The organism is Streptomyces sp. NPDC001070 (genome assembly GCF_053598835.1).
Map to the genome: position 1 here is coordinate 1 of NZ_JBSFLB010000009.1, position 115,343 is coordinate 115,343.

Here is a 115,343-nt window from a genome sequence, read left to right on the forward strand (position 1 = left end):
CGTCGCCCGCGAGTCCGGCCCCGACCTCGACGTGCACATCGTCACCCACGAGCACGCCGCCAAGGGCCGGGGCCTGCCCGTGGCGCGTGGTGCCCAGCTCGGCCGCTCCCGGGTGATCACCGGCTGGCTGACGGGTGTGCTGGGCCCCGCGCTGCTCTGCCTGGCGCTCACCCAGGTGCACTCATCCCTGGGCATCGCCACCGACATGCTGCTGTTCATGACCCTGACGGTCGCGGCGGCCCTGATCGGAGGCCTCTACCCGGCGCTCGTCTCGGCCGTCGGCGGCTCGCTGCTGCTGAACTACTACTTCGCCCCGCCCCTGCACACCTTCACGATCGCCCAGCCCGAGAACCTGATCGCCATCGTGATCTTCGTGGTGGTCGGCGTCGCGGTGGCCTCCGTCGTCGACCTGGCCGCGCGCCGCACCCACCAGGCCGCCAGACTCCAGTCCGAGGCCGAGATCCTGTCGCACCTGGCGGGCAGTGTGCTGCGCGGCGAGCACTCCCTTGAGGCCCTGCTGGACCGGGTCCGGGAGACCTTCGGCATGGAGACCGTTTCCCTGCTGGAGCGGGTCACCGAGCACGACGCGTGGACCTGCGCCGCCGGCGTCGGCGCCCGGCAGTGCCTGCGCCCCGAGGACGCGGACGTCGAGGTGCCGGTCAGCGACACACTCTCGCTGGCCCTCGTCGGCCGGGTGCTGCCCGCCTCCGACCGCCGCGTGCTGTCCGCCTTCGCGGCCCAGGCCGCCGGCGTGCTGGACCGGCAGCGGCTGGAGGACGAGGCCGCCAGGGCCCACGAACTCGCCGAGGGCAACCGCATCCGCACCGCCCTGCTCGCCGCCGTCTCGCACGACCTGCGCACCCCGCTCGCCGCCATCAAGGCGGCGGTCAGCTCGCTGCGCTCCGACGACGTCGCCTGGTCCGAGGAGGACGAGGCCGAGCTGCTGGCGGGCATCGAGGAGGGCGCGGACCGGCTCGACAACCTGGTGGGCAACCTGCTCGACATGTCCCGGCTGCAGACCGGCACCGTCACCCCCCTGATCCGGGAGGTCGACCTCGACGAGGTCGTGCCCAAGGCCCTGCGCGGCGTCCCCGACGGCAGCGTCACCCTGGACGTCCCCGAGACCCTGCCCATGGTGTCCGTCGACCCCGGCCTCCTGGAACGCAGCGTCGCCAACATCGTCGAGAACGCCGTCAAGTACAGCCCCGCCGACACCGCGGTGCTGGTCGCCGCCAGCGCCCTGGGCGGCCATGTCGACCTGCGCGTCGTCGACCGCGGCCCCGGGGTCCCGGACGCCGCGAAGGAACGGATCTTCGAGCCGTTCCAGCGGTACGGAGACGCCCCCCGCGGCAACGGCGTGGGTCTCGGCCTGGCGGTCGCCCGCGGCTTCGCCGACGCCATGGGAGCCACCCTGCAGCCCGAGGACACCCCCGGAGGCGGCCTGACCATGGTGCTCACCCTCCCGGCAGCGCCCGGCAGCGTCCCCACCGCCCCGGACCTGCCCGCCGAGGCGACGACCTGACCGTGCCCGTACCGCACCCCCGCTCCACCCCGCTCACCGTGAAGGAAAGGCAGGCTCCATGAACCGGGTGCTCGTGGTCGACGACGAGCCGCAGATCGTGCGTGCTCTCGTGATCAACCTGCGGGCCCGCAAGTACGAGGTCGACGCGGCCCACGACGGCGCGACCGCGCTGCAGCTCGCCGCCGCGCGCCACCCCGACGTCATCGTCCTCGACCTCGGCCTGCCCGACATGGACGGTGTCGAGGTGATCCGGGGACTGCGCGGCTGGACCCGGGTGCCGATCATCGTGCTCTCGGCCCGCCAGGCCTCCGACGAGAAGGTCGAGGCCCTGGACGCGGGCGCCGACGACTACGTCACCAAGCCCTTCGGCATGGACGAGCTGCTGGCCCGGCTGCGCGCCGCCGTCCGCCGCGCCACGCCCGGCGGCCCCGAGGACGGCGCCGCGGCCGTGGAGACGGAGTCCTTCACCGTCGACCTCGCCGCCAAGAAGGTCAACCGCGACGGCGCCGACGTCCGGCTCACCCCCACAGAGTGGCACCTGCTGGAGGTCCTGGTCCGCAACACCGGCCGGCTCGTCAGCCAGAAGCAGCTGCTGCAGGAGGTGTGGGGCCCGTCATACGGCACCGAGAGCAACTACCTGCGGGTGTACATGGCGCAGCTGCGGCGCAAGCTCGAGGCCGACCCCTCGCACCCGCGGCATTTCATCACCGAACCGGGCATGGGCTACCGCTTCGAGAAGTGATCAGTGATCCGTTCACCCGGGCCCGGTACCCTTCCCGTATGAGTGGTACCACCCGTTCGGACCGGCCGGCCGGCAGATTCCGCAGAATGCTCGACCGCCTGTCCACCTCCCAGGAGGAGCTGCACTCCGACGAGCTGCGGCAGGACACCGAGGAAGTCGGCTGTACGCGGATCTGCGACTGCCACGATCGCGACATAGTGACCGTGACCGGTACACTACGCGCTGTCACACTGCGGCCGCGCGCCGGTGTGCCCGCCCTGGAGGCGGAGCTGTTCGACGGTTCCGCGCCGCTCGACGTGGTGTGGCTCGGCCGGCGCAGCATCGTCGGCATCGAGCCGGGCCGCAGGATCATCGCGTCGGGGCGGATCTCCATGAACCGCGGCCGTCCGGTGCTGTTCAATCCCAAGTACGAATTGCGTCCGGTCGGACAGGAGTAGCCGGTGGTGTCGATCGACAAGCGGACCGGGGCACAGCCCACGACGGGGGCGGAGCAGCGCCCGGAGCACGACGAGGCCGCCTCGAAGGCGGCGGCCGAACACGCGCTCCTGGAGGCCTTCGGCGGCGTCTGGGGCATGATCGACACGACGGTGCCCGGCCTCGTCTTCGTCCTGATCTACACGATCAACCGGGACATCCACGTCGCGGCCATCGCCGCGCTGGGGCTCTCGCTGGTGCTGGCACTGGCCCGGCTGGTGCGCAAGCAGACCCTCAAGCACGCCTTCAGCGGCGTCTTCGGGGTCGCCTTCGGCGCGGTGTTCGCGCTGATGTCCGGCGACGCCAAGAACTTCTATCTGCCCGGCATGCTCTACACCCTCGGCCTGGCCGTCGCCTACGTGATCTCCGCGCTCGCGGGGTTCCCGCTGATCGGGCTGCTCCTCGGCCCGATCCTCAAGGAGAACCTCTCCTGGCGGACACGGAACCCGGGCCGGTTGGTCGCGTACACCAAGGCCACCTGGGCCTGGGGCATCATCCTGCTCGCCAAGTCGGCGATCCTGTTCCCGCTCTACTTCTGGGGGAACGCCACCCAGCTCGGCTGGGTCAAGGTCGCCCTCGGCATCCCGCCGTTCCTGCTCTGCGTCTACCTGACCTGGATCTTCCTGGCCAAGGCGCCGCCGCCGATCGACGTGATCGCCGAGATGGAGGAGGCCGAGCGGGCCGAGAAGGCCGAGCGCGCCGCCAAGGAGGCCGCCAACAACTGACCCGGCGCCCCGCGCCGGTGAACGTACGAGGGGCGGCCGGAACCCACGGGTTCCGGCCGCCCCTCGTCGTCGGTCCGCTACGCCTCGGCGTCGGCGCTGCGCACCGAGAGCAGGTCCTCCAGCTGCTCCTCGCGGTGCGGGGCCGCGACGAACAGCAGCTCGTCGCCCGCCTCGAGCGCGTCGTCCTTGGACGGCGTCAGCACGCGGTGGCCGCGGATGATCGTGACCAGCGAGGTGTCCTCGGGCCAGGCGACGTCCCCGACCCGGGTGCCCACCAGCGCGGCCTCCTCGGGGAGGGTCAGCTCGACGAGGTTCGCGTCGCCCTGGCTGAAGCGCATGAGCCGGACGAGATCGCCGACGCTCACCGCCTCCTCCACCAGGGCCGACATCAGGCGCGGGGTGGAGACGGCGACGTCCACGCCCCAGGCCTCGTTGAAGAGCCACTCGTTCTTGGGGTTGTTCACCCGGGCGACGACGCGCGGCACGCCGTACTCCGTCTTGGCGAGCAGCGACACGACCAGGTTGACCTTGTCGTCGCCCGTGGCGGCGATGACCACGTTGCAGCGCTGCAGCGCGGCCTCGTCCAGCGAGGTGATCTCGCAGGCGTCGGCCAGCAGCCACTCCGCCTGCGGGACGCGCTCCACCGAGATCGAGCTCGGGTTCTTGTCGATCAGCAGGACCTCGTGGCCGTTCTCCAGCAGCTCGCCCGCGATGGAGCGGCCCACGGCCCCGGCCCCGGCAATGGCGACCCTCATCGGTGCGCCTCCTCAGGGCCCTTGGCGAACGCCGCCTCGACCTGCTCGACCTCGCCCGTGCGCATCATCACGTGCACCAGGTCGCCCTCCTGCAGGACGGTCTCCGAGGTGGGGAGCATCGCCTCGCCCAGCCGGGTGAGGAACGCCACGCGCACCCCGGTCTCCTCCTGGAGCCTGCTGATCTTGTGGCCCACCCAGGCGGTGTCCGCGTGCACCTCGGCGAGCTGCACACCCCCGCTCGGGTCGCGCCACAGCGGCTCCGCGCCGGAGGGCAGCAGGCGGCGGAGCATCTGGTCGGCCGTCCAGCGGACGGTGGCGACGGTGGGGATGCCCAGGCGCTGGTACACCTCCGCCCGCCGTGGGTCGTAGATGCGCGCGGCGACGTTCTCGATACCGAACATCTCCCGGGCCACCCGGGCCGCGATGATGTTGGAATTGTCACCGCTGCTGACGGCCGCGAACGCGCCCGCCTCCTCGATGCCGGCCTCGCGCAGCGTGTCCTGGTCGAAACCGACCCCGGTCACGCGGCGTCCGCTGAACCCGGAGCCCAGACGGCGGAACGCCGTAGGGTCCTGGTCGACCACGGCCACTGTATGACCTTGCTGCTCAAGGGAGTGGGCGAGAGTGGAACCCACTCGCCCACAACCCATAATCACGACGTGCACGACCGTCCTTCCGGCTGCCAACGATTCCGGCCGATTCCCTCTCAGGGTCTCAGACCGCGCCCAAAGCTACACACGCACGTAACCCCTTGATAGGTGGGCGGGGGATCGGAAATCTTGACGATCCTCTAACATCGCGGGGTGTCCAAACTGACCGACCTTCCGAAACGGATCCTGATCGGGCGGGCGCTCCGCAGCGACAGGCTCGGGGAGACGCTCCTCCCGAAGAGGCTGGCGCTCCCCGTCTTCGCCTCCGACCCGCTGTCCTCCGTGGCGTACGCGCCCGGAGAGGTGCTCCTCGTGCTGTCGATCGCGGGAGTGTCGGCCTACCACTTCAGCCCCTGGATCGCGGTGGCGGTCGTCGTGCTGATGTTCACCGTCGTCGCCTCGTACCGGCAGAACGTGCACGCCTACCCCTCGGGCGGCGGTGACTACGAGGTCGCGACCACCAACCTGGGCCCGCGCGCCGGCCTGACCGTGGCCAGCGCCCTGCTGGTCGACTACGTCCTCACCGTGGCCGTGTCGGTCGCCTCCGGTGTGGAGAACCTCGGCTCGGCCGTGCCGTTCTTCGTCGAGCACAAGGTGCTGGGCGCCATCGGCATGATCGTGCTGCTCATGGTGATGAACCTGCGCGGCGTGCGCGAGTCGGGCACGATCTTCGCCATCCCCACCTACGCGTTCGTCTTCGGCGTCTTCTGCATGCTGGCCTGGGGCATCTTCCGGATCGCGACCGGCGACGAGATGCACGCCCCCACCGCCGGCTTCACGATCAAGGCCGAGCACAGCAACCTCGCGAGTTTCGCGCTCGTCTTCCTCCTGCTGCGGGCCTTCTCCTCCGGCTGTGCCGCGCTCACCGGCGTCGAGGCGATCAGCAACGGCGTGCCGGCCTTCCGCAAGCCCAAGTCGAAGAACGCCGCGACGACGCTGGCGCTGATGGGCGTCCTCGCCGTGACCATGTTCTGCGGCATCATCGCGCTCGCCATCAACACCAACGTGCGGATGGCCGAGAACCCCGCCGTCGACCTGCTGGTGAACGGCAAGCCGGTCGGCCCCGGCTACACCCAGGACCCGGTGATCGCCCAGGTCGCCTCCGCCGTCTTCGGCAACGGCTCCATCCCCTTCGTCTTCCTTGCCGGCGCCACCGCACTGGTCCTGTTCCTGGCCGCTAACACCGCGTACAACGGCTTCCCGGTGCTCGGCTCGATCCTCGCGCAGGACCGCTACCTGCCGCGCCAGCTGCACACCCGCGGTGACCGGCTCGCCTTCAGCAACGGCATCGTGCTGCTGGCCGCCTTCGCCGCCGTGCTCGTCTACATCTACGGGGCCGACTCGACCCGGCTGATCCAGCTGTACATCGTCGGCGTCTTCGTCTCCTTCACCCTCAGCCAGATCGGCATGGTCCGGCACTGGAACCGGCACCTGGCCACGGACACCGACCCCGCCGCGCGCCGCCACATGATCCGCTCCCGTGCGATCAACGCCTTCGGCGCCTTCTTCACCGGGCTCGTCCTGGTCGTCGTGCTGCTGACGAAGTTCACCCACGGCGCCTGGGTCGCCGTCCTCGGCATGGTGATCTTCTACGGCGTCATGACCGCGATCCGCCGCCACTACGACCGCGTCTCCAGCGAGCTCGCGGTCGCGGAGGAGCCCAGTGAGGAGGAGGTCAAGCCCTCCCGGGTGCACTCCATCGTCCTGGTCTCCAAGGTGCACAAGCCCACGCTGCGCGCCCTGTCGTACGCCCGGCTCTTCCGGTCGGACACGCTGGAGGCGCTCAGCATCAACGTGGACCCGGCCGACACCAAGGCCCTGCAGGCCGAGTGGCACCGCCGGGGCATCGACGTACCGCTGAAGGTGCTGGACTCGCCCTACCGCGAGATCACCCGGCCGATCGTCGACTACGTCAAGAGCCTGCGCCGCAGCAGCCCGCGCGACGTCGTCTCGATCTTCATCCCGGAGTACGTGGTCGGCCACTGGTACGAGCACCTGCTGCACAACCAGAGCGCCCTGCGGCTCAAGGGCCGGCTGCTGTTCACCCCGGGCGTCATGGTCACCTCCGTGCCATGGCAGCTGGAGTCCTCCGAGCGCGCCAAGCTGCGGGCCCGCAAGGGCGCCGAGTGGAACGCGCCCGGTTCCGTGCGGCGCGGCGAGGTGGGGCGCCCGAAGGGCGACCAGGAGCCCAGCCGGCAGGCGTGATCCGGGGGCGGCGGCGGGCCGTAGACTTGTCAGCTGCTCGTTCTTCGCCGTCCCCGTTCCCCTCGTCACCCAGGAGCCTCTTCCGTCATGCAGCACCGTTCCAAGGCCCCTGAGGCCGACGCCCTCGTCGGCGAGCGCTACGAGGTCGAGGTCGGTGCGGTGGCGCACGGCGGCCACTGCATCGCGCGGACCGTCCTGCCGGGCCACGACCGGCCGCAGGTGATCTTCGTACGGCACGCGCTGCCCGGTGAGCGGGTCGTCGCCGAGATCACCGAGGGCGGCCCGGACTCGCGCTTCCTGCGCGCCGACGCCGTGGAGGTCCTGGAGGCCTCCCCGGACCGCGTCGAGGCGCCCTGCCCCTTCTCCGGCCCCGGCAAGTGCGGCGGCTGCGACTGGCAGCACGCGGCCCCCGGCGCGCAGCGGCGGCTCAAGGTGCAGGTGATCACCGAGCAGCTGCAGCGGCTCGCCCACCTCACCCCCGAGGAGGCGGGCTGGGACGGCACCGTCGAGCCGGCTCCGGGCGACAAGGTCGCCAAGGGCGAGGTCCCGGCCTGGCGCACCCGCGTCCAGTACGCGGTCGACGCCGAGGGCCACGCGGGACTGCGCCGGCACCGCTCGCACGAGGTCGAGCGCATCGACCGCTGCCTGATCGCCGCTCCTGGCGTCTCCGAACTGGGCGTCGAGTCCCGCGACTGGCCCGGCATCGCCACGATCGAGGCCATCGCCGCCACCGGCTCCTCCGACCGCCAGGTCATCGTCACCCCGCGCCCCGGCGCGCGGCTCCCCATCGTCGAGCTGGACCGTCCCGTCTCCGTCCTGCGGGTCGACGAGCAGGGCGGCGTCCACCGCGTCCACGGCCGCGGCTTCGTGCGCGAGCGCGCGATCGACCGGACCTGGCGGGTGGGCTCCGGCGGTTTCTGGCAGGTCCACCCGAAGGCCGCCGAGCTCCTCATCGAGGCCGTCATGCAGGGCCTCATGCCGCGCAAGGGCGAGACGGCCCTCGACCTGTACTGCGGCGTCGGCCTCTTCGCGGGCGCCCTCGCCGAGCGGGTCGGCGAGACCGGCGCCGTGCTCGGCATCGAGTCCGGCAAGCGCGCCGTGGAGGACGCCCGGCACAACCTGGCCGACCTCGACCGGGTCCGCATCGAGCAGGGCAAGGTCGAGGCCGTGCTGCCCCGCACCGGGATCACCGAGACCGACCTCGTCGTCCTCGACCCGCCCCGCACCGGCGCCGGACGCGCCACCGTGGAGCACGTCGCCTCCCTCGGCCCCCGCCGCATCGCCTACGTCGCCTGCGACCCCGCCGCCCTCGCCCGCGACCTCGGCTACTTCCGCGCCGCGGGTTACGCGCCGCGGCGGCTGCGCGCGTTCGACCTCTTCCCGATGACGCACCACGTGGAGTGCGTGGCGGTCCTGGAGCCGGTGGCGAAGGCGCACTGACCTGCATCTTCTTGGGTCGGTGCGTCAGCTCGACCTGTTTCCGTCTATCCAACGGGTGAATCGTTGGATTTGCTGCCCGCATACCGTCTGACCTGCGGCATCAGGCAGGGGCGTCGACTGCTGCGTCAGCGGCAGCGGCGCAGTCCTTGGATTGCTGACGCTCAAACGACGCACGTTCTGACGCCCCATCACACTCCCGGGCCGCGTATGCGTGCGTGACTGGGTCCGTTGATTCCGGGAGTCGTGCCGCGCCGTAGGCGGGTGGCATTTTGGCATTTCGAATGCCAAAATAGTTCCATGGCTGATGATGACTTCCTACCGGGAGACGGTCCGAGTAGCGGTATCTCCGTGTCGCTGACCGCCGGCACTCTGCAGGCGATCCGCGAGCGGGTGGGTAGGCGTGGTGTCTCCGCGTATCTAGAGCGGGCTGCGCAGCGCCAGATCGAGCGCGACAACCTGGACGAGCTCATCGCAGACTTCGAAAAGGCCCACGGTCCGGCAGATGCGGAGGCCGTGGCTGCCAAGCGGGCCAAGCTCACCGGCTCTGCGCCCGAGTCCGGGGCTGCTGCGTGAGTGGAGCCCTGGTTCTGGACAGTGAGGGTCTGGCCAAGGCCGTCCAGCGGGATCAAGAGGTTCACGAGTGGCTGACGGCAGCTCGTGACGCGGATCTCCCTGTGATCACCTCGGCCGCGGTACTGGTCGAGGTCATCCACCCGAGGATCAATGACGCCGCGCTGAAGTGGACCCTTTCCCGCCTCCGCGTCGAGCCGGTCACCCAGGCTGTTGCGCAGTCGGCGGCAGTCCTACTGCGGGGTGCCGGGCTGCACGGGCACAAGTACGCCATTGACGCCATGCTGTGTGCGACGGCGCTGGCGCAGCCAGGTCGGGTGACGATCCTGACCTCTGACGTAGAGGACGTCGAGATGCTTACGGTCGAGCACGCCCGGGTGGTGGCTGAGAAGGTCTAGCAGCTCCTCGCGACCTCGCAGGAAAGAAGTGCACGTGGGCGCTGAGGCGCCCACTCTCGTGCGGGGTACTGTTCTCTCGAGCCGCACCCCTGGGCCAGGATCACGTGCTTGAACTCGGAGTCCAGGAGCTCCGCGTCGAAGTCCTAGACCCCCTCCTCCGTACACGCCGTGTGCCACAGGTTCAGCGCCGCTCGTCGTCCAGCGGGCTGCCGAGGTCGCTGGTAAGACAGGTCTGCCTCAGCTGCGCTGCGGGAAGCGCCCACTGAGCCTCTCCCACGGCCTACCCGGCCCAGCTGACGAGCTATGGCAGCGGCGTGGGATGACCACGACCCGCCACCCAGTGTGCGTGAGCTGCGGCAGGGCGGTACTTCCCGCACTGGCTCCTGGAACGGCGCCGCCGGACCGCGCAGGCCCTGATCGGTGTGGTGGCCACTGCTTGTCCGCTGAGTGTGTCCACCCGCAGGGGCGAGGAACTCGCGGAGTCCCTCGGCGTCACCCAGCCGCCGAATTCCCAGGTCAGGAAGCGTGCGCCCTGCCCGCGGGCGGACTGTGCGGCGCTGAAGCCGGCGCTTTTGCCGCCGACCGCGATGACGTCCCCGGGCCCGGTCGTATACGTACACACTCCTGTCGTGGGAAAGGGCCGGTTCGGAGCGGGTGCTCCGGACCGGCCTCCTGGATCCGCGGCTGTGTCAGCCGATGGAGGGCACCGGCTCCAGGGCCGGTTCGGGCGTCACGGCCTTCGGCTTGGGCGCGGGCGTCACCGGGACGGGGACGTAGGGGATCTCGCCGCGCAGGACGGCCTTGGCGCGGTCCTCGTCGAGCTGACCCTCCCATCGGGCGACGGCCAGGGTGGCGACGCCGTTGCCGACGAGGCTCGTGAGGGCGCGGGCCTCGGACATGAAGCGGTCGATGCCGAAGATCAGGGCGAGGGCGGCGACCGGAACGTGCGGGACGGCGCTGAGGGTGGCGGCGAGGGCGATGAATCCGGAGCCGGTGACGCCGGCCGCTCCCTTGGAGGTGAGCAGCATGATCGCGAGCATGGACAGCTGCTGGGTGAGGCTGAGGTCGATGCCGAGGGCCTGGGCGAGGAACACCGAGCCCATGGTCAGGTAGATCGCGGTGCCGTCGAGGTTGAAGGAGTAGCCGGCGGGCACTGTGATGCCGACGACCGGCTTCGAGGCGCCCACGTGTTGTAGCTTGGCCATCATGCGCGGCAGAACGGGCTCGGTGGACGAGGTGCCCAGGACGATCAGCAGCTCCTCCTTGATGTAGCGCAGGAAGGGGAGGATGCGCAGGCCGTTGAGGCGCATGACCGCGCCGAGGACGACCAGGACGAAGAAGAGCGCCGTGAGCCAGAACGAGCCGACGAGCAGGGCGAGATGGCTCAGTGTGTCCAGGCCGTAGTTGCCGATGGTGAAGGCCATCGAGCCGAATGCGCCGATCGGGGCGAGCCGCATGATCCAGCGGATCAGCGTGAAGAGCACCGTGGAGAACTTCTCGATACCGCGGGCGATGCTCAGGCCGGCCTCGCCGCTGGCGTGCAGGCCGAAGCCGAACAGCACTGAGACGAGGAGCACCGGCAAGATGTCGTTGCCGGTGAAGGCGCTGACCAGCGTGGCCGGGATCATCGCCAGGACGAACTCGACGAAGCCCTCGTGCTCCGTCGCGGCCGGTGGCAGGCCCTTGGTGGAGAGCGACGCGACGTCGATGTGCAGTCCGCTGCCGGGCTTGACGATGTTGACGACGACGAGGCCGATCACCATGGCGACGGTGGTGAGGACCTCGAAGTAGATCAGCGCCTTGAGGCTGACCCGGCCGACCGCGCGCAGGTTGTCCATGGAGGCGATGCCGTGTACGACCGTGCAGAAGATGATCGGCGCGATCATCATCTTGACCAGTGCGATGAACCCGTCGCCCAGGGGTTTGAGCTCGGCGCCGAAGGTGGGCCACAGCCAGCCCACCACGGCGCCGGCCATGATGCCGATCAGGCACTGGATGTAGAGGCGGGAGAGCAGCCGGCGCAGGCGACTCGGTGGAGCGGTGCCGGTACCCGGGGCAGCGTCGTTGCGGCTCATGCGGGGCGTCCTTCCAGGACGGGAACGAGGAGTTCGGCTCGGGCGATACGCCGGGCGGCGCGGTGCAGCAGCACCGTGGGGGACGCGCCGTCCGGTGCGGGGACGGCTTGGGCGGTGATCACGCCCGCGGGGGTGCCCAGGCGCAGTGTTCCGTCGGCGGTCTGCCGGGCGACACGGTGGGCAAGGGTGCCGGGGGTGGCGGCGGCGGTGGCCAGGGCGACGGCGGAGGTGAGGCCGATCGCCGGGTGGGGTGCGTGCATGGAGACCATCCGGACGGCCAGGTCGTACTCGTCCTGATCGACCAGAATGCCATGGGTGGTGCGGTACGAGGCGGGACGGGCGACGATGCCGACCTTCGGGACCGCGTGGCTGACCGGGTCGTTCTTCTTGGCCAGGCCCATCGCGAGGGCCGCCTGGCGGCGCAGCACGGTGAGCGCGGGGACGGCGGCGGCGAACTGAGTGAGGGACTCGGTGCCGTCGAGGCCGAAAGCCTTGGCCTCGAAGAGCGCGGCGGGGGCGCCGGCGTCGACGAGGGTCGCCTCGACGGGACCTTCGGGGCCGGTCAGGGTGTCCACGGCGTGGCCGGTGGGCAGCGCCCGCCCGGTGGTGGAGCCCGCCGGGTCCTCGAAGCCGAGCAGGACCGGCACACCGGGCGCGGCCGTGCCGGGCACCAGCGCCATGCCCTCGTCCGGGGCGATACCGCACGGGGTGGAGATGGTGCCGGTGAGGCGGGCCCTGGTGTTGACGTTGCGCATGCGGACGGTGGTGGTGTCCGCGGTGATCGGTACGAGGCCGTGGTGAACGGCGTAGAGGGCGACCGCGGTGGCGCAGTTACCGCAGTTGCTCGCCCACTCCACGCGTTCGTCACCGATGCCGACCTGGGCGAAGGCGTACTCGATGTCGACGTCCGCCTCGGCCGAGATCTGGACGACCGCGGCCTTCGACGTGGTAGAGGTGGCGCCGCCGACGCCGTCGATCTGGCGGGGGTCGGCGGCGTTGAAGGCGGCCAGCAGGACGGAGTCGACGTCCACGCCGGTCGCCGCCACGTCGTGGTGGGCGAAGATCCAGCACTTGCTGGTTCCTCCGCGGATCATCTCGCCCTGCAGACGCAACACAACAGACTCCCCATGAATGCGGACATAGACGTGAAAATAGCCGGGAACTCCGGATCCGCCGGAGGCTTCTCTGCCCGGTGGTTGGATCCACGGTGAGTTACGTCGGCGTGAAGTACAATCTCCAAAATCTATAGAGGCATTAAGCTGGGGTTAAGTCTTGAGGTGAGGCAGTGCTCGACGTGCGGCGTATTCTGCTCTTCGCGGAGGTCGCCCGCCGCGGCTCGGTGACCGCGACCGCACGTGCCCTCAACTACACCCCGTCGGCGGTGTCGCAGCAGGTCAGCCGCCTAGAGGCGGAGGCGGGACAGCCCCTTCTGGAGCGTCACGCGCGAGGGGTCACGCTGACCGACGCGGGGCGCGCCCTGGCCGACCGGGCGGCCCGGATCGAACGCGAACTGACGGCCGCGGAGAACGAGCTCGCCGACTTCGCCGGCCTGCGCGCGGGCACCCTGCGTATCGGCACCTTCCCCACCGTCGGCGCCTCACTGCTCCCCCGGGCCGTCATCGCCTTCCGGACGGCGCATCCCGACGTACGGCTCACGGTGCGCAGCGCCCGCATCGCCGGCCTGTGGTCGATGCTGGAGAACCGGGAGATCGAACTCTCCCTGATGTGGGACTACGACTGGAGCCGCATCGACCGCGAGGACGTCGTCGTCACGCCACTCCTCGACGACCCGCCAGCCCTCCTCGTCAGCGACCAGCACCCGTTCGCCGGGCGCGACTCGGCCACGCTCGCCGACCTCGCGGACGACCCGTGGATCACGCGAGCCGAGCACCACCCCGTGGCCGAGGCCCTCGACCGCAGTTGCCGCGCCGCCGGCTTCGAACCCCAGATCGCCTACGAGGCCCACGACTACCAGGAGGCCCAGGCCATGGTCGCCGCCGGCATCGGCGTCGCCCTCGCCCCCACTCTCGCCCTGGAAGGCATCCGCCCCGGCGTCAGCGTCCTGCCCTTGCTGCCGCCCGCTCCGGTGCGCCGCATCCTCCTGGTCCGCATGGCCGACCACGCGCTCACCCCCGCCGCCAGCACCTTCACCGAACTCCTGCTCGACACCACCGCGGCCCGGCTCGAACCCACCCGCTGACAATGCGCTGACTCCCGGTGAAGGGTGTGTCAATTTAATTTAGCGGCTGATCTTGGTTGTTGAAACGGTCAGTGGTTGGTGGGAGTGAGGCGGCCTTCAAAGGCGATCTGGAAGGCGTTCTAGGGGGCCTTCCAGCGCATGGTCCACCTCTAGCGGCCCTTCCCTGTCGGGTCCATGCTCATCAGCGCCATGTAGACGCACTTGACGGCGGCGGCTTCGGGTGCCGGGTTCTCGGTAGCGACATCGAGAGCTGAATGGGGCGGTTCACGCGCGCCCGCACGGCGTATCCACCGGTGAGGACCAGCGGATACGGAGCCCCGAGGGCGATCACATCCGCCAGGAGCCGCGTGTGCAGATCCGGCATGTCCGTCACGCGGCTGCCCGGGTGCGGGAGGCGAGCTGGGGGAAGGCGTCTTCCCACACGGCGCGCACGGTGCGACCGACGAGAGTGCGCAGCACCGGCCACATCTGGAGGAGCAGGCCCCGGTTGAGGTAGCAAGGCAGATCGTCGTGCAGGCCCTCGTGCGGGACGGTGCGGTACAGGCTCATGCGCTGGCGAGGCTTGGCCATGTCGTACGAGGCCATCCCGGACCAGTCCATGTGCAGCGGCAGCTCCACGACCGCCTGAGTGGGGCCCTGCAACTCGTCCAGCGACTTCGGTAGGCGTCGCCGGAACTTCTCCCGGTACAGCGCGAGGTCCTCGGCGACCGCTCCCGAGGGGTCCCTCGGCGTGGGTGCGCGGCGCTTTGGGTTGGAGGGCTGGCTTTATTAGGGCGGCCGGAGAAGTGCTGCGGGGCACGATGTTGCGAGCTGACGTCCGGAGTGTGCGGAGGCGGATCCTGCCGGTGAGCTGGTTGTCGCAGCCTGTTCTGCCCTGAGCGGGAGGGACGGACTGCGGCCGTGACGCTCGATTGACGCTCTGGGCGCCCGCACGCAAGGCCGTGAGACGAGAAAACGGCTGCGACCTGGGCTTTTCCGTGACTCGCTCAGGCCGACATCTTCCCGATGACGCACCACGTGGAGTGCGTCGCCATTCTCGAGCCGGTCCGATAGGCCATCCGACCTTCGGTTTCCGCTGGTTCGGTGGCGGCGGGCTGCGTGCCGGCGTCCGTCGGCAACCGCCGATCATGCTGACAGGGGTACCGAGGCCGAGCGGTGCGACAACGTGCCCCGGCCCAAGTCGACGCGCGCAGGCGGGCGTCACTCACGACGCATCACGATCGCGGTTCCGGCGACACTCCGTGGCTCCGGCACGGAAAGGCAATCCAGGACCAAAATTCGCGAAGTGTTGACCCGCGGACTTTCCGACGGCGGTTAGGGTGCCAGCCAGAGACCGGTTCCGATGCCCTTGACCAGGGTGAGCGGGCCGAGCCGGACACGACGGGGGGTCGTTGGTGGGGAGTCGGTGCCGGCGGAAGCCGAAGGCCACGTCGACCAGCGTCAGTGGCGTTGGATCGCTTGGCCGGAGCAGGCGTGGAAGTCGGCCCAGCCCGGTTCGCGCTTGACGTGTCTGCAATCTTGCCCGGTCCAAGCCGTGTGCCGCCCGTACATCTGGCGATGCCGGCCATGTCGGCGGGCGGCGGCGGGCAGTTCTCGGGGGCACGGCGTCGCGGTGGCGGCGGGTGACATGGCGTCGGCCCCGACGGGAGGGGGAGGTGCATCGCATCTGCCGGACGGTCTGCGACGGTGTGCGGGTTTTCCCCGTCTCGGTCATGAGCGCGGTGTTCGGCTCGTCCGCCGCCACGTAGGGGGGCGTGGCGCGGCCGGGTCGGGCGATGAAGTGCGGGCTTCCGCTGGGGTAGTGGCGGCGGCCGGCGAGCAGAACCCGAAACGCGGTGCGCGCGGCGCGGGCCCGGACCAGCAGGTGGGCAGCCGTTCGGCTCGACCGGACGCGGTGGGCGTGTGACCCGCCGGTCGGCGCCCGCGGTGCTGCTTCCGTCGCTGCGCCTGTGGCTCGGGCTGATGGCGGCCCTCGCCGCGCTGGCGGTCCTCGTGCTCGGGGTCCTGTATGCCGACGACAGCAAGCCCGGCACGGTGGACGCGCGGATCTCGGCGGCAGTGGACGGTGTGCGGCCGCCGTGGCGGTCCGTCGCTCTGGCCACGGACTTCTTGGGGGAGCCCGCGGGAGCGGCGACGCTGGTCGTGGCCACCGTGACGTGCTGCCTGCTGCTTCGGCGTCCTCGCGCAGCGGTGCTCGCCGTGGCCGGCGCCGGCATGACCGTGGGCACGGCGACGCTGCTCAAGTCCCTGGTGGGACGCACCATCCACGGAGGGAACCTGTCCTACCCGAGCGGGCACACCGCCTTCGCCACCGCGCTCGCCCTCGTGGTGGCGCTGCTCGCGACCGGCCGGCTCGGCCTCGGCAGGACAGCCGGCACGTCACTTGTGCTCGCCGCGGCGCTGGTTGCCGGCGCCGCCATGGGTTGGGCGCAGGTCGCCCTGGGCGCGCACTACCCGACCGACGTCCTCGGCGGTTGGTGCACCGCGCTGGCCGTGATACCGGCGGCTGCCTGGCTGGTCGACCGGATGGCTGACCGGCTGGGCGGCGGGACGGCCGACGCCGGTCGGCTGGAGCGTCGCTGACGTCACCTCACGCCAGGCGGCGGAACACGGGCTTCACCGGTCGTCCGGCCAGCCAGGGGGTGGGGTCGGCGGCGTCCAGCGCCTTCCGGTACACCGCACAAGCCCGGGCCACCACGTCGACGGTGTGATCGATGTCGGCGTCGCTGAGCGCGCTGCTCACCACGAACGACGGGGCAAGCACCCCGCCCGCGAGGAGCCGGTGCAGGAACAGGGTGCGGTACTCCTGCGACGGCTGCCCGTTCTCGTCGAGGGTGGCGAAGACCAGGTTGCTGGCCCGGCCCCGGACGACGAGGTGGTCACCGACGCCCATCGCGGCCGCGGCGTCGCGGACACCGGCGCCCAACCGCTCGCCGAGGCCGTGCAGCCGTGCGGTGACGCCCTCTTCGACGTAGGTGGTGAGCACGGCCATCGCGGCTGCCAGGGAGTGCGTTTCCGCACCGTGCGTGGTGGACAGCAGGAACACCCGGTCGCCGGAGTGACGCAGCCCGCCCCGCTCCATCAGATCGCGGCGCCCGGCCAGCGCGGAGACGGCGAATCCGTTGCCCAGCGCCTTGCCGAACGTGGAGAGGTCGGGGACGACGCCGTACAGGCCCTGGGCGCCGGCCTCGGACCAGCGGAAGCCGGTGATCATCTCATCGAAGATCAGTACGCAGCCGTGCCGGTCGGCCAGCTCGCGCAGGCCGGCGAGGTACCCCGGCGGCGGCTCGGCATGGGTGGCGGGTTCGAGGATCAGGCAGGCGACCTCGTCCTGGTACCGGGTGAGCAGTTCCTCCGTGGCGGCCAGGTCCCCGTAAGGGAACGCCACGGTGAGCTCGTTGGCCGCCGCCGGAATACCGGCGGACATCGGCGTGGTGCCGATGAACCAGTCGTCGACGGAGAAGAAGGGATGGTCGGCGCAGATGGCCACCCGCGGGCGCCCGGTGGCGGCGCGGGCGAGGCGCACCGCGGCGGTGGTGGCGTCGGAGCCGTTCTTCGCGAACTTCACCATCTCGGCGGTCGGCACCGTGGCCAGGAAGCGTTCCGCGGCTTCGACCTCCACGATGGACGGCCGCACGAAGTTGCTGCCGCGGTCGAGTTCTCGTCGCACCGCCTCGATCACGCGTGGGTGGGCGTGGCCGAGGCTGACCGACCGCAGGCCGGAGCCGTACTCGACGTAGCGGTTGCCGTCGATGTCCCACACGTGGGCACCGCGGCCGTGGCTGATGACCGGGGCCAGGTTCTCGGGGTACTGGTCGTCGCCCTTGGCGTAGGTGTGCGCGCCCCCGGGGATCATCGCGTGCAGCCGCTCGTTGGCCAGCCGCGAGCGGGGCAGGAGGAACTCTCCGGTGTCTTCGGTGTGCACGCCGTCCTCAACTTTCCTGGTGCTTGAGGACCTCGGCGAGGCTCGGCGCCTCCCGGTCCCGCTGGGACATCGATGCGACCGGCAGCGGCCAGGGGATGGCGAGCTCGGGGTCGTCGAAGGCGATCGTCACGTCCTCGGCGGGATCGTGCGGGCGGTCGATCCGGTACGAGGTGTCGGCGGTCTCGGTCAGCGCCTGGAAGCCGTGCGCGCACCCCGCCGGGATGTACAGGGTCACCTGCGTCTCGCCGGACAGCTCGAAGCAGGCCCGGTTGCGGTAGGTCGGCGAGTCCGGCCGCAGGTCCACGACGACGTCGAAGATCCTCCCGTACGAGCACCGCACCAGCTTGGCCTCGCCGGCGCCGGAGCGCAGGTGCAGGCCGCGCAGCACGCCCCGGACCGAGCGGGACAGGCTGTCCTGGACGAAGGCGTCCGGGTCGAGGCCCACCGAGCGGACCACGTCGGCGTCGAAGGTGCGGCAGAAGAAGCCGCGTTCGTCGGCGTACGGCGTCGGTTCGAAGAGGTACGCGCCGGTGATCTCCGGGACTTCGGTCGCCTTCATGGAGCCTTCCGCGAGGTGTGGGCGTGGTCGGCCGCAGGGAACAGGGCCGCGGTCAAGGAGTCGAACTGGTGCTGGAGCCGCAGGGCGGCGGCCAGGTTCCGCTCGGTGAGGGTCCGCCGCAGCTCGGCCGAACGCTTCTCCAGCGCACGGAACTGCTCGAGCAGTCGGTCGGCGTCGACCTCGCGCGCCGGGTGGCAGTACGCGCCGAGGCCCATCTCCGCCATGAGCGCGTCGCTCTTCGCCGCGTAGCTGAGGGCGAGCACCGGCGTACCGGTCTTCAGCGCGCAGATCAGGTTGTGGTAGCGGACCGCCACCACGGTGTCGGCAGCCGCCATCTCCTTCATCAGGTCGGCCAGTGAGGACGGCTCGGCGGCGGTGACCAGCGGCGAGTCCACCGCGTCGAGGATCGCGGCGACCACCGACGCGTCGCACTCGTCACCGGTGAGCAGCCGGACGGCCCTGTCGTCCTCGACGAGCGCGCGGACGAACCGGATCGTCCCGTCGAGGTAGCGCCGGTGTATCTCGTCGGCCCGGGCGCGATCGTCGTTGCCGCCGTGGAAGTCCATGACGCCGACGCAGACCGGGCCCTGCGGGGCCGACGGGTCCGAGGGCGCGCTGGGGGTGCCTCCCTGTTCTGGGGGCCCCTCCCGGTCGAAGGCTGGGGGAGAAGCCGAGAGCTCGGGGGACTGTGGCGTCGGCAGGGCGAACGCGAGGTCCGGGTAGACCTCGTCGCGCGCGGTGTCCACGCCCATCGCCCGCATCGCGTCGCGGGACTGCGCGTCCCGGTACGACCGGTAGGCGGCCAGCCGCGCCGACCAGCGCACCAGGGCCCGGGTCGGCCGGTCGCCGATCGTCGCGGCGCCGACGCTGACCAGCGCCACCCGGGTGCGCAGCAGCCGGCCACTGGCGCAGAGCAGGAACAGCGAGTACGGGAAGCCCCAAGGCCGCAGCGGCAGCGTGGCCTCCAGGACGCCCATGCCCGGGACGATCACCACATCGTGCCGCCGCACCCAGGCGGCGGTGCGGAAGGCGTCGACGAGTTTGCCCAGGCCCTTCCCCGCGACCGCGCCCGCACGCGACGCGGTCCGGTACTCCCCGCGGTACCAGTGCAGCCGCGTCGCGGGGATCCCGAACCGGGTCGTCACGGCCTCGGGCCCGCCGCACAGCGCGTCCACGACCGCCTCCGGGTGTTCGGCGCGGAGGTACCCGAGCACGGCTTCGAGCGATCCGTCGTTGCCGAGGTTGCCGGAGCCGAGCAGGCCGAACACCCCGACGCGCACCGGGGTCCCGTCCGCGGCCGTCATGCCCGCCTCCCCTCACGGCCGGCGACGAGGGCGTCGACGGACACGGTGAGCCGGCCCGGGTCGACCGGGGCCCGGTCCTCGACCCGCTCGCCGGCGCCCGGCCGGACCCGGCTGGTCATCCACGCGGCCAGGTGGCGGTAGCACGCGCGCCGGTCGGCCGGGGACAACGGCGCCCGTCGGATCGCCGCGACGAAGCCCCACACGTACTCGGCGAGCAGCCGGGGCGTCGGGTGCAGCGGGCCCGCCCGGCGCGGGTCCAGGTTGACGCACCGGGCGCGCTTGCCGGGATTCGCCCGCTCGGCGCGCGTGGGGTGGTCGCGGCGGAAGTACAGCAGCTCCGGCACCTGGTGGAAGGGCCCGTGCAGGGTGATCTCGGCGACGAACGTGCGGTCCGCGTGGTGGTAGCTGTCGAGCGGCTTCACCCGGCGCAGCATGTCGGCCCGCATCACTCCGTAGAAGTCGTCGCCACCCGGCTCGAACAACAGACTGCGGAAGCGCTCCGGCGCGTGCGGAGAGTCGGTGGCGAGCCCGTACTCGTACGGGACCTTCACCCGGCCGTCCCCGTCGATGACCGCCTGGCCGGTGTGCGCGAGGATCATGTCCGGCCGCTCGTCGAGCGCCTCCACGCAGCGCCGCAGCAGGTCCCGGCCGTACAGGTCGTCGTGCGAGGCCCACTTGAACAGCTCGCCGCGGGACTCGGCGAACACATGGTTGTGGTTCGGCGTGGCACCGATGTTCCGGGGCAGCCGGAGGTACCGGATGCGCGAGTCCCGCGCGGCGTACTTGCGGCAGATCTCCTGGGTCCCGTCGGTCGAGGCGTTGTCGGAGATGACCAGCTCGAAGTCCTCGTAGGTCTGGCCGAGCAGGGCGTCGAGCGACTCGGCCAGGTACTCCTCGCCGTTGTACACGGGCAGGCCGATGCTCAGCCTGGGTTGGGCGGTCATGAGGTCCTCACTTCGGGGATGGGATTGCGGTGGCGCTCGCGCAGGGCGGACCGCAGTTGCAGCCACCACACGGCCGAGCCGCTGACGGTCGCGGCGGCGACGCCCCAGGCCGAGCCGACCGTGCCGGCGGCGGCCGCCCCGCCGAGCCCGCCGCTGACATAGCAGGCGGAGGCGAACAGCTGGCAGCGCAGGCTGCGCCGGGCCGCACCGAGCGCGCGCAGCCCGGCCGCCGCGCCGGTGCCGAGGCCCGCGCCCGCGACGCCGAGGGTGACCGGCACGATGAGCTGCGAGGCGGAGTGCCAGACGCCGCCGAGCACCAGCTCGCCGAGCCGGCCGGGCATCAGCAGCAGCGCCGCGCCCCAGAGCAGCGCGGCGGCGGCCTGCCCCCCGCCCAGCAGGAGGCAGAACGTGCCGAGCCGGTGCGGGGCCTGCCGCAGCACCCGCGCCGCCTCCGGGACGGTGACCAGCGAAAGCCCCATGAGCACCGCCAGGAACGGGCCGAGCAGGAGCTCGGCGCCCCGCACCGCACCCACCGCGCCGACCCCGACGATCGCGCCGAGCCCGTAGGCCCGCAGCTGGCTCGCGCCACTGAGGCTGACGTTCTCGACCAGGTACCGGTAGCCGAGATCGCGTTGCTCGCGAAGCCACCCGCGCGCCTCGGCCAGCCGGGGCCGGATGCCGGACTGGAGGCAGCCGTACCCCGCCGCCACCGTGGCGGACGCGCCCCAGGCGAGCACAAAAGCGGCCACGCTGCCCACACGGGCCGCCACCACCATGGCCGGGACGAGCGCGACACCCCACACGACGTCGTTGACGAACGCCTTCTGCCCGGTGCCGGCGGCGAAGAACGAGAACCGCCAGGCGTCCTGGAGCAGCAGCCCCGGCAACATGACACCAAGGGCGGCGAACGCGGGCCCCACTCGGCCGCCGAGGCCGAGCCCGGCCACCAGACACACCGCGCCGATGGCCGCACCGACGCCGAGTGCGGTACCCGCCGACCGGGCCACCGCCCCGCGCCAGGACGCGTCCGGCACGCCGCTGAAGCGCACCACGAGCGGATCGGTGGCCAGCCCGCGGGAGACGTTGAGCACCACGCCGTACGTCACCCAGGCGAGGCTGAACACGCCGAACGCGGTCACCCCCAGCGAGCGGGCCACGTAGATGCCCACCACGAAGTTGCTCACGCTGGAGGCCGCCTGGTCGGCCAGTCCCCAGGACAGCCGGCCGACGAGGGCACGCCTGGCGGATCCGGCCGGTGGCGCCGTTGTCTGCGGATTCTCCCCCTGAGTGGTCATCGGCGTCATGCCTTGATCAGCCCGGCGTCGTGCAGGGCGCCGGCCGCGGCGGCGACGGTGTCGAACGGCAGCCCGGACCGCTCGGCGACGTCCAGCAGACTGTGCTCGCCGTCGGAGAGGCTGAGCACCCAGAGCATGGCCATCTGGGCCTGCTTCGCGTCGCTGCGGCCGCCGAGCGAGTCGTACAGCCCGCGCCGGCCCAGCTGTGGCTCGCCGTAGGGGCTGAGGTTGACGTACCGCCGGTTGCGGTCGAGCACGGCGAACGCCTCGCGGCAGACCGCGAGGGTGTCCGCCATCGCCCCCGGGGAGACGAAGTCCGGGTTGTCCGCCGAGGTGTGGTACTCGGGGTACCCGGCGTACGGGGTCCGGCTGAGCGATCCCACGCCGAGATCGAACCCGGGCGAGCAGTACTGCCGCTCGTCGTAGCCGTAGGGGGTGAACTCGTTGACGTGGTGCGGGCGTTCGGAGGCGGCCAGCACGTGCCGCATCACCCGGTCGATCTCCGCGTCGCCGCGTCTGCTCTGCTTGTACGTCAGTCGACCCGAGTCGCCGGCGCAGGCCAGTACGAGCCCGTGCTTGACCCTGTCCACCCGCTCCGCGTTGCGGGCCAGCCAGGTGATCGCCCCGATGGTGCCGGGCGCGTAGATGAACCGGTAGGTGTAGTACGGCGCCTCCTGCGCCAGCGCGCGGGCCAGGAACGTCGCCACCGCGACGCCGGCCAGGTTGTCGTTGGCCAGCGACGGGTGGCAGACGTGGCAGGAGACGATCACCTCGTCGGGGACCTGCCCGGGGACCACGTGCTCGGCGTAGGTGAGGTGACCGTCCGCGAGCGTGGAGTCGATACGGACCTCGTACTCGCCGTCCGGCAGCCCGTCCAGGGTCTCCTGCGCCAGGCAGAATCCCCATTCCGGCTTGTAGTAGCTGGTGCGGTACGGCACCCAGCTCGGGTGGTCCGGCAGGGTGTGCAGGTGTGCCCGCAGTTCGGCCAGCGGCACGGTCCGCGACACCGGCACGCTGTAGCCGAGCACGTGCAGGCTGGACGCGGCGAAGTCGACGACCCGGTTGCCGGCGGTGTCGGCGATGTACGCGTCCCGGATGTTCCACTCCTGCGGCACCGTCCAGTCGAGCACCTGCGTCCCGGTCGGCACCTCGTGCACCTGCAGCGGAACGTACTCGCCGACGATCTCCAGGGTGGCGCGCACACCGTCGCCGGTGATGCTCCGGCACAGCGGGTACAGCCGCTCCACCAGCGCGTGCATCTCCTCACCCACTGCGGTCATCGGCGCCACCGCAGGGTGTCGTCGACGGCGCCGGCGCCGGACGCCGCGCGCAGCACGGCGAGCCGGGTGAAGCGCTGTTCGAAGTCCTCCCGGGTCAGGTCGAACTTGCGGTAGGCGTCGACGAGTTCGAGCGCACCCTGCTTCACCGTCCACTCGCAGTCGAAGCCGGGAACCGCGGTGCGGAACCGGGAGAAGTCCACCCGGTACGACCGCGGATCGGCACCGGTCTCCCCCGTGATCACCACCTTCGCGCCGGACACCGCCTCGGCGACCTGCTCGGCGATCTCGGCGACCGTGACGTTGTTGACCTCGCTGCCGATGTTGAACGCGCGGTCGTGCACCGCCTCGCGTGGCGCGGTCAGCGCGGCCGTGAAGGCCCGTGCGATGTCGGCGGCGTGCACCAGCGGGCGCCAAGGGGTGCCGTCGGAGAGCACGAGGACCTCGCCGGACAGGAGCGCGTGGCCCACCAGGTTGTTCAGCACGATGTCGGCGCGCAGCCGGGGCGAGTAGCCGAAGGCGGTGGCGTTGCGCATGAACACCGGGGTGAAGTCGCCGTCGGCCATCGCGTGCAGGTCGTCCTCCACGCGCACCTTGGACTCCGCGTACGGCGTCACCGGGCGCAGCGGGGCGTCCTCGGTCACCAGGTCGTCACCGCCGGCGGCGCCGTAGACGGAGCAGGTCGACGCGTACAGGAAGCGCCGCACTCCGGCGTCGCGGGCCAGCCGGGCCAGGTGCACGGAGGCCTTGTGGTTGATGTCGTAGGTGAGCTCGGGCGCCAGCGATCCCAGCGGGTCGTTGGAGAGCGCGGCCAGGTGGATGACTGCGTCCACCCCGGCCACATGATCGGCCGTGACGTCGCGCAGGTCCACCCGGTGCCCCGGAGGGTCCGCGGGCGCCGGGCCCAGCACGCAGTCGGCGAACAGGCCGGCGTCAAGACCGACGACCTCGTGCCCGGCGGCCGTGAGGACCGGGGCCATCACGGTGCCCAGGTAGCCCTGGTGTCCGGTCAGCAGTACGCGCAAGGTTCATTCCCCCAGGTTGAGAGTGAGTTTGGTGACGGCGAACGCCTCGGCGTAGCGCGCGTGGCATTCGATGCCGCGGATCCGCGCAAGGCCGAGGAAGGCCTCCCGGTCGTACCAGGGCCGGTGCCGCTGCGAGGGATAGTGCTCCTGCAGCAGCCGCACCTTCTGTTCGGCGATCTCCGGCGACAGCGGCTGGTACGCCGACGGACGGCCGAGATCGCCGTCCCACTTGACGATCTCGTAGCCCAGCACGAGGTGGTCTCGGAACGCGGTGGGCAGCAACTGCGCCAGGCCGCGGTGATCCTGGTGCGCGTCATCGGTACGCGGCGCGAGGATCAGATCCGGCTCGGTCCGCTCGCGCAGCTCCTCGACCGCGGCCTTGGCCTCCTCCCAGTGCGCGGGCAGCCGGCCGTCCGGCAGCTTGAGCACGGTCAGCCGCAGGTCGGCACCCGGGCAGAAGGCGGCGAGAGCGGCCTGCTCCTCCTGCTCCCGCTCGCTGCCGCCGCCGGAGAGCACGAGCGCGTCGACGCGGATGCCCGGCCGCGCACGGCACAGCGTCAGCAGCGTGCCGCCGGCGCCGATGGCGATGTCGTCGCAGTGCGCGCCCACCGCGGCGATCCGGTCCAGGCGCCCTGCGCCGAGCTGGATCATGCGGTCCTCATTCCGGCGCCTTGTTCCCACACGGCCCACGGTCGGTCGCCCCTGGCGTAGGCGTAGTCGAGCGCGGCCCGCTCCTTCACGGTGTCGGTCGGCTTCCAGAAGCCGCGGTGCTGATGCGCCACCAGCCTCCCGCGCTTGGCCAGTTGTGCACATCCGTCGGCGACCAGGTCCCCGTTCTCCGGTATGTGGTCGAAGACCTCCTGGCGCAGCACGAAGTAGCCGCCGTTCTCCCACAGCGGCAGTTCGCTCACCGCGGTGATGCCCCCCACCAGGCCGTTCTCGCCCAACTCCACGCAGTGGAAGGAGGACTGGGGTGGCACCACCATCATCGACGCCCCGGCGTCGCGCTCGGCGAACCGCTCGATCATCTCCGGCAGCGGGGCGTCGGTGAGCACGTCGGCGTAGTTGGCGAGGAACATCTCGTCACCGTCCAGGTGGTGCCGCACCCGGCGCAGCCGCTCCCCGATCGGCGACTCGATGCCGGTCTGCGCGAACGTGATCGTCCAGTCGGCGATGTCGGTGGACAGCAACTCGGTCTTCCCGCCGCGCAGGACGAAGTCGTTGGAGGTCGTCTCCTCGTAGTTGAGGAAGAAGTTCTTGATGTGGTGCGCCCCGTACCCGAGGCACAGGATGAACTCCTTGTGCCCGAAGTGCGCGTAGTAGCGCATGACGTGCCAGATCAGCGGACGCGGGCCGACCATCGCCATCGGCTTGGGCACGTCGTCGGAGGCGCCGTTGCGCATCCGCATCCCGTAACCGCCGCAGAACAGGACGACCTTCATGACTGGACCTCGACAATGCTCAGTTCCGGGATGGGGAAGACGAGGCGGCCGCCCCACTCGTGCACGTAGGACAGCTGCTCGACCAGCTCGGCCCGCAGGTTCCACGGGAGTACGAGGACGTAGTCGGGTTTGTCGGCGGCTATCTGCTCGGGCGGCAGGATCGGGATGCGGGTGCCCGGGGTGAACCTGCCGTGCTTGTAGGGGTTGCGGTCGACCGTGTACGCGAGCAGGTCGGGCCGGATGCCGCAGTGGTTGAGCAGTGTGTTGCCCTTGCCCGGGGCGCCGTAGCCGACGACCGTCTCGCCGCGCTCGGCCGCCTCGATGAGGAACCGCAGCAGGTCCCGGCGCACCTTGGCCACCCGGGCGGAGAACTCGGCGTACCCGGACAGCTCCTGCAGCCCGGCGGCCTTCTCCCGGGCCAGTACGTCGGCGACCTGCTGCGCCGGCTCGCCGGCCACCTCGGACGGCCGGGCCCACAGCCGGATGGAGCCGCCGTGCGTGGGCAGCAGCTCGACGTCGACGAGCGTGAGTCCACCGCTCGCCAGCGCGCGGATCGCGGACGCGACCGTGTAGTACTGGAAGTGCTCGTGGTAGATCGTGTCGTACTGGTTCTCCTCGATCAGGGTCAGCAGGTGCTGCACCTCGATGGAGACCCAGCCGTCGTCGGCGACCAGGGCGCGCAGCCCCTGGGTGAACCCGACGACATCGGGGATGTGGGCGTACACGTTGTTGGCCACGACCAGGTCCGCCGGACCGTGCTCGGCGCGGACGGCCGAACCGGTGTCCGGGGACAGGAACTCCGTGAGCGTGGGCACACCGGCGTCCCGCGCCGCGGCGCCCACGTTCACCGACGGCTCGATGCCGAGGCAGCGGATCCCGCGGTCCACCACGTGCCTGAGCAGATACCCGTCGTTGCTCGCGACCTCGACCACGAAGGCGTCGGGGCCGAGCCCCACCCGCTCCACGGCACCGGCGACGAACGTGCGCGCGTGCTCCACCCAGGAGGTCGAGTAGGAGGAGAAGTACGCGTACTCGCTGAACGTCTCCTCCGGCGTGATCAGCGGAGGGATCTGCGCGAGCCAGCAGTCGGTGCAGACCCGCAGGTGCAGCGGGTACGCCGGTTCCGGCCGGTCGAGTTGGTCCGCGGCGAGGAAGCTCTCGCACGGCGGGGTCGCCCCCAGGTCGACGACGCTCGCCAGCGCCGTCGAGCCGCAGAGTCGGCATCGTGTCATCTACTGCCCCCATCCCTGCCCGCGCGGGTGTCCCCACCGCGGGCCAGCGTTTCCGTTCCTACCGGCGGCGCGCTGTCCCCGCCGCCGGACCGACCCGCGATCGCGGCCCGGTACCCCTCCACCAGACGCTCCAGCCCGACGGCCGGACTGAAGCCATGCTCGTAACGGCGCCGGGCCGCCCGGCCCATCTCCCGGTTGCCGGCCGCATCGGCCGTGATCCGGCGCATGCACGAGGCGAGCGAGGCCGCCTCGCCCGGCCGGTGCAGCAGCCCGGTCACCCCGTCCTCGACGAGTTCGACGAAGGCGCCGTGCCCGGCCGCGACGGTCGGGACCCCCGCCGCCATCGCCTCCACGACCACCAGGCCGAACGCCTCCAGCCATGTCGAGGGAGCCACCACGGCGACCGACCTCGCGACGGCCTGCCGGCACTCCGCCGGGTCGTACAGGCCGACGTACCGCACGTCGTCCCGGCCCGCCGCCCAGGCGGTCACCTCTCGCTCCAGCGGCCCCGCGCCGGCGACCACGAGCGGTACGCCCACACCGCCGTCCGCGGCGATCTCGTCCCACGCGGCCATGAGCAGCCGCACGCCCTTGGCCTCCGCGAGGCGGCCGAGATAGAGCACATGCTCTCCGGGGCCGACGCGGCAGGCACCGGGGTCGGGCACGAAGTTGTGCTTCACCGCCAGCCGCTCGGGCGGCATGCCGGACTCCACCAGGACGTCGCGCTGCGCCGCGGAGATGCAGAAGAAGCGGTCCACGCCGGACCACCACCGCCGCCGGTTGACCGACAGGCTGACCGCGAGCGGCACCGTCGCCAGCCGGGAGCTCCGGTAGCAGCCGTGCCGGACGGCGGGCAGCGGCGCCGACCCGACGCACTCGGTGCACGGCCGGCCGTCCCGCTGCAGCGTGCCGGGCGGGCAGACCTGGGTGTAGTTGTGCAGCGTGGCGACGACGGGCACGCCGGCGTCGGCGCAGGCGGCCAGCACCGCGGGCGACAGGAGCGGGAAGACGTTGTGGACGTGCACCACGTCCGGCCGCTCGGCGCGGAGCCGGGCGGCGAGTTCCGTGCGCACCGCCGGGTTCCACGGCACCAGCAGCGGCACCGCGGCCTTGCCCAGCAGGGACCGGGCGGCGATGTCGTCGCTGCGCCGCTCGAACACCTCTACCCGGTGGCCGGCTTCGCGCAGCAGCCCCACCTCCTGGTCGACGACCTTGTTCTCCCCGCTCGGCTGCGCCGAGGCGTAGCGGTTGTGCACCACGAGGACGTGCATGCTCACGTCGCCTCCGATCTCTGGGCCCATCGCGGGACACGACGTCGAGGAGCGGCGGGGGCCGGGAGAGGCGCGGCCGCGGCAGGTGCCGCCAGCAGCGAGGCGGCCACGGCCAGATGCAGCAGATACGGCGAGGCGTCGCCCAGCCCGGCCTCGGTGTACGACGCGATCGCGCAGTAGCTGATCAGGAAGATCGCGCAGGCCCTCGGCAGCGACGGTGGCCGCAGCAGCGCGACGCCGCCCAGCACGATGATGATCGCCGCCACGACGGCGACGCCGGCCAGGCCCTGCTCGTGGTAGACGGCCAGCCAGCTGTTGTCGATCGGCAGCCCGCCGAAGGACTTGTCGCCCAGGCCCACGCCGAACACGTACTCCGAGGTCGTCCGCGGCGCTGCCAGCAGGGCGTCCCAGACCTTGACCCGGCCGGTGAGGCTGGAGAGGTTCTCCGAACTCTGTCCGCGCAGGAACCACGTCTGCAGCGCGGAGCTGAACCCCACCGCGGCCACCGCGGCGCACAGCACCGCCCAGGTGAAGAACCGGCGGGCGGCGGCGCTGGTCAGCATGAGCGAGCCGATCGCCAGCGTCAACCCGGCGAACAGGCCGAGAGTGGCCGTCCGGGTATGGGTCAGCGCGAGCAGGATGAGCGTCGGCACGATGATCACCGCCGCGCCGGCCCTGTCGGTCCGGCGGCCCAGGACGAGCAGCACGGTGAGCCCGGTGATCACCGCGGCGTACTGTCCGATCTGCGGCGGGGTGAGCGGCCACAACGCGCCGACCAGCCGTCCGCCGTAGAGATCGGGCATGGCCGCGCCCGGTGAGATGATCAGGCCGGCGGCCACCAATCCGAGCACCGCGAAGTACATCCGGATGTGGTGCCGGACGAACGTCAGGCTGCCGTCCCACCAGCGGCTGAGCAGCCACAGCGTGCCGACGAAGAGAGCCAGCCGGGCACACCGGAACAGTGCGCCGAACCCGGACTCCAGGTTCGCGCTGGAGATCACGCTCGGCACCAGCAGCAGGGTGAGCAGGAACACGAAGGCGCTGGCTCGGATGCGCAGCCGGGGATTGAGTGCGAGCGCCAGCACGAACGCGGCGACCAGCGCGCCCATGGTGACCATCTGGATGAGGGAGCGGGGCAGCGGGACGATGGTCTTCGCCCCGGCGGAGCCGAGCGTGTTGAGGACCAGCAATCCCCAGATCGTCCCGACGGTCTTCGGTGTGCCGGCAGGGCTCGGTTCGACGCCGGGTCGTGTGGCCGCCGTGGCCGGTCCGCCCGGCAGCCCGCCGGGCGTCATGTCCCCTCCCATCTCAACCACCGACCCGTGGGCGGAAGGTGCTGCCCGTGTCCTGCCGGTACGGCGTGCCCTGCCACTGCCAGAAGTCGAGCGTCCGGCTCGGGTCGTGGGCGACGAAGCTCCACGGTCCGACGTAGACGTTGTCGTGCCAGCGATTCTGCTGTTCGGTGGTGATCGCCTCGGCCACCCGTTCGCCCTGGTAGGGCGACCAGTCCGGATAGGTGCCGTAGTTGGCCAGCAACGCCATTCGGCCGCACTGCACCGTGCACCCGACGACGGACGCGTCCAGCATGAAGCGGTTGTCGTGGATGTCGACCCGCTGGGTCTTCCACCGGCAGTCGGCGTAGAGCGGTGCGGTGGCGATCGCCGGCTGCGCGCAGCGGTCGATGTCCCGCACCAGCAAGGTACAATCACCGGCCGAGGTGTTGGCCGGACTGTTGCAGAACCGGTCGGCGTTCTCCCACAGGGTGATCCCGGACCAGTTGTCCTTCAGCACGTTCCGATAGATTTCGATCTTGTCCGTGCGGGCCCGGACCCGTGGTTCGCCGCCGGACTCGGACACGTAGATGGTCGAGAACGGGAAGCTGTCGCCGGCTTCGGCGTTCTTGCGGCCCTCGACCCAGTTGTTCCGCCGGATCGTGTTGTTCCGGATGACCGCGTTGTAGCTGGCCTCGTAGATCAGCGCGGCGCCGTCGTTGGTCTCGAGCACGTTGTCCTCGATGCGGAAGTCGTTGTTGTTGGTGTCCGCCCACAACCCGGCTCCACGGTTGCCGTGCACCCAGTTGCCGCGTACGTCGGCGCCGTTGACGGCCCAGAACTTGACGCCTCCGGAGCAGCCGCAGCCCGGCCGCCGCCGCTCCCAGTCGCCGGTGTTGTTGCCCACGATCTCGTTGCCCTCGACCACCAGGCCGGTGATGGGGCCGGTGGCCTTGTACGCGTTCATGCCGTACTGACCGTTGCCGCGCAGGCAGCTGGCGCGGACCTGCTGGCGGGCACCGGCCATCAGCCCGGCACCGGAGTTGTGCTGGATCGTCGCGTGCTCGATCACCCACCCGTCGGCCGAGTCATGGTTGACCACGCCCTCGTCGAGCGGCGCGGCGAAGCCCTGCACGGTCAGGTACCGGATGGTGACGTCGCGGGCGGTGCCGCCGAACGCGTACTGGTTGGTCTTGCGGCCGTCGAGCACCGCGCCCGGCGCACCGAGGTAGCTGTCCCCCTCCTTGGGCATGACTTGGGTGTAGCGGCCCTTCTCGAGAGTGTGCGTGCCCGGTCGAAGCCAGAACGTGGTGTTCGGGGGACTGCTCTCGGTCTTCGCTGCCAGGTCACCGGGCACCGCGGGGTCGACCGTCACCGCGCCCGCCGGCGCCTTCGCCGGCCCGGCCGCGGGCGTGGCGCACACCCGGGCCACGGACGTGGACGGCGCAGCGGTCGGCTTCGGCCGCGCACCCGGCGTGCTTTCACAGCCGGTCGCCGCCAGCAGGGCCAGTGCCAGCGGTGCGGCCGGCAACGCCCAGTGCCGCCACTTGATCCCCAAGCGTCCTCCCTAGCCGCGGAACCTGAGTACGGTGGTGAACTCCCCCGGCAGCGCAGTGCCGTCGGCGAAGCCGGTGCCGATCAGCGTCGTGGCGGGTTCCTTGCGCCCGAAGCCGGGGGAGTACCAGCCCAGCGGCGGGTCGGTCTCGCCGCGATGCGCCCGCCAGCACAGCTGCCCGGGCAGGTCGAGCACCGCGGAGCGGTCCTCGCCGTCCCGGGTCCAGGTGAGCACCGCCCGGTTCCCCACCAGGTCCGCGGCGATCGCCGGGCCGAGGTGGAACGCCAGATGCACGGCCCGGCGCGGGCCGCGCACCTCGTCGACCACCCGCAGCTCCTGGCTCGCGGCGCTCAGCTCCACCTGGCGGCGGTGTACGGAGCGCTGGTAGCCGTCGTGTTCGGCGCACCAGCGAGCCGTCCCCCCCTCGGAGGCGCCGGACGTGTCCGCGACCAGGACGCGGCTGCGGGCATGCCGGGTCCACAGGAACGGGCCGCCGGAGACGGACTGGTCGACGCCGTCCAGCTGCAGAGTGTTGTGGCCGAGGGTCGAGCGGAAGTACCGCCGCCACTCGGGTTCCCCGTGGTAGCAGAACGTCCCGGGGTCGGCGAGCACGTCGACCCCGTCGTGCCGGACCTCGACGGACAGCGCGTCGGCGTGGGCGTGCGCGGCGATGGACAGGAAGCCGTGCGGACCGCCGTCGCAGCGGCACCAGATCTCCCCCGGACCGCGCAGGATGGTGAGCCCCGCGTCGGCGAGGTGGTCCGGTCGGCTCGCCGGGCGGGTCACGGCCGGTGCGCCCGGCCGGATGAGCGCGGCCAGCAGCGGGGTGCGTACATCGGCGCCGGTCACCGCGGGCCACCAGGCGAGCCGGCCGAAGACGGCCTCTCCGGTCGCCAGCAGCGAGGCCCAGCGGTCGGTGCCCGCGCCGTCCACGACCAGACCGTGCCCGTCGTCCGCGTCCCCCTGACGCGGCGGCCGCAGCCGGCTGTCCACGACGGCCGCGAGCGCGTCGGTCATCCGCAGCAGCACCAACCGGATCGACGCGGGGACCGGCACGCCGGCGGCATCCGCCTCGGCCACCGCGGCCAGGCCGAGCTCCAGCACGAGTCCGTGGTACTCGGTGGCCAGCTCGCGGTTGAGGCCGGAGTCGAAGGTGTTGCTCCGCAGGTGCCGTTCCAGCGACCGCACCGCGCCGGATCGCCAGCGTGCCGAGGAGGGGAACCACCCGAACGCGCAGGCCGCGGCGAACTGCCCGGCGGCCTCGGCGATGACGTGGTTGTTCGCCGAAGACCCCCGGCTGGGAAACGCGGCCAGCCAGCGCTGGTGGTGCCAGATCTGCTGGAGCGCCACCGGGTTGTCCTCGAACAGCCCGGCCGCGCCCGGCCAGCCGTCGAGCAGCCGGCGGATCCACACCCAGGACAGCAGCCGGATACCCAGCTCGATGCCGCTGATCCAGTGCACCGAGCGCAGCGGCGGGTTGGCCGCCCACCACGACCGCAGGTGCTCGGCCACCCGCTCGGCGTACCGGTCGTTCCCGGTGATCGCGTAGGCGACGGCGAGCACGGTCAGGTACTGATGCCGGGACGGCTCCCAGATCTGCTTGATGTCCCCGACCGAGTCCTCGTTCCGGTACGGCACGTCGAAGGCGTAACCCGACGGAGCCCGGCGCCCGGTCTTCGGGTCGTACCACCAGTCCGGGTCGGCGAGGTCGTCGCGCTCCACCCCGAAGTACTCGGCGCGCCCGTCCATCAGCCGGTCCGCCTGGGCGATGAGACGTTTCGCGGCGTCCGGCGGCACCGCGGCGATCGTCCCGGCGGGCAGTACCGCGGTGAACCGGGCGCCGGTCACGCTCGGGCAGTCCGGCAGCGCCGACCGCCACCGCCGCCTGCGCACCGCGTCGCCCACCCGGCCACCGACCTCCCGCGGTCCCATCCGGGACAGCCGCCGCAGGTACCAGCCCGCGGTCATGGTCATCGCGACCTCGCCAACGTCACCGGCGCGCCGCCGGCCAGGCCGGCCTGCACGGCGAGGGTGGCCGCCGTGGTGGCGACCAGCGACTCCAGCGGCACCGGCATCGGTCCGCCGGTCCGCACGGCCTTGATGAACGCGGCCAGCTCGGCGGACTGGCCCTTGTCCCGGGCCTTGGGCAGCCGCGAGCTGACCCACCGCTTGCGGCCGTAGACCGAGGCACGGACGAAGTCGTCGAGCCGCAGCACCCTGCCGTCCGCGACGAGGTCCAGCGTCTCCTTGGGGAAGCTGGGCGCGCCGGTGGTGACGTAGCTGATGGTGGCGGTGGACCCGTCCGGGTAGTGGAGCACGACCTGCAGGTCCTCGTTGCCGGACGCGGCGACCGCGTACACCGATACCGGATCGGCGCCGAGCAGCCAGCTCGCCGTGTCGATGAAGTGTCCGCCCTCGCCGGCGAAGCGCGAGCCCTCGGTGCCCTGCTGGAGGTACCAGCTCCCCTGCTGCAGCCGGCCCGCGTTGACCAGGTAGCGAAGGCTCGCCGGACCGGTCCGGGCGCCGAACCGCTTCCTGGCCTCCTGCAGCAGTGGCGCGAAACGGCGGTTGAAGCCCACCTGCAGCCGGTCGTTGCCGGATTCCTCGACCGCAGCGAGCACGTCGGCCAGCTCGTCCTCGGTGAGTGCCAACGGCTTCTCCACGAACACCGTCTTGCCGGCCAGCAGCGCCTTTCGGGTCAGTTCGGCGTGCGAGCTGTGCCGGGTGACGACGAACACCGCGTCGATGGACGTGTCGCCGAGCACGGCGTCGAGATCGGTGGTCGCCTCGGCGAAGCCGAATTTGCGCTTCGCGTTGGCCGCGGACAGCGCCGTCGTGGTGACGACCGTGGACAGCTCGACGCCGTCGCGCTGTGCCAGGTGCGGCAGCAGCATCGACGTCGCGTAGTTCCCCGCGCCGACGAACGCGAGCCGCACCGGCGCCTTGGCGGACCGGGGCGGGGTGGAGACTTCGCCGCTGCGTCGCACCGCCGGCACGGCCACCGCCGGGGCCTGCGCCTCTCCCGCGTGTTCGGGGTAGCGGAACAGCACGGCCACGGCCTTCAGGTCGCCGTCCTTCAGGCTCCGGTACGTCTCGACGGCGTCATCGAAGTCGGCGACGTGGGAGACCAGGGGCTCCACGTCGACGCTGCCGCGGGCGAGGAGGTCGAGGAAGCACGCCAGGTTGCGGCGCTCGGTCCAGCGCACGTAGCCGATCGGGTAATCCCGCCCCTCGAGCTCGTACTCCGGGTCGTAGCGCCCGGGGCCGTAGGAGCGGGAGAACCGGACGTCGAGCTCCTTCTCGTAGTACGCGTTCCACGGCAGGTCCAGGCGGCACTTGCCGATGTCGACGACCCGGCCGCGGTCCCGGCACAGTCGCGCGGCCAGCTCGACGGGCTGGTTGCTGCCGCCGCCGGCGGCCAGGTACACCTGGTCCACGCCGTGACCGCCGGTGAGTTCGGCGACGGCGGCCTCCACGGCCGCGGACGCGGGATCGCCGCAGGCCGCGGCGCCCAGGCGCTCGGCGAGCTCGCAGCGCACCGGGTCAGGGTCGACCCCGACGACGCGGACCCCCGAGGCGGCCAGCAGCTGCACCACCAGCTGCCCGATCAGCCCGAGGCCGATCACCAGCGCCACCTCGCCGAGCTGCGGCTCGCCTTGGCGGACGCCCTGCATCGCGATCGACCCGACGGTGCCGAAGGCCGCGTGCCGCGGCGCGAGGCCGTCCGGTACGGGGGTGTAGAGGTTCTTCGGCACCCAGTTCAGCTCGGCGTGCAGCGCGTGCTCGTTGCCGGCGCAGGCCACGAGGTCGCCGACCTTCACGTCGTCGATCCCGGTGCCGACCTGCTCGACCACCCCGCACAGCGAGTAGCCCAGCGGCGTGTAGGAGTCCAGCTTGCCCATCACCTTGCGGTAGGTGGCGGGCACCCCGTTGGTGGCCACGCTCTGCATGACCTTGGCCACCTGGTCCGGCCGCGAACGGGCCTTGCCGAGCATCGACATGCCGGCCTCGGACACCTTCATGAGCTCGGTCCCGGTGGATATCAGCGAGTAGGCGGTCCGGACCAGCACACCGCCCGGCTTGCATCCCGGCACCGGCACGTCGAGCACCGCCAGCTCGCCGCTCTTGTAGTTCTGCACAACCTGCTTCACCCGAAGTCCCCTTGTTTCTAAGCCGTCTTCTACGCCGCCGAGCGGGCGTTCCGGCCGGACCCGGAGGTCGCGCCGCGGTACCAGTACTCGAGGGTCAGCACGTGCCACAGATGCTTGGAGAAGTCCCGCTGCCCGGCGGCGTCCTCGGCGACCATGCGCGCCAGCGCGTCGCGGCGCAGGAACCCGGAATTGACGAGCACACCGTCGTGCACCACCTCGCGCACCAGCGGTGCCAGGTCCCGGCTCATCCACGCACGCAGCGGGGCGCTGAACAGGCCCTTGGGCCGGTACACGATCTCCCGGGGCAGGATCGAGGTGGCCGCCTCCTTGAGGACGGCCTTGCCCTGCCGTCCGACGATCTTGCGGTCGCCGGGCACGGCGAACGCCGCCTTGACCACCTCGACGTCCACGTACGGCACCCGCACCTCGGTCGACGCGGCCATGCTCGACCGGTCCGTGTAGGTGAGGTTCAGGCCCGGCAGGAACATCCGGGCGTCGCCCAGGCACATGCGGTTGACGAAGTCGTCGAGGTCGTTGTCCTGGTAGACGTCCGCGTGTTCGGTCAGCACGTCCTCGACCGACCCGGCCAGGTCCGGATCGACCAGGGCGAGCAGCTCGTCCTGGTCGTACATGGTGTAGCTGCGCCGGAACGCGGTCTCCTCCGGCAGATCGGCGAAGGACAGGAACCGCTTCGCGAAGCGCACCGACCGGTACCCCCGGCGGGCCGTGGCGACCGGCAGCCGGTCCACGGCCCTGGACAGACCGCGCCGCACGGACCGCGGGACGCGCTGGTAGCGCAGCGCGAGCAGGTTGGCCAGGTGCTTGCGGTAACCGGCGAACAGCTCGTCGGCGCCCATCCCCGAGAGCATCACCTTGACCCCGGCCTCCCGGGCGGCCGAGCAGATCAGGAAGGTGTTGATCGCGGCGGGGTCGCCGATCGGCTCGTCCAGGTGGTGGGTCATCCGCGGCAGCAGGTCGAGCACGTTCGGAGCGATCTCGATCTCGTGCAGGTCGACGCCGAACCGCTCGGCCACCTGCCGGGCGTAGCGCAGGTCGTCCGGCATCGCCTCGAACCTGGCGTCCTCGGCGCGGAACCCGATCGTGTAGGCGGAGATCCCGGGGCGGTCGCGGGCCGCCAGGGCGGTCAGGTAGCTGGAGTCCAGCCCGCCGGAGAGGAAGGTCGCCACGGGTACGTCGGAGAGCAGATGGCGGCGAGTCGACTCCTCGACGACGGCAGCGATATCCGGCTGCTCGCCGCTCAGGGCCCGCTCCCGCCCCTCGGCGGCGACGTCCTTCAGGTTCCAGAACCGGCCGTGCTCCACGCGTCCGTCGGGCCGGCACCGCAGCCAGGTCCCCGGTGGCAGCTTCTCCGCTTCGCGGAACGCGCACCGCGAGTCCGGCACCCAGTAGTACAGCAGCGAGGCCACCAGCGCGGCGGGGTCCACCTGCAGCGACCCGCCGGTCACGGCGGCGAGCGCCTTGAGCTCGGAGGCGAACACCAGGCCCTCGCCGCGCCGGAGCAGGAACAGCGGCTTGATACCGAGCTGGTCGCGGGCGAGCACCAGCTCACCGGTTCGCTCGTCGAAGATCCCGAACGCGAACATGCCGCGCAGCCGGGGCAGGCAGTCCGTGCCCCAGCGCCGCCAGGCCTCCAGCAGCACCTCGGTGTCGGAGGTGCCGCGGAAGCGCACTCCGGCGGCGGCCAGCTCGGCACGCAGCTCGGGCGCGTTGTACAGCTCGCCGTTGTACGTCAGGGCGAGGCCGTCCGAGACCATCGGCTGGGCGCCGGTCTCGGACAGGTCGACGATGGCCAGCCGACGGTGTCCGAGGTGCACGTCGCCGTCACCGGCGGAGTGGCTGTACCGGCCCGCCCCGTCCGGACCGCGGTGGGCGAGGATGTCGGTGAGCCGGTCGGTCACGACCTTCCCGTCCGGCCATCGGTAAGCGCCTGCGATGCCACACATGTCTACCGCGCCTCCTGGTCGCTGTCCGGGACTCGTGCGGCCCATGACGGCTGCTTCGTCCGCTGCCGGCCCGTCCCGCTCTGCCGGGCCAGCCGCTCGTTGTGGCCGCGCAGCGCGGTGTGCAGCCCGTCCCACAGCGTGCCGTCGGTCCCGTCACGCGGATCGGGGTCGATCAGCACCACACCGATCACCGGAATCCGCAGGTCCGCGAGCTGCCGCGCCACGGTGTGCAGCCATGCGGCGCTGCCGTGCCCGGCGCGCACGACGAGCACGGTCTGGGTTCCGAGGTACTGGAGGTCGGTCCACGCCGTGCCGGGCGCGACCGAGCCGACGCCGAGCCGGCGCACCTCGTGCGACACGGTCGCGGCACGCTCGCCGCTGACCACGGTCGGGTCTCCCGGTTTCCGGCGGCGGTTGGCGAGCTGCCGGCCGGGCAGACCATCGATGATCACCACGGGCTCCTCCGCCGCCAGTGCGCCGGCGAGGTCCAGGGCGATCACGCTCGTGCCGCGCGCACAGCCCAGTTCCAGCAGGGACACCGGTTCCGCGGTGCCGCGTACGGCGCGGGCCAGGGTCGCGGTGAGCCGTTCGCGTGCCGCCCGGGTCCGTCGGCGCCGCCACAGCCTGGCCGATCGGCGGGGCGTGCGGGGCAGCTCCGCGATGACCGAGGCGCCCAGGTTCGCCGCGATCTCCCGGCGCAGCACGGGGCGGTCCGCCACCACCGCGCCGACCGCGGCCAGCGCCAGCCCGAGGACGAGCCCGAGACCGAGCCCGATCGCGGCGTTGGTGACAGCCGCCTTGGGCAGGGAGTGCTGCACCGCTCGCGGGGCGTCCACGATCTGCGTGCCGGCGATGAGCTGGGGCGTGCCGACGCCAGCCTCCGCGGCGCGCTGGTCGAAATCGGCGATCCGCGAGGTGAGTTCGGCCCGGCGCGCGAAGAGCGACTCGAGGTTCGCCGACGCGTTCGGGCTGCTCTTCGGCTGTCCTTCTCCGATCGCCTTGTTGACCTGGGCGAGTTCGTCCCGCATCCGGTCGCGCTGGTCGAGCAGGGTCTTGGCCTCGGCGTTCGCGGCTTTCTGTATCCGCTTCACATGGTCCGCGACGAAGGCGTCGGCCAGTGCTTTGGCGCGGGCCACGGCTTCCGCGTCGCTGTCACCTGTCACGTTGATCTGCAGCAGGTTGTTGGTCAAGCCGATGCCCCGGTAGTCCCGCATGAAGTCTTCCGGGTCCTCCGGGGACTTGAGGGTCCGCAGGGCCTCGTCGGCGATCTGTGTGGTCTCCAGCAGCGCGGCGTCGGTGCGGATCAGCGTTCCCGGGTCGTTCGGCTGGTCCGCCTGATGTGCGACCAGCACCGTGGTCACCGCGGTCGGTGGCGGCGGCAGCAGCACCGCAACCGCCGCGCCGACCAGCAACCCCAGCAGCGCCACGGAACACCACAGGCGGCGGCGCCTGCGTACCGCCACCACCAGCGCCTGCAGGTCCAGCAGCGGAGCGGCTGCCGACGACTCCGAAGTCGTGCTCGTCGTCACACTGAACCTCCCATCGCGTCGACGCCCACCGCTGTCGCCGGCGTGGCGCCATCCGGAGGACGGACGGCAGACCGTGTCCGACGGTCCCGGACCCTGCCGGCGACGACGATGCCGACGACCTCATGATGGGCGTCCGCACATGCCTCGCCGATGCCGGCGAGCTCCCCTGCCGTCCAGTTGCCCGCGCTGAGCACGACCAGGACACCGGACTCGGTGTCGCGGTCCGGCACCAACGGCCGGGACACCGAGACCCCCACCACCCGCAGCAGCGGATCGCTCCCGGCCTCGGCGACGAGCTGTTCGGCGGCCCGGCGGGCGGTCCCGTCGCCGTCCGGGACGACAACCAGCAAGCGCCGGGGGGCCGGTAGCTGGTCCCGGAGGCGGGCGCACACCCGGCCGTAGCGGATCTTCCTGCTGGCCTCGTCACCGGACGCCTGCAGGGCCGGTACGTCCCACCGGGTGTCGACGCCCAGCAGCCGGCGGAGCCGGGCCTGCGGGCCACGGCCTCCCGGCCGGTGCGCCGGCCGTTCATCAGGTACGTCGACGGTGCCCAGCAGTGCGGAGCCCAGCGCCGCGGCGATCTCCGGCTCGGTGCGCGGCCGGCGACTCATCCGCGCGGCGGCGAGATGACCGATGACCGAGAGCAGGAAGAACAGCAGCGACCCGGCGACGATGAACTGCGTCCTCGTCGGCGGTGCCTCGCCGGTGGGCCGGGCCGCCGCCCCCATGACGACCATGTTGGCCTTGTTGGTCGCCGGGTCGGTCTGATCCAGCTTGTCCATGGCCTGCTCCAGCGACGTGCGCAGCTTCTCGAGCTCGGTACGGGCCTGCACGCTCTCCACGGTCCGACCCGGATCGGCCGCCCTGGCCAGGTCGGTGATGCGGCGGCTGGTCTGCTCCATCAGCTCGCGCAGTGCCTCGGGTTTCGCCGCCGCTTCGGGATCGGTGTTGTCGCCCACGACCCGTGCGGCGAAGGTGACGTACTGCTGGGCCACCTGGTCGGAGAGCTGCTGCGCGTGCTCCGGGGTGTCCGCTGTTCCCGAGATCTCGATGATGTTCCCGTCGGTGGCCTTGGCGCTCACTCGATCCCGCAGCTCGGCGCCGCCGACCCCGGTCCAGTCGAGCGTGGCAGCCGATCGGTCGAGTACCACCGAACTGATCGCGATCTCCGACTGGGTCAGCAGCTCGCGCTCCTCCCACGCCCCCGGCAGCAGCACCGATGCCGAGGTCGTGTACCGCGGTGGAAACAGCAAAGAGGCGCCGTAGCCGACGAGTCCGCCCACCACGGCGAGGGCGGCGAGAAGCCGCCAGCGCCGACGGATCATCCGCCCGATCATGGCCAGGCGTATCGTGTCATCGCTCAACGGGGCGGCCTTTTCTCTGTCCGGACCGGGTCGCCCGCCGACACCGGAGCGTGGTCACGACAGGCAGCGGCGTAGGCGGCGAGGAGCGATCGCTGCGAGGTACGCCAGGAAAGCTGCCCGGTGATCCGCTCCTGGCCGATCTTGCCCATCCGGGCCCGCTCCTCAGGATCGTCCAGCAACAGCGCGATGAGCCTGGCGAATTCGGCCTCGTCGTTGGCGGGCGCGTAGACGGCGGCGTCACCGGCGGAAACCCGTGCCTCCCGGAGGTCGAACGAGACGATCGGCCGGCCCATCACCATGTACTCCAGGACCTTGTTCATGGTCGACACGTCGTTGAGCGGATTGCGCGGGTCGGGGGACAGGCACACGTCCGCGGTCGACAGGTAGCGCACCAGGTCTGCGTCCGGGATGCGCCCGGTGAACTGCACCCGGTCCGAGAGCCCGAGCCGCCGGGACAGCTCGACCATCGCGTCGAAGGCGTCGCCGGCGCCGACGAACACCGCGTGCCAGTCGCTCCGCCCGAGCTCGTCGCGCAGCTTCGCCAGGGCCCGCAAGGCGTAGTCGACGCCGTCCTGCGGGCCCATGACGCCGAGGTAGCACAGCAGATGGGGCTTGCCGCGCTTCAGTTCCGGCTCGGGCGGTACCGGGTGGAACCGGTCGATGTCGGGCGCGCTGCGCACCACGAAGACGTCCGCCGGCCGCCGGCCGCCACGGCGCAGCGCGACGTCCCGGTAGCTCTCGTTCGTGGCGAGCACGACGTCCGCGGCCCGGTAGGTCAGCCGTTCCAGCGCGCACACCGCGCGGTAGAGGAGGTCTTGGCCGCGGTCGAACCGGGAGAGGTACAGCTCGGGTACCAGGTCGTGCTGGTCGAAGACGAACCGCGCGCCGCGCCGCTTCAGCCACAGTGCCGGCAGGAACAGCAGGTCGGGCGGGTTGCAGGCGTGGACCACGTCGACCGGGCCGACCTTGCGGGCCAGCCGGAACGTATGCCACAGCGCCGATCCGTACTCCCTCAGGTAGCCGGCCGGCCCTCCGGTGGCCGCGTGCAACGGGTAGCGGTGGATCCGCACCCCGTCGATCTCCGCCTCCGGCTCCGTGTCCCGCTTACTCCCCTGGGGACAGATGACGTGCACCTTCCAGCCCGCGTCGCGCAGCGTCGTGCACTCCTGCCATACCCGCCGGTCGAACGGCACCGACAGGTTCTCCACCAGGATCAGCGCGCGCCGGTCCGGCCGGTCGCCGCTGGTCGTGTCACCAAGCAAGGCCCATGTACCCCGGTTCGGCCCGGCGCGCCTCGGCGTCGGGAAGGCGGATGAGGTCGACAATCACCGGGCCGTCGCCATGGGGCAGCGCCGACAGCACGGCCGGATCCCTGGTCCCGACCAGGACCACCTCGGCGTGCTCGAGCACCTCGCCGACGGAGTCCCCTAGCAGCTGAGCGAGGTGCGGCAGCCGGGTCTCGATGTACTCGCGGTTCGCGCCGATCAGCCGGGAGAGGCTCACGTTGGCGTCGTAGATGCGCAGGTCGTAACCCTTGCCGAAGAGCCTCTCCGCCAGCTCGACGAGCGGGCTCTCGCGGAGGTCGTCGGTGCCGGGTTTGAAGGACAACCCGAACAGGCCCACCCGGCGCTTGCCGGTGCGCTCGACCAGCTCCACCGCGCGCTGCAGATGCTCGGAGTTGGAGGGCAGCACGTGGGCGAGGATGGGCACCGAGACGTCGGCCCGCTGCGCGGCGTGGACCAGGCTGCGCAGGTCCTTGGGCAGGCAGGAGCCGCCGAAGGCGAAGCCGGGCCGCAGGTAGGCGGGGCTGATGTTCAGCTTGCGGTCGGCCAGGAACACGTCCATCACCTGGTGCGAGTCCACTCCGAGTGCCTGGCACACCGCGCCCAGCTCGTTCGCGAAGCCGATCTTGAGGCCGTGGAACGCGTTGTCCGCGTATTTGATCGCCTCGGCCGTCGGGACCGGCACCCGGAACACCTCTCCGGGCAAGCCGTCGTACAGCGCCGCCACCACGTCGCCGCTCGCCGGGTCGAGCTCGCCGATGACGGTCTTGGGCGGGTCGAAGAAGTCCCGCACGCTGGTGCCCTCGCGCAGGAACTCCGGGTTGACCGCGACCCCGATGTCCACACCGGCCGTGCCGCCGACGTACTTCTCCAGGATCGGTACCAGCAGGTTCAGGCAGGTGCCCGGGAGCATGGTGCTGCGGAACACGACGGTGTGCCGACCACCCCGCTCGGCCAGAGCGGCGCCGATCTGCTCGGTGACCCGCTCCAAGTACGTGGTGCACAGGCTGCCGTTGGGCTCCGACGGCGTGCCCACGCAGACCAGCGACACCTCGCTGTCCATGATCGCCTCGCGGACGTCGCCGGTGGCACGCAACGCTCCGGTCCGCACGACCTCGGCGATGAGCTCGCCGATCCGCTCCTCGACCACCGGGGCCTTGCCGTCGTTGACCAGGTCGACCTTCACCTGGTTCACGTCCACCCCGACGACCTCGTGACCCATGCCGGCCAGGCACGCGGCCGATACGCAGCCCACGTAGCCGAGCCCGAAAACGCTGACTCTCATGACCCGTTCCTCCCCCCAGGCAGGCCCTTCCGGCCTGCGATCCGCGCGTCGGCCGGACGACGACCCCCGCGCATCAGTAGGCCCCCTGCCCATAGAGCACCGCACGCAGCGTCTTCCACAAGATCACCGTGTCCAGGGCGAGCGACCAGTCCTCCACGTACCGCAGGTCCAGCCGGACCGCCTCGTCCCACGGCAGGTCGCTGCGTCCGCTGATCTGCCACAGGCCGGTGAGTCCGGGCTTGACCAGAAGTCGCCGCCGGATGTCCGGGCCGTACGCAGCGGACTCCTCCGGCAACGGAGGCCGCGGACCGACGAGGGACATCGAGCCGGTGAGCACGTTGAAAAGCTGCGGGAGCTCGTCGATCGAGTACCGGCGCAGCACCGCTCCCACCCGGGTCACCCGCGGATCCCGGCGGAGCTTGAACAGCAGGCCGGCACCCTCGTTGCGGTCGGCCAGCTCGGCACGTGCCCTGTCAGCCCCGGCGACCATGGTGCGGAACTTGAATATGGTGAACTCGCGACCGTCCTTGCCGACCCTGCGCTGGCGGTAGAACACCCCGCCCGGACTGTCCGCCAGCACGAGCAGCCCGACGAACACCATCAGCGGCGCGAACAGCATCAGCAGGACCGCCGCGCCCATCCGGTCGACGACCTCCTTGACCGCCCGGCGGCCCCCGGTGAAGGTCGGCATGCTGAGCCGCAGCAGCGGGATCCCGAGCACCGCGTCGACATGCAGCCGCGGGCCGGCCACCTCCATCAGCACGGGGGCCACGACCATCTCGGCATCGCTGCCCTCGAGGTTCCAGGCCAGCCGCTGCAGCCTGTCCGGTGACCAGTGGGGGTCCGGTGTGACCGCGACGACACGGTAGCCGTTGCGGCGGACGTGGCCCGCGACGTCGGTCAGTCGGCCGACGACCGGCACCCCGTCCAGGTGGTCACCGTCGAGCCCGCGAGTGTCCGCCGTGCACACCGCCTCCACCTGCCAGCCGAGGTGCGGGAACTTGCGGACTCGGGTGATCAGGTCGCGCACGGTGGCCGGGCTCCCGGCAGCGAGCACCGGTCGCAGGCACCGCCCTTCCTTCCGCTGTTTGTGCAGCCAGAGGCGCAGCAGGTACCGCTCGGTCATGGTGACGAGTGCGATCGCCGGGATCGCGACGAAGATCCAGAGCTTGATGTTGCGCGAGGTGACGGCGACCCCGCCGAGCGCCAGCACGACGGCCGCCGTGCACAGCGAGCGTCCGAGCCGGCGGAATTCCTCGGCGCCCTGGCCGAGCACGGCCGGAGTCCACGACCGGCTCACCGCAAGCGCTCCCAGCACCAGCAGCTCGGTGCCGAAGGCGAGAATTCCCCATTTCTCGTGCCAGTTGGCCGCGTCCCGGACCCCGAAGAAGCCGCCGATCGCGGTGACCACGAAGGCGGTGGCCACGGTATCGCTGGTGATCACGGCACGGCGGTACCGCTGCTCCCATTCGATCGCGGGCTGGTTGATTGCGCCGTTCCCCAGACGCTCGCGCGCCGACGGAAACGGGCTGACTAGTCCCCCATGCCGCACAGAACCCCCCAGGTCCCCAGTGGTACGACGTGTTCGCCCAACACTGTTCCTCCCCCCGGGAGGCCCCCGCCCCCCGCACCGTTCCTCCCCTCGGGAGGCCCCCGCCCCCCCGCCCGTGAACTCCCGGCTATTTCGGAGTCACTTGAACAACCCACCCCGGCGTCGGCAGACTCGCGTGTTCTGCCGGAGTCTCGAGGTGTGCGGGAACCCGTCGAAACCTCGGGGCTCCCCGCACCCAAGGCCCCCTCCCGGGCTCCAAGAACTGATCACCCCCACGTCTGGCGCCGGAGACGCGACTGCCGGCTTTCCGTAGCGCCGAACCTGTAGATCATTACTGGTCGCCTCATGCCTGAACGGCTGAAGCAAGGTCAATCTAGACCATCGGGGCCGGTATGAAGAGTGGATGTGTGTAATTTGTGCTCAAGCTTTGAGACTGGATCCACCGAGCGGTGACCGCCTGCGGGTGCCTCGGGACCACCGCGTGCGCCGGAGGCAACTTCGCGCCGTAGTGCACTACTTGTGGGCGTCGGCCTTCGGCGCTACGTCCAAGGGTGAGCGCAGCCGCCTCAAGGGCCGGGTGCATGCCGCGATGTCGGTCCAGGCGCTGGTGGAGGCGGTGTGAACGAGAACAACCGGTTCTCGAAGTGCGGGGCAAGCATGGTCGGAATTCGTGACGCTCATTTGATGCTCACCGACTTGCAAAGCCCGGCTGGACGGCCCGAAAACAGGGTGCGGGGACGCCTCTGGCGTCAGCCCGCGGGTGCGGGGCGTGGAGCGCCGTGGAAGACCTGACCGGTGTGCCAGAGACGATGGTCGGCCGCGACGGGACGCGTTCCCGGCTGCGGGCCGACGAGCGGACGGCCCGCGAGGGCTATGACCTGCTCGCGGGCAGCGGCACTGTGGCCGACGAATCGCTGGGAGACCAGCACGCGGTGGCCGTCGCCGACACCGAGGACGCCCTTGTCGAAGAGCTTGTGGTGCAGCGAGCACAGGCACAGTCCGTTGTCGACCTCGTCGGGGCCTTCGAACGCCCACCAGCGCACGTGCGCGGCCTCCAGCCCGACCGGGACCGCGCCGATCCTGCCGTCGTAGCCGCAGAAGGCGCACCGGTACTCGTAGGCGGAGAGCACCAGTTCGCGCATGCGCCGGTCGCGTTTCCGCCGCGCGGCTGAGAACTGCTCGGCCTCCGCCGGCGCCGGCTCCAGGCCGACCGCTTCGCACAGTTCGCCGTGGAGCGAGGGCGGAAAGTGCAGGTCGAGCAGCAACCGCGCGATGCGCGACAGCAGTTCCGGTTCCCGTCGCAGGGCTGCTCTGAGTTCCGGCGCGAGCCGGCCGGTGGCTCCTGTTTCCCGGAGTTCGCGCACTCCGCTCCCGGGACTGCCGTGCCCGCGGTCGGTCCGTACCTCCCACACACCGTCGCTGACCAGGTGATGGAACGGGTAGGCGGGCGTCGTCCTGTGGGGCGGCCCGTATTCGTTCAGCAGGAGCCGCAGCTCCTCCTCCGCGGCGGAGTACCGGAGCTCGCTGTCGGCATCCTGCTGGAACCGGCCGAGGGCGTGCAGGAGCAGCAGCGGTTTGTGCGGAGCGCGCGTGCCGTTCCTGGTCCACTGCCTGAGTTTCGCGATGCGCTCCAGCCAGTCCATGGTCCGTGATCGTAGTGAGGATCCGCCGGTCGTGGTTCCGGCCGCTCGCGTTCGCCCGGCTCCGCGGGCGGCGCTGCTGACCGAGGGGTGGCTTGAAGCTCTGAACGGTGCTTCACTTGTTGCCATGGCCTACCGTAAGACGCCCGCAGTGCAGGACCGCCTGGCCGCCGCCAGGGAGCACCTGGTGGCGCGGGCCACGGCCGTCGTCGCCGACGTGGGCTGGGCGAACGCCTCCGTCACCGCGGTCGCGGCGGCGGCCGGGATGTCCGTCGGCACGGTGTACCAGCACTTCCCCTCCAAGGGGGCGCTCGCGGTCGAGGTGTTCCGCCGCGCATCCGGACGCGAGGTCGAGGTGCTCGGCGAGGTGCTCCGCGACGGCAGTGGCGATCCGGTGCAGCGGCTGACCCTCGGGGTCACCGTCTTCGCCCGGCGTGCCATGGAGAACCGCGGGCTGGCCCACGCCCTGCTCGCGGCCCCCGCGGAACCGGCGGTGGGCGAGCAGCGGCTCGACTTCCGGCGCCGCTACCGCGCGGTCTTCGCCGAGGTGATCCGCGAGGGGATCGCCGCCGGGCTGCTGCCCGGCCAGGACCCCGAGGTCACCGCGGCGGCGCTGACCGGGGCCATCGGCGAGGTCCTGGTGGACCCGCTGTCCGCCCCCGCCGAGGGCGCCGCCGCCGACCACCTCGTCACCGAACTGGTGGCGATGTCCCTGCGCTGTGCGGGCGCCGCGCCCGCCGTCTGACTCCCACGACTTCGAAGGGCCCGACTGCCATGACCGCGATCGCAGATGCCGCCGCGCCGCGCAGCAACCCCAGCGCACGCACGCACGAGGTGACCAACCAGACCCCGCCGCTGGTGGGCCACGACGTCGCCGACGACGTCGTGCTGCTGGAGGGCGTAAGCCGCGAGGGGGCCGGGTGGCACCTCGACGACCTGCGCCGCCTGGGCCGGCTCGCCGGATCGGAGCAGGTCCAGCGCTGGGCCGAGGAGGCCAACCGGTACGAGCCGGTGCTGCGCACCCACGACCGGTACGGCAACCGCGTCGACGAGGTGGACTTCCACCCCTCGTACCACGCGCTCATGGAGGTCGCCCTCGCCGAGGGCCTCGGCGGCGCCCCCTGGGCCGACGACCGGCCCGGCGCCCACGTGGCCCGCGCTGCGGGCTTCATGGTGTGGAGCACGGCCGAGGCCGGCCACGGCTGCCCGGTGTCCATGACCTACGCCGTCGTCCCGGCGCTGCGCGCCGCGCCGGACCTCGCGGCGGTGTACGAGCCGCTGCTCACCAGCCGCGTCTACGACCCCGGCCTGCGGGCGCCGGCGGGCAAGCGCGGACTCCTCGCCGGCATGGGGATGACCGAGAAGCAGGGCGGCACCGACGTACGGGCCAACACCACCACCGCCGCCGAGCAGCCGGACGGCACCTGGCGGCTGCGCGGGCACAAGTGGTTCACCAGCGCGCCCATGAACGACCTGTTCCTCGTCCTGGCACAGGCCCCCGGAGGCCTGTCCTGCTTCCTGGTGCCCAGGGTGCTGCCCGACGGCAGCCGCAACACGTTCCGCATCCAGCGGCTGAAGGACAAGCTCGGCAACCGCAGCAACGCCAGCAGCGAGCCCGAGTTCGACGACACCGTCGCCTGGCTGGTCGGCCCGGAGGGGCAGGGCGTGCGGACCATCATCGAGATGGTCACCATGACCCGGCTCGACTGCATCCTGGGCTCCGCCTCCGGCACCCGCGCCGCCCTGGCCCAGGCGGCCCACCACGTCCGGCACCGCTCCGTCTTCGGCGCCCGGCTCATCGACCAGCCCCTGATGCGCAACGTCATCGCCGATCTGGGCCTGGAGTCCGAGGCCGCCACCACCCTCGCGCTGCGCGTCGCCGGAGCCGTCGACCGCGCCCGGGGCGGGGACGCGCAGGAGCAGGCGTTCCTGCGCCTGGCCACGGCGGTCGGCAAGTACTGGGTGTGCAAGCGGCAGCCCGCGGCGGTCGCGGAGGCCCTGGAGTGCCTCGGCGGCAACGGCTACGACGAGGCGTCCGGCATGCCCCGGCTGTACCGCGAGGCCCCGCTCAACGGCATCTGGGAGGGCTCCGGCAACGTCAACGCCCTCGACGTCCTGCGAGCCCTCACCCGTGAGCCGGACTCCCTGGAGGCCTTCCGCGCCGAGGTCGAGGCCGCCGCCGGCGCCGACGCCCGCCTCGACGAGGCCTGGCGCCAGGTGCGCGGAGAACTCGTGCTCACCGAGGACGCCCCGCTGCGGGCCCGCCGTCTGGTCGAGCGCCTGGCCCTGGTGCTGCAGGGCTCCCTGCTCGTCCGGCACGCCCCGGCCGCGGTCGCGGACGCCTTCTGCGCCTCCCGCCTCGCGGGTGACCGCGGCCTGGCCTTCGGTACCCTCCCGGCCGGCACGGACCTGGCCGCGGTCATCGACCGCGTACCCGGGGCCACGGGCTGAGCCCGGCCGGGTCCGCGGCCGCTCGCGGCGGCCGCGGACCCGCGCGGTCAGGCCGTACCGCTGATGCTCTCGGCCTCGATCACGAAGATCACGCGCACCTGGTCACGGCCGCCGTACCACGGGTAGGGCCCGCCCGTGTACTTGTGCGAGAGCTTCTCGATGTGGTCCACCGCGCCCTCCGTGGTGACCTCGCGCACCCGCCCGCGGACCTGGAAGTAGCGGGACGGGTCGTCGGGATCGGAGACGGCGACGGCCACCCGCGGGTCCCGCGCGATGTTCCGCGTCTTCACATGGGTCTGCACACTGTTGACGAGCACGTGCTCGCCGTCCGTGTCGACCCACGTCTGGGTCAGTTGCGGCGAGCCGTCCGGCATGGCGGTCGCCAGGAAGCACAGGCTCGGACGATGCAGGAGGTCGAGCAGGTCGGCGGGCAGTCTCACGGCGATCCCTCGGTCGGTTGCGCGCAGCCTACGCCCCGCGGCGAGCGGTCCCGCGACCGGTGCTCGACGCGAGAAATCGCGATCGCCGGGCCACGATGGGTGGGAAGGGCGCCACGGGCGCCGCGGCTCTCACTCACCGGACGGGCAATGAACTCCATGCGAGTGGCCCAGGTTTCCGAACCGGGCGGACCATTCGAAATCGTCGAGCGCGAACTGCCGCAGCCGGGCCCTGGCCACGTGCGCATCGCCGTCGAGGCGTCGGGCGTCTGCCACAGCGACGCCGGTTTCGTCCACAACGCCTTCCCCAACATCACCTTCCCGCTCGTCGCCGGCCACGAGGTCGCCGGGCGCATCGACGCGCTGGGCGAGGGCGTGCGGCACTGGGCGGTCGGCGACCGCGTGGAGGTCGGCTGGTTCGGCGGCCACTGCGGGCACTGCGCGCCCTGCCGCGAGGGCGATTTCATCGACTGCCGCAACCTGCAGGTCCCGGGCTGGGCGTACGACGGCGGCTACGCCACCCACATGGTCGCACCGGTCAACGCCCTGGCCCGGATCCCCGACGGGCTGACCGCTGTCGAAGCCGCCCCGCTCGGCTGCGCCGGCGTCACGACGTACAACGCCTTCAAGAAGAGCGCCGCCCGGCCCGGCGACCTCGTCGCGGTGATCGGTATCGGCGGCCTCGGGCACCTGGCGGTGCAGTACGCGGCGAAGTCGGGGTACGAGACGGTCGCGGTCGCGCGAGGCGAGGACAAGCGGGCCCTGGCCATGCAACTCGGCGCCCACCATTACATCGACAGCGCCGCCACCGACACGGCCAAGGAACTGCAGGCCCTCGGCGGCGCCGTGGCAGTGCTCGCCACCGCCTCCAACTCTCAGGCCATGGCGGCGGGGGTCGAAGGGCTCCAGCCCCGCGGAGAACTGATCGTCGTCGGCATCGCCCCCGAGCCCATGCCGATCACCCCGGCCCAGCTGATCCTGACCTCCCGATCAGTCGTCGGCCACCCGTCCGGCACCTCGCGCGACATCGAGCACGCCATGAACTTCAGCGCGCTCGCCGGGATCCGCCCGATGGTCGAGACGGTGCCGCTGGAGGGCATGAACGACGCCTTCGGCCGCATGATGTCGGGCGCCGCCCGCTTCCGCATGGTCGTCATCCCCTGATTCCCGCAACCCCGTACCCGCCGCCGGCCGGGGGTAAATCGGTTGCCCCCGGGCCGCGGTCTTTGCTGCACTGCAGTCACAGGCGCCCCTCTCGGGGCGCACCGACCCGGGAGCCGTGATCATGCGGGGACTGCACATGTCCACCCAGACCGAATTCATCGCCTATTCGGAGGACATGGCATTCCATGCACGTGCTGAACCTGGGAATCCTGGCGCATGTTGACGCCGGAAAGACCAGTCTGACCGAGCGGCTGCTGCACACCGCCGGCGTCATCGACGAACTCGGCAGCGTCGACGACGGAAGCACCCGGACCGACACCCTGGCGCTGGAACGCGCGCGGGGCATCACCATCAAATCCGCCGTCGCCTCGTTCGCCATCGGCGACGACATCACCGTCAACCTCATCGACACCCCCGGTCACCCGGACTTCATCGCCGAGGTGGAACGGGCGCTCGGCGTCCTCGACGGAGCCGTGCTCGTGGTGTCCGCGGTGGAGGGCGTGCAGGCGCAGACCCGCGTGCTGATGCGGACACTGCGCCGGCTGGGCATCCCCACCCTGCTCTTCGTCAACAAGACCGACCGCGCCGGCGCACGTGCCACCGAGGTGCTGCGGGCGGTCGCCGACCGGCTCACCCCGGCCTGCGTGGCCATGGGCCGCGTCGAGGCGATCGGCACCCGGGAGGCGCGCTCCACGCCGTACGGCCCGGCCGACGCGGGCTTCACCACCCGGCTCCTCGACGTCCTGTCCGTCCACGACGAGACGCTCCTCGCCGCCTACGTCGCCGACGGGCCGGCGCTGCCGTACCCGCGGCTGCGGGCCGCCCTCGCGGCGCAGACCCGCGGTGCGCTGGTCCATCCGGTGTACTTCGGCTCGGCCGTCACCGGTGCGGGCGTGGACGCCCTCGTCGACGGGATCGCCGAACTGCTGCCCGTGGCGTCCGGCAGCGCGGGCGACCCGGTCTCGGGCACCGTGTTCAAGATCGAACGCGGTCCCGCGGGGGAGAAGATCGCCCACGTCCGTATGTTCTCGGGCACGGTCCGGGTACGGGACCGTCTGCCCTACGGCGCAGGGGAGGAGGGCAAGGTCACCGCCGTCAGCGTCTTCGAGCGCGGCACGGACGTGCCCCGCGAGGCGGTGGCCGCCGGGCAGATCGGCAGGCTCTGGGGGCTCGGCGGCATCCGCGTCGGCGACGCGATCGGCGCGCCGCCCCGCACAGGGCCGGGCATGGACCACCACTTTGCGCCGCCCACGCTGGAGACGGTCGTGGTGCCGCGCCGTCCCCGCGACGCGGGCGCGCTGCACGTGGCCCTCACCCGGCTCGCCGAGCAGGACCCGCTGATCAACGTCCGGCTGGACGACCTGCGGGAGGAGATCGCCGTCTCGCTCTACGGCGAGGTGCAGAAGGAGGTCATCCAGGCGACCCTGGCGGACGACTTCGGGGTCGACGTCACCTTCGACGAGACCACGACGATCCACGTCGAGCGGCCGGTGGGAACGGGAGCCGCCGCCGAGATCATCCACACGGACTCCAATCCGTTCCTGGCCACCGTCGGGCTGCGCGTCGACCCCGCTCCGGTCGACAGCGGTGTGGCGTTCCGGCTGGAGGTCGAACTCGGCTCGATGCCCCACGCGTTCATCCGGGCCGTGGAGGAGACTGTCACCGAGACGCTGCGCAACGGGCTGAACGGCTGGCGGGTCGTCGACTGCACGGTCACCATGACCCACTCGGGCTACGCCGCACGGCAGAGCCATGCGCACGGCGTCTTCGACAAGAGCATGTCGAGCACCGCGGGGGACTTCCGCGGCCTGACCCCGGTGGTGCTGATGCGCGCGCTGCGGCAGGCCGGCACCCGTGTCTGCGAGCCGGTCCACCGCTTCATCCTCGACATCCCCGCGGACGCCTACGGCACGGTCCTTCCCGTTCTCGCGCGGCTGCGCGCGGTGCCGCGCTCCTCCGCGCCGCAGGGCACGTCGTACGTCGTGGAGGGCGAGATCCCGGCGGCTGAGGTGCATGCCCTGGAACGCCAACTGCCGTCGCTGACCAGCGGCGAAGGCGTCCTGGAGTACGTCTTCGACCACTACCGCGAGGTCCGCGGGGAGCCCCCGTCCCTCCGCCGGCCGCAGCGGGCCTGACCCGGCCCGGGGCACCACGCGCGGCCCACGCGATGTGGTGCCCCGGGCCATGTCGCGTGGGCCGGTCCGTTCGTACCGTCCGGCGCATGACCTTACTCAGAGCCGCACTTCGCCGGGGCAGCCCGCGCGCCGCCCTGTTCGCCGTCCTCGTGGCGCTCCTCGCCGTTCTGGCGCCCGTCCGCCCCGCACACGCCGCCGGAACGATCGAGGAGGTGACCGGCTTCGGCAGCAACCCGGGGGCGCTGCGCATGTACCGCTACGTCCCCGCCGGGCTCCCGCAGGGCCGGCCGGTCGTCGTCGCCCTGCACGGCTGCACGCAGAACGCCCAGGGATACGGCGCGCAGAGCGGCTGGACCGCCCTCGCGGACCGCTGGGGCTTCTCCGTCGTGCTCCCCGGGCAGACCTCGGCGAACAACATCAGCCAGTGCTTCAACTGGTTCCAGACCGGCGACATCGCACGCGGCCAGGGCGAGGCCGCCTCCATCAAGCAGATGACCGATCGTCAGATCGCCGACACCGGAGCCGATGCGGCTCGGGTGTACGTCACCGGGCTGTCCGCGGGCGGCGGCATGGCCGCGGTGATGGCGGCGGCGTATCCCGACACCTATGCGGCGGGCGGCGTCGTGGCCGGGCTGCCGTACGGCTGCGCCCAGGCGGCGGGGTCGCCGTACGTCTGCATGTACGTGGGAGCCACGCAGACGCCGCAGCAGTGGGGTGACCGCGTCCGCGCCGCCTACCCGGGCTACGGCGGCCCCTGGCCGCGGCTGACCGTCTTCCAGGGCACCGCGGACTACACGGTCAAGCCCGTCAACATGGACGACCTGGTGCGGCAGTGGACCGATGTGCACGGCGCCGACCAGACCGCCGACGTCTCCGACACCGTCGCGGGCTTCCCGCACCGCGTGTACCGGGACGGCTCCGGTGCCGCGGCCGTCGAGACGTACAGCATCACGGGAATGGGCCACGGCCAGCCCGTCGACCCGGGCAGCGGGGCGACCCAGTGCGGTACGGCCGCGGCCTACATGCTCGACGTGAACCTGTGCGCGGCGTACCGCCTCGGGACGGGCTGGGGCCTGGGCTGAGCGGGAGGGCGGCGCGGTTCCGTGCCGTCCACATCGTGTCCAGTCGTGTCCCGTCACTCCGCGGCCATGGCCGCCAGGCGGGTCACGGTGTTCCAGTTGCGCGCCGTGGCCGTCAGACCGAGGCGCTTCTCCCACAGCGCGTGCGAGAGCCGGGTCTTCTGCACCCCGTCCGGGCAGTGGACGTAGATCTCGCGCTCGCCCGGGCGGAAGTCGTCGGGAGCGAAGTCGGCCGGGTCGAGATCCGCGATCCGGTCCGGCTCGACCGGTCCGGACAGGAAGGTCACCAGGAAGCGCGCCGGATCGACGCCCGCCATGTCGAACGGATTCCGTGCGATGACCCCGTCGAGTTCGGCGGCCTCACGGACGACGCACGGCACGTTCCGCCCGAAGTCCGCGGCGATGGCCGCCTCCAACCCGCGCGCCAGCTTTCCCGGATCGGCCGGCCCGTGGTCGAACAGCGCGTTGCCGCTCTGCAGATGGGTGCGGACGGCCGTGCCGCCGATCTCCTCCAGCAGCCGGCGCAGGTCCTGCATGGGGAGCCTGGTCGTCGGCCCGACGTTGATCCCGCGCAGGAGCGCCACGTATCTGGTCACCACGCCACATTAACCATCGCCTCGCCGGGCTTACCCACTTTCGGAGGACCGATGGCCCGGCGGAACGGTTCGGCACGGGGCGGCGCCGCTAGGTTCGCGTCCATGAGCACGAAGCGTGACCGCCCGGTCGTCACCGAGCTGCGGCTTTCCGCGTTCAAGTCGCATCGCGGCGCGAGCTTCCCGCTCGGCCCGCTCACCCTGCTGGCCGGGGCCAGCGGGACCGGCAAGTCCAGTGTCCTGGAGGGGCTCGGGCTCCTCGGTCGGCTGGCCGCCGGTGAGGAGCTGGGGGCGGCGTTCGAGGGCGTGCGCGGGGGAGTCCCGGCGTGTGTGCCCCACGCGGCCCAGCCGGACGCCGAGGGGCGGCGCGGCTTCCGCATCGGGTGCACGGTGGACGGTGCGGTCGGACCCGTGGTGCTGGACGTCGCCGTGCAGACCGAACCCGAACTGCGGATCGTCGGCGAGCGGTTGACCGGTGCGGGGGAGACGCTGCTCGCCACCGCGCTGCGCGATCCGGGACGGCGCACGGTGCAGGCGGCCTGGCACACCGCGGGGCTGGTCCCGGTCACCCGCGCCCCGCTGCCCGACGACCGGCTGGCCACCTCCCTGCTGCCGCTGCGCGTCGCGGGCACGACCGATGGGCAGCGGCTGGTGCTCGCCGCGGCCGAGCAGACGGTGCTCGCGCTGCGCGGGGTGTTCCCGGTCGATCCCCGGCCGTATGCGATGCGGGAACCGGCCCGCGTGGCGGACGGCCTGCTCCGTGGCGGCTGCGACAACCTGTCCGCGGTGCTGCGCCGCACCCAGGGCGAGTGCCGGACGCGGCACGCGGCGCTGGTGGGCGCGCTTCGGGCGGTGTGCAGCCCGCCCGTCGAGGGGTTGACGGTGATCCCCGCCGGGCGTCCCGAGGAGGATCCGGGGACGTTTGCGGAGTCGGTGCTGGCGGCCGTCGACCGGGGGCCGCTGGGGCTGGTGCCGGTGGACCGGCTCGGCGACGGGGAACTGCGCTTCCTCGCGCTGGCGCTGGTGCTGCTCACCGGGCCCGGGGTGCTGGAGGTGGACACCAGTGGCGAGGTGCCGGACGCCGTGCAGGTGCTCACGGTGCTGGCGGACGGACTCGACGCCGGTCTCGACCGGGCGCAGTCGCGGCAATTGCTGGCGCTGGCCGGGCAGGTGGCCGAGCGCGGCCACATCAGGCTGCTGGGGACGGTGCACGACGCCGCGGTGGCCGAGGGGGCGGAGGGTGTCACCCTGCTGCGTCTCGGGAGTGCGGCGGGGGACCGGGAACGCGTACCGGCCCAGGGGACGGGCCCGGCTTCCCCGCCTGCCGGGCCATCCCCGGCCGCCGGGTCATCCCCGCCTGCCGGGTCATCCCCGGCCGGACAGGCCCCGGCGCGGACCGCTGCGGCGGTGCGGTAGACCTGCGGGTGTGACCGAGGATCTGCACGCGCTGCAGCGCAGGCTGGCCGCTTTCGCGGCGGCCCGGCGCTGGGAGCCGTACCACACGCCGAAGAACCTGGCCGCGGCCCTGAGCGTCGAGGCCTCCGAACTCCTGGAGATCTTCCAGTGGCTCACGCCCGAGCAGGCGGCCCGGGTGATGGAGGACGCCGACAGCGCGCACCGGGTACGGGACGAGGTGGCGGACGTGCTGGCGTATCTGCTGCAGTTCTGCGAGGTGCTGGGCGTCGACGTGCTCGAGGCGCTGTCCGCCAAGATCGACCGCAATGAGCTGCGCTTTCCGTTGCCGGGGGCCGGGGACTGAGACACGGCGCTCCACGCGCGTGCCCCGTTCACGCCTGCGGGTGAGCGGGTTGTCCACAGGCAGGAACCGGCCACTTCCGTCACGGGCCGTGATCAGTCACTCTGAGTAAGGAGCGGGATCGATCGGGTGACCGACGGGGCGGAGGTGCGTGATGGACGCGGTACGGCTGATCCGGGCGACGCGGGAGGCGCTCAAGGGCGGCGGGACCGAGCGCGAGCTGATGGCGGAGGCCTGGCAGGTGCAGGCGCTGACGGAGGCGATCGGCAGCCACCTGGCACTCCACGGGGCGCCCGAGCTGCGGACGCCGGGCTTCTCCGTCTGCGAGGCCGGCGGGCGGGCGTGCGGCGCCACCGGGCCACCGGGGGTGGCGTACGGCCCGCCGCGCGCGTCGATGCTCACCGAGGTGCGCGAGCCGGCCGGGGCCCTGCGCGAACTGCGCGAGCTGCTGTCGGAGCTGGGCATGGTCCTGGTCTCGGTGGCCTGCACCGCCGAGAGCGAGACGGAGTACTGGCAGTGCATCGAGGCGGTCGACGCCGCCGACGAGTCCAAGGACCGGGTCGGCGTGCTCCTGCGGGCGGTCGAGGCATCGCAGCGGGACAGCGCGTGAGTGCCGGGCGCGGCGCCCGTCACGGGGACGGCCCCACCACTTCCCCCCTGGCAAAGGCGGGTTGGCGACCGGCTCTCTGCGACGGCGTCCCGCAACGGCGCCCCGGTGTCCGGTTGGCGATCGATTCCGCGGGACGAGGTGCAGGATGGAGACATGGATCTTCGCATCTTCACCGAGCCCCAGCAAGGGGCCTCGTACGACACCCTGCTCTCCGTCGCCAAGGCGACCGAGGACCTCGGTTTTGACGCCTTCTTCCGTTCCGACCACTACCTCAAGATGGGCGACGCGGACGGCTTGCCGGGGCCGACCGACGCGTGGATCACCCTGGCCGGCCTGGCGCGCGAGACGAAGCGGATCCGGCTGGGCACGCTGATGACGGCCGCCACGTTCCGGCTGCCGGGTGTGCTCGCCATCCAGGTCGCGCAGGTGGACCGGATGTCGGGCGGCCGTGTCGAGCTGGGCCTGGGCGCCGGCTGGTACGCGGAGGAGCACGCCGCGTACGGCATCCCGTTCCCGAAGGAGAAGTTCGCGCGGCTGGAGGAGCAGCTCGCGATCGTCACCGGGATGTGGGAGACGCCCGTCGGGGAGACCTTCGACTTCAAGGGCGCGCACTACACGCTGGAGAACTCGCCCGCGCTGCCCAAGCCGGCCCAGGCGAAGCTGCCGGTCCTCATCGGCGGCTTCGGCGCCCGGCGCACCCCGCGGCTCGCCGCCCGGTACGCCGACGAGTTCAACCTCCCCTTCGGCTCGCTGGAGGACACCGCCCGGCAGTTCAGCCGGGTACGGGAGGCCGCCGAGGAGCACGGCCGGGGCAAGGACGAGATCGTCTACTCCAACGCCCTCGTCGCGTGCGTCGGCAGGGACGACGCCGAGGTCGCCCGCAGGGCCGCGGCCATCGGCCGTGAGGTCGACGAGCTCAAGGCCAACGGCCTCGCCGGTTCCCCCGCCGAGGTGGTCGACAAGATCGGCCGTTTCGCCGAGCTCGGCGCCACCCGGTTCTACCTCCAGATCCTGGACCTGGGCGATCTCGGGCATTTGGAGCTGATCGCCTCCGAGGTCCAGTCGCAGCTGGACTGACACAGCACACCACCGCAAGGAGCACCCGCGATGCCCGCACCCACCAGGCCCCTGGCACAAGCCCTCGCCGAGGGCACCGTCGTCCTCGACGGCGGCCTGTCCAACCAGCTCGCCGACCAGGGCTGCGACCTGTCCGACGCGCTCTGGTCGGCCCGGCTGCTCGCCGACGCGCCGGAGCAGATCGAGGCGGCCCACATCGCCTATGTGAGGGCGGGCGCGCGGGTGCTCATCACCTCCAGCTACCAGGCGACCTACGAGGGCTTCGCCGGGCGCGGCATCGGGCGGGTGGAGGCCGGCGCCCTGCTGCGGCGCAGCGTCGCCCTCGCCCGTGCCGCCGCCCGCGACCGCGACGACGTGTGGGTGGCGGCGTCGGTGGGACCGTACGGCGCGATGCTCGCGGACGGCAGTGAGTACCGCGGCCGCTACGGGCTGAGCGTCGCGGAGCTGGAGCGCTTCCACCGGCCCCGGCTGGAGACGCTGGCCGAGGCCGGTCCCGATGTCCTGGCGTTGGAGACCGTGCCGGACACCGATGAGGCGGAGGCCCTGCTGCGGGGCGTCGACGGCCTCGGGGTGCCGGTCTGGCTGAGCTACAGCGTCGAGGGGGAGGCGACCCGGGCGGGCCAGCCGCTGGAGGAGGCCTTCCGGATCGCCGCGGACTCGGACGCGGTGATCGGCGTGGGCGTCAACTGCTGCGCCCCCGCGGACGCCGGCCGCGCGGTGGAGATCGCCGCGGCCACCGTGGACCTGCCCGTGGTCGTCTACCCCAACAGCGGCGAGAGGTGGCACGAGCGGGCCCGTGACTGGCGCGGCGGATCCGCCTTCGATCCGGTACACGTGCGCGACTGGGAGCGGGCCGGGGCCCGGCTCATCGGGGGATGCTGCCGGGTCGGACCCGCGCAGATAGCGGCCCTGGCCGCCGCACTCTCCCCGCGGCCGGGGAAAAGCGCTGTTCGGGAGGGTGGCGGCCGGGCGATACTCGGGCGGTGTTCCTGACGATAACGACCACCGGCAGCGGCGGCATGCCCGCCACGGACCTCGGCTTCCTGCTGCACAAGCATCCGGAGAAGGCCCAGGTCTTCTCGACCTCCTACGGCGACGCCCACGTCTTCTACCCCGTGGCGTCGGAGCAGCAGTGCACGGCCGCGCTGCTGCTGGAGGTCGATCCCGTGGCGCTGGTCCGGCGGGGCAAGGGCAAGGGCCGGGGCGGAGCCCCCGACTCCGCGCTCGCCCAGTACGTCAACGACCGGCCGTACGCGGCCTCGTCGCTGCTCGCGGTCGCCCTCCGCACGGTGTTCGCCAGCGCCCTGAAGGGTGTCTGCGACGCCCGCCCGGAGCGGGTGGCGCAGCCGCTGCCGCTGCGCATCGAGATCCCGGCCGTGCCCGCCCGCGGCGGGGCCGCCCTGGTCCGGAGGCTGTTCGAGCCGCTGGGCTGGACCGTCGGGGCCGAACCGGTCGCGCTGGACGAGCGATTCCCCGAGTGGGGCGAGTCGCGGTACGTACGGCTGGCGCTGGAGGGCGAGCTGCGGCTGTCCGAGGCGCTGCGGCATCTGTATGTGCTGCTGCCGGTCCTCGACGACGCCAAGCACTACTGGGTCTCGCCCGACGAGGTCGACAAGCTGCTGCGGATGGGCGACGGCTGGCTCGCCGGTCACCCGGAACAGCGGCTGATCACCAGCCGCTATCTGTCCCGCCGCTGGTCCCTGACCAGGCAGGCCATGGAGCGGCTGGAACTGGCCCGGCTCGCCGAGGCCGACGACAGCGAGCCCGAGGAACTGGACAACGCGGTCGACGAGGAGGTGGACACCGAGGAGAAGCCGCTGCCGCTGGCGGTGCAGCGGCGCGACGCGATCCTGGCGGTGCTGCGTGACGCCGGAGCCGGCCGTGTCCTCGACCTCGGCTGCGGTCAGGGCCAGTTGGTCGGCGCGCTGCTGAAGGACGTCCGCTTCACCGAGATCGTCGGCGTCGACGTGTCGGTGCGGGCGCTGGGCGAGGCGGCGCGACGGCTGCGGCTGGACCGCATGGGCGAGCGGCAGTCCTCCCGCGTGCGGCTGATGCAGGGCTCGCTGGCGTACACCGACGCCCGGCTCAAGGGGTACGACGCGGCGGTGCTCAGCGAGGTCGTCGAGCACCTCGACCTGCCGCGGCTGCCCGCCCTGGAGTACGCCGTCTTCGGCTCGGCACGGCCCGCGACCGTGGTCGTGACCACGCCGAACGTCGAGTACAACGTGCGCTGGGAGACGCTGCCCGCCGGGCACGCCCGGCACGCGGACCACCGCTTCGAGTGGACCCGCGAGGAGTTCCGCTCCTGGGCCGAGCAGGTGGCCGGACGGCACGGCTACGGCGTGCGGTTCGTCCCCGTCGGCCCCGACGACCCCGAGGTCGGCCCGCCGACCCAGATGGCAGTTTTCACGATGACCGCGAAGGAGGTCACATCCGCATGACCGGCACGCGCACTCTCCCGGTGACCGACCTGTCCCTCGTGGTCCTGATCGGCACCACCGGCTCGGGCAAGTCGACCTTCGCCCGGCGCCACTTCAAGCCCACCGAGGTGATCTCCTCGGACTTCTGCCGCGGCCTGGTCAGCGACGACGAGAACGACCAGAGCGCCAGCGGCGACGCCTTCGACGTCCTGCACTACATCGCCGGCAAGCGGCTGGCCGCCGGCCGGCTCACCGTCGTCGACGCCACCAGCGTCCAACAGGAGAGCCGCCGTCAGCTCGTCCGGCTCGCCCGCGAGTACGACGTGCTGCCCATCGCCATCGTCCTCGACGTCCCCGAGCAGGTCTGCAGAGAGCGGAACGCGTCCCGCCCCGACCGCGCCCACCTGCCGCGCCACGTCGTGCAGCGCCAGCAGCGCGAGCTGCGCCGCTCCCTGCGGCAGCTGGAACGCGAGGGCTTCCGCAAGGTGCACATCCTCCGCGGCGTCGAGGAGGTCGACGCGGCCGAGGTCGTGCTGGAGCGCCGCTTCAACGACCTGCGCCACCTCACCGGGCCGTTCGACATCGTCGGTGACATCCACGGCTGCAGCTCCGAGCTGGAGACCCTGCTCGGCAAGCTCGGCTACGTCGACGGAGTCCACCCCGAGGGCCGCACCGCCGTCTTCGTCGGCGACCTCGTCGACCGCGGCCCGGACAGCCCCGGAGTGCTGCGCCGTGTCATGGGGATGGTCGCCTCCGGCACCGCCCTGTGCGTCCCCGGCAACCACGAGAACAAGCTGGGCCGCTGGCTCAAGGGCAAGAAGGTCCAGCACACGCACGGCCTCGCCGAGACCGTCGAGCAGCTGGAGAAGGAGGACGCCAAGGACCCCGCCTTCCGCGAGCAGGTCCGGGAGTTCATCGACGGACTGGTCAGCCACTACGTCCTCGACGGGGGCAAGCTCGTCGTCTGCCACGCCGGCCTGCCCGAGAAGTACCACGGCCGCACCTCCGGCCGGGTCCGCTCGCACGCCCTGTACGGCGACACCACCGGCGAGACCGACGAGTTCGGCCTGCCCGTGCGCTATCCGTGGGCCGAGGACTACCGCGGCCGGGCCGCCGTCGTCTACGGGCACACACCCGTGCCGAGCACCTCGTGGATCAACAACACGATCTGCCTGGACACCGGTGCCGTGTTCGGCGGCAGGATGACGGCCCTGCGCTGGCCCGAGCGCGAGATCGTCGACGTCCCCGCCGAGCGGGTCTGGTACGAGCCGGCCAAGCCGCTCGCCGCCCAGGCCCCCGGAGGGCACGACGGCCGTCCGCTCGACCTCGCCGACGTCTCCGGCCGCCGGATCGTGGAGACCGCGCACCACGGCCGGGTCGCCGTCCGCGAGGAGAACGCGGCCGCCGCGCTGGAGGTCATGAGCCGCTTCGCGGTCGACCCGCGGCTGCTGATGTACCTGCCGCCGACGATGTCGCCGTGCGCCACCTCGCAGCTCGAGGGATACCTGGAGCATCCGCACGAGGCGTTCGCCGCCCACCGCGCGGACGGCGTCGGCCAGGTGCTGTGCGAGGAGAAGCACATGGGCTCCCGCGCCGTGGCGCTGGTCTGCCGCGACGCGGAGACGGCGCGTGAGCGCTTCGGGGTGACCGACGGCGTGACGGGCGCTCTGCACACCCGCACGGGCCGCCCGTTCTTCGACGACCCGGCCGTCACCGAGCAGGTGCTGGAGCGGTTGCGGGCCTCCGTCACCGCCGCCGGCCTGTGGGACGAGCTCGGCAGCGACTGGCTGTTGCTCGACGCCGAGCTGCTGCCCTGGTCGCTGAAGGCCTCCGGCCTGCTGCGCAAGCAGTACGCCGCCGTGGGCGCCGCCTCCGGCGCGGTCTTCCCGGGCGCGCTCGCCGCCCTGGAGGCGGCCGCCGCTCGCGGCACCGACGTGACGGGCCTGCTGCAGCGGCAGCGCGAGCGCTCGGCGGACGCCGCGGCCTTCACCGAGGCGTACCGGCGCTACTGCTGGACGACGGACGGCCTGGACGGGGTGCGCCTCGCGCCCTTCCAGATCCTCGCCGTCCAGGGCCGCAGCCTCGCCGCGCTCCCGCACGACGAGCAGCTGGCGCTCATCGACCGCCTGGTCGCCCACGACCCGACGGGCCTGCTCCAGGAGACCCGCCGGATGCTGGTCGACACCGGGGACGAGGAGTCGGTGGCCGCCGGCACCCGGTGGTGGCTGGAGCTGACCGAGGCCGGCGGCGAGGGCATGGTCGTCAAGCCGCTCCAGGCCCTGCTGCGCACCGAGGACGGCAACCGCCTGGTCCAGCCGGGCATCAAGTGCCGGGGCCGGGAGTATCTGCGGATCATCTACGGCCCGGAGTACACCCGGCCCGACCAGCTGGCCCGACTGCGCTCCCGGGGGCTGGGCCACAAGCGCTCCCTCGCGCTGCGTGAGTACGCGCTCGGCCTGGAGGCGCTGGACCGGCTGGCCGCGGGCGAGCCGCTGTGGCGGGTGCACGAGGCCGTCTTCGCGGTCCTGGCGCTGGAGTCCGAGCCGGTGGACCCCCGGCTGTGAAGGGCGAGGGGCGGGCACCCGGGTGCCCGCCCCTCCCTGGCGGTAAACCCTTGCCAAGTGGGAATGTCTAGCTCCATGGCATTCCATGTGGACTCCGAGGCCGGGCGGCTGCACCGCGTCATCCTCCACCGCCCCGACCTGGAGCTGAAAAGGCTCACGCCGTCGAACAAGGACGCCCTGCTCTTCGACGACGTCCTGTGGGTGCGCCGGGCCCGCGCCGAGCACGACGGCTTCGCCGACGTGCTGCGCGACCGGGGCGTGGTGGTGCACCTCTTCGGTGATCTGCTGAGCGAGACGCTGGCCCTGCCCGAGGCCCGGCGCATGGTCCTGGACCGGGTCTTCCACGAGAAGGAGTACGGGCCGGTGGTCACCGACCACCTGCGCGCCGCCTTCGACGAGCTGTCCGCGGCCGAGCTGACGGAGGCGCTGGTCGGCGGCATGACCAAGCGGGAGTTCCTGGCCCGGTTCGCCGAGCCGACCTCGGTCCGCTTCCACGTGATGGACCTGGACGACTTCCTGCTCAACCCGCTGCCGAACCACATCTTCACCCGGGACACCTCGGCCTGGGTCTACGACGGGGTCAGCATCAACGCGATGCGCTGGCCCGCCCGCTGGCACGAGACGATCCACTACGAGGCGATCTACCGCCACCACCCGCTCTTCGCGGGCGGCTCCTTCAACGTGTGGTCCGAGGGCCAGGCGGCCTATCCCTCCACCATCGAGGGCGGGGACGTCCTGGTGATCGGGAGTGGCGCCGTCCTCATCGGCATGAGCGAGCGCACCACGCCGCAGGCCGTGGAGATGCTGGCCCAGCGCCTGTTCAGTGCCGGGTCGGCCACCACGATCGTGGCCCTGGACATGCCCAAGCGCCGTGCCTTCATGCACCTGGACACCGTGATGACCATGGTGGACGGCGACACCTTCACCAAGTACGCGGGCCTGGGCATGCTGCGCTCGTACACCATCGAGCCCGGCGCGGGGGAGCGCGACCTGAAGGTCACCGATCACCCACCGGAGCACATGCACCGGGCGATCGCGGCGGCCCTCGGCCTCGACGACATCCGTGTGCTCACCGCGACCCAGGACGTCCACTCCGCCGAGCGCGAGCAGTGGGACGACGGATGCAACGTCCTCGCTCTGGAGCCGGGCGTCGTCCTGGCCTACGAGCGCAACGTCACCACCAACACGTTCCTGCGCAAGCGCGGCATCGAGGTCATAGAGATCCCCGGGAGCGAACTGGGGCGCGGCCGCGGCGGCCCGCGCTGCATGAGCTGCCCCATCGAGCGGGACCCGGTCTGACGGGGGGCGATCCGGGCGGGCCCGCTGGGAACTGTATAAGGATGCGTTTCGTCGTATAGACTTCCATGGTTCCGGCGCACTCATGTTCGGCATCCGGCCGACCCCGACCTAGGAGCCCCCATGGCCATCGACCTCACGGGCCGCCACTTCCTCAAGGAGCTGGACTTCGCCCCCGAGGAGTTCCGCCGGCTGGTGGAGCTGGCCGCCGAGCTGAAGGCGGCCAAGAAGGCGGGCGCCGAGGTCCGGCGGCTGAACGGCAGGAACATCGCCCTGATCTTCGCCAAGACCTCGACCCGCACCCGCTGCGCCTTCGAGGTCGCCGCGGCCGACCAGGGCGCCTCGACGACCTACCTGGATCCGTCCGGCTCCCAGCTCGGCCACAAGGAGTCGGTGAAGGACACCGCCCGCGTGCTCGGCCGGATGTTCGACGGCATCGAGTACCGCGGGACGGGCCAGGAGGTCGTCGAGGAGCTGGCCGCCCACGCCGGGGTGCCGGTCTGGAACGGCCTCACCGACGAGTGGCACCCCACCCAGATGCTCGCCGACGTGCTCACCATGACCGAGCACTCCGGCCGGCCCCTCGGGGACATCGGCGGCATCGCCTACGCCTACCTCGGCGACGCCCGCTCCAACATGGGCAATTCGCTGCTGGTCACCGGTGCCCTCCTCGGCATGGACGTACGGATCGTGGCCCCCAGGCAGCTGTGGCCGGACGAGGCCGTCGTGGCCGAGGCGCGGCGCCTCGCCGAGGCCACGGGGGCCCGCGTCACGCTCACCGAGGACGTCACCGAGGGCGTCGCCGGCGCGCAGTTCGTCCACACCGACGTGTGGGTGTCGATGGGCGAGCCCGCCGAGGTCTGGGACGAGCGGATCGCCCTGCTGAAGCCGTACGCGGTGACCATGGACGTACTGCGCGCGACCGGCCGCCCCGACGTGAAGTTCATGCACTGCCTGCCCGCCTTCCACGACCTGGGCACCACCCTCGCCCGGGAGATCCACGCACGGCACGGGCTGACCTCGCTGGAGGTCGCCGACGAGGTCTTCGAGTCGGCGCACTCCATCGTCTTCGACCAGGCCGAGAACCGGATGCACACCATCAAGGCCGTCCTCGTCGCCACGCTGGGAGGCGCGTGAGCCGCCTCGCATATCGCGCACTCGTGACGGCGGTCACGAAGGAGTGATAACTTCGCGGTGTTGGCAAGCCTGCCTCCCCCGTGAAGGAGGACGTGCCCATGAGCCCCTATCGAGGCTCCGCAGGCCGTACCGAGGAATGGCGGCATCTGCGGGTCGAGCGCGCCGACGGCGTCGTCACCGTCACCCTCGACCGCCCGGAGAAGCTGAACGCGCTCACCTTCGACGCCTACGCCGACCTGCGCGACCTGCTCACCGAACTCCCGCACCACGGCGACACCCGCGTCCTGGTGCTCGCCGGCGCCGGCCGCGGCTTCTGCTCCGGCGGTGACGTCGACGAGATCATCGGTGCCACCCTCGCCATGGGCGCCGGCCGGCTCCTCGACTTCACCCGCATGACCGGCCAGGTCGTGCGGGCCATCCGCGAGGCCCCCTTCCCCGTCGTCGCGGCCGTCCACGGCGTCGCGGCGGGCGCCGGGTCCGTCATCGCCCTCGCCTCCGACTTCCGGATCGTGGAACGCTCGGCCCGCTTCGCCTTCCTCTTCACCAAGGTGGGCCTCGCGGGCGCCGACATGGGCGCCGCCTACCTGCTGCCCCGCATCGTCGGCCTCGGCCACGCCACCCGGCTGCTGATGCTCGGCGACACCGTCGGCGCCGCCGAGGCCGAACGCATCGGCCTGGTGAGCGAACTCGTCGACGACGGGCAGGCCGACGCGAGCGCCGCCGCGCTCGCCAAGCGGCTGGCCGCGGGCCCCGCGCTGGCGTACCAGCAGACCAAGGCCCTGCTCACCGCCGAACTCGACATGCCGCTCGGCGCCGCCGTGGAGATGGACGCCGCGACGCAGGCGCTGCTGATGACCAGCGAGGACTACGCCGAATTCCACGCCGCGTTCACCGAGAAGCGCAGCCCCAACTGGAAGGGCCGCTAGCCGTGCGAGTGGCCATCATCGGCGGCGGCCCCGGCGGGCTCTACGCGGCCGCGCTGCTCAAGCGCCTCGACCCGGAACGGGAGATCACCGTCTGGGAGCGCGGCGCACCCGAGGACACCTTCGGCTTCGGCGTCGTGCTCTCCGACGAGACGCTCGGCGGCATCGAGCACGCCGACCCCGTCGTCTTCCGTGCCCTGGAGCGCGAGTTCACCCGCTGGGACGACATCGACGTGCACCACCGCGGCCGTGCCGTCACCTCCGGCGGCCACGGCTTCGCGGCGGTGGACCGGCGCACGCTGCTGGCGGTCCTCCACGACCGCTGCCGCGACCTCGGCGTGTCCGTCCGCACCCGCGAGCTCGCCCCGGCCGCCGACCGGCTGGCGCGCGACCACGACCTCGTCATCGCCGCCGACGGCGCCAGCAGCGCCACCCGCGGGGCCCACGCCGCCGTCTTCCGGCCCACCCTCACCGGCCACCGCTGCCGCTACATCTGGCTCTCCACCGACCTCGTCCTGGACGCCTTCCGCTTCGAGATCGCCGAGACCGAGCACGGCGTGATGCAGGCCCACGGCTACCCGTACCGGCCGGACGCGAGCACCTTCATCGTCGAGATGCGCGAGGACGTCTGGCAGCGCGCCGGACTGGACCGGCTGGACGAGGCCGAGTCGATCGCCCGCTGCGAGAAGATCTTCGCCGACGCCCTGCACGGCCACGGCCTGCGCGGCAACCGCTCGCGCTGGATCGCCTTCACCACGGTCGTCAACGAGCGCTGGCGGCACGGGAACATCGTGCTGCTCGGCGACGCCGCCCACACCGCGCACTTCTCCATCGGCTCCGGCACCAAGCTCGCCATGGAGGACGCCCTCGCCCTCGCCGCCTGCCTGCGCGAGCAGCCCGGCGTCCCCGAGGCGCTGGAGGCGTACGAGGCCGAACGCAAGCCGGTCGTCGCCAGCACGCAGCGCGCCGCGCGGGCCAGCCTGGAGTGGTTCGAGTCGCTGGAGCAGTACGCCGGCCAGCCGCCCCGGCAGTTCGCCTTCAACCTGCTCACCCGCAGCCGCCGGGTCACCCACGACAACCTCAGGCTGCGCGATGCGGAGTTCACCGCCTCCGTGGAGCGGGAGTTCGGCACGGAACCCGGCACCCCGCCGATGTTCACCCCGTTCACCCTGCGCGGGCTGACCCTGCGCAACCGGGTCGTCGTCTCGCCGATGGACATGTACTCCGCCACCGACGGCACCCCCGGCGACTTCCACCTCGTCCACCTCGGCGCCCGCGCGCTCGGCGGCGCCGGCCTGGTCATGACCGAGATGGTCTGCGCCAGCCCCGAGGGCCGCATCACCCCGGGCTGCGCCGGGCTGTGGAACGACGAGCACGAGGCCGCCTGGCGCCGCGTCACCGGCTTCGTGCACGCCCGGCCCGGCGCCGCGATCGGCCTCCAGCTCGGCCACAGCGGCCGCAAGGGCTCCACCCGGCTGATGTGGGAGGGCATCGACCAGCCGCTCCTGGAGGGCAACTGGCCGCTCGCGGCCCCCTCCCCGCTGCCGTACCAGCCCCACGTCAGCCAGGTCCCGCACTCCCTGGACGCCGCCGGGCTCGCCGCGATCCGGGAGCAGTTCGCCGCCTCCGCCGCGCGCGGCGCCCGCGCCGGGTTCGACCTGCTGGAGCTGCACTGCGCCCACGGCTACCTGCTGTCGTCCTTCCTCTCCCCGCTCACCAACCGGCGCACCGACGCCTACGGCCGCGACCTGGCCGGACGGCTGCGCTTCCCGCTGGAGGTCTTCGACGCCGTCCGCGAGGTATGGCCCGCCGACCGTCCGATGACCGTCCGCATCTCCGCCACCGACTGGGCCGAGGGCGGCACGACCGCCGACGACGCGGTGGCGATCGCCCGCGCCTTCGCCGCCCACGGCGCCGACGCCATCGACGTCTCCACCGGCCAGGTCGTCCCCGACGAGCGCCCCGACTACGGCCGCTCCTACCAGACCCCCTACGCCGACCGCATCCGCAACGAACTCGGCGTCCCCGTCATCGCCGTGGGCGCGATCTCGTCCTGGGACGACGTCAACTCCCTGATCCTCGCGGGCCGCGCCGACCTGTGCGCGCTCGCCCGCCCCCACCTCTACGACCCCAACTGGACGCTCCACGCCGCCGCCGAACAGGGCTACACCGGCCCCGGCGCCCCCTGGCCCCTGCCGTACCAGGCGGGCAGCCGCCGCCCGTCCACCGGCCGCACGGACGCGCCCCGGCCCCGGCTGACGCTGGACCTGTGAGGGGCCGCCGGGCGCGGGTCAGGCGAAGAGGGAGGTGTCGAGGGCGAACGCGAACGGCTCGGGGAGGTCGAGCTCCTTGCCGGAGAGCACCCGGACGTCCTGGCGGTAGTCCTCGGCGTCCGGCTCGCTGCAGAGAGTCACGGTGCCTTCGGTGCGGTCCACGAGCAGGTAGAAGGGGATGCCGGCGGCCGCGTAGCCGCGTCGTCTCGGACCGCGGTCCCTCGCCGGGCGCGCCGTCGTCACCCGGACCGCCATCACCACTCCCGCAGGTCCGGCCCAGGGCGGCTGTCCACGGAAGTGCCCCGTCGGGTCGGGTGGCGAGGCGACGACGATCTCTCCCTCGATCAGTTCCGCGCGGTAGCCCTCCGGCACGACGAGTTCGAGGAACGCGGCCAGTACGGCCGCCTCACCCGCTGTCGAACAGTCCTGCCCAGGTCGAGCCGTCATGCGCGTCCCCCTGAATCGCCGTGCGGGCGTGTGCCTGTGCCAACGATCACCGGGGAGCGCGGTCACGCAGGGCCGCGATCCGTTCGCGCGAACTCCGCGCCCGCCTCGCGGAGCCGCTCGTGCAGGCCCTCGAAGACCGCCGCGGCGCGGCCGCCCGGCCAGTCGGACGGCAGGAGGGCGGGCGGCAGACCCGGGTCGGCGTAGGGGAGGCGGCGCCAGGAGTCGAGGGCGCGCAGGTAGTCCGCGAAGGCCTCCTGGGGGGCGGGCGTGCCGCGGCCGGCCCAGGCGCGCAGGACGGGCTCGTGGGCGTCCAGGAAGGCGTGGTGCCGTTCGGCTATGGCGTCCAGGTCCCACCAGCGGCGCACCGCCGTGGCCGTCGGCTCGAAGCCGAGGTGGGTGCCCGAGAACAGGTCGACGTACGTGTCCAGGCCGAGCCGGCGCAGGGTGTGCAGGGCCTCCTCGTGGAGGCGGGCGGGCGCGATCCACACGCCCGGCGCGGCGGTGCCGAAGCCGAGCCGGGCCAGCCGCGAGCGCAGCAGGTGCCGCTTGTGGCGCTCGCTCTCCGGGACGGAGAAGACCGCGAGCACCCAGGTCCCCGGGCCCCCGGCGCCGCCGTCTCCCGGGTGCCCGTATATCCGTCGGTCGCCGTCGGCGAGCAGCTGCCGTGCGTCCTCGGACAGGGCGTAGCCCGCGGCGCCGCCGACGCGGTCCGACTCCAGCAGGCCGCGCCGCTTGAGCCGGGAGACCGCCGAGCGCACCGACTGCGGGTCCACGTCGACCGCGCCCATCAGCCGGATCAGCCCGGCGACGGGTATCCGACCGTCCCATCCGTCGGCCCGGCCGTAGGCGCCGAAGAAGGTCACGATCAGCGAACTCGGGGTGTGCTCGGTCACGTGATCACTGTAGGTCGCGCAGCCGGAAGCGTTGCAGTTTCCCGGTCGGGGTGCGCGGCAGGGCCTCCAGGAAGACGATCTCGCGCGGGCACTTGTAGCTCGCGATCTCCTCGCGGGTGAAGGCGCGCAGCGCCTCGACCGTGTGCTCGTCGCCCGGCGGGCCGTCCCGCAGCACGACGAAGGCCCGGACGATCTGGCCGCGCTGGTCGTCCGGCACGCCGATCACCGCCGCCTCTCGTACATCCGGGTGGCGCAGCAGCGCCTCCTCGACCTCGGGGCCCGCGATGTTGTAACCGGACGAGATGATCATGTCGTCGGCGCGGGCCACGTAGCGGAAGTAGCCGTCCGGCTCGCGTACGTAGGTGTCGCCGGTCATGTTCCAGCCGTCGCGGACGTACTCCCGCTGCCGCTCGTCCGCCAGATAGCGGCAGCCCGTCGGGCCGCGCACCGCGAGCAGCCCCGGCTCGCCGTCCGGCACGGGGGACAGCGTCACGGGGTCGACGACCCGCGCCTGGTAGCCCGGCACCGGCAGGCCCGTGGTGCCCGGCCGAATCACGTCGTCGGCGGCGGAGATGAAGATGTGCAGCAGCTCCGTGGCCCCTATGCCGTTGATGATGCGCAGCCCCGTGGCCTCGTACCAGGCCTGCCAGGTCGCCTCGGGCAGGTTCTCGCCCGCCGAGACGCAGCGCCGCAGCGAGGACAGGTCACGGGAGCCGTGCGAGGCGAGTATGGCCCGGTAGGCCGTGGGCGCGGTGAACAGCACGGTCACCCGGTGCTCCGCGACGGCGCGGGCCAGCTGCTCGGGACCGGCCTGCTCCAGCAGCAGCGCCGACGCCCCGACGCGCAGCGGGAAGACGACGAGCCCGCCCAGCCCGAAGGTGAAGCCCAGCGGCGGGCTGCCGGCGAACACGTCCTCGGCGCGGGGTTCCAGTATGCGGGCGGAGAAGGTGTCGGCGATCGCCAGGACGTCCCGGTGGAAGTGCATGCACCCCTTGGGGCGGCCGGTGGTGCCGGAGGTGAAGGCGATCAGCGCGACGTCGTCGGCGGAGGTCTCCACCGCGGGGAAGGAGTCCGGCTTGCCCGCGGTGAGCCGCAGCAGGTCGTCCGGGGCCTCGCCGCCGTACGTGGCGATGCGCAGCCCGGGCGCCTCGCACTTGGCGAGGTCGTCGACCGAGCGGATGTCGCACAGCGCGTGCCGGACCTCGGCGATCGCGCAGATCGTCGCCAGCTCGTGCGGGCGGTGCGCCGCGAGCACGGTCACCGCGACAGCGCCCGCCTTCATGACGGCGAACCAGCACGCCACCAGCCAGGGCGTGGTGGGCCCGCGCAGCAGCACGCGGTTGCCGGGAACCACCCCCAGGTCGTCGGTCAGCACGTGCGCGATGCGGTCGGCGGCGGCGCGCAGGTCCGCGTACGACCAGACCTCGCCGCCCGGCATCCGCAGGCACGGCGCGCCGGGCAGGCCGGTGGCGAGGAGTTCGGTACCGCAGTTGAGCCGGTCGGGATAGGCCAGCTCGGGGAGGTCTCGGGTCAGGACGGGCCACTGGTCACGCGGCGGGAGGTGATCCCGCGGGAAAGTGTCCACGTGTGCTGATGGCAGCAGGTCCATGGCGGGTTCGCCCCTCGTTGGCACCTGGTTGCGGACGGATTCAGCGTAACGTGTTTGTGACGGCAGTCAACGGTACGCGATACGGGAGGTGCCGCGTGGCATCGTTCGCGCTCGACTCGGAACAGCTCAAGTGGTGTGCACAGGTCCGTGATTGGGCCGCCGAGCGGCTCCGGCCGCTGGCGGAGGCGGGCGAATCCGGGCGCGTCAACCGGCCGCTGCTCGCCGCCCTCGGCGAACTCGGCCTGCTCGCACGGCTCTTCCCCGGAACCGCCCTCGACCTCTGCCTGCTCAGGGAGTCCCTGGCCCGCGAGTGCACCGAGGCCGAGACCGCCCTCGCCCTCCAGGGACTGGGCGCCCACCCGCTGCTGGACTCCCCGGAGCTGGCCGCCCGCTGGATCCCTCGCGTGATCTCCGGCGAGGCCGTCGCGGCCTTCGCGCTCACCGAACCGGGCGCCGGCTCGGACGCCGCCGCCCTCGAACTGGCCGCCGAGCCCGCGCCGGAGGGCGGCTGGCGGCTCAGCGGCGAGAAGTGCTGGATCTCCAACGCCCCCGAAGCCGACCTCTACACGGTCTTCGCCCGGACCACCCCCGGCGCGGGAGCCCGCGGCGTCACCGCCTTCGCGGTCCCCGCCGACCGACCGGGCCTCACCGGCGAACGCCTCGACATGCTCTCGCCGCACCCCATCGGCCGGCTGCTCTTCGACGCCGTGCCGGTCGGCGAGGGTGACGTGATCGGCGAGGTCGACCGGGGCTTCCGCGTCGCCATGACCACCCTCAACCGCTTCCGCCCCAGCGTCGGCGCCTTCGCCGTCGGCATGGCGCAGGCCGCACTCGACGCGGCCACCGTCCACGCCGCCACCCGCACCGCCTTCGGCGCGCCCCTGAAGGACCTTCAGGCCGTCTCGCACACCCTCGCCGAGATGGCCACCCGCACCGAGGCCGCCCGCCTGCTGGTCTACGCCGCCGCCGAGGCCTACGACTCCGGCGCGCCCGGCACCGCCCGCAGCTCCGCCATGGCCAAGCTCTTCGCCACCGAGACCGCCCAGTACGCCGTCGACGCCGCCGTCCAGATCCACGGGGCCCGCGCCCTGGAGCGCGGCCATCTTCTCGAACACCTCTACCGCGAGGTCCGCGCACCGCGTATCTACGAAGGCGCCACCGAAGTCCAGCGGTCGATCATCGCCAAGGAGCTCTTCGCATGACCCTGCACCGGATCAACCCGCCCGAGCTCTCCCCGCCCACCGGCTTCAGCCACGCCGTCACCGCCACCGGCCGCACCCTCGTCCTCCTCGCGGGCCAGACCGCGCTCGACTCGGGGGGCAAGGTCGTCGGCGACACGCTCCCCGCCCAGTTCGAGCACGCCCTGATCAATTTGCTCACCGCGCTCCAGGCGGCCGGCGGCACCCCCGCCGACCTCGCCCGGCTCACCGTCCACACCACCGACGTCGCGGCCTACCGCGACCACGCCCCCGAGCTCGGCCGCATCTGGCGCGCCCTGGCCGGCCGCGACTACCCGGCCATGGCGGTCATCGGCATCACGCGCCTCTGGGACGAGGAGGCCATGGTCGAACTCGACGGCCTCGCCGTGCTCTCCTGATCCGCGGCCCGGGCCGGCCCCGGGCCCCGTTGCCGCAGCCGGGGGCGCGCCCCCGCTGCGGCGTCGCCCGACCGGCTCCGGGCGCGCCGGTCAGGCCGGGCCGAGCGCCCGGCGGCGACGGCGCAGGAAGTCCCGTTCGGCCCCGTTCTCCGTACGGGCGATCGCCGCCCCGTACGCCTGGGCGGCCTCCGGGGTCCTGCCCAGGCGGCGCAGCAGGTCGGCGCGGACGACGTGGAAGGCGGCATAGCCGTCCAGGGCGAGGCCGTCCACGGCGGCCAGCGCGACGTCCGGACCCTCGACCTCGGCGAGCGCGACGGCGCGGTTGAGGGCCACCACGGGACCGGGGGCCACCGCCGCGAGCTGGTCGTAGAGCGCCAGGATCTGCCGCCAGTCGGTGGCGGCCGCGACCGGGGCGTCGCTGTGGACGGCGTTGATCGCCGCCTGGATCTGGTAGGGCCCGGGCCTGCCCCGCCGCAGACAGCGGCGGACCAGCGCCTGCCCCTCGTCGACCAGGGCCCGGTCCCAGCGCTCGCGGTCCTGCTCGGCCAGCGGCACGGGGGCGCCGTCCGGGCCGGTGCGGGCCGGGCGGCGCGCCTGGACGAGCAGCATCAGGGCCAGCAGGCCCAGCGCCTCGGGCTCGTCGGGCATGAGGCCGGCCAGCAGCCGGCCCAGGCGGATCGCCTCGGCGCACAGGTCCTCGCGCACCAGGCGGTCGCCGGAGCCGGGCAGGTACCCCTCGTTGAAGATCAGGTACAGCACCGCGAGGACCGCCCCGAGCCGGTCCGGCAGGTCGGCCTCGTCGGGGACCCGGTACGGGATCCGGGCATCGCGGATCTTGCCCTTGGCCCTGACCAGCCGCTGCGCCATGGTGGTCTCCGGGACGAGGAAGGCGCGGGCGATCTCGGCGGTGGTGAGACCGCCCAGCAGCCGCAGCGTCAGCGCGACCCGCGCCGCCGGGGCGAGCGCGGGGTGACAGCAGGTGAAGATCAGACGGAGCCGCTCGTCGCGCACGGGGCCCTCCTCGCCCGGCTCGTGGCCGTCCTGGCCGTCCTGCCCGCCCCGCAACAGGGCGGCCCGGGCGTGCCCGTCCGCGCGGGCCGCCTCGCGGCGCAGCCGGTCGATCGCGCGGTTGCGGGCGGTGGTGATGATCCACCCCGCCGGGCTCGGCGGCAGCCCGGTCTCCGGCCACCGCTGCAGGGCCGTGGTGAACGCGTCCTGGACCGCCTCCTCGGCGACGTCGATGTCGCCGAACCGGCGGACCAGGACGGCCACCGCGCGCCCGTACTCCTCGCGGAAGACGCGTTCGACCTCGGCGGCCTGGAGATCCGGCACGGCGGGTGTCAGTCCTCGATCTCGTGGGCGAACGGCCGGACCTCGATGGGCAGCGTGGTCACCAGGGCCAGCCTGCGGCCCCAGGCGAGCGCCGCGTCGAGGTCGGCCGCCTTGATGATCGTGAAGCCGCCGAGGTACTCCTTGCTCTCCGTGAACGGGCCGTCCGTGGTGAGCACCTCGTCGCCCTGCGGCCGCAGCACGGTCGCCGTGCTCGGGGCGTTCAGGCCCGCGCCGAACACCCAGGCCCCGGCGTCCTTCATCTCCCGGTTCAGGACGTCGAGGTCCGCCATGACCTTCGCCAGGAACTCGGGCGGGGGCGGGGCTCCCTCGGGCTGGTACACGCTGAGCAGATAGTGCTTCATCTCGGCCGTCCTCGCGGTCCGGGCCGGCCCTGCGCCGGCGTTCCACCCTCTACACGAACGGCGAGCGCCCGGATCGACACCCGGGCCGGTCAGATGTCGCGGAAGGTCTCGATCTGCGCCCCGATCGAGTTGAGCCGCTCGGCCAGGTCCTCGTAGCCGCGGTTGATGACGTACACGTTCCGCAGGACCGACGTGCCCTCGGCGGCGAGCATCGCCAGCAGGGTGACGACCGCGGGCCGCAGGGCCGGTGGGCACATCATCTCGGCGGTGCGCCAGCGGGTCGGGCCCTCGACCAGGACCCGGTGCGGGTCCAGGAGCTTGACGTTGGCGCCGAGCCGGGTCAGCTCGGTGAGGTAGATGGCGCGGTTGTCGTAGACCCAGTCATGGATGAGGGTCGAGCCCTGGGCGGTGGCGGCGATGGCCGCGAAGAACGGCACGTTGTCGATGTTGAGGCCCGGGAAGGGCATGGGGTGGATCTTGTCGATGGGGGAGCGCAGCTTGGACGGGCGCACGGTGAGGTCGATCAGCCGGGTGCGGCCGTTGTCGGCGGGGTACTCGGCCGAGCGCTCGTGGTCCAGCCCCATCTCCTCCAGGACCGCCAGCTCGATCTCCAGGAACTCCACCGGCACCCGGCGGATGGTCAGCTCGGACTCGGTGACCACGGCCGCCGCCAGCAGGCTCATCGCCTCCACCGGGTCCTCGGAGGGCGCGTAGTCCACGTCCCGGTCGATGGCGGCGACGCCGTGCACGGTCAGCGTGGTGGTGCCGATGCCGTCGACCCGGACGCCCAGCTCCTCCAGGAAGAAGCACAGGTCCTGGACCATGTAGTTCGAGCTGGCGTTGCGGATGACGGTGACCCCGTCGTGCCGGGCGGCGGCCAGCAGCGCGTTCTCGGTCACGGTGTCGCCGCGCTCGGTCAGCACGATCGGCCGCCGCGGGGCCACCGAGGGGGCGACCCGGGCGTGGTACATCCCGCTGGTGGCGGTCACCTCCAGCCCGAAGTGCCGCAGCGCGGTCATGTGGGGCTGGACGGTACGGGTACCGAGGTCGCAGCCGCCCGCGTACGGGATGCGGAAGCGGTCGGTGCGGTGCATCAGGGGGCCGAGGAACATGATGACGCTGCGCGTGCGGCGGGCGGCGTCGGTGTCCATGGCGTCCAGCTCCAGCCGTGCGGGCGGGACGATCTCCAGGTCGTTGCCGTCGTTGATCCAGCGGGTGCGCACGCCGATGCTGTTCAGCACTTCCAGGATGCGGTAGACCTCCTCGATCCGCGCGACGCGGCGCAGGGTGGTCCGCCCGGAGTTCAGCAGCGTGGCGCACAGCAGCGCCACGCACGCGTTCTTGCTGGTCTTGACGTCGATGGAGCCGGAGAGCCGACGGCCGCCCACCACGCGCAGATGCATGGGACCCGCGTAGCCGAGGGAGACGATCTCGCTGTCGAGCGCCTCACCGATTCGGGCGATCATCTCAAGGCTGATGTTCTGGTTCCCGCGTTCAATACGGTTCACCGCACTCTGGCTGGTCCCCAGGGCCTCCGCCAGCTGGGACTGAGTCCAGCCCCGGTGCTGGCGGGCGTCACGGATGAGCTTGCCGATGCGTGCGAGGTAGTCGTCTCCCATGGGGCGAGACTATCTCACATATGAGATGTCAACCCGAGCTCGAGGTCCAGAAGGTAGCGCTTGCGCTCCAGTCCGCCGCCGTAGCCGGTGAGACTGCCGGAGGCGCCGACCACCCGGTGGCAGGGGACGATGATGCCGACCGGGTTGCGCCCGTTGGCGAGGCCCACGGCGCGTGACGCCCCGGGGCTGCCGAGCTTGTCCGCGAGCTGACCGTATGTCATGACGGTGCCGTACGGGATGGCCCGCAGGCCTGCCCAGACGCGCTGCTGGAAGGGGGTGCCGCGCAGGTCCATCGGCAGGTCGAAGACGGTCAACTCACCCGCGAAATAGGCCTGGAGCTGCTCGGTGGCCCGCGCGAACGGGGACTCGGCCGGGTCGTGACGCGCGCCGAAGGACTCCTCGGGCGGGCGGTGGCGCTGCCCGGTCATGTAGAGACCTGACAGGACGCGGTCGGTCGCGACCAGGGTCAGCGGGCCGACCGGGCTGTCGATGAGGGCGTGTGTGCGAAGGGACATGATCGTTCCTCAGGCTCGGTCGGTCGGCAGGACGTTGATCGGGTGGTCGCCGGTGGCCCACAGGTGCTGGACGGCGTAGGCGCGCCACGGACGCCAGGCCGCGGCCCGCCGGACGAGGGCGGCGGGGGTGGCCGGGAGGCCCAGTTTTTCCGCGGCCAGCCGTACACCCAAATCGGTGGGGAGGAAGGCGTCGGGGTCGCCGAGGGCCCGCATCGCGACCGCCTCGACCGACCAGGGGCCGAAGCCCGGCAGCGCCGCGAGCTGCTGCCGCGCCTTCTCCCAGTCGCTGCCGACGTCCAGGTCGAGGCCGCCTCCGGTGAGCGCCTCCACCAGCGCGGTCAGCGTGGCCCGCCGGGTGCGCGGCATCGCCAGTGACTCCGGGTCCAGGGCCGTCAGCGCCCAGGGCGGGGGGAAGAGGCGGGTCAGCCCGCCCCCGGGGTCGGCGACGGGCTCCCCGTGCGCCGCCACCAGCCGTCCCGCCAGCGTGCGCGCCGCGGCCGTCGACACCTGCTGGCCGAGCACCGCGCGCACCGCGAACTCCGCGCCGTCCACCGTGCGCGGCACCCGGCGGCCGGGGTTCTTGTCCACGTACGGGGCGAGGAGCGGGTCCTCGCGGAGCAGCGCGTCGACGGCGACCGGGTCCGCGTCCAGGTCGAGCAGCCACCGGCAACGGCTGATCGCGTGCGACAGGTCCCGCCAGTCCGTGAGGGAGAGCCGGCAGGCGATGTGGTCGGGCCCGGGCCGCAGGGCGACGATCCCGTGGCCGTGCGGCAGCCGCAGCGTGCGGCGGTAGGCGCCGTCCCGCCACTCCTCCACGCCCGGTACGGCGGTCGCGGCGAGGTGACCGAAGAGGTTGTCGGGGCACAGCGGCGCCCGGAAGGGCAGCCGCAGCGCCACCGACCCCGAGACGACCTCGGCCCGGGAGGTGCGCCGCTGCCGGGCCGCCCGCGACCGCAGCTCGCTCGGAGTGATCGCGAAGACCTCGCGCACGGTCTCGTTGAAGGTGCGGATGCTGGTGAACCCGGCGGCGAAGGCGACGTCACCCATCGGCAGCTCCGAGGTCTCGACCAGCAGACGGGCCGTCTGCGCCCGCTGCGCCCGGGCCAGGGCCAGCGGCCCGGCCCCGAGCTCGGCCCGCAGCTGCCGCTCGACCTGGCGCGTGCTGTAGCCGAGCCGTGCCGCCAGACCCGGCACGCCGTCCCGGTCGACGACCCCGTCCGCGATCAGCCGCATCGCACGGGCCACCAGGTCCGCCCGCTCGTTCCACCGGGGCGAGCCGGGACTGGCGTCGGGGCGGCAGCGCTTGCAGGCCCGGAAGCCGGCCTGCTGGGCGGCGGCCGCACTCGGGTAGAACGTCATGTTCTGCGGTTTCGGGGGCATCGCCGGGCAGCCGGGACGGCAGTAGATGCGGGTGGTCAGCACCGCGGTGAAGAACCACCCGTCGAAACGGGAGTCCTTCGACTGAACGGCGCGCACGCAGCGCTCGAAGTCCTCATGCACATCCCCCAGCATCCGTGGGGCGGGCGGGCCGGGGCTAGCGAGAATCCGACATCGACGTGCGAGGCGGCGACACGGGACGTACGTGTCGGAAATCCGCCGGACGCGGGCCCCGGGCCGGTGATGGACTGCGGGACGTGATCAGCGAACTCAAGGCCAAGGCCGAACTCTTCCGCTCCCTTCACGTCCCCGGGCGCCCGCTGCTGCTGGCCAACGCCTGGGACGCCGCCAGTGCCCGCGTCGCCGAGCGCGCCGGGGCCGCCGCGATCGCCACCACCAGTTCCGGCGTCTCCTGGACCCTGGGCACCGCGGACGGCGACCACGTCGACCCGGGTCTCGCGCTGGAGCTGACCGCACGGGTCGCCGCGGCCGTCTCCGTCCCCGTCAGCGCCGACATCGAGGGCGGCTACGCGGCCGACCCGGAGGGCGTGGCGAAGACCGTGCGGGCCGTCCTCGCCGCGGGTGCGGTGGGGGTCAACATCGAGGACTCGTACACCGGCGGCCCCGAGCCGCTGCGCGCCCCCGCCAACCAGGCCGCCCGTATCGCCGCCGCACGCCGGGCGGCCGGCGAGGCCGGGGTGCCGCTGTTCGTCCACGCCCGCACCGACGCCTATCTGCGCGGCTCCGGCGACCTGGGGGAGACCCTGGAACGGGCCGCCGGTTACCTCGCGGCGGGCGCCGACGGGATCTTCGTGCCCGGAGTGACCGACCCGGACGTGGTCAGCGCCCTGGCCGAGGGAATCGACGCCCCCGTCGGCATCCTCGCCGGGCCCGGCGCGCCCCCGGTGTCCGTCCTCGCCTCCGCCGGCGCCGCGCGCGTCAGCCTCGGCAGCGCCGTCGCGGAGGCCGCCTACGCCCTCGTCGACCGCGCCACCCGCGAACTGCTGGCCGTCGGCACGTACGCCGCGCTGGACGGCGGCATCCCATGGGACGAGCTCAACGCCCTGATGCGGCCGGAAGCCTGAGGCGGGGGCTCGGGTGCCGTGGAGCGCGTCCGGAGGGCGTTGAGCCGAGCGGTGCGGCAGCACGTAGGGACGTAGCAGCGCCTCCCGGCCGTCGATTGGCCGGCAGCGGTACGGGAAGGCGTTAGTGAGGACGGCGTGCGGGTGCCTCGTGGAGCCGCGCGCAGGCGGCCCAGCGCATGACCCGGCAGCGGTGATGTATTAGAGTTATCTCGACATCGAGATATCTGCCGAGGCGCACCGCTGCCGCCAGAGGTAAGGCTCACCTTACTTAGCCTTACCTTAGCGGATCGGCCTGGGGGCCGTAGCGGCAGCATTGCGGTGGTACGCGCAAAGTTACGAAGGAGACTGTCGTGTCGGCGAACAGCTTCGACGCCCGCAGCACCCTGCAGGTGGGCGACGAATCGTACGAGATCTTCCGGCTGGACAAGGTCGAGGGCGCCGCGCGCCTCCCCTACAGCCTGAAGGTGCTGCTGGAGAACCTGCTCCGCACCGAGGACGGCGCGAACATCACGGCCGACCACATCCGCGCGCTCGGCAACTGGGACTCGCAGGCCCAGCCGAGCCAGGAGATCCAGTTCACGCCGGCCCGCGTGATCATGCAGGACTTCACCGGTGTGCCGTGCGTGGTCGACCTCGCCACCATGCGCGAGGCCGTCAAGGAACTGGGCGGCGACCCGTCCCGCATCAACCCGCTCGCCCCGGCCGAGCTGGTCATCGACCACTCCGTCATCGCCGACAAGTTCGGCACCCCGGACTCCTTCGCGCAGAACGTGGAGCTGGAGTACGGCCGCAACAAGGAGCGCTACCAGTTCCTGCGCTGGGGCCAGACCGCGTTCGACGAGTTCAAGGTCGTTCCGCCGGGCACCGGCATCGTCCACCAGGTGAACATCGAGCACCTGGCCCGCACCGTCATGGTCCGGGGCGGCCAGGCGTACCCCGACACCCTCGTCGGCACCGACTCGCACACCACCATGGTCAACGGCCTCGGTGTCCTGGGCTGGGGCGTCGGCGGCATCGAGGCCGAGGCCGCGATGCTCGGCCAGCCGGTCTCCATGCTGATCCCGCGCGTCGTGGGCTTCAAGCTGACCGGTGAGCTGCCGACCGGCACCACCGCCACCGACCTCGTGCTGACCATCACCGAGATGCTGCGCAAGCACGGTGTCGTCGGCAAGTTCGTCGAGTTCTACGGCGAGGGCGTGGCCGCCACCTCGCTGGCCAACCGCGCCACGATCGGCAACATGTCGCCGGAGTTCGGCTCCACCGCGGCGATCTTCCCGATCGATGTGGAGACCATTAACTACCTGAAGCTGACCGGCCGCTCCGAGCAGCAGCTCGCGCTCGTCGAGGCGTACGCCAAGGAGCAGGGCCTGTGGCTGGACCCGGCCGCCGAGCCGGACTTCTCCGAGAAGCTGGAGCTGGACCTCTCCACGGTCGTACCCTCCATCGCCGGCCCCAAGCGCCCGCAGGACCGCATCGTCCTCGCCAACGCCGCCGAGCAGTTCAAGGCCGACGTCCGCAACTACGTGGACACCGCGGACGAGTCGGGCAAGGAGTCCTTCCCGGCCTCCGACTCCCCGGCCGCCACGAACGGCGTGCCGACCCGCCCGACCCTGGTCACGGCCCCTGACGGCTCGACCTACGAGATCGACCACGGCGCCGTCACCGTCGCCGCGATCACCTCCTGCACCAACACCTCGAACCCGTACGTCATGGTCGCCGCCGCCCTGGTGGCCAAGAAGGCGGTCGAGAAGGGCCTGAGCCGCAAGCCGTGGGTGAAGACCACCCTCGCCCCGGGGTCCAAGGTCGTCATGGACTACTACGACCGGGCCGGCCTCACCCCGTACCTGGACAAGATGGGCTTCAACCTCGTCGGCTACGGCTGCACCACCTGCATCGGCAACTCCGGCCCGCTGCCGGAGGAGGTCTCCAAGGCCGTCAACGAGCACGACCTGGCCGTCACCTCGGTGCTGTCCGGCAACCGCAACTTCGAGGGCCGGATCAACCCGGACGTCAAGATGAACTACCTGGCGTCCCCGCCGCTGGTCGTCGCGTACGCCATCGCCGGCTCCATGAAGGTGGACATCACCAAGGACGCCATCGGCACCGACACCGACGGCAAGCCGGTCTTCCTGCAGGACATCTGGCCCTCCGAGCAGGAGGTCAACGAGGTCGTCGCCTCCGCGATCGGCCAGGACATGTTCAGCACCTCCTACCAGGACGTCTTCGCCGGCGACGCCCAGTGGCAGTCGCTGCCGATCCCGACCGGCAACACCTTCGAGTGGGACCCGCAGTCGACCTACGTCCGCAAGCCCCCGTACTTCGAGGGCATGGCCATGGAGCCGGACCCGGTCACCGAGATCACCGGTGCCCGCGTGCTGGCCAAGCTGGGCGACTCGGTCACCACCGACCACATCTCCCCGGCCGGCGCCATCAAGGCCGACACCCCGGCCGGCAAGTACCTCACCGAGCACGGTGTGGAGCGCCGCGACTTCAACTCCTACGGTTCCCGCCGCGGCAACCACGAGGTCATGATCCGCGGCACCTTCGCCAACATCCGCCTGCGCAACCAGATCGCGCCGGGCACCGAGGGCGGCTACACCCGCGACTTCACGCAGGAGGGCGGCCCGGTCTCCTTCATCTACGACGCGTCGCAGAACTACCAGGCCGCCGGCACCCCGCTGGTCGTCCTGGCGGGCAAGGAGTACGGCTCCGGCTCCTCCCGTGACTGGGCCGCGAAGGGCACCGCGCTGCTGGGCGTCAAGGCCGTCATCGCCGAGTCGTACGAGCGCATCCACCGCTCCAACCTGATCGGCATGGGCGTCCTGCCGCTGCAGTTCCCCGAGGGCGCCTCGGCGGCCTCGCTGGGCCTCACCGGTGAGGAGACCTTCTCGTTCTCCGGCATCACCGAGCTCAACGAGGGCACCACCCCGCGCACCGTCAAGGTGACGACCGACACCGGCGTCGAGTTCGACGCCGTGGTCCGCATCGACACCCCCGGTGAGGCGGACTACTACCGCAACGGCGGCATCATGCAGTACGTCCTGCGCTCCCTGATCCGCAGGTAAGGATCACCGCGCGCGACCGACGGGCCGCATCCCTCCCGGAGGGGTGCGGCCCGTCGGCGTACGGTCACCCGATCGGTGCCGGTGCCGCGCCCGCACTGCGGGCGTACTCCCGCACGAGGCGGTGCACCGTGAAGCGGCCACCGCCGCGGAAGTCCACCAGGTGCTCGGCGAACAGCAGGTCGAGCCGGCGGGCCAGCAGCCCGGGGTCGGCTCCGGTGAGCGCGGCCAGCACCGGGACAGTGGCACTGTCCCCGGGCAGCGTGCCCAGGACGCGCAGCAGACTGCGCGCGCCGGGCGTCAGCCGGTGGTACGAGCGGTCCAGCGCCGTGCGCACCGGGGAACGGCGGTCGCCGGGCACGGCGAGGCCGTCCAGGAGGCCGCCGTCCTCCAGGCCCGTCACGTGGTCCTCGATCGTGCAGTGCGGATGGGTGACCAGCCCGGCCGCCGCGATGCGCAGGGCCAGGGGGAGCTGACCGCACAGCGCCGCGAGCCTGCCCACCGCCGACGGCTCCGCCGCGGCGCGCCGCGCGCCGACGATCCGTGCGATCAGCGCCGTCGCCTCCCAGGGCTGTAGTGGCCCGAGGCCGAGCACCGCGGCATCGCCGGCCACGACCAGGCCGCCCATGCGGTTGCGGCTGGTGACCACCACCAGCGAGCCGGGGCCCGCCCACAGGAGAGGTCTGACCTGTTCCACGTCCACGGCGTCGTCCAGGACGAACAGGGCCCTCATCCCGGCCAGCGTCCGCCGGTACGCCGCCAGCGTGGCCGCCGGTCCCTCCGCCCCGCCGCGTCCGCGGTCCGGCTCGGCGCTTGCGGAGCGCAGCACCTCCCGCATCGCCTCGACCGGGGCGAGCGGCGGGCCGTCCGCGTGGCCGCGCAGATCGACGAAGTAACAGCCGTCGGGGAAGGCGGCCTTGTGCCGGGCGGCCCAGCACATCACGGTCGCGGTCTTCCCGGCGCCCGCAGCCCCCACCACGGCCACCCCACCGCCGGCGACCCGGGCGGCCGCCGCCATCCGGCTCAGCTGCGCCAGTTCGCCGCCGCGCCCGGTGAAGTCCGCCGGGCAGGGCGGCAGCCAGGACGGGACGGGCCGCACCGCCGTCCGCACCTGCGGTCGCCGCCGCTCGTCGCGCAGCACCCGGGTCTGGGCCTGCCGCAGCGCGTCGCCGGGGTCCAGTCCCAGCTCGTCGGCGAGCCGCTCCCGCATCTCCTCGAAGGCGCGCAGCGCGTCACTGCGCCGGCCGACCCGGTGCAGCGCGGTCATCCGCAGCGCGGCCAGGCCCTCGTGCAGGGGATGGCGCGCCGTCAGCGCGGCCAGTTCCGCGAGGAGCCCCTCGTGACGGCCGAGTTCAAGTTCGGCCTCGATCCGTTGGGCGGTCGCCGAGAGGAACGCCTCGTCGAAGCCGGCGCCGAGCCGCTGCCGCAGGGTGCCCGAGGCGACATCGCTGAGGACGGGCCCGCGCCACTGCGCCAGCGCCGCGGTCAACAGCCGGGACCGCTCCCGGGGCGACTCGGCCGCCTGCGCCTGCCGTACGAGGCCGTGGAAGCGGTGGATGTCCACCGCGTCGGGGTCCCCCTGGGCCAGGTATCCGTCGCCGTGCCGCACGATGCCGAAGCCGTACGCCTCCGCTCGCGCCGCGGAGAGGCGCGCCCGTAAGCGCGACACGTGCACCTGCAGGCTGCCGCGGGCCCCGGCCGGCGCCTCGCCGTCCCACAACAGGTCGATCAGGCGCGCCACCGGCACGACATGGCCCATGTCCAGCAGCAGGAGCCCGAGGAGGCACCGCTCCTTTCGGCGCCCGATGTCGAGGGAGCGTCCGCCGATCGACCATTCGACCCCGCCCAGCACTCGAAAACCCATTCCCCCATGCGTCATGGGGGCTGGTTGTATCAGCCACGCTCCGCGGGCGGCAAGCGTCCGGCAAGTCCATGGCCAGTGGCACCCGGCAGGCTCGGGCCACCGCACTGTCGATCTCTGGTGAAGGACGTGGCCATGCCGTTCGTCGTCGCGGGGCTGGTGCTGGTCGGAATCCTGGCCGCACTCAACCTCGGGCTGATCATCGTGATTCTTCGCCGCTGGCAGGAGCTCGAGGCGGTCGCCAGGACCGTGCGCGCTCCTGGGGAGGTCGCCGGCCCGGTCGTGGGAGACCGGCTGCCCGCGATCGACGCGGACGGCCCGCTCGCCCGGCTGCTCGCCCCCGCGGGCACGGCCGGCGAGGAGACCTTCCTCGGCTTCTTCTCCCTGGACTGCGGGTCCTGCGTCGAGGCCCTGCCCCACTTCGCCGAGTACGCCGAACGGGTGGCGTCCCGCGGCGGACGCACCCTCGCGGTGCTCCGGGGCGAGGACGCGGCCGGCAGCGAACTCGCCGGACGCCTGGGGGACATCGCGGCGGAGGTCGTCACCGAGGACCTGACCGCGCGGCTTTCGGGGGCGTTCGGGGTCCGCCGCTTTCCCACCTTCGTTCACTACGACGCGGACGGCTTCGCGATCCTCGCGGGCGCCGGATACCCGGCGCTCCAGGGCTACCCGGCCGCGGTCTGAGCCCGGGCGGCGCCGGGGACCACCCGGGCCGTCCGTAGCAAGTGCCCGTCCCTGTGCACCGCATCCCACGAAGGAGTAGGCATGATCACGTCATTGAAGCGCCACGCCTCGCGCGCCGTGGAGGCCCTGCTGCCCCGCGCCACCGCCTCGGCGATGTGCGAGACGGTCTGCTGGACGGAGCAGGTCACCAGCGTGCTGTGCGCCGACAAGTGCATCTACGGCAGCTGCAAGACCGTCACGCTCAGGACCTACTACTGCGGCTGACCCCCATGCGGCCTGGCCGGGGGTGCCGCCCCCGGCCAGGCCGCAGCCCGCGTCGGGGCGGGCCCGTCCTCGCCGGTCCGCCACCTATCGGGAGATCCATGTCCGCCGTGCTGCTCACCTGCAGGATCACCCTCGTCGCCGTGTTCGCGTTCGCCGGGGTGGCCAAGGCACGCGACCGGAGGGGCTTCGCCGGTTCGCTTGCCGCCCTCGGATTCCACCGGCCGGGTGCGCGGCGGACGGCCGCCGCGCTCGTCCCGCTCGCGGAGCTCGCCCTGGCACTGCTGCTCGCGGTGCCGCCGTGCACGACCGCCGGATTCGTGCTCGCCGTACCCTTCTGCGCCGTGCTCGCGGCCGTCCCGGCCGCGGCCGTCGCCCGCGGCCGGTCCGTGAGCTGCGCCTGTTTCGGGTCCACGACAGCCGTCATGGGCGGATGGCACATCGCGCGCAACCTCCTGCTGCTCGCGCTGGCCGGGACGGGCACGGCACTGGCGCTCACCGGCGGGACGACGCTCCCCGCCGCGGTCCCCGCGACCCTGCTCGCCGCGGGGACCGCGGCGCTCCTGACCACACTCATCGTCTTCACCGACGACTTCGCGGCACTGCTGCGCGCCCCGGCGGCGCCGCGGGCGGGCGGCGCGTGATCGCAGAAAGGGACTTTGCCATGCGGTACCTCGTCGCGGGATTCGTGCTCGTCTCGGCCGTCGTGGTCCTCGACCTCGTGCTGACCGCGGGGCTGATCAGACGCTGGCGCAGCCGGATGGTGCCGGACGGCGAATCCCGGTGACGGCCGGGGAGACGCCCGAGCAAGCGGGCGGTACCGGTGCGGCGGCCTCCTTCGGGCGCGGGCTCGCCGCCGCCTACCGGCTGGCGTTGCGGGCCTCGCCGGGGATGCTGGCGCTGCAGGCGGCCCTCGCGGTGGTGTCCGGGGCCGCGCCGATCGGGGTTGCGTGGCTGATGAAGTCCGTCCTCGACCGGCTCTCCCGCGGCCACCTCGACCTGGGGCAGCTGCTGTGGCCGGCCGCGGGGATCGGTGCCCTCACCGTCGTCCTGGCGGTCTGCCCCGCAGTGTCCGCGTACGCGGCCGGCCGGATCCGCCGGGCCGCCGGACTGCACGCCATGGACAGGCTGTTCGGTGCGGTCAACCGGCTGAGCGGCCTCGGCACGCTGGAGGACCCCGCCTTCCACGACCGGCTGCGGCTCGCCCAGCAGAGCGCGCAGACGGCCCCCGACCAGCTGGTCTCGGTGGGGCTGCAGACACTGCAGGGCGGGCTGACGGTGCTGGGCTTCGTGGCCACCCTCGCGGCGATCGGCCCGCTGATGGCCGTCGTCGCCCTGCTGGCCGCCGTGCCCGCGATGTTCGCCCAGCTCGCGCTGAGCCGCCGCCGCGCCGGGCTGGTGTGGAGCACCAGCCCGGCCGCCCGCCGGCAGCTCTTCTACCAGCAGCTGCTCACCGACCATCAGGCGGCCAAGGAGGTACGCCTGTTCGGGCTCGGCGACTTCCTGCACGGCCGGATGCTGACGGAACTGCGCGCGGTCAACCGCAAGGAGGACCGGCTGGAGGCGCGGGCGGTCGGGGTCCAGGCGTGCCTGGCCCTGCTGGGTGCCCTGCTCTCCGCGGCCGGCCTCCTCTGGGCGGTGCGCGAGGCGGCGGCCGGTGCAGTGTCGCTGGGTGACGTCTCCGTCTTCGTCACCGCCCTCGCCGGGGTGCAGTCCTGTCTCGGGACCCTGGTGCAGAACGTCGCCATGGGCCACCAGGCCGCCCTCCTGATGGGTCACTTCCTCGCCGTGACCGGGGTCCGGGACGACCTGGCACCGGGATCCCGCCCGCAGCCCCCGTCGGCGCTGCGCACGGCGCTGGAGCTGCGCGACGTGTGGTTCCGGTACTCCGACGACGGCCCGTGGGTGCTGCGCGGCGTGAACCTGTCCATCCCGTACGGCAGCAGTCTCGCCGTGGTCGGAGCCAACGGGGCGGGGAAGAGCACCCTGGTCAAGCTGCTGTGCCGGTTCTACGACCCGCAGCGAGGCAGCGTGCTGTGGGACGGGGTGGACCTCCGCGACATGCCCGTCGAGGAACTGCGCCGCCGGATCGGCGTGGTGTTCCAGGACTACATGGAGTACGACCTGACCGCCGCGGAGAACATCGGCATCGGCGACGTCGACAGGATCGGCGACGCGGACGCGATCCGTGCCGCCGCCGAGCGGGCGGACGTCCACACCAGCTTGGAGAAGCTTCCCCGCGGCTACGGGACGCTGCTCAGCCGACTGTTCTTCGTCGGCGAGGACGCGGACGACACCGCCACCGGGGTGCGGCTCTCGGGAGGCCAGTGGCAGCGCCTGGCGTTCGCCCGCGGACTGATGCGCGAGGGCCGGGACCTGATGATCCTCGACGAACCCAGCTCGGGGCTCGACGCCATGGCCGAGCGCCGGGTCCACGACCGGCTGCGGGAGCTGCGGTCGGGCGCCACGAGTCTGCTGGTGTCGCACCGGCTGAACGCCGTCCGCCAGGCCGACGCCATCGCCGTCGTCGGCGACGGGCAGGTCGTCGAGTACGGGGCGCACGACGACCTGCTGGCGGCCGGCGGCACGTACGCGCGGATGTTCCGCACCCAGGCCGAGGGGTACCAGGCCGGGGTCCCGTCGTGAGCCCGGGCCTGCCGGCCGCCCTCGTCGCGGCCGCCGTGATCGCCGTCGCCGTCGGTGCGCCTGCGGTTGCGCGGCGGCTGCTGGTGGCGGTGACGGTGTCCGGCGACAGCATGTCCCCGGCGCTGGCGGACGGGGACGTGGTCCTGGTCCTGCGCCGGGGGCTGCGGGCACGCCGGGGCCGGGTCGTGGTGGTCGACCGGCCCGAACCGCTGACCGGCTGGCGGGCGACTGCCGCGACCGGAGCGGTGGACGAGACGCACTGGTACGTCAAGCGCGTCGCCGCGGCCGGGGGAGACCCGGTACCGTCCTGGGCCGCCCGCTGCCCCGGTCGGCTCGTACCGCCGGGGATGCTCGTCCTCCTCGGGGACCATCCCGGCTCCGAGGACTCCAAGCGGTGGGGCTACTGCCCGGCCGGCCGCCTGCACGGGACCGTGCTGCTGCGCCTGCGCGGATCCGGCCCCGCCGTGGTGCGCCGGGTTACTCCGTTGGGGTGAACCAGGTGCTCCCGAACCGCGGCCCGTCACCGCTCGATGAGCATGAACGGGCCGCCGCCGTGTGCGGATCGCGGAGGTAGGCCGCATTTCGGGGAGGTCTCAACTCGGGAAAGCCCACGGACAAACCTGCGTTCGATCTTGCCTCGCCCAAGGGAAGTGGACTATACCTGTCGGCGTCCAAGGGCTCGCGAACCCGAGCCGAAGGCGGGGGGAACGGCGGGCGCCCGGCTCGTGGAGAAGCCCTCACCTCGGCGGACGCGCACAACCAGACGAAGATGCACCACCCAAGCTTCAACTGATCGCGGTCGTCGGCGAATTGCGCTGCACCGCACGAGTCCTGGAGAAGGCGAGGGCTTTGAGCATGGGATCCGACATCAACCGCCGGGATCTGATCAAGCGCGCAATGGCGGTGGGCCTGGTGGCCGTGCCGGCCGCTTCGCTCCTCAGCGCATGCGCCACCTCGGGCGGCAGCGACGATGACGGCAAGAAGAAGCCCGCCGGCAAGACCACCGCCAAGAACCCGCTCGGTGTGAAGAAGGGCGCGCCCATGGAGGCGTTCATCTTCAAGGGCGGCTTCGGCGACGACTACGTCAAGAACGCCGAGAAGGAGTACAACTCCACCTACGGCGTGACCGTCAAGCACACCGGCACGCAGGCGCTCGGCCCCAAGCTGCAGCCACGCTTCGCCGGCGGCAACCCGCCGGACGTCATGGACAACTCCGGCGCCGACAACCTCGACACCGCCTCGCTGGCCGCCCAGGGCAAGCTCGCCGACCTCACCCCGCTGCTCGACGCGGCCACCATCGACGACCCGAGCAAGAAGGTACGCGACACCCTCGTCGCCGGCACCATCGAGCAGGGCCAGTACGGTGGCACCGAGGTCTACGCCCTCAACTACGCCTTCACCGTCTACGGCACGTGGTACTCGCAGAAGCTCATGAAGGACAAGGGCTGGGAGTACCCCCAGACCTTCGACGACATGATCAAGCTCGCCGGGGAGATCAAGAAGGCGGGCATCGCCCCCTTCACCTACCCGGGCAAGTACCCGTACTACGTGCACTTCGACCTCTTCGCCCAGATCGCCAAGGTCGGCGGCCTGGAGGGGCTCGTCGCCATCGACAACCTCGAGGACGGCGCCTGGCAGACGGACGCGGTCAAGCAGGTCGTGGCGTACTACGAGGAGCTGGCCGCCAAGGGCTACTTCCTCAAGGGCTCCGAGGGCATGACCCACATCCAGTCGCAGACCGCCTGGACCAAGGGCAAGGCCGTCTTCATCCCGAACGGCTCGTGGGTGGAGAACGAGGCCGCGCCGACGATGCCGCAGGACTTCGAACTCGGCGTCGGCGCCCTCCTGGGCACCGGCAGCAGCGACAAGCTGCCGTTCGGCGCGATCCGCGCCGCCTCGGGTGAGCCCTTCATCGTCGCCAAGGACGGCGCGAACCCCGAGGGCGGCATGGAGTTGCTGCGCATCATGCTCAGCAAGAAGCACGCCCAGGCCTTCACCACCTCCCTGAAGTCGCTGACCTGTGTCGCCGGCGCCGAGGAGGGCCTGACCCTGACGCCGGGCCTCACCTCGGCGAGCGCGGGCCTGAAGGCGGCCGCGGCGAACGTGGTCAACCCGCGCTTGCAGGACTGGTACCCCAAGCTCTGCAACGAGACCATCGGCGGTGCCACCGGCCAGCTGCTCACTGGCAAGATCAAGGCCGATGAGTGGATCAAGCGGGCGCAGAAGGGTGCGGACGACACCAAGAAGGACTCGTCGATCAAGAAGTTCAAGCACGCCTGACGGGACGAGGCCATGCGACACGGCAAGTACCGGTTCATCGCCGGGTTTCTCGCGGCTCCACTGGCGTTGTACGCCGTCTTCGTGATCTCGCCGTTCCTCCAGGCGTTCCAGATCTCGATGACGGACTGGAGCGGCCTGACGCCCGACATGAACTTCATCGGAGTGGAGAACTACGACAAACTGCTGCACAACGACCTGTTCTGGCAGGCCTTGTGGCACAACGTCATCCTTCTCCTGGTGGTGCCAGTCGTGACGCTGGCGCTCGGCCTGTTCTTCGCCTTCATGCTGAACGTCGGTGGCCGCCGCAGAAGGGGTTCGGCGGCGGTCACCGGCGTCAGGGGGGCGGGCCTGTACAAGATCGTCTACTTCTTCCCGCAGGTGCTGTCGATCACGATCGTCGCCGTCCTGTGGCAGCAGATCTACAACCCCGACCCGGACGACGGGCTGCTCAACTCGCTGCTCGGGGCGGTCGGCCTGACGTCGCTGCAGCAGTCCTGGCTCGGCGATCCCAACCTCGCCCTCGCCTGCATCATGGTCGTGATGATCTGGTGCAACGTCGGCTTCTACGTGGTGCTGTTCTCGGCCGGCATGTCCTCCATCCCGACCGACATCTACGAGGCGGCACTGCTGGACGGCGCGAGCCGCGGCACGACCTTCTTCCGCATCACCCTCCCCCTGCTGTGGGACACGGTCCAGACCGGCTGGGTCTACATGGGCATCATCGCCATGGACGCCTTCGCGGTCGTGCAGATCATGTCCGTCCAGGTGGGCGGGCCCGACCACGCCACCGAGGTGGTCCCGCTGCTGCTGTGGAAGACGGCCTTCCGCGACAGCAGCCAGTACGGCCTCGCCGCGGCCATGGGCATCGCGATGCTGATCGTCACCATGGTGTTCGCCGTCCTCACGATGCGCTTCTCGCGCCGTGAGCGGATCGAGTTCTGAAGGACGGGAAAGGCAAATGGCGACGGACACCGTACAGGTGGAGAAGCGCGACTCCCGCGACGCACGACGGCAGGCCGTCCGCTGGAAGTGGCGCAGCAGCGAGGGCGGCGTGCTCAACGTCTTCTCCCACGGCTTCCTCATCCTGTGGGCGCTCATGGTCGGCGTCCCGCTGCTGTGGGCCCTGTGGAGCTCCTTCAAGACCGACGCCCAGATCCTGGGGTCACCGTGGTCGCTCCCGACCGAGCTGCACTGGGAGAACTGGGGCCGCGCCTGGACGAAGGCCAACATCGGCCAGTACTTCCTGAACACCTTCGTCGTGGTCGGCTTCTCCACGACCGGCACGATGATCCTCGGCTCGATGGCGGCCTATGTCCTGGCGCGCTTCGAGTTCCCGGGGAACCGGTTCATCTACTTCTTGTTCGTGGGCGGGATGGCCTTCCCGGTGATCATGGTGCTGGTCCCGCTGTTCTTCGTCCTGAAGAACATGAGCCTGCTCAACACCGTGCCGGGGCTGGTGCTGGTCTACATCGCGTACTCGCTGCCGTTCACCGTCTTCTTCATGACGGCGTTCTTCAGAACGCTCCCGACCACGGTGGCGGAGGCGGCGCTGATCGACGGTGCCTCCCACACCCGGGCGTTCTTCCAGGTGATGCTGCCGATGGCGAAGCCGGGCCTGATCAGCGTCGGCATCTTCAACATCCTCGGTCAGTGGAACCAGTACCTGCTGCCGCTGGTGCTCAACCAGGGCGAGACCCGGCAATGGGTGCTCACCCAGGGCCTGGCGGACCTCGCGGTCCAGCAGGGGTACAAGGGCGACTGGTCCGGCCTCTTCGCCGGACTGACCATCTCGATGCTGCCGGTCCTGGTGGTCTACGCGGTGTTCCAGAAGCAGGTCCAGGCCGGCCTGACGGCCGGCGCGCTCAAGTAGTCACCCTACGCAGTCACCGGCCCGAAACGGAAGCGGTCCCGCCAGATGCGGGGCCGCTTCTGGATTATTCGGGCATTCCCATAGCGGTCTGGTTCTCCCCCTTGACGGGACGCGGACCAAAAGGCTTGCTTAGAGTTCACATGTTGTAGACGACGGGGTCTCATCGGCGTGGCTCCCGTCCGGTTCGGCAGGAGTGGAATGGTCGTGGAGACTCCGGGATCCCAGTCGTCGCTGCACCGGGCCAACCTCGAACGGGTGGTCCGGGCCGTACGGATGGCGGGTTCGCTGACGCAGGCGGAGATCGCCCGTACGACGGGGCTGTCCGCGGCGACGGTCTCCAATATCGTCCGCGAGCTGCGCGACAACGGGACCGTGCAGGTCACGCCGACGTCCTCGGGGGGCCGCCGGGCCCGCGCGGTGGCGCTGTCCGGGGACGCCGGCGTCGTCGTGGGCGTCGACTTCGGCCACTCCCACCTGCGGGTGGCGGTCGGCAACCTGGCCCACCAGGTGCTGGCCGAGCAGTCCGAGCCGATCGACGTGGACGGTTCGGCCTCCGAAGGCTTCGACCGGGCCGAGCAGCTGGTCGCGCGGCTGATCCAGTCGAGCGGCATCAGCGCCGACAAGGTGATCGGCGTCGGTCTCGGCGTCCCGGGCCCGATCGACGTGGAGACCGGCGCGCTGGGCTCCACGGCGATCCTGCCGGGGTGGGGCGGCATCAACCCGCGCCAGGAGCTGGCCGAGCGGCTGCGCATGCCGGTGCAGGTGGACAACGACGCGAACCTCGGCGCCCTGGGCGAGCTGGTCTGGGGCGGCGGCCGCGGCGTGAAGGACCTCGCGTACATCAAGGTGGCCAGCGGTGTGGGCGCAGGGCTGGTCATCGACGGCCGCATCTACCGCGGCCCCGGTGGCACCGCGGGCGAGATCGGCCACATCACGCTGGACGAGTCCGGTCCGGTCTGCCGCTGCGGCAACCGCGGCTGCCTGGAGACCTTCACCGCCGCCCGCTACGTCCTGGACCTGCTGCGCGGCAGCCACGGCCCCGACCTGACCATGGCGCGCATGGTGCAGCTGGCCAGGGAGGGCGATCCCGGCTGCCGGCGGGTGATCGCGGACGTCGGCCGGCACATCGGCATGGGCGTCGCGAGCCTGGCCAACCTGCTGAACCCGAGCCGGGTGGTGCTGGGCGGTGACCTGGCGGAGGCCGGAGAGCTGGTCCTGGCGCCCATCAGGGAGTCCGTGGCGCGCTACGCGATCCCCAGTGCCGCCCGTCGGCTCTCGGTCGTCTCAGGCGGCCTGGGCGCTCGCGCGGAGGTGCTGGGCGCCCTCGCGCTGGCGCTCAGCGAGGTGGGGGATTCATCCCTTTTGGATGCTAATGTTCCCGCAGCGGTTGCTGTGTTGTAGAGATCACTCTGCGTTCATCTAGATAACGAAACGCACCGTTGCCATCTCGTTAAGTATTTACTTCTTGACGTCAAGGCTGTTGCCGAGTTGACTCACGCTCACCTCGGCCGCAGTCTCTTGCGGCCCTGTCAGGGAGGCAACCCCACATGAACGCAATGATGCGTCGCGTCGTCATCGGCACCGCGGCCGTCTCCATGGCCCTTTCCGTTGCTGCGTGCGGCAAGGCCGGCGACAACAAGGCGGGCGGCGGCAGCAGCAGCGACAGCAAGAGCAAGACCATCGGCCTGCTGCTCCCCGACAGCGTCACCGCGCGCTACGACCAGTTCGACAAGCCGCTCTTCGAGGCCAAGGTCAAGGAGCTGTGCGCGGACTGTGACGTCCAGTACGCGAACGCGGCCGGCGACGCGGGCAAGCAGGCCCAGCAGGTCAGCACCATGATCACCAAGGGTGTCAAGGTCATCGTGATCAGCGCCCAGGACGCCGCGGCCATCAAGTCCTCCGTCCAGGCGGCGGTCGACAAGGGCATCAAGGTCATCGCCTACGACCGTCTCGCCCAGGGCCCGGTCTCCGCGTACGTCTCCTTCGACAACGAGAAGGTCGGCGAGCTCCAGGGCCAGGCGCTGCTCGACGCGCTGGGCGCCAAGGCCAAGCCGTCGGCGAACGTCGTCATGATCAACGGTGACGACGCCGACCCGAACGCCGCGCTGTTCAAGCAGGGTGCCCACAAGATCCTCGACGGCAAGGTCAAGATCGCCTACGAGCAGAGCGGTCTGTGGAAGGACACCGTCGCCAACCAGAAGATGACGGCGGCCATCACCCAGCTCAAGGCCAAGAACATCGCGGGCGTCTACTCCGCCAACGACGGCATGGCCGGCGGCATCGCCACCGCCCTCAAGGGCGCCGGCATCAGCGGCATCCCGCTGACCGGTCAGGACGCCGAACTCGCGGGCATCCAGCGGATCATCGCGGGCACCCAGTCGAGCACCGTCTACAAGGCGTTCAAGCCCGAGGCCGACGCCGCCGCCCAGCTCGCGGTGAACCTGGTCGAGGGCAAGAGCATCGACTCGCTGGCCACCACCTCGCTGACCAGCGGTTCCGGTGACAAGGTCCCGTCCCAGCTGCTGACCCCGGTCTCGGTCACCAAGGCCAACGTCAAGGACACGGTGATCGCGGACAAGCTCTACACGGTGGACCAGATCTGCACCGCCGAGTTCGCCAAGGCCTGCGCGGCCGCCGGCATCAAGTAACCCGGGCCGGCCTCCGGCCCACCGGAGGCCGCCCGCGCGAAGCCTGTCCGACGCCCGCCTCACTCAAGACCCCGCTGCCGGGGCGGGCGTCGGACGGAACCACTGCACATGCCGAGGACTGGCTTCGCGCACGTTCATCTTGTAAACCTGTGCCTTGCGCACAAAACTCCGCGCCTGTCCTCAAGCGCGGCATCCCCGCCGGTCAGGCGGCGAAGGAGATGGTTCACGTGTCCGCTACGCCCGTGCTGGCGTTGCGCGGAGTCTCCAAGCGATTCGGTGCGGTCCAGGCACTCACCGATGTCGACCTGGAGGTCCACGCCGGAGAGGTCGTCGCGCTCGTCGGCGACAACGGCGCAGGAAAGTCGACCCTGGTCAAGACGATCGCCGGTGTGCACCCCATTGACGAGGGCGTCATCGAGTGGGAGGGCAAGCCGGTCAACATCAACCGGCCGCACGACGCCCAGGGACTCGGCGTCGCCACCGTCTACCAGGACCTCGCCCTCTGCGACAACCTCGACGTCGTGGGCAACCTGTACCTCGGTCGCGAACTGCTGCACGCCGGCGTGATCGACGAGGTCACGATGGAGAAGCGTTCCCGCGAACTCCTCGGCACCCTGTCGATCCGCATCCCGAGCGTCCGCATCCCGATCGCCAGCCTGTCCGGTGGACAGCGGCAGGTCGTCGCGATCGCGCGCGCGCTGATCGGCGACCCCAAGCTGGTGATCCTGGACGAGCCCACCGCCGCCCTCGGCGTCGAGCAGACCGCCCAGGTCCTCGACCTGGTCGAGCGGCTGCGCGAGCGTGGCCTCGCGGTCATCCTGATCAGCCACAACATGGTCGACGTCAAGGCCGTCGCGGACAAGGTGGCCGTACTGCGCCTCGGCCGCAACAACGGCGTGTTCGACGTCAAGAGCACGTCCCAGGAAGAGATCATTTCCGCCATCACCGGTGCCACGGAGAATGCCGTGACCCGCCGTCAGGGGCGGCGCAGCACGGAGGCGGCAAAGTGAGCGACACCTCGAAGACCGTGAAGACGGAGAAGGCCGCGTCCTCGGTGGAGGACCCCACCTCGGCGGCGGTCCCCCTCGTCGACCCGCGGCTCCTGGTCCGTGAGGAAGGCCTCAAGGGCTACCTCACCGAGTTCAAGCGCAAGGTGCGCGGTGGCGAGCTGGGCTCGCTGCCGGTCATCATCGGCCTGATCATCATCTGGACCGTCTTCCAGAGCCAGTCCAGCGAGTTCCTCACCGCCGGCAACCTGTCCAACATCGGCTTCTTCCTGGCCGCCACGGGCATGCTCGCCATCGGCCTGAACTTCGTCCTGCTGCTGGGCGAGATCGACCTGTCGGTGGGATCGGTCAGCGGTCTGGCCTCGGCCCTCTTCGCCATCCTGGCGACCACCCACGGGATGAACCCCTGGCTGGCGCTGCTCCTCACCATCGCGACGGGCATCGTCATCGGCGCCCTGCACGGCTGGTTCTTCGCGAAGCTCGGCGTCCCCGCGTTCGTCGTCACCCTCGCCGGCTTCCTCGGCTGGAACGGCCTGATGCTGCAGCTGCTCGGCGACAGCGGAAGCCTCTCCATCCAGGACTCCGGCCCGCTGCACATCCTGGGCCAGCAGTCCTTCTTCCTGGACAAGGACATCTCCGGCGCCTACCTGCTGGCCGGCCTCGGCACCGTGGCCATGCTCGCGGGCTCGCTGATCGACCAGCGCCGTCGCCGCACGGCGGGCGTCCCGTTCCGGCCCACGAGCGAGATCGCGCTGCGGGTCGGCGCCCTGGCCGTGGTCGCGTTCATCTCCGCGTACGTGCTGAACCAGGCGAACGGTGTGCCCAACGCCCTGGTGATCTTCCTCGCGGCCCTGGTGATCATCGACTTCGTGCTGCGTCGCACGGCCTACGGCCGCAAGATCTTCGCGGTCGGCGGCAGCATCGAGGCCGCCCGCCGGGCCGGCATCAACGTCGCCCTGATCCGCATCTCGGTCTTCGCCATCTCCGGCGCGTTCGCGGCGATCGGCGGCCTGTTCTTCGCCGCCCAGACCTACACCGCCTCGCTCGGCGCGGGCGGCGGCAACACCCTGATGCTGGCCATCGCGGCCGCGGTCATCGGCGGCACCAGCCTCTTCGGCGGCCGCGGAAACGTTTGGTCCGCGCTGCTCGGCATGCTGGTCATCCAGTCCATCCAGACCGGCCTGGACCTGCTCAACATGAACACCGCGCTCCAGTACATGATCACCGCCGCGGTGCTGCTCGCCGCCGTGGTCATCGACTCGGTGTCGCGCAAGAGCCAGAAGGCCGCGGGCCGCGGCTGAGGGTCCGCACCGCACCAGTGGCGTGACGTGCCCGGCGCAGGGAAGATCATCCCAGCGCCGGGCACGGGTGTGTGCGGAGCTGAAAACGCGAACACATACACTCGGGAAACCGGAAAGCGACAACAAGGAGGCACGGGTGGCTCTGCTGACCCGTATCAAGGGACCGCGCGACCTCGACCGGCTCAGCCCGGAGCAGCTGGTCGAGCTGGCAGGCGAGATCCGTACCTTCCTGGTCGACGAGGTCTCCAAGACGGGCGGCCACCTGGGGCCGAACCTGGGTGTCGTCGAACTGACCCTCGCCCTGCACCGCGTCTTCGACTCGCCGAAGGACAAGGTGCTGTGGGACACCGGCCACCAGAGCTACGTCCACAAGCTGCTCACCGGCCGTCAGGACTTCTCCAAGCTCAAGAGCAAGGGCGGCCTGTCCGGCTATCCCTCGCGCGCCGAGTCCGAGCACGACGTCATCGAGAACAGCCACGCCTCCACGGTGCTCGGCTGGGCCGACGGCATGGCCAAGGCCAACGAGCTCCTCGGCAAGCGCGACCACACCGTCGCCGTCATCGGTGACGGCGCACTCACCGGCGGCATGGCCTGGGAGGCGCTCAACAACATCGCCGCGGCCAAGGACCGCCCGCTCGTCATCGTCGTCAACGACAACGAGCGCTCCTACGCGCCGACCATCGGCGGCCTCGCCAACCACCTCGCCACGCTCCGCACCACGGACGGCTACGAGCGCTTCCTCACCCGCACCAAGGAGCTGCTGGAGCGCACCCCGCTCATCGGCCAGCCCCTCTACGAGACCCTGCACGGCGCGAAGAAGGGCTTCAAGGACTTCATCGCCCCGCAGGGCATGTTCGAGGACCTCGGCCTGAAGTACGTCGGACCGATCGACGGCCACGACATCGAGGCCCTGGAGTCCGCACTGCAGCGCGCCAAGCGCTTCGGCGGCCCGGTCATCGTCCACTGCCTCACCGAGAAGGGCCGCGGCTACACCCCGGCCCTGGAGGACGAGGCCGACCGCTTCCACGCGGTCGGCAAGATCCACCCCGACACCGGGCTGCCCATCGCCGCCTCCGGCGCCGACTGGACCTCGGTCTTCGCCGAGGAGATGGTCAAGCTCGGCAGGGAGCGCAAGGACATCGTGGCGATCACCGCCGCGATGCTCCAGCCGGTGGGCCTGGACAAGTTCGCCAAGGCCTTCCCCGACCGCGTCTACGACGTCGGGATCGCCGAGCAGCACGCGGCGGTGTCGGCGGCGGGCCTGGCCACCGGCGGCCTGCACCCGGTCGTCGCCGTGTACGCGACCTTCCTCAACCGCGCCTTCGACCAGGTCCTGATGGACGTCGCGCTCCACAAGTGCGGCGTGACCTTCGTCCTGGACCGGGCGGGCGTCACCGGCACCGACGGCGCCTCCCACAACGGCATGTGGGACATGTCCATCCTCCAGGTCGTCCCGGGCCTGCGGATCGCCGCCCCGCGCGACGCCGACCAGGTCCGCGCCCAGCTGCGCGAGGCCGTCGCGGTCGAGGACGCCCCGACCGTCGTCCGCTACTCCAAGGGCGCGGTCGGCCCGGCGGTCAAGGCCGTGGGCAAGGTCGGCGGCATGGACGTGCTCCGCGCGGCGGGGTCCCAGTCCGACGGCGCCGACCCGGACGTCCTGCTGGTCTCCGTGGGCGCGCTCGCCCCGATGTGCCTGGAGATCGCCGACCTGCTCGACGCGCAGGGCATCACCACGACCGTCGTCGACCCCCGCTGGGTCAAGCCCGTCGACGCGGCCCTGCCGGGCCTCGCGGCCGGTCACCGGGTCGTCGTCACGGTCGAGGACAACGGCCGCGTCGGCGGTGTCGGCTCCGCCGTCGCCCAGGCGCTGCGCGACGCGAACGTGGACGTGCCCCTGCGCGACTTCGGCATCCCGCAGGAGTTCCTGGACCACGCGAGCCGCAAGGAGGTCATGGCCGAGATCGGCCTGACCGCCCCGGACATCGCGCGCCAGGTCACCGGCCTCGTGTCCCGGCTCGGGGGCCGTTACGCGGACGAGCCGGCACCCCAGGTCGCGGGCGACTGACGCCCTTTCCTCCCCACCGCGGCACCACCGGGCCGGGCGACACCCCTATGGGTGATCGCCCGGCCCATCTGCCGAGGTGTAGGCGCGCCTGATCCGGTCACACGCATCTGCGGGTGCTGTGATGCAGGAACAACTGTGGAGGTGCGCCGGTGGACGTGGGCGGTAACACTACGAAGGGTCGCAGCGGTTTCTTCCGGACCAAATCGGTCGAGGAGTCCCTGAGGGACACCCAGGAGCCCGAGCACGCGCTCAAGAAGTCCCTGTCCGCCCTCGACCTCACGGTCTTCGGCGTCGGTGTCATCATCGGCACCGGCATCTTCGTCCTCACGGGCAAGGTCGCGAAGGAGAACGCCGGCCCGGCGGTCGCGCTGTCGTTCGTCGTCTCGGGCATCGTGTGCGCGCTCGCCGCCCTGTGCTACGCGGAGTTCGCCTCCACCGTGCCGGTCGCCGGGTCCGCGTACACCTTCTCCTTCGCCACCCTCGGTGAGCTGCCCGCCTGGATCATCGGCTGGGACCTCGTGCTGGAACTGGCGCTGGGCTGCGCGGTGGTCGCGGTCGGATGGTCCGGCTACGTCCGCTCGATCATGGACAACTGGGGCTGGCACCTGCCGGGCGTGCTCTCCGGCGGCGAGCAGAGCGGTTTCCACTTCGACCTGCTGGCCTTCCTGCTGGTCGTCGTGCTCACCGGCATCCTGGTGGCCGGGATGAAGCTGTCGGCCCGGGTCACCTCCGTGGTGGTCGCCATCAAGGTGGCCGTGGTGCTGATCGTGATCATCGTGGGCGCGTTCTTCATCAACGGACACAACTACAGCCCGTTCCTCCCGTCCGCCGTGGAGTCCACGGGGGAGGAGGCGGGACTCAAGGCACCGCTCATCCAGCTGGTCTCGGGCTTCACGCCGTCCCAGTTCGGCGTCATGGGTATCTTCACCGCGGCGGCCGTGGTCTTCTTCGCCTACATCGGCTTCGACATCGTCGCCACCGCCGCCGAGGAGACCAAGAACCCGCAACGGGACGTGCCGCGGGGCATCCTCGGCTCGCTCCTGATCTGCACGGTGCTGTACGTCGCCGTCTCCATCGTCGTGACCGGCATGCAGAAGTACACCGAACTGTCGGTCGACGCGCCGCTGGCCGACGCCTTCAAGGCGGTCGGGCACCCCTTCTGGGCCGGGCTGATCGCCTTCGGCGCCGTGGTGGGCCTGACGACGGTGTGCATGATCCTGCTGCTCGGGCAGAGCCGGGTCTTCTTCGCCATGAGCCGCGACGGGCTGCTGCCGCGCTTCTTCTCACGGGTGCACCCCACGCGGGGCACCCCCTACCGTTCCACGATCCTGCTCGGCGGCATCGTGGCGATCGTCGCGGGCTTCACGACCATCGAGGAGCTGGCGGCGCTGGTGAACATCGGAACGCTCTTCGCGTTCATCGTCGTCGCCGTCGGCGTGGTGGTGCTGCGTCACACCCGGCCCGATCTGCCGCGTGCCTTCCGCACCCCGCTGGTGCCGTGGGTGCCCGCCGCGTCCGTGCTCGCCACGCTGTGGCTGATGCTCAATCTGCCGGCCGAGACCTGGCTGCGGTTCGCCATCTGGATGGCCCTCGGCTTCGTCGTCTACTTCGGCTACGGCTACTGGAACAGCCGGATGCGCCGGCCGGCGCGTCAGGGATGACCTGACGCGGCAGGGGGGCGCCCGGTACGTTGGGCGCGTGCCGACCCGCCCCGAGAGCGCCCGCGTCGCCGCGCCCGCGCTCCCGGAGCAGCGGGCGGGTACCGTCCGGCCCGGGGCGCTCTCCCGGCTCTCCCTGGTCTCCTGGCCGGTGCTCCTGCCGCTGCTGACGCTCGTGGCGGCCCTGGCCCACCTGCCCTCCTTCGTACGCCCGGTGTGGAACCCCGACGAGGGCTACCTCGCCACCCAGGCGCGCATGCTCGCCGGCGGCGGCGCTCTCTACGACACCGTCGTGGACCGTAAGCCGCCGCTGCTGCCCTGGCTGTACGAGGGGGCGTTCGCGCTCTTCGGGGACGACTCCCTGTGGCCGCTGCGGGCCGCGGCGGTCGCCGCGCACCTGGTCACCGCGGCGCTGCTCGTCGCCCTCGCCCGGCGGCGCTGGGGCGACCGGTGGGGCGCGGCCGCCGGGTTCGGCTATCTGCTGCTGTCCGTGGGGCTGGCCCCCGAGGACACACAGGCGGCCAGTTTCGAGGTCTTCACCCTGCCGTGGACGGTCGCCGCCGTGCTCTGCGCCGACCGCGGACGCTGGGCCCCGGCCGGGCTGGCCGTGGCCGGGGCGGCGCTGACCAAGCAGACCGGCGCGGTGGTGCTGCTCCCCGTGGTCTGGATGCTGTGGCGGGCCCGGCGCGGAGCCCCGGCGAGCGCGGCGGTGCCGGCCGGCGCGTGGGGCTGGCTGCTCACGGGGTGCGCGCTGCCCGTCGCAGCCGTCGCCCTGGCGACCGGCGCGCGGAACTTCGCCTTCTGGACGGTCACCGGGTCCGGCGCGTACATGTCCCCGGAGGGCGCCTGGCTGCTCGGCGCCGGGCGGGGGCTCGGCAACGCCGCGATCCTCCTGGCGGCGGGGGCGGGCCTGGTGCTGCCGGCCGCCTGGCTCGCGGCGCGCCGGAGGGCCTTCGCCGAGACGGGCCTGTGGATCTGGCTCGCGGCGGCCGTCGTCGCCGTGGTGGCGGGCTTCCAGTTCTACGGCCACTACTACCTGCAACTGCTGCCCCCGCTCACGCTGCTCGGTGTGGCCGCGCTGCGCCGGCTGCCCGCGCGCGGGGCGGTCCGGAAAGCCGCCGCCGTCTGGACGGTGCTGGCGGCGGCCGCCTTCACCTGCTGGGGCTTCGGGGCCTCGCGTATGGAACTCGACCACGCGCACGCCGTCGCCGCGGCGATCCGCGCGCACACCGCGGAGAACGGGACCGTCCTGGTGTGGGGCATGCACCCCGAACAGTACTGGCTCGCCCGGCGCGCTCCGGCCGGCCGCTTCCTCACCGCGGGCTTCCTCACCAACTTCAGCGGTGGCCGGGGCGGCGCCCGGGTCGGCGAGCAGTACGCCGTACCGGGCGCCTGGGACACCTTCCGCCGGGAGTTCGCCGCCGCGCCCCCGGCCGCCGTGGTCGACGACTCACGGGGCGCGCCCTACGGACCCGACCGCATCCCGGCACTGCGGCGCCTGCTCGACGGGGGCGGATACGAGCCCGTCGCGACTGTCGACGGAGCGGTGCTGTACGCCCGTTCCGCTCACCGGCCCTGAGGGCGCACCGCGCGCGGCCCCGCGACGGCCGCGCCGTGGGCGGTCACCCGGCGGCGCAGCTCGCGGTCGGCCGTGACGACGAGGCAGTGCCGTTCCGGAGGGCGGGATGCGGCGAGCTCCGCGATGAGGTCGTCGCCGCTGCCGGGGGCCGCCTCGACCCGTACGCCCGGCGCGGGAGCCACGTCCCGGGCCGCGCCCTCGACGACGAGCACGATGTCGAGCGGCGGCCGCCGTGCCCACTCCGGCACGTCCGCCCGCTCCGGGAGCCCGGTGCGCGCCGGCTCGGCGAGGGCGTCCCGCAGGCGTTCCGTCGCTCCGTGCCGGTCACGCCACCAGCCGTCCGGGACGGATCCCACGGTGTTGGCGGCGTCGACGACGATCAGGGGCGCTGTCTCGGCGTTCACCGGACCACCCTGCCACAAGCGGCCCGGTGCCGGACGCCCTTGCGGAGCCCCGTCCCGGCCCACTGTGCCCAGGAGGGCGATCGCCGGATGCTGCGGAAAACCCCCGGAGGCAGGGGCCTTGGCAGGCGAATCGGTGCGGAGGCCGTCTGCGCCGGGGGGCAGGCCGGCGTGGGCCGAGTCCGGTCGCGCCGGTTGTCTCCACTCTGCTCCTTGTTCTCTGCGGGGGGCCGGTTGCGTGGGTCGGCTGCTTCTTGGTCTCCGACTCGGTCAGCGGCACGTCCAGGTCACCGGACGAGGTGCTCCACGACTTCCGCATCGCCATTCCGGAGGACGCCGCCGACGTCTCCTCGGTTCGTACTTCGAGGACAGGGCGGGGTGGGACATCGACGAGTCGTCTCCCTTGTCGGGAGGTGCGCTCCACGGAAGGGTGGACGGAGCCGGGTTCGACATCGCGGCCGTGGACGGAGACCAGGAGATCACCGTCCACGCGTATGCCCAGAAGTCCTGACACCGGCAGTCCTCCGGCCTCGCTCCCCGTCGCGCGAGGCCGTACCCTCCCACGGACCGGCCAGTTGGGCGGTGGTAGAAAGTCCCGGTGAAGCAGACGAAGTCCAAGCGCTGGCGGTCCTACGCCGGGACGGTGATCGTCCTGGGTGTGGTGTTCGGGGGCTCTGCCGTCCTCGGGGCGCATGTGCGCAGTGAGAAGCAGCACGAGGTCAAGGTGCCGGTCGGCGCCTCCGGTGAGGAGCAGCTCGCCGTGCCGGTCAAGCCGACGAAGCTGCCGGTGACCCTGACCGTGTACGAGGACCTGCGCAGCCCGGAGTCGAAGGCCTTCGCGGCCGAGTACGCCGACACCTTCGCGAAGCTGGTCGCCACCGGCCAGGTGCAGATCGACTACCGCCTGGTGACGCCCTCCGACACCGAGAACGGCGGCGCGGGCTCCCTGGCCGCGGCCAACGCGGCCGCGTGCGCACAGGACGTGGGCCGTTTCCAGGCGTACGTCGCGCAGGTGTGGGACGCGCAGCCGGCCGACGTCCAGGACGACCACCTCGACAGCGACGCGGTCCTGAAGAACCTGGCGAAGAAGGTCGGCGACGTGGACGAGACGCACTTCGTCCCGTGCGTCCAGGGCGGTGACCACGACGGCTGGGTGCGGCGCTCCCAGGAGGAGTTCGCCGCGGCCGGGTTCACCACCGCACCGGTCGTGCAGGTCAACGGCGAGACCGCGACCGACCCCTCGGGCGGCGCGTCCGAGCTCACTCCCGCCAAGCTGACCAAACTGGTCGACAAGGCCGTTGCCGAGGTCGTGAACGGCACCACCGCGACCGGCTGACCACACCGCCCGCGCTCATTCCATCAGATTTGGATGGAAATCGGGTAATAAGGGCATGTGGCATCCGATCGCGAGGAGTGGTGGTGCGCATGTCCACACCGGTGTTCGACGAGGTCGGGCCGCAGCCGGGCTGCGTCTGCGAGGACTGTGCACGGCGGCGGCTGATCCGGGCGGCGTCCCGCGCCACGCCGCCGTGCGCGCCACCGGCCGCCCCTCCCGCCGCGCTGGTCGTCCTGGCCACGGCCGGCGCGGCCGTCATGGCGCCCGCCGCCGTGGCAGCCCCCGCGGAGGACGCCGGCCAGGCCGCGTCCGCCGGCCGGACCGAGCAGGCGGCGCAGCCGGACCGGATCGGCGCGGCCGTGCCGCTCCGCCTGACCCGCGATCAGATCCTGGAGCGGGCCCAGAACTGGATCGACGCCGGCGTCCCTTACGACATGCGCCGCCGCTGGCGGGACGGCTACCGACAGGACTGCTCCGGATTCGTCTCCATGGCCTGGGGCCTGGGCAGCAGTCAATGGACCGGGACGCTGCCCCGCTTCGCGGAGCGGATCGGCCGCGACGAGCTCGAACCCGGCGACATCCTGCTCTTCCACAACCCCCGCGACCCCGTCGACGGCTCCCACGTCACGATCTTCGGGGGCTGGGCGAACGCCGCGCACAGCCGCTACGTGGCCTACGAGCAGACCCGGCCGCGCCCCCGGGTGCGTACGACGCCGTACGCCTACTGGGACCACTCCAAGCGCTACGTGCCCTACCGCTACAAATATCTCAGCGGCGAGGGCTACGACGACTTCTACGACGACCTCTACGGGGACATCGGCATCGGCGACCTGCCGTCCGCAGGCTACCCGGGCAGCTGGTCCTTCGGCCCCGGCGTCTCCAACGGCTACATCACCCGCCTCGGCCGGATGCTGCGGCAGCGCGGCGCGAGCACGTACTACCACGTCGGACCCGGCCCCCGCTGGAGCGAGGCGGACCGCCGTGCCACCCGCGCCTTCCAGCGCGCCCAGGGCTGGAGGGGTGATCAGGCCGACGGTTTCCCGGGTCCCCTGACATGGCGTTACCTGACCCAGGGCGCGGGGACCAACATCGGGGGCGGACGCCCCTCGGCACCGCCGGCCTACCCCGGCATCGGGCGCTTCAGGCCCGGGCAGTCGGGGCCGCACGTGCTCGCGCTCGGGCGGCGGTTGGCGGCGAAGGGCTTCGGCCGGTTCTACGCGAAGGGGCCGGGCCCCCGCTGGGGCGAGGCCGACCGGCGTGCCGTGGAGGCATTCCAGCGCGCCCAGGGCTGGTCGGGAAGCGAGGCGGACGGATACCCGGGTCCCGAGACGTGGAGGCGGCTGTTCTCATGACGACAACCGCGCAGGGGAGTCCGGCCGAACTCCCCATCCCCGCACCCGCCCAGGCACCCCACGGCGCCCCCGGCGCGGCCCCCGGCGGCGTCGCCGCGCACCTGCCGGACATCGCCGAGCGTCCGGGACGCTGCCTGCCCGGCGGCCTCGCCGTGTCGGCGGCCCTCGCGGCCGCCGTCTGCACGGCCGTGCTCCCGCTGTGCCTCGCCGGGCCTTCCGCCCTGGTCCGCGGGGCCGCCGCGGCCCTCCTCGCGGCACTGACCGTCTTCACCGCGCTCGGCCTGGTCCGGGGCCGCCCCGGCTCCGTCTGGATGCTCACCCGGCACGGCGCCTACTGCGGCACCGTACGGCGTACCGGGCTGCTGTGGATCAGCCCGCTGCTCGTCCGCCGCCGCGTCGACACCAGCCTGCGGCACTGGCGCAGCAGCCCCATCGAGGCCACCGACGCCAACGGCACCCCGCTGCAGACCACGGTCCTGGTGGTGTGGCGGGTCCGCGACACCGCCCGGGCCCGCTTCGCGGTCGACGACCACGTCCGCTACCTGCGGGAGCAGGTCGAGGCCGCGGTCGCCCGTTGCCTGTCCCGGCTGCCCGCCGACGACTTCCGCGGCCCCGGCCCCACCCTGCGCGACACCGACCGCCTCGCGGACGACCTCACCCGGATCCTCACCCGCGACCTGCGGCCCGTGGGGGTCGAGGTCTTCTCCGCCCAGCCCGTCCGCATCGACTACGCCCCTGCGGTCGCCCCCGCCATGCGCCGGGCCCAACTGGCCGCCCTCGACGCGCGGCACCGCCGCGCCGCCCTCGACGACGCCCTGACCGCCGTCGGCGAGACGGTGCGCGGCCTCACCGACCGCGGGCTCGTCGACCTCGACGACTACGAACGCAAGGCCCTCGTACGGGATCTGACGGTCGCCTACTGCACCGCCCACGTCCCCGACGGCGGCGCGCAGGCCTCCTGAGACGCACATGCTGAAGGGGCCCCCGCCGTCCGGCGGGGGCCCCTTCAGCATGCGAAGCCGGCGTTACGCCGGGACGGAGGCCACGCCCGGGGCCAGGAACGGCTTGCCGTTCACCCGCTCCGAGACGCCCTCACGGTCCAGGTACGGCGTGATGCCGCCCAGGTGGAACGGCCAGCCGGCGCCGGTGATCAGGCACAGGTCGACGTCCTGCGCCTCGGCGACGACACCTTCCTCCAGCATGAGACCGATCTCCTGCGCCACGGCGTCCAGGACGCGGTCGCGCACCTGCTCCTCCGTCAGGACGCTGTCGCCCTGCACCAGGAGCGCGGCGACCTCGGGGTCCAGCTCCGGCTTGTAGCCGTTCTCGGCGGAGTAGACGTAGAAGCCGCGCTTGCCCGCCTTGACGACGGCCGCGAGGTTCGGGGAGACCTTGAAGCGGACCGGGAAGGCGCGGTTGAGCGTCTCGGAGACGTGCAGACCGATCGCCGGGCCTACCAGCTCCAGCAGCACCAGCGGGGACATCGGCAGACCGAGCGGCTCGATGGCCTTCTCCGCGGTCTCGACCGGGGTGCCCTCGTCGATGACGTTCTGGATCTCGCCCATGAAGCGGGTGAGGATGCGGTTGACGACGAACGCCGGGGCGTCCTTGGTCAGGACCGCGGTCTTCTTCAGCTTCTTCGCCACGGCGAAGGCGGTGGCCAGCGACGCGTCGTCGGTCTTCTCGCCGCGCACGATCTCCAGCAGCGGCAGCACCGCGACCGGGTTGAAGAAGTGGAAGCCGACGACCCGCTCCGGGTGCTCCAGCTTCGAGGCCATCTCGGAGACCGAGAGGGAGGAGGTGTTGGTGGCCAGGATCGTCTCCGGCCTCACCACCGCCTCGACCTCGGCGAAGACCTGCTGCTTGACGCCGATCTCCTCGAAGACCGCCTCGATGACGAAGTCCGCGTCGCCGAAGGCGGCGGCCTTGTCGAGGGAGCCGGAGACCAGGGCCTTGAGGCGGTTCGCCTTGTCGCCGCTGACGCGGCCCTTGAGCAGCAGCTTGTCGATCTCGCCGTGGACGTAGCCGACGCCCTTGTCCACGCGCTCCTGGTCGATGTCGGTGAGGACCACCGGCACCTCCAGGCGGCGCGCGAAGAGCAGAGCCAGCTGGGAGGCCATCAGACCGGCACCGACGACGCCGACCTTGGTGACCGGGCGGGCCAGGTTCTTGTCCGGGGCGCCGGCCGGGCGCTTGCCGCGCTTCTGCACCAGGTTGAAGGCGTAGATGCCGGAGCGCAGCTCGCCGCCCATGATGAGGTCCGCGAGGGCCACGTCCTCGGCGTCGAAACCGGCGGACAGGTCACCGCTCTTGGCGGCGGCGATGATGTCCAGCGCCCGGTACGCGGCCGGGGCGGCGCCGTGCACCTTGGCGTCGGCGAAGGCACGGCCCTTGGCGACGGCCTCGTCCCACGCCTCGCCGCGGTCCACCTCGGGGCGGATGATCTCGATCTCGCCCTTGAGGACGGCGGCGGTCCAGGAGAGCGACTGCTCCAGGAAGTCCGCACCCTCGAACAGCGCGTCGGCGATGCCCAGGTCGTAGACCTGACCGCCCTTGAGCTGCTTGTTCTGGTTGAGCGAGTTCTCGATGATGACGCTCACCGCGCGCTCGGCGCCGATGAGGTTCGGCAGCAGCGCGCAGCCGCCCCAGCCCGGGACCAGGCCCAGGAAGACCTCGGGGAGGGAGAACGCCGGGATGGCCGAGGAGACCGTGCGGTAGCTGCAGTGCAGGCCCACCTCGACGCCGCCGCCCATGGCCGCGCCGTTGTAGTACGCGAAGGTCGGGACCGCGAGGGACTGCAGACGGCGGAAGACGTCGTGGCCGCCCTTGCCGATGGCCAGCGCGTCCTCACGGCGCTTGAGCAGCTCGACGCCCTTGAGGTCGGCGCCGACCGCGAAGATGAACGGCTTGCCGGTGATGCCCACACCGACGATCCCGCCGTCCGCGGCCTCCTTCTCGACCTGGTCGAGGGCGGCGCTCAGGTTCGCCAGCGACTGCGGCCCGAAGGTGGTCGGCTTGGTGTGGTCCAGGCCGTTGTCCAGGGTGATGAGCGCGAAACGCCCGGCGCCCTGGGGAAGGTCGAGGTGGCGCACGTGCGCCTGCGTCACGACCTCGTCCGGGAACAGCTCGGCCGCTCCCTTGAGGAGCTCGGCGGTGGTGGTCACTTGCTGCCTCCGTCGAAGTGCGGGTTCTCCCAGATCACGGTGCCGCCCATGCCGAAGCCGACGCACATGGTGGTCAGGCCGTAGCGGACGTGCGGCTGCTCCTCGAACTGGCGGGCCAGCTGCGTCATCAGACGGACGCCGGAGGAAGCGAGCGGGTGGCCGAACGCGATGGCGCCACCGTACTGGTTGACGCGTGCGTCGTCGTCGGCGATGCCGTAGTGGTCGAGGAACGACAGCACCTGTACGGCGAACGCCTCGTTGACCTCGAACAGGCCGATGTCGGAGATCGACAGGCCCGCCTTGGCGAGTGCCTTCTCCGTCGCCGGGACCGGGCCGATGCCCATCACCTCGGGCTCGACGCCCACGAAGGCGTAGGAGACCAGACGCATCTTCACCGGGAGCTCCAGCTCCCGGGCGACGTCCTCGGCGGCGATCAGGGAGGCGGTGGCACCGTCGTTCAGACCCGCCGAGTTGCCCGCCGTCACCCGGCCGTGGGCACGGAACGGGGTCTTCAGGCCGGCCAGGCTCTCCAGCGTGGTGCCCGGGCGCATCGGCTCGTCGGTGGTGGCCAGGCCCCAGCCCGTCTCGCCGCCGTCGGGGGAGGTGCGCCGCACCGAGATCGGCACCAGGTCCTGCTGGATCTTGCCGTTCGCGTACGCCTTCGCCGCCTTCTCCTGGCTGCGGACCGCGTACTCGTCGGCGCGCTGCTTCGTCAGGTGCGGGAAGCGATCGTGCAGGTTCTCCGCCGTCATACCCATGAACAGGGCGGACTCGTCGACCAGCTTCTCCGACACGAAGCGCGGGTTGGGGTCCACGCCCTCGCCCATCGGGTGCCGGCCCATGTGCTCCACGCCGCCCGCGAGCGCCACGTCGTACGCGCCGAAGGCGACGCCGCCGGCGACGCTGGTGACGGCGGTCATCGCGCCCGCGCACATGCGGTCGATGGAGAAGCCGGGCACCGACTTGGGCAGCCCCGCCAGGATCGCGGCCGTACGGCCCAGGGTCAGGCCCTGGTCGCCGATCTGGGTGGTCGCGGCGATGGCGACCTCGTCGATCCGCTCCGGGGAGAGTGCGGGGTTGCGCCGCAGCAGCTCCCGGATGGACTTGATCACCAGGTCGTCGGCGCGGGTCTCGTGGTAGATGCCCTTCGGGCCCGCCTTGCCGAACGGGGTGCGGACGCCGTCGACGAAGACGACGTCCCTAGCGGTACGAGGCACGTTGGCTCTCCTCAAGATGCGGGTTCGCTTGCCGCGGGCAGAAGACGGCGGCTCCGCGGACCATGCTACTCGCGGGTAACCGATGTGCACAGTGCGGGTGTGCGGGGTCACACGTTCGGCTGCGCCGGGCTGCCCGGTGTGGTTGTGTGCGGGGTGCGTTGTGCTTGCTGTTGGGGTGGGGTGTCCGGCGCGGTCAGTCGCCGCCTCGCTGGGTACGTATGGGGTCGGTGCCGCGCCGGGGTCCTCCCTCGGCCTGCGCCGGGGGCCCCACGGCGCTCGCGGTTTACGTCCACATCGCTCGGCGCCGGGTTCGCCGCCCGTCCCCCCCCAGCTACCGCTGGGAGGTGCCCCCAGGGGCGACTGACGGCCGGTGGGGGTGGGTGAGAAGGCCGTCCGGGGTTGCCGCAAGTGCCTGGAACCACCCCCACCGGCCGTCAGAGGCCGACAAGACGGAGGGGACGGGGTCGTTGGGGGCGCCCCCGGCCGGAGGCTGGGGGAGGGTGGGCGTTCTGGACGCTGACGCATATGTGTGTGCGGCGTCCGGGACGGATCGAGGTGGTGCCCGCCATGCACGCGAATATGCGGTCCAGAATGGCCGGCCCCAAAGGCCCCGACCCGGGCCGGACACTAACAGGGTGCCAGGGCCACTGACCGCGGCGGGCAACCCCACCGCCCACCACAACGGACCCGCACACGACAGGGGGTGGCGAGGGGCACCCCCCACCCCGCCCCACCCCGCCCCGGGTTACGCCGGCGGCTTCGCCGCGAGCGCCGCTGTGAGGATCGGCGTCGTGAGCTCCACCTGCCAGGGCCGCGCGCCCGCGTCCGCGAGGAAGGCCGCCACGGACTCCGGGCTGCGGTCCCGAGGTGGCGCCCAGCACAGGCGGCGCACGGTGTCCGGGGTGATCAGGTTCTCCTGGGGCAGGTTCAGCTGCTCCGCCAGCGCGGAGACCGCCGCTCGCGCGGCCGACAGCCGGGCCGCCGCGGCCGGGTCCTTGTCTGCCCAGGCGCGCGGCGGCGGGGGGCCGGTGTAGGCGGGGCCGGGCTGCGGCAGCTCCCGCTCGGGGATGCTGCGGGCGTGGTCGATCGCGGCCTGCCACTGCTCCAGCTGGCGCCGTCCCATGCGGTGTCCGAACCCGGGCAGCGCGGCCAGCGCGTGGGCGTTCGGGGTGGCCTCCAGCGACGCCGTGACGATCGCGGCGTCGGTCAGGACGCGGCCGGGGGAGACGTCGCGTTCGCGGGCGATCCGGTCCCGGAGGTTCCACAGCTCGCGCACGACGGCCATCTGGCGCCGCCGCCGCACCTTGTGCATGCCGGAGGTCCGGCGCCAGGGGTCGACGCGGGGCGGGGGCGGCGGGGCGGCGGCGATGGCCGAGAACTCCTGCATGGCCCACTCGAGCTTGCCCTGAGCGCGCAGCTCCTCCTCCAGCGCGTCGCGGAGGTCGACCAGCAGTTCGACGTCGAGCGCGGCGTACCGCAGCCACGGCTCGGGGAGCGGCCGCGTGGACCAGTCGACGGCGGAGTGGCCCTTCTCCAGGGCGTACCCGAGGACGTTCTCCACCATCGCGCCGAGCCCGACCCGGGCGAAGCCCGCCAGCCGGCCGGCCAGTTCGGTGTCGAACAGCCGCGCCGGACGCATGCCCGCCTCGTCGAGGCACGGCAGGTCCTGCGTGGCGGCGTGCAGCACCCACTCCGTGCCGTCGAGCGCGGCGCTCAGCGGCGACAGGTCGGGGCAGGCGACGGGGTCGATCAGCGCGGTCCCTGCCCCGGTACGGCGCAACTGGACCAGATAGGCCCGCTGGCCGTAGCGGTAGCCGGATGCGCGCTCGGCGTCGACGGCGACAGGTCCGGAGCCCGCGGCGAAAGCCGCGACGACGTCGGCGAGGGCCTCCGGGCTGGCGGTCACCGGCGGGATGCCCTCGCGCGGGTCCAGCAGCGGGACCGGCGCCGGGGGTGCTTCTGTTGCGGTCTCTCGGGCGTCGGTCACCAGTCAAGAGTATCTGTGTACAGCAGGGGCCCGCCGACGGAACGTTCCGTCGGCGGGCGCACCCGGGATATGACTTCGATCAGTGGATGATGCCGGTACGCAGCGCGACCGCGACCATGCCCGCTCGGTCACCGGTGCCCAGCTTTCGGGCGATCCGTGCCAGGTGGCTCTTCACGGTCAGCGCCGACAGTCCCATGGAGACCCCGATCGCCTTGTTCGACTGGCCCTCCGCGACCAGTCGGAGCACCTCCACCTCCCGGCCGGACAGCTCCCGGTAGCCGCCGCCGTGGCCGGGGGTGCCCGGAGGGCGGCGCTGCAGCCGCTGGCCCGCGGGGCCGATGGGCGCCGCTCCGGGACGGCCGGGGATGCCGAGGTTCGTGCGGGTGCCGGTGACGACGTAGCCCTTCACGCCGCCCGCGAGGGCGTTGCGCACGGCGCCGATGTCATCGGCGGCGGACAGGGCCAGGCCGTTGGGCCAGCCCGCCGCCCGGGTCTCGGCGAGCAGGGTCAGTCCGGAACCGTCGGGGAGGTGTACGTCGGCGACGCAGATGTCTCGGGGGGTGCCCACCCGGGGCCTGGCCTCGGCGATGGAGGACGCCTCGATCACGTCGCGTACCCCGAGCGCCCACAAGTGGCGGGTGACGGTGGAACGTACGCGGGGATCGGCGACCACCACCATCGCCGTCGGCTTGTTGGGGCGGTAGGCGACCAGGCTTGTGGGGTGGTCGAGAAGAACCGACACCGGGCCTCCTGGGACATTGGCTGGAAGGGTCACAGGTTCCTTCGGCAGCAACTTCGCCGGGCTTTAGGAAATGATCACGACTTGTTTAGTAACAATTCCGGCAATTCGGACGCGCTGTCGACCAGGGTCGATCGAAGGTGTGAAGATCGCGGTCACCGCGTGTCAGACATCGTTGACGGCGGTAAAGCGAGTGGTCAGCCCGGTGGGGCCGGACCGTGGGGTCCGGCGGGCACGCCCGTACGGGGGAGGACGCGGTAGGCGTCAGCGGGTCTGCTGCGGACCGCGCCGCTTCGGCAGCGGCACCACCGACGGACCGCCGCCCGCCGGCGGGCCCGGTTCCGCGGGCGCGGGCGGCAGCCCCGCGCACGTGCAGACCAGATCGCACCAGGCCGCCAGGTGCGTGGCCATGTCCGGTACGCCGCCGCTCGGGGCGAGCGGCGTCCACGAGGCGCGGATCTCGATGCGGGTGGAGTCCGGCCGCTCGGCGAGGGCGCCGAAGTGGTGCGAGGAACTGCGCGAGACCGTGCCGCCTGCCGCGGTGAAGGCCGCGCCGCGCCCCTCCAGGGCACCGGTCAGCCACGACCAGCTCACCTCGGGCAGCAGCGGATCCGCCGCGATCTCCGGCTCCAGCTCCGCGCGGACCAGGCTGACCAGCCGGAACGTCCCGTGCCAGCCCTCCTGCCCGTCGGGGTCGTACAGCAGCACCAGGCGACCGTCCCCGAGCTCCTCGTCGTCGACGACGACCGCCGCCTCCAGGGCGTACGCGTGCGGTGCCAGGCGCTTGGGCGGTGGCACCGGATCGAGCTCCACCTCGTGCCGTACCCGGGCGCGCAGCAGTGCGTCGACCGCGTGCTGGAACGGGAGGGGGGCGTCGTTCCCGTCCGAGAGGTGCCCATGAGCCGCTGCCATGCCCGGAAGCGTAGGCCGAAGGGGGCCCGCAGTGAGGGAGGACACCCGGTCGGGCGGGTCGCCCACTTGGCGCATGCGAAGATTTGGGGGTGAGTGCGCACCAGCAGACCGCTGCTTCCCCGTTCATCCTGGCGTGCCGGCGCCGGCCCGTGCCGCACACCCCTGTGTGGTTCATGCGCCAGGCCGGGCGCTCCCTCCCCGAGTACCTCAAGGTGCGCGAGGGCACCGCGATGCTCGAGTCGTGCATGCGGCCCGACCTCGTCACCGAGATCACGCTGCAGCCCGTGCGACGGCACAAGGTCGACGCGGCGATCTACTTCAGCGACATCGTCGTGCCGCTCAAGGCCATCGGGCTCGACCTCGACATCAAGCCCGGCGTCGGCCCGGTCGTCGAGCAGCCCATCCGCACCCGGGAGGACCTGCGGCGCCTGCGGCCGCTCGAGCCGGACGACGTCAAGTACGTCACCGAGGCGGTCGGCATGCTCACGGGTGAACTGGGGACGACGCCGCTGATCGGCTTCGCGGGCGCGCCCTTCACGCTCGCCAGCTACCTCGTCGAGGGCGGCCCGTCGCGCAACCACGAGCGCACCAAGGCCCTCATGTACGGCGACCCGGAGCTGTGGGCGGAGCTGCTGGACCGGCTCGCCGACATCACCTCGGCCTTCCTGAAGGTGCAGATCGAGGCCGGCGCCAGCGCCGTGCAGCTCTTCGACTCCTGGGTCGGCGCACTCGCCCCCGAGGACTACCGGCGCTACGTGATGCCCGCCTCCGTCAAGGTCTTCGAGTCCGTCGCGGACTACGGCGTGCCCCGCATCCACTTCGGCGTCGGCACCGGTGAGCTGCTCGGGCTCATGGGCGAGGCCGGCGCGGACGTGGTCGGCGTCGACTGGCGCGTCCCCCTGGAGGAGGCGGCCCGCCGGGTCGGCCCCGGCAAGGCGCTCCAGGGCAACCTGGACCCCGCGGTGCTCTTCGCCCCGCGCGCGGCGGTCGAGAAGAAGGCCCGCGAGGTGCTCTACTCCGGCCAGGCCGCCCCGGGCCACATCTTCAACCTCGGTCACGGCGTCCTGCCCAGCACGGACCCCGACGCCCTGACCCGCCTCGTGGACTTCGTCCACACCGAGACGGCCCGCTGACGCCGACGACCCCGCGCCGCGCGGCGCGGGGTCGTCGTGTCCGGTGCTACTCCCGCGGCTCGGCCTCGTCGTCCCGCGCCCCGACCGGCGCGGGCACGGTGACCGGTGCCGGGGGCCCGTTCACGGGCCTGCGGGCCGGCAGCACACGGCGCAGCAGCCGGAAGCCCAGGTAGCCGAGGAGGATCAGGGCCGCGAACGGCGCCACCGCGGCGAGCGCGACCAGGATGGCCCGCAGGGTCACGTAGAAGGCGTGCCAGCCCGCGCCGAGAGCGTCGCCCACCGTGGCCCAGAAGCCGTCGTCGTCCTTCTGCGGCGCCGCCTTCGGCTCCGGCTCCTGGACCTCCAGCGTGATCGTGGCCATCCCGGTCCGCGCCTTCAGCGAGGCCTGTTGCGCCTCGAGCGCCTCCAGATCGGCCTGGCGGGTGCTGAGTTCGCTCTCCAGCGAGACGATGTCGCTCAGCTTGGTCGCCCGGTCCATCAGCTCCCGCACCCGCGCCACGCTGGCCCGCTGCGTCTTGAGGCGGCTCTCGACGTCCACGACCTGTCCTGTGACGTCCTGGGCGTCCACCTTGCGGTTCAGCAGCTTGCCCAGCTTCGCGAGGTCCTCCAGCACGCGGTCGTAGCCCTCTGGCGGCACCCGGAGCGTGATGGTGGAGTACTCGCGGCCGTCCTCGTCCAGGCTGGTGCTCTCGCTGCCGACGTAGCCGCCGGTCCCCTCCACAAGCGTGCGGGCCCTGACCACGGCGCCGGAGACGTTCTTGGCCTCGACCGTGAGCATCGCGGTGCGGACGATGTACGACTGCGTCAGGGTCGGCGTCCTCCCCGCGCCGGTGCCCTTGGTGTCGCCGGACTTGCCGTCGCCCCCGGCCGTGGTGGGCGGGGCCTGGTCGGCGGCCCGCCCGGCCGCCTCGGGGGCGGCGGCCGCGGCCTTGCCGCCCGCGCTGCTGTCCGCGCTGCTGTCCGCGCTGCCGCCGTCGCTGCCGCACCCGGCGAGCGCGAGCACGGCGGTCAGCGTCAAGGCGCCGAACGCGGCGGCAAGTGGTCGGCGAGTGGCGGTGGTTGATGTGCTCATAGGGCATCCCCCCGGGTCCGTTGCGTCTGTTGCCGATTCGACGCGAGGCGTGCGAGGCGGGTTTCGGATCCGTGATCCCGAAGAGGTCACGGTTAGGGCTCGTTCCGGCGTCTGAGACAGTGGAGGCATGAGCAATACGCAGCCCCGGGCCGGACAAGTGGTGGTCGTGGGCGGCGGGGTCTCCGGACTCGCCGCGGCGCATTTCCTGCTGGAGGGCGGAGCGGCGCGGGTGACCGTGCTGGAGTCCTCCGGGCGCCTGGGCGGGAAGCTGTACGCGGACGAGATCGCGGGCGTGCCGGTCGACCTGGGCGCCGAGTCGATGCTGGCGCGCCGCCCCGAGGCGGTCGACCTGGCCCGCGCGGTCGGCCTCGCCGACGACCTGGAGGCACCCGCCACGACGACGGCGGGGCTTTGGACGCGCGGCCGCCTGCGACCTATGCCCAAGGGCGGCGTCATGGGCGTCCCCGGCGACATCTCCTCGCTCGCCGCGTCCGGTGTGCTGTCGGCGGCCGGCCTCGCGCGGCTGCCGCTCGACCACGTCCTGCCGCGCACCAAGATCGGTGAGGACGTGTCCGTGGGCGCCTTCGTCGCCGCCCGGCTGGGCCACGAGGTCGTCGACCGGCTCGTCGAGCCGCTGCTCGGCGGCGTCTACGCGGGCAACGCGTACGAGATCTCGCTGCGCGCCGCCATCCCGCAGCTGTACGAGAGCGCGCGCACGGGCCGCTCCCTCATC

96 protein-coding genes and 1 pseudogene (1 of these 97 running past the window's edge) are annotated in these 115,343 nt (G+C 72.0%); 52 read left to right on the forward strand and 45 right to left on the reverse strand.

What is annotated here, in order from left to right:
* The 4 genes from ACWDAS_RS13085 to ACWDAS_RS13100 form a co-directional block, all read left to right on the forward strand.
* Positions 1 to 1,522: sensor histidine kinase (locus ACWDAS_RS13085; RefSeq protein WP_450389243.1), on the forward strand; the 1,522-nt coding region annotated here is incomplete at its 5' end.
* Between the two features lie 58 nt (positions 1,523 to 1,580).
* On the forward strand, positions 1,581 to 2,264 hold the full coding sequence (locus ACWDAS_RS13090; RefSeq protein ID WP_450389245.1) for a response regulator: 684 nt from the start codon (positions 1,581 to 1,583) through the stop codon (positions 2,262 to 2,264).
* A 38-nt stretch (positions 2,265 to 2,302) separates the two neighbouring features.
* Entirely contained in the window at positions 2,303 to 2,701 is a 399-nt protein-coding gene (locus ACWDAS_RS13095) for an OB-fold nucleic acid binding domain-containing protein (protein ID WP_450389247.1), read from the forward strand.
* Positions 2,702 to 2,704: 3 nt separating this feature from the next.
* Positions 2,705 to 3,463, forward strand: coding sequence for a DUF3159 domain-containing protein (locus ACWDAS_RS13100; RefSeq protein WP_450389249.1), 759 nt, complete (start codon positions 2,705 to 2,707; stop codon positions 3,461 to 3,463).
* Positions 3,464 to 3,540: 77 nt separating this feature from the next.
* On the opposite strand, the gene ACWDAS_RS13105 is transcribed toward ACWDAS_RS13100, so the two are convergent.
* On the reverse strand, positions 3,541 to 4,218 hold the full coding sequence (locus tag ACWDAS_RS13105; RefSeq protein WP_450389251.1) for a potassium channel family protein: 678 nt from the start codon (positions 4,216 to 4,218) through the stop codon (positions 3,541 to 3,543).
* On the reverse strand, positions 4,215 to 4,883 hold the full coding sequence (locus ACWDAS_RS13110) for a potassium channel family protein (protein ID WP_450389253.1): 669 nt from the start codon (positions 4,881 to 4,883) through the stop codon (positions 4,215 to 4,217). The genes ACWDAS_RS13105 and ACWDAS_RS13110 overlap by 4 nt, the downstream gene beginning before the upstream one ends.
* 138 nt (positions 4,884 to 5,021) lie before the next feature.
* Here ACWDAS_RS13110 and ACWDAS_RS13115 point away from each other — a divergent pair, with 138 nt between their 5' ends.
* The 5 genes and pseudogenes from ACWDAS_RS13115 to ACWDAS_RS13135 all read left to right on the forward strand — a co-directional run.
* A complete protein-coding gene (locus ACWDAS_RS13115; protein ID WP_450389255.1) occupies positions 5,022 to 7,073 on the forward strand; it encodes an APC family permease in 2,052 nt (683 codons plus the stop codon).
* Positions 7,074 to 7,160: 87 nt separating this feature from the next.
* Positions 7,161 to 8,513 (forward strand): class I SAM-dependent RNA methyltransferase, encoded by a 1,353-nt coding sequence (locus ACWDAS_RS13120; protein ID WP_450389257.1) that lies wholly within the window; start codon positions 7,161 to 7,163, stop codon positions 8,511 to 8,513.
* Between the two features lie 297 nt (positions 8,514 to 8,810).
* On the forward strand, positions 8,811 to 9,086 hold the full coding sequence (locus ACWDAS_RS13125) for a hypothetical protein (RefSeq protein WP_266430040.1): 276 nt from the start codon (positions 8,811 to 8,813) through the stop codon (positions 9,084 to 9,086).
* Positions 9,083 to 9,481 (forward strand): PIN domain-containing protein, encoded by a 399-nt coding sequence (locus ACWDAS_RS13130; RefSeq protein ID WP_099920255.1) that lies wholly within the window; start codon positions 9,083 to 9,085, stop codon positions 9,479 to 9,481. Before ACWDAS_RS13125 ends, ACWDAS_RS13130 begins: the two co-directional genes overlap by 4 nt.
* Before the next feature lie 359 nt (positions 9,482 to 9,840).
* A pseudogene (locus ACWDAS_RS13135) lies at positions 9,841 to 10,011 on the forward strand (transposase); the annotation flags it as partial.
* A 159-nt stretch (positions 10,012 to 10,170) separates the two neighbouring features.
* Here ACWDAS_RS13135 and dctA read toward each other — a convergent pair.
* Positions 10,171 to 11,556 (reverse strand): C4-dicarboxylate transporter DctA, encoded by a 1,386-nt coding sequence (gene dctA / locus ACWDAS_RS13140; protein WP_450389260.1) that lies wholly within the window; start codon positions 11,554 to 11,556, stop codon positions 10,171 to 10,173.
* A complete protein-coding gene (locus ACWDAS_RS13145) occupies positions 11,553 to 12,671 on the reverse strand; it encodes a PrpF domain-containing protein (protein WP_450389262.1) in 1,119 nt (372 codons plus the stop codon). Before ACWDAS_RS13145 ends, dctA begins: the two co-directional genes overlap by 4 nt.
* 170 nt (positions 12,672 to 12,841) lie before the next feature.
* On the opposite strand from ACWDAS_RS13145, the gene ACWDAS_RS13150 reads away from it, so the two are divergent.
* A complete protein-coding gene (locus ACWDAS_RS13150) occupies positions 12,842 to 13,756 on the forward strand; it encodes a LysR family transcriptional regulator (protein WP_266430030.1) in 915 nt (304 codons plus the stop codon).
* Positions 13,757 to 14,125: 369 nt separating this feature from the next.
* On the opposite strand, the gene ACWDAS_RS13155 is transcribed toward ACWDAS_RS13150, so the two are convergent.
* Positions 14,126 to 14,446: a hypothetical protein gene (locus ACWDAS_RS13155; protein ID WP_450389604.1), complete on the reverse strand. Its 321-nt coding sequence runs from the start codon at positions 14,444 to 14,446 to the stop codon at positions 14,126 to 14,128.
* Positions 14,447 to 15,658: 1,212 nt separating this feature from the next.
* Between ACWDAS_RS13155 and ACWDAS_RS13160 the strand changes: the two genes are divergently transcribed.
* On the forward strand, positions 15,659 to 16,339 hold the full coding sequence (locus ACWDAS_RS13160; RefSeq protein ID WP_450389266.1) for a phosphatase PAP2 family protein: 681 nt from the start codon (positions 15,659 to 15,661) through the stop codon (positions 16,337 to 16,339).
* A gap of 7 nt (positions 16,340 to 16,346) precedes the next feature.
* Here ACWDAS_RS13160 and ACWDAS_RS13165 read toward each other — a convergent pair whose 3' ends face one another.
* The 22 genes from ACWDAS_RS13165 to ACWDAS_RS13270 form a co-directional block, all read right to left on the reverse strand.
* The gene (locus tag ACWDAS_RS13165; protein ID WP_450389268.1) at positions 16,347 to 17,681 is read right to left on the reverse strand and encodes a glutamate-1-semialdehyde 2,1-aminomutase; all 1,335 of its coding nucleotides are present in this window, start codon (positions 17,679 to 17,681) and stop codon (positions 16,347 to 16,349) included.
* A 7-nt stretch (positions 17,682 to 17,688) separates the two neighbouring features.
* Entirely contained in the window at positions 17,689 to 18,240 is a 552-nt protein-coding gene (gene rfbC / locus ACWDAS_RS13170; RefSeq protein ID WP_450389270.1) for a dTDP-4-dehydrorhamnose 3,5-epimerase, read from the reverse strand.
* Positions 18,237 to 19,544, reverse strand: a complete 1,308-nt coding sequence (locus ACWDAS_RS13175; RefSeq protein ID WP_450389272.1) for a polysaccharide pyruvyl transferase family protein — start codon at positions 19,542 to 19,544, stop codon at positions 18,237 to 18,239. Before ACWDAS_RS13175 ends, rfbC begins: the two co-directional genes overlap by 4 nt.
* Entirely contained in the window at positions 19,541 to 20,488 is a 948-nt protein-coding gene (locus ACWDAS_RS13180) for a glycosyltransferase family 2 protein (RefSeq protein WP_450389273.1), read from the reverse strand. Before ACWDAS_RS13180 ends, ACWDAS_RS13175 begins: the two co-directional genes overlap by 4 nt.
* Complete coding sequence (locus ACWDAS_RS13185; protein ID WP_450389274.1) at positions 20,485 to 21,792, reverse strand: hypothetical protein; 1,308 nt, start codon at positions 21,790 to 21,792, stop codon at positions 20,485 to 20,487. The genes ACWDAS_RS13180 and ACWDAS_RS13185 overlap by 4 nt, the downstream gene beginning before the upstream one ends.
* A complete protein-coding gene (locus ACWDAS_RS13190) occupies positions 21,789 to 23,072 on the reverse strand; it encodes a DUF4910 domain-containing protein (RefSeq protein ID WP_450389276.1) in 1,284 nt (427 codons plus the stop codon). The genes ACWDAS_RS13185 and ACWDAS_RS13190 overlap by 4 nt, the downstream gene beginning before the upstream one ends.
* Complete coding sequence (locus ACWDAS_RS13195; protein WP_450389278.1) at positions 23,060 to 24,085, reverse strand: NAD-dependent epimerase/dehydratase family protein; 1,026 nt, start codon at positions 24,083 to 24,085, stop codon at positions 23,060 to 23,062. The genes ACWDAS_RS13190 and ACWDAS_RS13195 overlap by 13 nt, the downstream gene beginning before the upstream one ends.
* Positions 24,086 to 24,088: 3 nt before the next feature.
* Positions 24,089 to 24,736, reverse strand: a complete 648-nt coding sequence (locus ACWDAS_RS13200) for a PIG-L deacetylase family protein (RefSeq protein WP_450389279.1) — start codon at positions 24,734 to 24,736, stop codon at positions 24,089 to 24,091.
* Positions 24,733 to 25,527 (reverse strand): sugar phosphate nucleotidyltransferase, encoded by a 795-nt coding sequence (locus ACWDAS_RS13205; protein ID WP_450389281.1) that lies wholly within the window; start codon positions 25,525 to 25,527, stop codon positions 24,733 to 24,735. The genes ACWDAS_RS13200 and ACWDAS_RS13205 overlap by 4 nt, the downstream gene beginning before the upstream one ends.
* Positions 25,524 to 26,759: a methyltransferase domain-containing protein gene (locus ACWDAS_RS13210; protein WP_450389282.1), complete on the reverse strand. Its 1,236-nt coding sequence runs from the start codon at positions 26,757 to 26,759 to the stop codon at positions 25,524 to 25,526. Before ACWDAS_RS13210 ends, ACWDAS_RS13205 begins: the two co-directional genes overlap by 4 nt.
* Positions 26,756 to 28,030, reverse strand: a complete 1,275-nt coding sequence (locus tag ACWDAS_RS13215; RefSeq protein ID WP_450389605.1) for a glycosyltransferase — start codon at positions 28,028 to 28,030, stop codon at positions 26,756 to 26,758. Before ACWDAS_RS13215 ends, ACWDAS_RS13210 begins: the two co-directional genes overlap by 4 nt.
* Before the next feature lie 2 nt (positions 28,031 to 28,032).
* Positions 28,033 to 29,337 (reverse strand): O-antigen ligase domain-containing protein, encoded by a 1,305-nt coding sequence (locus ACWDAS_RS13220; protein WP_450389284.1) that lies wholly within the window; start codon positions 29,335 to 29,337, stop codon positions 28,033 to 28,035.
* A 1-nt stretch (position 29,338) separates the two neighbouring features.
* Positions 29,339 to 30,859 (reverse strand): right-handed parallel beta-helix repeat-containing protein, encoded by a 1,521-nt coding sequence (locus ACWDAS_RS13225; RefSeq protein ID WP_450389286.1) that lies wholly within the window; start codon positions 30,857 to 30,859, stop codon positions 29,339 to 29,341.
* Positions 30,860 to 30,868: 9 nt separating this feature from the next.
* Positions 30,869 to 32,830: an alginate lyase family protein gene (locus ACWDAS_RS13230; RefSeq protein WP_450389287.1), complete on the reverse strand. Its 1,962-nt coding sequence runs from the start codon at positions 32,828 to 32,830 to the stop codon at positions 30,869 to 30,871.
* Positions 32,827 to 35,007, reverse strand: coding sequence for a bi-domain-containing oxidoreductase (locus ACWDAS_RS13235; protein WP_450389289.1), 2,181 nt, complete (start codon positions 35,005 to 35,007; stop codon positions 32,827 to 32,829). Before ACWDAS_RS13235 ends, ACWDAS_RS13230 begins: the two co-directional genes overlap by 4 nt.
* A gap of 29 nt (positions 35,008 to 35,036) precedes the next feature.
* On the reverse strand, positions 35,037 to 36,971 hold the full coding sequence (gene asnB, locus ACWDAS_RS13240; RefSeq protein WP_450389291.1) for an asparagine synthase (glutamine-hydrolyzing): 1,935 nt from the start codon (positions 36,969 to 36,971) through the stop codon (positions 35,037 to 35,039).
* A gap of 2 nt (positions 36,972 to 36,973) precedes the next feature.
* Positions 36,974 to 38,500, reverse strand: a complete 1,527-nt coding sequence (locus ACWDAS_RS13245; protein ID WP_450389293.1) for a Wzz/FepE/Etk N-terminal domain-containing protein — start codon at positions 38,498 to 38,500, stop codon at positions 36,974 to 36,976.
* A complete protein-coding gene (locus ACWDAS_RS13250) occupies positions 38,497 to 39,864 on the reverse strand; it encodes a Wzz/FepE/Etk N-terminal domain-containing protein (RefSeq protein WP_450389295.1) in 1,368 nt (455 codons plus the stop codon). Before ACWDAS_RS13250 ends, ACWDAS_RS13245 begins: the two co-directional genes overlap by 4 nt.
* On the reverse strand, positions 39,861 to 41,126 hold the full coding sequence (locus tag ACWDAS_RS13255) for a glycosyltransferase family 4 protein (protein ID WP_450389297.1): 1,266 nt from the start codon (positions 41,124 to 41,126) through the stop codon (positions 39,861 to 39,863). Before ACWDAS_RS13255 ends, ACWDAS_RS13250 begins: the two co-directional genes overlap by 4 nt.
* On the reverse strand, positions 41,116 to 42,432 hold the full coding sequence (locus ACWDAS_RS13260) for a nucleotide sugar dehydrogenase (RefSeq protein ID WP_450389299.1): 1,317 nt from the start codon (positions 42,430 to 42,432) through the stop codon (positions 41,116 to 41,118). Before ACWDAS_RS13260 ends, ACWDAS_RS13255 begins: the two co-directional genes overlap by 11 nt.
* A 73-nt stretch (positions 42,433 to 42,505) precedes the next feature.
* Entirely contained in the window at positions 42,506 to 43,984 is a 1,479-nt protein-coding gene (locus ACWDAS_RS13265) for a sugar transferase (protein WP_450389301.1), read from the reverse strand.
* A 749-nt stretch (positions 43,985 to 44,733) separates the two neighbouring features.
* Positions 44,734 to 45,627: a phosphorothioated DNA-binding restriction endonuclease gene (locus ACWDAS_RS13270; protein WP_450389303.1), complete on the reverse strand. Its 894-nt coding sequence runs from the start codon at positions 45,625 to 45,627 to the stop codon at positions 44,734 to 44,736.
* A gap of 124 nt (positions 45,628 to 45,751) precedes the next feature.
* Between ACWDAS_RS13270 and ACWDAS_RS13275 the strand changes: the two genes are divergently transcribed.
* Positions 45,752 to 46,369 carry a TetR family transcriptional regulator gene (locus tag ACWDAS_RS13275; RefSeq protein WP_450389304.1) on the forward strand — a complete coding sequence of 206 codons (618 nt, stop codon included), beginning with the start codon at positions 45,752 to 45,754 and terminating at the stop codon, positions 46,367 to 46,369.
* Between the two features lie 29 nt (positions 46,370 to 46,398).
* Positions 46,399 to 48,075 (forward strand): acyl-CoA dehydrogenase family protein, encoded by a 1,677-nt coding sequence (locus ACWDAS_RS13280; RefSeq protein WP_450389306.1) that lies wholly within the window; start codon positions 46,399 to 46,401, stop codon positions 48,073 to 48,075.
* Positions 48,076 to 48,122: 47 nt separating this feature from the next.
* On the opposite strand, the gene ACWDAS_RS13285 is transcribed toward ACWDAS_RS13280, so the two are convergent.
* Positions 48,123 to 48,515, reverse strand: coding sequence for a PPOX class F420-dependent oxidoreductase (locus tag ACWDAS_RS13285; RefSeq protein WP_450389308.1), 393 nt, complete (start codon positions 48,513 to 48,515; stop codon positions 48,123 to 48,125).
* Between the two features lie 147 nt (positions 48,516 to 48,662).
* Here ACWDAS_RS13285 and ACWDAS_RS13290 point away from each other — a divergent pair, with 147 nt between their 5' ends.
* The 3 genes from ACWDAS_RS13290 to ACWDAS_RS13300 all read left to right on the forward strand — a co-directional run bounded on the left by ACWDAS_RS13290 (position 48,663) and on the right by ACWDAS_RS13300 (position 52,893).
* Positions 48,663 to 49,676 (forward strand): alcohol dehydrogenase, encoded by a 1,014-nt coding sequence (locus ACWDAS_RS13290; RefSeq protein ID WP_450389310.1) that lies wholly within the window; start codon positions 48,663 to 48,665, stop codon positions 49,674 to 49,676.
* A 185-nt stretch (positions 49,677 to 49,861) separates the two neighbouring features.
* Entirely contained in the window at positions 49,862 to 51,811 is a 1,950-nt protein-coding gene (locus ACWDAS_RS13295) for a GTP-binding protein (RefSeq protein WP_450389312.1), read from the forward strand.
* Between the two features lie 86 nt (positions 51,812 to 51,897).
* Positions 51,898 to 52,893 (forward strand): extracellular catalytic domain type 1 short-chain-length polyhydroxyalkanoate depolymerase, encoded by a 996-nt coding sequence (locus tag ACWDAS_RS13300; RefSeq protein ID WP_450389314.1) that lies wholly within the window; start codon positions 51,898 to 51,900, stop codon positions 52,891 to 52,893.
* Between the two features lie 53 nt (positions 52,894 to 52,946).
* Here ACWDAS_RS13300 and ACWDAS_RS13305 read toward each other — a convergent pair whose 3' ends face one another.
* Positions 52,947 to 53,486: a DUF1697 domain-containing protein gene (locus tag ACWDAS_RS13305; RefSeq protein ID WP_450389316.1), complete on the reverse strand. Its 540-nt coding sequence runs from the start codon at positions 53,484 to 53,486 to the stop codon at positions 52,947 to 52,949.
* Positions 53,487 to 53,588: 102 nt separating this feature from the next.
* Between ACWDAS_RS13305 and ACWDAS_RS13310 the strand changes: the two genes are divergently transcribed.
* The 11 genes from ACWDAS_RS13310 to ACWDAS_RS13360 all read left to right on the forward strand — a co-directional run bounded on the left by ACWDAS_RS13310 (position 53,589) and on the right by ACWDAS_RS13360 (position 67,539).
* The gene (locus ACWDAS_RS13310) at positions 53,589 to 54,899 is read left to right on the forward strand and encodes an ATP-binding protein (RefSeq protein ID WP_450389318.1); all 1,311 of its coding nucleotides are present in this window, start codon (positions 53,589 to 53,591) and stop codon (positions 54,897 to 54,899) included.
* A gap of 10 nt (positions 54,900 to 54,909) precedes the next feature.
* Positions 54,910 to 55,242 carry a nucleotide pyrophosphohydrolase gene (locus tag ACWDAS_RS13315; protein WP_450389320.1) on the forward strand — a complete coding sequence of 111 codons (333 nt, stop codon included), beginning with the start codon at positions 54,910 to 54,912 and terminating at the stop codon, positions 55,240 to 55,242.
* A gap of 151 nt (positions 55,243 to 55,393) precedes the next feature.
* Positions 55,394 to 55,849 (forward strand): DUF6099 family protein, encoded by a 456-nt coding sequence (locus ACWDAS_RS13320; protein ID WP_450389322.1) that lies wholly within the window; start codon positions 55,394 to 55,396, stop codon positions 55,847 to 55,849.
* A 153-nt stretch (positions 55,850 to 56,002) separates the two neighbouring features.
* The gene (locus tag ACWDAS_RS13325) at positions 56,003 to 56,926 is read left to right on the forward strand and encodes an LLM class F420-dependent oxidoreductase (RefSeq protein WP_450389324.1); all 924 of its coding nucleotides are present in this window, start codon (positions 56,003 to 56,005) and stop codon (positions 56,924 to 56,926) included.
* 30 nt (positions 56,927 to 56,956) lie between these two features.
* Complete coding sequence (mmuM, locus tag ACWDAS_RS13330; protein ID WP_450389325.1) at positions 56,957 to 57,919, forward strand: homocysteine S-methyltransferase; 963 nt, start codon at positions 56,957 to 56,959, stop codon at positions 57,917 to 57,919.
* A complete protein-coding gene (locus tag ACWDAS_RS13335; protein ID WP_450389327.1) occupies positions 57,910 to 59,367 on the forward strand; it encodes a 3' terminal RNA ribose 2'-O-methyltransferase Hen1 in 1,458 nt (485 codons plus the stop codon). The genes mmuM and ACWDAS_RS13335 overlap by 10 nt, the downstream gene beginning before the upstream one ends.
* Entirely contained in the window at positions 59,364 to 61,910 is a 2,547-nt protein-coding gene (locus ACWDAS_RS13340; RefSeq protein ID WP_450389328.1) for a polynucleotide kinase-phosphatase, read from the forward strand. Before ACWDAS_RS13335 ends, ACWDAS_RS13340 begins: the two co-directional genes overlap by 4 nt.
* 75 nt (positions 61,911 to 61,985) lie before the next feature.
* Positions 61,986 to 63,209: an arginine deiminase gene (locus ACWDAS_RS13345; RefSeq protein WP_450389330.1), complete on the forward strand. Its 1,224-nt coding sequence runs from the start codon at positions 61,986 to 61,988 to the stop codon at positions 63,207 to 63,209.
* Positions 63,210 to 63,329: 120 nt separating this feature from the next.
* Positions 63,330 to 64,343 carry an ornithine carbamoyltransferase gene (argF, locus tag ACWDAS_RS13350; RefSeq protein ID WP_450389332.1) on the forward strand — a complete coding sequence of 338 codons (1,014 nt, stop codon included), beginning with the start codon at positions 63,330 to 63,332 and terminating at the stop codon, positions 64,341 to 64,343.
* 98 nt (positions 64,344 to 64,441) lie between these two features.
* Entirely contained in the window at positions 64,442 to 65,269 is an 828-nt protein-coding gene (locus ACWDAS_RS13355) for an enoyl-CoA hydratase family protein (RefSeq protein WP_450389334.1), read from the forward strand.
* 2 nt (positions 65,270 to 65,271) lie between these two features.
* The gene (locus ACWDAS_RS13360) at positions 65,272 to 67,539 is read left to right on the forward strand and encodes a bifunctional salicylyl-CoA 5-hydroxylase/oxidoreductase (RefSeq protein ID WP_450389336.1); all 2,268 of its coding nucleotides are present in this window, start codon (positions 65,272 to 65,274) and stop codon (positions 67,537 to 67,539) included.
* An 18-nt stretch (positions 67,540 to 67,557) separates the two neighbouring features.
* Here ACWDAS_RS13360 and ACWDAS_RS13365 read toward each other — a convergent pair whose 3' ends face one another.
* From ACWDAS_RS13365 to ACWDAS_RS13375, 3 genes are all read right to left on the reverse strand, one after another.
* Positions 67,558 to 67,986, reverse strand: coding sequence for a Uma2 family endonuclease (locus ACWDAS_RS13365; RefSeq protein ID WP_450389338.1), 429 nt, complete (start codon positions 67,984 to 67,986; stop codon positions 67,558 to 67,560).
* Between the two features lie 62 nt (positions 67,987 to 68,048).
* Entirely contained in the window at positions 68,049 to 68,879 is an 831-nt protein-coding gene (locus tag ACWDAS_RS13370) for a PaaX family transcriptional regulator (RefSeq protein WP_450389340.1), read from the reverse strand.
* A gap of 4 nt (positions 68,880 to 68,883) precedes the next feature.
* On the reverse strand, positions 68,884 to 70,488 hold the full coding sequence (locus tag ACWDAS_RS13375) for an AMP-binding protein (protein ID WP_450389342.1): 1,605 nt from the start codon (positions 70,486 to 70,488) through the stop codon (positions 68,884 to 68,886).
* A 95-nt stretch (positions 70,489 to 70,583) separates the two neighbouring features.
* On the opposite strand from ACWDAS_RS13375, the gene ACWDAS_RS13380 reads away from it, so the two are divergent.
* Together ACWDAS_RS13380 and ACWDAS_RS13385 are read left to right on the forward strand one after the other, a co-directional pair.
* Complete coding sequence (locus tag ACWDAS_RS13380; protein ID WP_450389344.1) at positions 70,584 to 71,690, forward strand: acyl-CoA dehydrogenase family protein; 1,107 nt, start codon at positions 70,584 to 70,586, stop codon at positions 71,688 to 71,690.
* A complete protein-coding gene (locus ACWDAS_RS13385; RefSeq protein WP_450389346.1) occupies positions 71,687 to 72,085 on the forward strand; it encodes a RidA family protein in 399 nt (132 codons plus the stop codon). Before ACWDAS_RS13380 ends, ACWDAS_RS13385 begins: the two co-directional genes overlap by 4 nt.
* Positions 72,086 to 72,175: 90 nt before the next feature.
* Here ACWDAS_RS13385 and ACWDAS_RS13390 read toward each other — a convergent pair whose 3' ends face one another.
* From ACWDAS_RS13390 to ACWDAS_RS13410, 5 genes are all read right to left on the reverse strand, one after another.
* Positions 72,176 to 73,417: an RNA polymerase sigma factor gene (locus tag ACWDAS_RS13390; protein WP_450389348.1), complete on the reverse strand. Its 1,242-nt coding sequence runs from the start codon at positions 73,415 to 73,417 to the stop codon at positions 72,176 to 72,178.
* 8 nt (positions 73,418 to 73,425) lie between these two features.
* Positions 73,426 to 73,779, reverse strand: a complete 354-nt coding sequence (locus ACWDAS_RS13395) for a YciI family protein (protein ID WP_450389350.1) — start codon at positions 73,777 to 73,779, stop codon at positions 73,426 to 73,428.
* A gap of 89 nt (positions 73,780 to 73,868) precedes the next feature.
* Entirely contained in the window at positions 73,869 to 75,398 is a 1,530-nt protein-coding gene (locus ACWDAS_RS13400) for a helix-turn-helix domain-containing protein (protein ID WP_450389352.1), read from the reverse strand.
* A 14-nt stretch (positions 75,399 to 75,412) separates the two neighbouring features.
* The gene (locus ACWDAS_RS13405) at positions 75,413 to 75,913 is read right to left on the reverse strand and encodes a methylated-DNA--[protein]-cysteine S-methyltransferase (RefSeq protein WP_450389354.1); all 501 of its coding nucleotides are present in this window, start codon (positions 75,911 to 75,913) and stop codon (positions 75,413 to 75,415) included.
* A gap of 9 nt (positions 75,914 to 75,922) precedes the next feature.
* On the reverse strand, positions 75,923 to 77,413 hold the full coding sequence (locus ACWDAS_RS13410; protein ID WP_450389356.1) for an AlkA N-terminal domain-containing protein: 1,491 nt from the start codon (positions 77,411 to 77,413) through the stop codon (positions 75,923 to 75,925).
* A gap of 134 nt (positions 77,414 to 77,547) precedes the next feature.
* Here ACWDAS_RS13410 and ACWDAS_RS13415 point away from each other — a divergent pair, with 134 nt between their 5' ends.
* Complete coding sequence (locus ACWDAS_RS13415) at positions 77,548 to 78,375, forward strand: isocitrate lyase/PEP mutase family protein (RefSeq protein ID WP_450389358.1); 828 nt, start codon at positions 77,548 to 77,550, stop codon at positions 78,373 to 78,375.
* Positions 78,376 to 78,725: 350 nt separating this feature from the next.
* Positions 78,726 to 81,440 (forward strand): aconitate hydratase AcnA, encoded by a 2,715-nt coding sequence (gene acnA / locus ACWDAS_RS13420; protein WP_450389360.1) that lies wholly within the window; start codon positions 78,726 to 78,728, stop codon positions 81,438 to 81,440.
* 64 nt (positions 81,441 to 81,504) lie between these two features.
* Here acnA and ACWDAS_RS13425 read toward each other — a convergent pair whose 3' ends face one another.
* On the reverse strand, positions 81,505 to 83,301 hold the full coding sequence (locus tag ACWDAS_RS13425; RefSeq protein WP_450389362.1) for a BTAD domain-containing putative transcriptional regulator: 1,797 nt from the start codon (positions 83,299 to 83,301) through the stop codon (positions 81,505 to 81,507).
* A 132-nt stretch (positions 83,302 to 83,433) separates the two neighbouring features.
* Here ACWDAS_RS13425 and ACWDAS_RS13430 point away from each other — a divergent pair, with 132 nt between their 5' ends.
* The 16 genes from ACWDAS_RS13430 (at position 83,434) to ACWDAS_RS13505 (ending at position 101,297) form a co-directional block, all read left to right on the forward strand.
* Complete coding sequence (locus ACWDAS_RS13430; protein WP_450389364.1) at positions 83,434 to 83,982, forward strand: TlpA family protein disulfide reductase; 549 nt, start codon at positions 83,434 to 83,436, stop codon at positions 83,980 to 83,982.
* 81 nt (positions 83,983 to 84,063) lie between these two features.
* Positions 84,064 to 84,246 carry a hypothetical protein gene (locus tag ACWDAS_RS13435; protein ID WP_450389366.1) on the forward strand — a complete coding sequence of 61 codons (183 nt, stop codon included), beginning with the start codon at positions 84,064 to 84,066 and terminating at the stop codon, positions 84,244 to 84,246.
* Positions 84,247 to 84,344: 98 nt separating this feature from the next.
* A complete protein-coding gene (locus ACWDAS_RS13440) occupies positions 84,345 to 84,887 on the forward strand; it encodes a MauE/DoxX family redox-associated membrane protein (protein ID WP_450389368.1) in 543 nt (180 codons plus the stop codon).
* A 20-nt stretch (positions 84,888 to 84,907) separates the two neighbouring features.
* Complete coding sequence (locus ACWDAS_RS13445; protein ID WP_450389370.1) at positions 84,908 to 85,030, forward strand: hypothetical protein; 123 nt, start codon at positions 84,908 to 84,910, stop codon at positions 85,028 to 85,030.
* Positions 85,027 to 86,889 (forward strand): ABC transporter ATP-binding protein, encoded by a 1,863-nt coding sequence (locus ACWDAS_RS13450; protein ID WP_450389372.1) that lies wholly within the window; start codon positions 85,027 to 85,029, stop codon positions 86,887 to 86,889. The genes ACWDAS_RS13445 and ACWDAS_RS13450 overlap by 4 nt, the downstream gene beginning before the upstream one ends.
* Positions 86,886 to 87,383 (forward strand): S26 family signal peptidase, encoded by a 498-nt coding sequence (locus ACWDAS_RS13455; protein WP_450389374.1) that lies wholly within the window; start codon positions 86,886 to 86,888, stop codon positions 87,381 to 87,383. The genes ACWDAS_RS13450 and ACWDAS_RS13455 overlap by 4 nt, the downstream gene beginning before the upstream one ends.
* Positions 87,384 to 87,744: 361 nt before the next feature.
* Positions 87,745 to 89,169 (forward strand): N-acetylglucosamine/diacetylchitobiose ABC transporter substrate-binding protein, encoded by a 1,425-nt coding sequence (gene ngcE / locus ACWDAS_RS13460; RefSeq protein WP_450389606.1) that lies wholly within the window; start codon positions 87,745 to 87,747, stop codon positions 89,167 to 89,169.
* 12 nt (positions 89,170 to 89,181) lie between these two features.
* A complete protein-coding gene (locus ACWDAS_RS13465; RefSeq protein ID WP_450389376.1) occupies positions 89,182 to 90,111 on the forward strand; it encodes a carbohydrate ABC transporter permease in 930 nt (309 codons plus the stop codon).
* Positions 90,112 to 90,127: 16 nt separating this feature from the next.
* Positions 90,128 to 91,039: a carbohydrate ABC transporter permease gene (locus ACWDAS_RS13470; RefSeq protein ID WP_450389378.1), complete on the forward strand. Its 912-nt coding sequence runs from the start codon at positions 90,128 to 90,130 to the stop codon at positions 91,037 to 91,039.
* A gap of 204 nt (positions 91,040 to 91,243) precedes the next feature.
* Positions 91,244 to 92,440 (forward strand): ROK family transcriptional regulator, encoded by a 1,197-nt coding sequence (locus ACWDAS_RS13475; protein WP_450389380.1) that lies wholly within the window; start codon positions 91,244 to 91,246, stop codon positions 92,438 to 92,440.
* A gap of 146 nt (positions 92,441 to 92,586) precedes the next feature.
* On the forward strand, positions 92,587 to 93,687 hold the full coding sequence (locus ACWDAS_RS13480) for a sugar ABC transporter substrate-binding protein (RefSeq protein ID WP_450389382.1): 1,101 nt from the start codon (positions 92,587 to 92,589) through the stop codon (positions 93,685 to 93,687).
* A 218-nt stretch (positions 93,688 to 93,905) separates the two neighbouring features.
* The gene (locus ACWDAS_RS13485) at positions 93,906 to 94,697 is read left to right on the forward strand and encodes an ATP-binding cassette domain-containing protein (protein WP_450389384.1); all 792 of its coding nucleotides are present in this window, start codon (positions 93,906 to 93,908) and stop codon (positions 94,695 to 94,697) included.
* Positions 94,694 to 95,995, forward strand: a complete 1,302-nt coding sequence (locus ACWDAS_RS13490) for a sugar ABC transporter permease (protein WP_450389386.1) — start codon at positions 94,694 to 94,696, stop codon at positions 95,993 to 95,995. The genes ACWDAS_RS13485 and ACWDAS_RS13490 overlap by 4 nt, the downstream gene beginning before the upstream one ends.
* Positions 95,996 to 96,131: 136 nt before the next feature.
* Complete coding sequence (dxs, locus tag ACWDAS_RS13495; RefSeq protein ID WP_450389388.1) at positions 96,132 to 98,060, forward strand: 1-deoxy-D-xylulose-5-phosphate synthase; 1,929 nt, start codon at positions 96,132 to 96,134, stop codon at positions 98,058 to 98,060.
* A 149-nt stretch (positions 98,061 to 98,209) separates the two neighbouring features.
* Positions 98,210 to 99,721, forward strand: coding sequence for an amino acid permease (locus ACWDAS_RS13500; RefSeq protein ID WP_450389390.1), 1,512 nt, complete (start codon positions 98,210 to 98,212; stop codon positions 99,719 to 99,721).
* 37 nt (positions 99,722 to 99,758) lie between these two features.
* Positions 99,759 to 101,297, forward strand: coding sequence for an ArnT family glycosyltransferase (locus ACWDAS_RS13505; protein WP_450389392.1), 1,539 nt, complete (start codon positions 99,759 to 99,761; stop codon positions 101,295 to 101,297).
* Here the strand turns inward: ACWDAS_RS13505 and ACWDAS_RS13510 are convergent.
* Complete coding sequence (locus ACWDAS_RS13510) at positions 101,285 to 101,701, reverse strand: NTP pyrophosphohydrolase (RefSeq protein ID WP_450389394.1); 417 nt, start codon at positions 101,699 to 101,701, stop codon at positions 101,285 to 101,287. The two genes, ACWDAS_RS13505 and ACWDAS_RS13510, sit on opposite strands and share 13 nt — an antisense overlap.
* 595 nt (positions 101,702 to 102,296) lie before the next feature.
* Between ACWDAS_RS13510 and ACWDAS_RS13515 the strand changes: the two genes are divergently transcribed.
* The 3 genes from ACWDAS_RS13515 (at position 102,297) to ACWDAS_RS13525 (ending at position 105,348) form a co-directional block, all read left to right on the forward strand.
* Positions 102,297 to 103,034 (forward strand): thioredoxin domain-containing protein, encoded by a 738-nt coding sequence (locus ACWDAS_RS13515; RefSeq protein ID WP_450389396.1) that lies wholly within the window; start codon positions 102,297 to 102,299, stop codon positions 103,032 to 103,034.
* Between the two features lie 89 nt (positions 103,035 to 103,123).
* A complete protein-coding gene (locus ACWDAS_RS13520) occupies positions 103,124 to 104,386 on the forward strand; it encodes a peptidoglycan-binding protein (protein WP_450389397.1) in 1,263 nt (420 codons plus the stop codon).
* A complete protein-coding gene (locus ACWDAS_RS13525; protein WP_450389398.1) occupies positions 104,383 to 105,348 on the forward strand; it encodes an SPFH domain-containing protein in 966 nt (321 codons plus the stop codon). The genes ACWDAS_RS13520 and ACWDAS_RS13525 overlap by 4 nt, the downstream gene beginning before the upstream one ends.
* Before the next feature lie 63 nt (positions 105,349 to 105,411).
* On the opposite strand, the gene ACWDAS_RS13530 is transcribed toward ACWDAS_RS13525, so the two are convergent.
* From ACWDAS_RS13530 to ACWDAS_RS13550, 5 genes are all read right to left on the reverse strand, one after another.
* Complete coding sequence (locus ACWDAS_RS13530) at positions 105,412 to 107,550, reverse strand: 3-hydroxyacyl-CoA dehydrogenase NAD-binding domain-containing protein (RefSeq protein WP_450389400.1); 2,139 nt, start codon at positions 107,548 to 107,550, stop codon at positions 105,412 to 105,414.
* Positions 107,547 to 108,767, reverse strand: a complete 1,221-nt coding sequence (locus ACWDAS_RS13535; RefSeq protein WP_450389402.1) for a thiolase family protein — start codon at positions 108,765 to 108,767, stop codon at positions 107,547 to 107,549. Before ACWDAS_RS13535 ends, ACWDAS_RS13530 begins: the two co-directional genes overlap by 4 nt.
* Positions 108,768 to 109,512: 745 nt before the next feature.
* Positions 109,513 to 110,754 (reverse strand): HRDC domain-containing protein, encoded by a 1,242-nt coding sequence (locus ACWDAS_RS13540; RefSeq protein ID WP_450389404.1) that lies wholly within the window; start codon positions 110,752 to 110,754, stop codon positions 109,513 to 109,515.
* A 79-nt stretch (positions 110,755 to 110,833) separates the two neighbouring features.
* Positions 110,834 to 111,496 (reverse strand): LuxR C-terminal-related transcriptional regulator, encoded by a 663-nt coding sequence (locus tag ACWDAS_RS13545; RefSeq protein WP_450389406.1) that lies wholly within the window; start codon positions 111,494 to 111,496, stop codon positions 110,834 to 110,836.
* Positions 111,497 to 111,757: 261 nt separating this feature from the next.
* A complete protein-coding gene (locus ACWDAS_RS13550; protein ID WP_450389408.1) occupies positions 111,758 to 112,405 on the reverse strand; it encodes a DUF3000 domain-containing protein in 648 nt (215 codons plus the stop codon).
* Positions 112,406 to 112,488: 83 nt separating this feature from the next.
* On the opposite strand from ACWDAS_RS13550, the gene hemE reads away from it, so the two are divergent.
* Positions 112,489 to 113,538: a uroporphyrinogen decarboxylase gene (gene hemE, locus ACWDAS_RS13555; RefSeq protein ID WP_450389410.1), complete on the forward strand. Its 1,050-nt coding sequence runs from the start codon at positions 112,489 to 112,491 to the stop codon at positions 113,536 to 113,538.
* A 46-nt stretch (positions 113,539 to 113,584) separates the two neighbouring features.
* On the opposite strand, the gene ACWDAS_RS13560 is transcribed toward hemE, so the two are convergent.
* Positions 113,585 to 114,610 (reverse strand): DUF4349 domain-containing protein, encoded by a 1,026-nt coding sequence (locus ACWDAS_RS13560; protein WP_450389412.1) that lies wholly within the window; start codon positions 114,608 to 114,610, stop codon positions 113,585 to 113,587.
* Positions 114,611 to 114,737: 127 nt separating this feature from the next.
* Here ACWDAS_RS13560 and hemG point away from each other — a divergent pair, with 127 nt between their 5' ends.
* On the forward strand, positions 114,738 to 115,343 hold the 5' end (the start) of the coding sequence (hemG, locus tag ACWDAS_RS13565) for a protoporphyrinogen oxidase (RefSeq protein WP_450389414.1). Its footprint extends 840 nt past the window's final position; 606 of the gene's 1,446 nt are visible here — the first part of the coding sequence; it begins with the start codon at positions 114,738 to 114,740; the stop codon falls past the right edge of the window.

Coding starts and splice junctions, on each gene's coding strand:
- ACWDAS_RS13105 (WP_450389251.1), bottom strand. CDS start 4,218: ATGAGGGTCGCCATTGCCGGGGCCGGGGCCGTGGGCCGCTCCATCGCG.
- ACWDAS_RS13125 (WP_266430040.1), top strand. CDS start 8,811: ATGGCTGATGATGACTTCCTACCGGGAGACGGTCCGAGTAGCGGTATC.
- rfbC (WP_450389270.1), bottom strand. CDS start 18,240: ATGAAGGCGACCGAAGTCCCGGAGATCACCGGCGCGTACCTCTTCGAA.
- ACWDAS_RS13280 (WP_450389306.1), top strand. CDS start 46,399: ATGACCGCGATCGCAGATGCCGCCGCGCCGCGCAGCAACCCCAGCGCA.
- ACWDAS_RS13320 (WP_450389322.1), top strand. CDS start 55,394: ATGGACGCGGTACGGCTGATCCGGGCGACGCGGGAGGCGCTCAAGGGC.
- ACWDAS_RS13440 (WP_450389368.1), top strand. CDS start 84,345: ATGTCCGCCGTGCTGCTCACCTGCAGGATCACCCTCGTCGCCGTGTTC.
- ACWDAS_RS13445 (WP_450389370.1), top strand. CDS start 84,908: ATGCGGTACCTCGTCGCGGGATTCGTGCTCGTCTCGGCCGTCGTGGTC.
- ACWDAS_RS13180 (WP_450389273.1), bottom strand. CDS start 20,488: ATGACCGCCCAACCCAGGCTGAGCATCGGCCTGCCCGTGTACAACGGC.
- ACWDAS_RS13340 (WP_450389328.1), top strand. CDS start 59,364: ATGACCGGCACGCGCACTCTCCCGGTGACCGACCTGTCCCTCGTGGTC.
- ACWDAS_RS13310 (WP_450389318.1), top strand. CDS start 53,589: ATGAGCACGAAGCGTGACCGCCCGGTCGTCACCGAGCTGCGGCTTTCC.
- ACWDAS_RS13185 (WP_450389274.1), bottom strand. CDS start 21,792: ATGACGCCGATGACCACTCAGGGGGAGAATCCGCAGACAACGGCGCCA.
- ACWDAS_RS13295 (WP_450389312.1), top strand. CDS start 49,862: ATGCACGTGCTGAACCTGGGAATCCTGGCGCATGTTGACGCCGGAAAG.
- asnB (WP_450389291.1), bottom strand. CDS start 36,971: ATGTGTGGCATCGCAGGCGCTTACCGATGGCCGGACGGGAAGGTCGTG.
- ACWDAS_RS13470 (WP_450389378.1), top strand. CDS start 90,128: ATGGCGACGGACACCGTACAGGTGGAGAAGCGCGACTCCCGCGACGCA.
- ACWDAS_RS13480 (WP_450389382.1), top strand. CDS start 92,587: ATGAACGCAATGATGCGTCGCGTCGTCATCGGCACCGCGGCCGTCTCC.
- ACWDAS_RS13405 (WP_450389354.1), bottom strand. CDS start 75,913: ATGTCCCTTCGCACACACGCCCTCATCGACAGCCCGGTCGGCCCGCTG.
- ACWDAS_RS13325 (WP_450389324.1), top strand. CDS start 56,003: ATGGATCTTCGCATCTTCACCGAGCCCCAGCAAGGGGCCTCGTACGAC.
- ACWDAS_RS13465 (WP_450389376.1), top strand. CDS start 89,182: ATGCGACACGGCAAGTACCGGTTCATCGCCGGGTTTCTCGCGGCTCCA.
- ACWDAS_RS13230 (WP_450389287.1), bottom strand. CDS start 32,830: ATGACCATGACCGCGGGCTGGTACCTGCGGCGGCTGTCCCGGATGGGA.
- ACWDAS_RS13345 (WP_450389330.1), top strand. CDS start 61,986: ATGGCATTCCATGTGGACTCCGAGGCCGGGCGGCTGCACCGCGTCATC.
- argF (WP_450389332.1), top strand. CDS start 63,330: ATGGCCATCGACCTCACGGGCCGCCACTTCCTCAAGGAGCTGGACTTC.
- ACWDAS_RS13560 (WP_450389412.1), bottom strand. CDS start 114,610: ATGAGCACATCAACCACCGCCACTCGCCGACCACTTGCCGCCGCGTTC.
- ACWDAS_RS13095 (WP_450389247.1), top strand. CDS start 2,303: ATGAGTGGTACCACCCGTTCGGACCGGCCGGCCGGCAGATTCCGCAGA.
- ACWDAS_RS13300 (WP_450389314.1), top strand. CDS start 51,898: ATGACCTTACTCAGAGCCGCACTTCGCCGGGGCAGCCCGCGCGCCGCC.
- ACWDAS_RS13260 (WP_450389299.1), bottom strand. CDS start 42,432: ATGAGAGTCAGCGTTTTCGGGCTCGGCTACGTGGGCTGCGTATCGGCC.
- ACWDAS_RS13365 (WP_450389338.1), bottom strand. CDS start 67,986: ATGACGGCTCGACCTGGGCAGGACTGTTCGACAGCGGGTGAGGCGGCC.
- ACWDAS_RS13120 (WP_450389257.1), top strand. CDS start 7,161: ATGCAGCACCGTTCCAAGGCCCCTGAGGCCGACGCCCTCGTCGGCGAG.
- ACWDAS_RS13385 (WP_450389346.1), top strand. CDS start 71,687: ATGACCCTGCACCGGATCAACCCGCCCGAGCTCTCCCCGCCCACCGGC.
- ACWDAS_RS13520 (WP_450389397.1), top strand. CDS start 103,124: ATGTCCACACCGGTGTTCGACGAGGTCGGGCCGCAGCCGGGCTGCGTC.
- ACWDAS_RS13215 (WP_450389605.1), bottom strand. CDS start 28,030: ATGCACGTCCTCGTGGTGCACAACCGCTACGCCTCGGCGCAGCCGAGC.
- ACWDAS_RS13400 (WP_450389352.1), bottom strand. CDS start 75,398: ATGGGAGACGACTACCTCGCACGCATCGGCAAGCTCATCCGTGACGCC.
- ngcE (WP_450389606.1), top strand. CDS start 87,745: ATGGGATCCGACATCAACCGCCGGGATCTGATCAAGCGCGCAATGGCG.
- ACWDAS_RS13275 (WP_450389304.1), top strand. CDS start 45,752: ATGGCCTACCGTAAGACGCCCGCAGTGCAGGACCGCCTGGCCGCCGCC.
- ACWDAS_RS13435 (WP_450389366.1), top strand. CDS start 84,064: ATGATCACGTCATTGAAGCGCCACGCCTCGCGCGCCGTGGAGGCCCTG.
- ACWDAS_RS13175 (WP_450389272.1), bottom strand. CDS start 19,544: ATGACGGCCGCGGACGGGACCCCGGTGCGCGTCGGGGTGTTCGGCCTG.
- ACWDAS_RS13430 (WP_450389364.1), top strand. CDS start 83,434: ATGCCGTTCGTCGTCGCGGGGCTGGTGCTGGTCGGAATCCTGGCCGCA.
- ACWDAS_RS13355 (WP_450389334.1), top strand. CDS start 64,442: ATGAGCCCCTATCGAGGCTCCGCAGGCCGTACCGAGGAATGGCGGCAT.
- mmuM (WP_450389325.1), top strand. CDS start 56,957: ATGCCCGCACCCACCAGGCCCCTGGCACAAGCCCTCGCCGAGGGCACC.
- ACWDAS_RS13525 (WP_450389398.1), top strand. CDS start 104,383: ATGACGACAACCGCGCAGGGGAGTCCGGCCGAACTCCCCATCCCCGCA.
- ACWDAS_RS13205 (WP_450389281.1), bottom strand. CDS start 25,527: ATGAAGGTCGTCCTGTTCTGCGGCGGTTACGGGATGCGGATGCGCAAC.
- ACWDAS_RS13090 (WP_450389245.1), top strand. CDS start 1,581: ATGAACCGGGTGCTCGTGGTCGACGACGAGCCGCAGATCGTGCGTGCT.
- ACWDAS_RS13270 (WP_450389303.1), bottom strand. CDS start 45,627: ATGGACTGGCTGGAGCGCATCGCGAAACTCAGGCAGTGGACCAGGAAC.
- ACWDAS_RS13200 (WP_450389279.1), bottom strand. CDS start 24,736: ATGATCCAGCTCGGCGCAGGGCGCCTGGACCGGATCGCCGCGGTGGGC.
- ACWDAS_RS13485 (WP_450389384.1), top strand. CDS start 93,906: ATGGTTCACGTGTCCGCTACGCCCGTGCTGGCGTTGCGCGGAGTCTCC.
- dctA (WP_450389260.1), bottom strand. CDS start 11,556: ATGAGCCGCAACGACGCTGCCCCGGGTACCGGCACCGCTCCACCGAGT.
- ACWDAS_RS13395 (WP_450389350.1), bottom strand. CDS start 73,779: ATGAAGCACTATCTGCTCAGCGTGTACCAGCCCGAGGGAGCCCCGCCC.
- ACWDAS_RS13375 (WP_450389342.1), bottom strand. CDS start 70,488: ATGGACCTGCTGCCATCAGCACACGTGGACACTTTCCCGCGGGATCAC.
- ACWDAS_RS13220 (WP_450389284.1), bottom strand. CDS start 29,337: ATGGGAGGGGACATGACGCCCGGCGGGCTGCCGGGCGGACCGGCCACG.
- ACWDAS_RS13290 (WP_450389310.1), top strand. CDS start 48,663: ATGAACTCCATGCGAGTGGCCCAGGTTTCCGAACCGGGCGGACCATTC.
- ACWDAS_RS13550 (WP_450389408.1), bottom strand. CDS start 112,405: ATGGCAGCGGCTCATGGGCACCTCTCGGACGGGAACGACGCCCCCCTC.
- ACWDAS_RS13425 (WP_450389362.1), bottom strand. CDS start 83,301: ATGGGTTTTCGAGTGCTGGGCGGGGTCGAATGGTCGATCGGCGGACGC.
- ACWDAS_RS13210 (WP_450389282.1), bottom strand. CDS start 26,759: ATGACACGATGCCGACTCTGCGGCTCGACGGCGCTGGCGAGCGTCGTC.